This window comes from Rhodococcus sp. 077-4, from assembly GCF_047782425.1.
Lineage (GTDB): Bacteria > Actinomycetota > Actinomycetes > Mycobacteriales > Mycobacteriaceae > Rhodococcoides.
Genome location: NZ_JAJPWC010000004.1, coordinates 1 through 113,691, shown reverse-complemented (window position 1 = coordinate 113,691; position 113,691 = coordinate 1). Strand labels below are relative to the sequence as shown.

General features: G+C 64.6%; 111 protein-coding genes, 3 tRNA genes, 1 other RNA gene and 2 pseudogenes (1 of these 117 only partly in view). 69 read left to right on the top strand and 48 right to left on the bottom strand.

What is annotated here, in order from left to right:
- Nucleotides 1-1,088 carry the 3' portion of a ComEC/Rec2 family competence protein gene (locus ACNEOT_RS20955; RefSeq protein WP_415976552.1) on the top strand. 505 nt of this gene lie to the left of the window's left edge, so 1,088 of the gene's 1,593 nt are visible here — the last part of the coding sequence; the start codon falls outside the window, past its left edge; the stop codon is at nt 1,086-1,088.
- A 56-nt stretch (nt 1,089-1,144) separates the two neighbouring features.
- Complete coding sequence (holA, locus tag ACNEOT_RS20950) at nt 1,145-2,113, top strand: DNA polymerase III subunit delta (RefSeq protein WP_415976551.1); 969 nt, start codon at nt 1,145-1,147, stop codon at nt 2,111-2,113.
- 80 nt (nt 2,114-2,193) lie between these two features.
- Here holA and rpsT read toward each other — a convergent pair whose 3' ends face one another.
- On the bottom strand, nt 2,194-2,454 hold the full coding sequence (rpsT, locus tag ACNEOT_RS20945; protein WP_027497522.1) for a 30S ribosomal protein S20: 261 nt from the start codon (nt 2,452-2,454) through the stop codon (nt 2,194-2,196).
- Between the two features lie 356 nt (nt 2,455-2,810).
- Between rpsT and ACNEOT_RS20940 the strand changes: the two genes are divergently transcribed.
- Genes ACNEOT_RS20940 through ACNEOT_RS20930 form a run of 3 tightly spaced genes read left to right on the top strand, consistent with a single transcriptional unit; the run spans nt 2,811 to nt 6,184 of the window.
- Complete coding sequence (locus ACNEOT_RS20940; RefSeq protein ID WP_415976719.1) at nt 2,811-4,370, top strand: circularly permuted type 2 ATP-grasp protein; 1,560 nt, start codon at nt 2,811-2,813, stop codon at nt 4,368-4,370.
- Nucleotides 4,371-5,345: an alpha-E domain-containing protein gene (locus ACNEOT_RS20935; protein WP_415976550.1), complete on the top strand. Its 975-nt coding sequence runs from the start codon at nt 4,371-4,373 to the stop codon at nt 5,343-5,345. It begins immediately after the preceding gene.
- 8 nt (nt 5,346-5,353) lie between these two features.
- Complete coding sequence (locus ACNEOT_RS20930; RefSeq protein WP_415976718.1) at nt 5,354-6,184, top strand: transglutaminase family protein; 831 nt, start codon at nt 5,354-5,356, stop codon at nt 6,182-6,184.
- 50 nt (nt 6,185-6,234) lie between these two features.
- Here the strand turns inward: ACNEOT_RS20930 and ACNEOT_RS20925 are convergent, their stop codons facing one another.
- Entirely contained in the window at nt 6,235-6,804 is a 570-nt protein-coding gene (locus ACNEOT_RS20925) for a type II toxin-antitoxin system PemK/MazF family toxin (protein ID WP_415976549.1), read from the bottom strand.
- Between the two features lie 148 nt (nt 6,805-6,952).
- Between ACNEOT_RS20925 and lepA the strand changes: the two genes are divergently transcribed.
- Nucleotides 6,953-8,800: a translation elongation factor 4 gene (gene lepA, locus ACNEOT_RS20920; RefSeq protein WP_415976717.1), complete on the top strand. Its 1,848-nt coding sequence runs from the start codon at nt 6,953-6,955 to the stop codon at nt 8,798-8,800.
- A 149-nt stretch (nt 8,801-8,949) separates the two neighbouring features.
- Nucleotides 8,950-9,957, top strand: a complete 1,008-nt coding sequence (locus ACNEOT_RS20915) for a nitronate monooxygenase (RefSeq protein WP_415976548.1) — start codon at nt 8,950-8,952, stop codon at nt 9,955-9,957.
- A 9-nt stretch (nt 9,958-9,966) separates the two neighbouring features.
- On the opposite strand, the gene ACNEOT_RS20910 is transcribed toward ACNEOT_RS20915, so the two are convergent.
- Entirely contained in the window at nt 9,967-12,012 is a 2,046-nt protein-coding gene (locus ACNEOT_RS20910; protein ID WP_415976547.1) for a glycoside hydrolase family 15 protein, read from the bottom strand.
- Between the two features lie 93 nt (nt 12,013-12,105).
- Between ACNEOT_RS20910 and ACNEOT_RS20905 the strand changes: the two genes are divergently transcribed.
- The 6 genes from ACNEOT_RS20905 to ACNEOT_RS20880 all read left to right on the top strand — a co-directional run bounded on the left by ACNEOT_RS20905 (nt 12,106) and on the right by ACNEOT_RS20880 (nt 16,533).
- Nucleotides 12,106-12,339 (top strand): hypothetical protein, encoded by a 234-nt coding sequence (locus ACNEOT_RS20905; protein ID WP_415976546.1) that lies wholly within the window; start codon nt 12,106-12,108, stop codon nt 12,337-12,339.
- Between the two features lie 118 nt (nt 12,340-12,457).
- Nucleotides 12,458-12,547, top strand: a complete 90-nt coding sequence (locus tag ACNEOT_RS20900; protein ID WP_415976545.1) for an Ms4533A family Cys-rich leader peptide — start codon at nt 12,458-12,460, stop codon at nt 12,545-12,547.
- Nucleotides 12,548-12,743: 196 nt separating this feature from the next.
- Entirely contained in the window at nt 12,744-13,766 is a 1,023-nt protein-coding gene (locus tag ACNEOT_RS20895) for a sulfate ABC transporter substrate-binding protein (RefSeq protein WP_415976544.1), read from the top strand.
- Nucleotides 13,767-13,772: 6 nt separating this feature from the next.
- Complete coding sequence (cysT, locus tag ACNEOT_RS20890; protein ID WP_415976543.1) at nt 13,773-14,666, top strand: sulfate ABC transporter permease subunit CysT; 894 nt, start codon at nt 13,773-13,775, stop codon at nt 14,664-14,666.
- Nucleotides 14,663-15,463, top strand: coding sequence for a sulfate ABC transporter permease subunit CysW (gene cysW, locus ACNEOT_RS20885; RefSeq protein ID WP_415976541.1), 801 nt, complete (start codon nt 14,663-14,665; stop codon nt 15,461-15,463). Before cysT ends, cysW begins: the two co-directional genes overlap by 4 nt.
- A complete protein-coding gene (locus ACNEOT_RS20880; RefSeq protein ID WP_415976540.1) occupies nt 15,463-16,533 on the top strand; it encodes a sulfate/molybdate ABC transporter ATP-binding protein in 1,071 nt (356 codons plus the stop codon). The genes cysW and ACNEOT_RS20880 overlap by 1 nt, the downstream gene beginning before the upstream one ends.
- Here the strand turns inward: ACNEOT_RS20880 and ACNEOT_RS20875 are convergent.
- The 5 genes from ACNEOT_RS20875 to ACNEOT_RS20855 are packed head-to-tail and all read right to left on the bottom strand — an operon-like array spanning nt 16,501 to nt 21,935.
- Nucleotides 16,501-17,277 (bottom strand): sirohydrochlorin chelatase, encoded by a 777-nt coding sequence (locus ACNEOT_RS20875; protein WP_415976537.1) that lies wholly within the window; start codon nt 17,275-17,277, stop codon nt 16,501-16,503. The genes ACNEOT_RS20880 and ACNEOT_RS20875 overlap by 33 nt on opposite strands.
- Complete coding sequence (locus ACNEOT_RS20870; RefSeq protein WP_415976535.1) at nt 17,274-18,569, bottom strand: sulfate adenylyltransferase subunit 1; 1,296 nt, start codon at nt 18,567-18,569, stop codon at nt 17,274-17,276. Before ACNEOT_RS20870 ends, ACNEOT_RS20875 begins: the two co-directional genes overlap by 4 nt.
- Nucleotides 18,569-19,513 carry a sulfate adenylyltransferase subunit CysD gene (gene cysD, locus ACNEOT_RS20865; protein WP_415976534.1) on the bottom strand — a complete coding sequence of 315 codons (945 nt, stop codon included), beginning with the start codon at nt 19,511-19,513 and terminating at the stop codon, nt 18,569-18,571. Before cysD ends, ACNEOT_RS20870 begins: the two co-directional genes overlap by 1 nt.
- Nucleotides 19,510-20,220: a phosphoadenylyl-sulfate reductase gene (locus tag ACNEOT_RS20860; protein WP_415976532.1), complete on the bottom strand. Its 711-nt coding sequence runs from the start codon at nt 20,218-20,220 to the stop codon at nt 19,510-19,512. Before ACNEOT_RS20860 ends, cysD begins: the two co-directional genes overlap by 4 nt.
- A complete protein-coding gene (locus ACNEOT_RS20855) occupies nt 20,217-21,935 on the bottom strand; it encodes a nitrite/sulfite reductase (RefSeq protein WP_415976530.1) in 1,719 nt (572 codons plus the stop codon). The genes ACNEOT_RS20860 and ACNEOT_RS20855 overlap by 4 nt, the downstream gene beginning before the upstream one ends.
- A 345-nt stretch (nt 21,936-22,280) precedes the next feature.
- On the opposite strand from ACNEOT_RS20855, the gene hemW reads away from it, so the two are divergent.
- Nucleotides 22,281-23,492, top strand: a complete 1,212-nt coding sequence (gene hemW, locus ACNEOT_RS20850; protein WP_415976528.1) for a radical SAM family heme chaperone HemW — start codon at nt 22,281-22,283, stop codon at nt 23,490-23,492.
- A gap of 43 nt (nt 23,493-23,535) precedes the next feature.
- On the opposite strand, the gene ACNEOT_RS20845 is transcribed toward hemW, so the two are convergent.
- Nucleotides 23,536-23,841: a type II toxin-antitoxin system VapB family antitoxin gene (locus ACNEOT_RS20845; RefSeq protein ID WP_027497503.1), complete on the bottom strand. Its 306-nt coding sequence runs from the start codon at nt 23,839-23,841 to the stop codon at nt 23,536-23,538.
- 133 nt (nt 23,842-23,974) lie between these two features.
- On the opposite strand from ACNEOT_RS20845, the gene hrcA reads away from it, so the two are divergent.
- From hrcA to era, 8 genes are all read left to right on the top strand, one after another.
- Nucleotides 23,975-25,018, top strand: coding sequence for a heat-inducible transcriptional repressor HrcA (gene hrcA, locus ACNEOT_RS20840; protein WP_415976526.1), 1,044 nt, complete (start codon nt 23,975-23,977; stop codon nt 25,016-25,018).
- A 98-nt stretch (nt 25,019-25,116) separates the two neighbouring features.
- On the top strand, nt 25,117-26,274 hold the full coding sequence (dnaJ, locus tag ACNEOT_RS20835) for a molecular chaperone DnaJ (protein WP_415976524.1): 1,158 nt from the start codon (nt 25,117-25,119) through the stop codon (nt 26,272-26,274).
- Nucleotides 26,275-26,277: 3 nt separating this feature from the next.
- Nucleotides 26,278-27,051, top strand: coding sequence for a 16S rRNA (uracil(1498)-N(3))-methyltransferase (locus tag ACNEOT_RS20830; RefSeq protein ID WP_415976522.1), 774 nt, complete (start codon nt 26,278-26,280; stop codon nt 27,049-27,051).
- Nucleotides 27,048-27,803 carry an alpha/beta hydrolase family protein gene (locus ACNEOT_RS20825; RefSeq protein WP_415976520.1) on the top strand — a complete coding sequence of 252 codons (756 nt, stop codon included), beginning with the start codon at nt 27,048-27,050 and terminating at the stop codon, nt 27,801-27,803. The genes ACNEOT_RS20830 and ACNEOT_RS20825 overlap by 4 nt, the downstream gene beginning before the upstream one ends.
- 94 nt (nt 27,804-27,897) lie before the next feature.
- Nucleotides 27,898-28,941 (top strand): PhoH family protein, encoded by a 1,044-nt coding sequence (locus ACNEOT_RS20820; protein WP_415976519.1) that lies wholly within the window; start codon nt 27,898-27,900, stop codon nt 28,939-28,941.
- Between the two features lie 52 nt (nt 28,942-28,993).
- Nucleotides 28,994-29,536, top strand: coding sequence for an rRNA maturation RNase YbeY (gene ybeY, locus ACNEOT_RS20815; protein WP_415976517.1), 543 nt, complete (start codon nt 28,994-28,996; stop codon nt 29,534-29,536).
- Between the two features lie 40 nt (nt 29,537-29,576).
- On the top strand, nt 29,577-30,899 hold the full coding sequence (locus ACNEOT_RS20810) for a hemolysin family protein (RefSeq protein WP_415976515.1): 1,323 nt from the start codon (nt 29,577-29,579) through the stop codon (nt 30,897-30,899).
- Nucleotides 30,900-30,917: 18 nt separating this feature from the next.
- A complete protein-coding gene (gene era, locus ACNEOT_RS20805; RefSeq protein WP_415976513.1) occupies nt 30,918-31,832 on the top strand; it encodes a GTPase Era in 915 nt (304 codons plus the stop codon).
- 23 nt (nt 31,833-31,855) lie between these two features.
- Here era and ACNEOT_RS20800 read toward each other — a convergent pair whose 3' ends face one another.
- Nucleotides 31,856-33,277, bottom strand: a complete 1,422-nt coding sequence (locus tag ACNEOT_RS20800; RefSeq protein ID WP_415976511.1) for an amidase — start codon at nt 33,275-33,277, stop codon at nt 31,856-31,858.
- 72 nt (nt 33,278-33,349) lie between these two features.
- Here ACNEOT_RS20800 and recO point away from each other — a divergent pair, with 72 nt between their 5' ends.
- The 4 genes from recO to ACNEOT_RS20780 are packed head-to-tail and all read left to right on the top strand — an operon-like array spanning nt 33,350 to nt 36,397.
- Entirely contained in the window at nt 33,350-34,183 is an 834-nt protein-coding gene (recO, locus tag ACNEOT_RS20795) for a DNA repair protein RecO (protein ID WP_415976509.1), read from the top strand.
- Nucleotides 34,140-34,958 (top strand): isoprenyl transferase, encoded by an 819-nt coding sequence (locus ACNEOT_RS20790; protein ID WP_415976507.1) that lies wholly within the window; start codon nt 34,140-34,142, stop codon nt 34,956-34,958. The genes recO and ACNEOT_RS20790 overlap by 44 nt, the downstream gene beginning before the upstream one ends.
- Nucleotides 34,951-35,355 (top strand): hypothetical protein, encoded by a 405-nt coding sequence (locus ACNEOT_RS20785; protein WP_415976505.1) that lies wholly within the window; start codon nt 34,951-34,953, stop codon nt 35,353-35,355. Before ACNEOT_RS20790 ends, ACNEOT_RS20785 begins: the two co-directional genes overlap by 8 nt.
- Nucleotides 35,356-35,404: 49 nt before the next feature.
- Nucleotides 35,405-36,397: an iron-siderophore ABC transporter substrate-binding protein gene (locus ACNEOT_RS20780; protein ID WP_415976503.1), complete on the top strand. Its 993-nt coding sequence runs from the start codon at nt 35,405-35,407 to the stop codon at nt 36,395-36,397.
- 6 nt (nt 36,398-36,403) lie between these two features.
- On the opposite strand, the gene ACNEOT_RS20775 is transcribed toward ACNEOT_RS20780, so the two are convergent.
- On the bottom strand, nt 36,404-36,844 hold the full coding sequence (locus ACNEOT_RS20775) for a Fur family transcriptional regulator (RefSeq protein ID WP_415976501.1): 441 nt from the start codon (nt 36,842-36,844) through the stop codon (nt 36,404-36,406).
- Nucleotides 36,841-37,179: an ArsR/SmtB family transcription factor gene (locus ACNEOT_RS20770; RefSeq protein ID WP_415976716.1), complete on the bottom strand. Its 339-nt coding sequence runs from the start codon at nt 37,177-37,179 to the stop codon at nt 36,841-36,843. Before ACNEOT_RS20770 ends, ACNEOT_RS20775 begins: the two co-directional genes overlap by 4 nt.
- Before the next feature lie 299 nt (nt 37,180-37,478).
- Between ACNEOT_RS20770 and ACNEOT_RS20765 the strand changes: the two genes are divergently transcribed.
- The gene (locus ACNEOT_RS20765; RefSeq protein ID WP_415976499.1) at nt 37,479-38,864 is read left to right on the top strand and encodes a glycine--tRNA ligase; all 1,386 of its coding nucleotides are present in this window, start codon (nt 37,479-37,481) and stop codon (nt 38,862-38,864) included.
- A gap of 69 nt (nt 38,865-38,933) precedes the next feature.
- On the opposite strand, the gene ACNEOT_RS20760 is transcribed toward ACNEOT_RS20765, so the two are convergent.
- The gene (locus tag ACNEOT_RS20760) at nt 38,934-41,015 is read right to left on the bottom strand and encodes a TPM domain-containing protein (protein WP_415976497.1); all 2,082 of its coding nucleotides are present in this window, start codon (nt 41,013-41,015) and stop codon (nt 38,934-38,936) included.
- A 128-nt stretch (nt 41,016-41,143) separates the two neighbouring features.
- Between ACNEOT_RS20760 and ACNEOT_RS20755 the strand changes: the two genes are divergently transcribed.
- The 7 genes from ACNEOT_RS20755 (at nt 41,144) to dnaG (ending at nt 48,671) form a co-directional block, all read left to right on the top strand.
- Nucleotides 41,144-42,088: an ABC transporter ATP-binding protein gene (locus tag ACNEOT_RS20755; RefSeq protein ID WP_415976495.1), complete on the top strand. Its 945-nt coding sequence runs from the start codon at nt 41,144-41,146 to the stop codon at nt 42,086-42,088.
- Nucleotides 42,085-42,888 carry an ABC transporter permease gene (locus tag ACNEOT_RS20750; RefSeq protein WP_415976493.1) on the top strand — a complete coding sequence of 268 codons (804 nt, stop codon included), beginning with the start codon at nt 42,085-42,087 and terminating at the stop codon, nt 42,886-42,888. The genes ACNEOT_RS20755 and ACNEOT_RS20750 overlap by 4 nt, the downstream gene beginning before the upstream one ends.
- 46 nt (nt 42,889-42,934) lie before the next feature.
- Nucleotides 42,935-44,044, top strand: a complete 1,110-nt coding sequence (locus ACNEOT_RS20745; protein ID WP_415976491.1) for a sensor histidine kinase — start codon at nt 42,935-42,937, stop codon at nt 44,042-44,044.
- 12 nt (nt 44,045-44,056) lie between these two features.
- Complete coding sequence (locus tag ACNEOT_RS20740) at nt 44,057-44,665, top strand: response regulator (RefSeq protein ID WP_415976490.1); 609 nt, start codon at nt 44,057-44,059, stop codon at nt 44,663-44,665.
- Between the two features lie 151 nt (nt 44,666-44,816).
- On the top strand, nt 44,817-45,437 hold the full coding sequence (locus ACNEOT_RS20735) for a YdcF family protein (RefSeq protein ID WP_415976715.1): 621 nt from the start codon (nt 44,817-44,819) through the stop codon (nt 45,435-45,437).
- Nucleotides 45,438-46,712, top strand: a complete 1,275-nt coding sequence (locus tag ACNEOT_RS20730; RefSeq protein ID WP_415976488.1) for a deoxyguanosinetriphosphate triphosphohydrolase — start codon at nt 45,438-45,440, stop codon at nt 46,710-46,712.
- Between the two features lie 42 nt (nt 46,713-46,754).
- Nucleotides 46,755-48,671, top strand: a complete 1,917-nt coding sequence (dnaG, locus tag ACNEOT_RS20725) for a DNA primase (RefSeq protein WP_415976486.1) — start codon at nt 46,755-46,757, stop codon at nt 48,669-48,671.
- Here dnaG and ACNEOT_RS20720 read toward each other — a convergent pair.
- Complete coding sequence (locus ACNEOT_RS20720; RefSeq protein ID WP_415976484.1) at nt 48,668-48,913, bottom strand: hypothetical protein; 246 nt, start codon at nt 48,911-48,913, stop codon at nt 48,668-48,670. The genes dnaG and ACNEOT_RS20720 overlap by 4 nt on opposite strands.
- A 138-nt stretch (nt 48,914-49,051) precedes the next feature.
- On the opposite strand from ACNEOT_RS20720, the gene ACNEOT_RS20715 reads away from it, so the two are divergent.
- Together ACNEOT_RS20715 and ACNEOT_RS20710 are read left to right on the top strand one after the other, a co-directional pair.
- Nucleotides 49,052-49,124, top strand: a tRNA-Asn gene (locus ACNEOT_RS20715).
- Nucleotides 49,125-49,381: 257 nt separating this feature from the next.
- Nucleotides 49,382-50,296, top strand: a complete 915-nt coding sequence (locus ACNEOT_RS20710) for an AfsA-related hotdog domain-containing protein (RefSeq protein ID WP_415976482.1) — start codon at nt 49,382-49,384, stop codon at nt 50,294-50,296.
- Here ACNEOT_RS20710 and ACNEOT_RS20705 read toward each other — a convergent pair.
- Both ACNEOT_RS20705 and ACNEOT_RS20700 read right to left on the bottom strand, forming a co-directional pair.
- Complete coding sequence (locus tag ACNEOT_RS20705) at nt 50,274-50,915, bottom strand: ScbR family autoregulator-binding transcription factor (RefSeq protein ID WP_415976480.1); 642 nt, start codon at nt 50,913-50,915, stop codon at nt 50,274-50,276. The two genes, ACNEOT_RS20710 and ACNEOT_RS20705, sit on opposite strands and share 23 nt — an antisense overlap.
- 77 nt (nt 50,916-50,992) lie before the next feature.
- Nucleotides 50,993-51,826: an oxidoreductase gene (locus tag ACNEOT_RS20700; protein ID WP_415976478.1), complete on the bottom strand. Its 834-nt coding sequence runs from the start codon at nt 51,824-51,826 to the stop codon at nt 50,993-50,995.
- Nucleotides 51,827-51,920: 94 nt separating this feature from the next.
- Here ACNEOT_RS20700 and ACNEOT_RS20695 point away from each other — a divergent pair, with 94 nt between their 5' ends.
- A complete protein-coding gene (locus ACNEOT_RS20695) occupies nt 51,921-52,376 on the top strand; it encodes an NUDIX domain-containing protein (RefSeq protein ID WP_415976477.1) in 456 nt (151 codons plus the stop codon).
- Nucleotides 52,377-52,413: 37 nt separating this feature from the next.
- Here ACNEOT_RS20695 and ACNEOT_RS20690 read toward each other — a convergent pair whose 3' ends face one another.
- The gene (locus tag ACNEOT_RS20690) at nt 52,414-52,998 is read right to left on the bottom strand and encodes a helix-turn-helix domain-containing protein (RefSeq protein ID WP_415976475.1); all 585 of its coding nucleotides are present in this window, start codon (nt 52,996-52,998) and stop codon (nt 52,414-52,416) included.
- Nucleotides 52,999-53,060: 62 nt separating this feature from the next.
- Between ACNEOT_RS20690 and ACNEOT_RS20685 the strand changes: the two genes are divergently transcribed.
- The 3 genes from ACNEOT_RS20685 to ACNEOT_RS20675 all read left to right on the top strand — a co-directional run bounded on the left by ACNEOT_RS20685 (nt 53,061) and on the right by ACNEOT_RS20675 (nt 55,902).
- The gene (locus ACNEOT_RS20685; RefSeq protein WP_415976474.1) at nt 53,061-54,131 is read left to right on the top strand and encodes an NAD(P)/FAD-dependent oxidoreductase; all 1,071 of its coding nucleotides are present in this window, start codon (nt 53,061-53,063) and stop codon (nt 54,129-54,131) included.
- Between the two features lie 129 nt (nt 54,132-54,260).
- A complete protein-coding gene (locus tag ACNEOT_RS20680) occupies nt 54,261-54,413 on the top strand; it encodes a hypothetical protein (protein WP_415976472.1) in 153 nt (50 codons plus the stop codon).
- Between the two features lie 22 nt (nt 54,414-54,435).
- Nucleotides 54,436-55,902 (top strand): DHA2 family efflux MFS transporter permease subunit, encoded by a 1,467-nt coding sequence (locus ACNEOT_RS20675; protein ID WP_415976470.1) that lies wholly within the window; start codon nt 54,436-54,438, stop codon nt 55,900-55,902.
- Between the two features lie 9 nt (nt 55,903-55,911).
- On the opposite strand, the gene ACNEOT_RS20670 is transcribed toward ACNEOT_RS20675, so the two are convergent.
- The gene (locus tag ACNEOT_RS20670) at nt 55,912-56,634 is read right to left on the bottom strand and encodes a GAF and ANTAR domain-containing protein (protein WP_415976468.1); all 723 of its coding nucleotides are present in this window, start codon (nt 56,632-56,634) and stop codon (nt 55,912-55,914) included.
- 113 nt (nt 56,635-56,747) lie between these two features.
- Between ACNEOT_RS20670 and ACNEOT_RS20665 the strand changes: the two genes are divergently transcribed.
- On the top strand, nt 56,748-57,215 hold the full coding sequence (locus ACNEOT_RS20665) for a universal stress protein (protein WP_415976467.1): 468 nt from the start codon (nt 56,748-56,750) through the stop codon (nt 57,213-57,215).
- A 6-nt stretch (nt 57,216-57,221) separates the two neighbouring features.
- On the opposite strand, the gene ACNEOT_RS20660 is transcribed toward ACNEOT_RS20665, so the two are convergent.
- Complete coding sequence (locus ACNEOT_RS20660; protein WP_415976465.1) at nt 57,222-57,842, bottom strand: YdeI/OmpD-associated family protein; 621 nt, start codon at nt 57,840-57,842, stop codon at nt 57,222-57,224.
- A gap of 157 nt (nt 57,843-57,999) precedes the next feature.
- Here ACNEOT_RS20660 and ACNEOT_RS20655 point away from each other — a divergent pair, with 157 nt between their 5' ends.
- Nucleotides 58,000-58,590, top strand: coding sequence for an alpha/beta fold hydrolase (locus ACNEOT_RS20655; protein WP_415976464.1), 591 nt, complete (start codon nt 58,000-58,002; stop codon nt 58,588-58,590).
- A gap of 345 nt (nt 58,591-58,935) precedes the next feature.
- Here ACNEOT_RS20655 and ACNEOT_RS20650 read toward each other — a convergent pair.
- Nucleotides 58,936-59,012: transfer RNA gene (locus tag ACNEOT_RS20650), tRNA-Ile, on the bottom strand.
- Between the two features lie 69 nt (nt 59,013-59,081).
- Nucleotides 59,082-61,217: a molybdopterin-dependent oxidoreductase gene (locus ACNEOT_RS20645; protein WP_415976462.1), complete on the bottom strand. Its 2,136-nt coding sequence runs from the start codon at nt 61,215-61,217 to the stop codon at nt 59,082-59,084.
- An 86-nt stretch (nt 61,218-61,303) separates the two neighbouring features.
- Here ACNEOT_RS20645 and ACNEOT_RS20640 point away from each other — a divergent pair, with 86 nt between their 5' ends.
- From ACNEOT_RS20640 to ACNEOT_RS20630, 3 genes are all read left to right on the top strand, one after another.
- Nucleotides 61,304-62,107: a serine hydrolase domain-containing protein gene (locus tag ACNEOT_RS20640; protein WP_415976460.1), complete on the top strand. Its 804-nt coding sequence runs from the start codon at nt 61,304-61,306 to the stop codon at nt 62,105-62,107.
- Nucleotides 62,108-62,251: 144 nt separating this feature from the next.
- The gene (locus ACNEOT_RS20635) at nt 62,252-62,764 is read left to right on the top strand and encodes a DUF3145 domain-containing protein (RefSeq protein ID WP_415976458.1); all 513 of its coding nucleotides are present in this window, start codon (nt 62,252-62,254) and stop codon (nt 62,762-62,764) included.
- 91 nt (nt 62,765-62,855) lie between these two features.
- Nucleotides 62,856-63,305 (top strand): cold-shock protein, encoded by a 450-nt coding sequence (locus ACNEOT_RS20630; RefSeq protein WP_415976714.1) that lies wholly within the window; start codon nt 62,856-62,858, stop codon nt 63,303-63,305.
- Between the two features lie 178 nt (nt 63,306-63,483).
- Here the strand turns inward: ACNEOT_RS20630 and ACNEOT_RS20625 are convergent, their stop codons facing one another.
- The 6 genes from ACNEOT_RS20625 to aceE all read right to left on the bottom strand — a co-directional run bounded on the left by ACNEOT_RS20625 (nt 63,484) and on the right by aceE (nt 72,078).
- Nucleotides 63,484-64,917 carry an acyl-CoA carboxylase subunit beta gene (locus tag ACNEOT_RS20625; protein ID WP_415976456.1) on the bottom strand — a complete coding sequence of 478 codons (1,434 nt, stop codon included), beginning with the start codon at nt 64,915-64,917 and terminating at the stop codon, nt 63,484-63,486.
- Nucleotides 64,918-65,047: 130 nt separating this feature from the next.
- Entirely contained in the window at nt 65,048-66,298 is a 1,251-nt protein-coding gene (locus ACNEOT_RS20620) for a KasA/KasB family beta-ketoacyl-ACP synthase (RefSeq protein WP_415976454.1), read from the bottom strand.
- 8 nt (nt 66,299-66,306) lie between these two features.
- Entirely contained in the window at nt 66,307-66,651 is a 345-nt protein-coding gene (gene acpM / locus ACNEOT_RS20615; protein ID WP_415976713.1) for a meromycolate extension acyl carrier protein AcpM, read from the bottom strand.
- Between the two features lie 88 nt (nt 66,652-66,739).
- The gene (locus tag ACNEOT_RS20610) at nt 66,740-67,648 is read right to left on the bottom strand and encodes an ACP S-malonyltransferase (RefSeq protein WP_415976453.1); all 909 of its coding nucleotides are present in this window, start codon (nt 67,646-67,648) and stop codon (nt 66,740-66,742) included.
- Between the two features lie 128 nt (nt 67,649-67,776).
- Entirely contained in the window at nt 67,777-69,171 is a 1,395-nt protein-coding gene (locus ACNEOT_RS20605) for a PucR family transcriptional regulator (protein ID WP_415976451.1), read from the bottom strand.
- Nucleotides 69,172-69,258: 87 nt separating this feature from the next.
- The gene (gene aceE / locus ACNEOT_RS20600; protein ID WP_415976450.1) at nt 69,259-72,078 is read right to left on the bottom strand and encodes a pyruvate dehydrogenase (acetyl-transferring), homodimeric type; all 2,820 of its coding nucleotides are present in this window, start codon (nt 72,076-72,078) and stop codon (nt 69,259-69,261) included.
- 256 nt (nt 72,079-72,334) lie between these two features.
- On the opposite strand from aceE, the gene ACNEOT_RS20595 reads away from it, so the two are divergent.
- From ACNEOT_RS20595 to ACNEOT_RS20585, 3 genes are all read left to right on the top strand, one after another.
- Nucleotides 72,335-72,757: a DUF3052 domain-containing protein gene (locus tag ACNEOT_RS20595; protein ID WP_032390975.1), complete on the top strand. Its 423-nt coding sequence runs from the start codon at nt 72,335-72,337 to the stop codon at nt 72,755-72,757.
- A 32-nt stretch (nt 72,758-72,789) separates the two neighbouring features.
- Nucleotides 72,790-73,251, top strand: a complete 462-nt coding sequence (locus tag ACNEOT_RS20590) for a peroxiredoxin (RefSeq protein WP_415976448.1) — start codon at nt 72,790-72,792, stop codon at nt 73,249-73,251.
- An 86-nt stretch (nt 73,252-73,337) separates the two neighbouring features.
- Nucleotides 73,338-73,412 (top strand) — tRNA-Val (locus ACNEOT_RS20585).
- On the opposite strand, the gene ACNEOT_RS20580 is transcribed toward ACNEOT_RS20585, so the two are convergent.
- A complete protein-coding gene (locus ACNEOT_RS20580) occupies nt 73,413-74,804 on the bottom strand; it encodes an LLM class flavin-dependent oxidoreductase (protein WP_415976446.1) in 1,392 nt (463 codons plus the stop codon).
- A gap of 168 nt (nt 74,805-74,972) precedes the next feature.
- Between ACNEOT_RS20580 and ACNEOT_RS20575 the strand changes: the two genes are divergently transcribed.
- From ACNEOT_RS20575 to ACNEOT_RS20560, 4 genes are all read left to right on the top strand, one after another.
- Entirely contained in the window at nt 74,973-75,980 is a 1,008-nt protein-coding gene (locus tag ACNEOT_RS20575; protein ID WP_415976444.1) for a methionine ABC transporter ATP-binding protein, read from the top strand.
- A complete protein-coding gene (locus ACNEOT_RS20570) occupies nt 75,977-76,681 on the top strand; it encodes a methionine ABC transporter permease (RefSeq protein WP_415976443.1) in 705 nt (234 codons plus the stop codon). Before ACNEOT_RS20575 ends, ACNEOT_RS20570 begins: the two co-directional genes overlap by 4 nt.
- Before the next feature lie 22 nt (nt 76,682-76,703).
- Nucleotides 76,704-77,591, top strand: a complete 888-nt coding sequence (locus ACNEOT_RS20565) for a MetQ/NlpA family ABC transporter substrate-binding protein (protein ID WP_415976441.1) — start codon at nt 76,704-76,706, stop codon at nt 77,589-77,591.
- Between the two features lie 98 nt (nt 77,592-77,689).
- Nucleotides 77,690-78,361: a nitroreductase gene (locus tag ACNEOT_RS20560; RefSeq protein ID WP_415976439.1), complete on the top strand. Its 672-nt coding sequence runs from the start codon at nt 77,690-77,692 to the stop codon at nt 78,359-78,361.
- Nucleotides 78,362-78,368: 7 nt separating this feature from the next.
- On the opposite strand, the gene ACNEOT_RS20555 is transcribed toward ACNEOT_RS20560, so the two are convergent.
- Complete coding sequence (locus tag ACNEOT_RS20555; RefSeq protein ID WP_415976437.1) at nt 78,369-79,310, bottom strand: NAD(P)/FAD-dependent oxidoreductase; 942 nt, start codon at nt 79,308-79,310, stop codon at nt 78,369-78,371.
- 106 nt (nt 79,311-79,416) lie between these two features.
- On the opposite strand from ACNEOT_RS20555, the gene ACNEOT_RS20550 reads away from it, so the two are divergent.
- A complete protein-coding gene (locus ACNEOT_RS20550; protein ID WP_415976436.1) occupies nt 79,417-80,826 on the top strand; it encodes an amino acid permease in 1,410 nt (469 codons plus the stop codon).
- On the opposite strand, the gene ACNEOT_RS20545 is transcribed toward ACNEOT_RS20550, so the two are convergent.
- Both ACNEOT_RS20545 and ACNEOT_RS20540 read right to left on the bottom strand, forming a co-directional pair.
- Nucleotides 80,823-81,989, bottom strand: coding sequence for an iron-containing alcohol dehydrogenase (locus ACNEOT_RS20545; protein ID WP_415976434.1), 1,167 nt, complete (start codon nt 81,987-81,989; stop codon nt 80,823-80,825). The genes ACNEOT_RS20550 and ACNEOT_RS20545 overlap by 4 nt on opposite strands.
- A gap of 105 nt (nt 81,990-82,094) precedes the next feature.
- A pseudogene (locus ACNEOT_RS20540) lies at nt 82,095-82,226 on the bottom strand (methylmalonate-semialdehyde dehydrogenase); the annotation flags it as partial.
- Between the two features lie 250 nt (nt 82,227-82,476).
- Here ACNEOT_RS20540 and ACNEOT_RS20535 point away from each other — a divergent pair.
- Nucleotides 82,477-82,629: a hypothetical protein gene (locus tag ACNEOT_RS20535; RefSeq protein ID WP_415976433.1), complete on the top strand. Its 153-nt coding sequence runs from the start codon at nt 82,477-82,479 to the stop codon at nt 82,627-82,629.
- 354 nt (nt 82,630-82,983) lie between these two features.
- Entirely contained in the window at nt 82,984-83,952 is a 969-nt protein-coding gene (locus ACNEOT_RS20530) for a cobalamin biosynthesis protein (RefSeq protein ID WP_415976431.1), read from the top strand.
- Here ACNEOT_RS20530 and ACNEOT_RS20525 read toward each other — a convergent pair.
- The 3 genes from ACNEOT_RS20525 to ACNEOT_RS20515 are packed head-to-tail and all read right to left on the bottom strand — an operon-like array spanning nt 83,893 to nt 85,988.
- Complete coding sequence (locus tag ACNEOT_RS20525) at nt 83,893-84,807, bottom strand: SURF1 family protein (protein WP_415976429.1); 915 nt, start codon at nt 84,805-84,807, stop codon at nt 83,893-83,895. The genes ACNEOT_RS20530 and ACNEOT_RS20525 overlap by 60 nt on opposite strands.
- 18 nt (nt 84,808-84,825) lie before the next feature.
- The gene (locus tag ACNEOT_RS20520) at nt 84,826-85,299 is read right to left on the bottom strand and encodes a low molecular weight protein-tyrosine-phosphatase (protein ID WP_415976427.1); all 474 of its coding nucleotides are present in this window, start codon (nt 85,297-85,299) and stop codon (nt 84,826-84,828) included.
- On the bottom strand, nt 85,296-85,988 hold the full coding sequence (locus ACNEOT_RS20515; protein ID WP_415976425.1) for an HAD-IA family hydrolase: 693 nt from the start codon (nt 85,986-85,988) through the stop codon (nt 85,296-85,298). The genes ACNEOT_RS20520 and ACNEOT_RS20515 overlap by 4 nt, the downstream gene beginning before the upstream one ends.
- A gap of 56 nt (nt 85,989-86,044) precedes the next feature.
- On the opposite strand from ACNEOT_RS20515, the gene cobC reads away from it, so the two are divergent.
- The 5 genes from cobC (at nt 86,045) to ACNEOT_RS20490 (ending at nt 90,610) form a co-directional block, all read left to right on the top strand.
- Nucleotides 86,045-87,082, top strand: a complete 1,038-nt coding sequence (gene cobC, locus ACNEOT_RS20510; RefSeq protein WP_415976424.1) for an Rv2231c family pyridoxal phosphate-dependent protein CobC — start codon at nt 86,045-86,047, stop codon at nt 87,080-87,082.
- A gap of 14 nt (nt 87,083-87,096) precedes the next feature.
- Nucleotides 87,097-88,218: a Nif3-like dinuclear metal center hexameric protein gene (locus ACNEOT_RS20505; protein ID WP_415976422.1), complete on the top strand. Its 1,122-nt coding sequence runs from the start codon at nt 87,097-87,099 to the stop codon at nt 88,216-88,218.
- A gap of 106 nt (nt 88,219-88,324) precedes the next feature.
- On the top strand, nt 88,325-89,062 hold the full coding sequence (locus ACNEOT_RS20500; RefSeq protein ID WP_415976421.1) for a zinc ribbon domain-containing protein: 738 nt from the start codon (nt 88,325-88,327) through the stop codon (nt 89,060-89,062).
- A complete protein-coding gene (locus ACNEOT_RS20495) occupies nt 89,059-90,177 on the top strand; it encodes a bifunctional RNase H/acid phosphatase (RefSeq protein ID WP_415976420.1) in 1,119 nt (372 codons plus the stop codon). The genes ACNEOT_RS20500 and ACNEOT_RS20495 overlap by 4 nt, the downstream gene beginning before the upstream one ends.
- 31 nt (nt 90,178-90,208) lie before the next feature.
- Entirely contained in the window at nt 90,209-90,610 is a 402-nt protein-coding gene (locus tag ACNEOT_RS20490; RefSeq protein ID WP_415976418.1) for a hypothetical protein, read from the top strand.
- A gap of 6 nt (nt 90,611-90,616) precedes the next feature.
- Here the strand turns inward: ACNEOT_RS20490 and ACNEOT_RS20485 are convergent, their stop codons facing one another.
- Complete coding sequence (locus tag ACNEOT_RS20485) at nt 90,617-91,189, bottom strand: TetR/AcrR family transcriptional regulator (RefSeq protein WP_415976417.1); 573 nt, start codon at nt 91,187-91,189, stop codon at nt 90,617-90,619.
- Between the two features lie 105 nt (nt 91,190-91,294).
- Between ACNEOT_RS20485 and ACNEOT_RS20480 the strand changes: the two genes are divergently transcribed.
- Together ACNEOT_RS20480 and ACNEOT_RS20475 are read left to right on the top strand one after the other, a co-directional pair.
- The gene (locus ACNEOT_RS20480; RefSeq protein ID WP_415976415.1) at nt 91,295-91,810 is read left to right on the top strand and encodes an SRPBCC family protein; all 516 of its coding nucleotides are present in this window, start codon (nt 91,295-91,297) and stop codon (nt 91,808-91,810) included.
- Complete coding sequence (locus ACNEOT_RS20475) at nt 91,776-92,324, top strand: recombinase family protein (protein ID WP_415976413.1); 549 nt, start codon at nt 91,776-91,778, stop codon at nt 92,322-92,324. The genes ACNEOT_RS20480 and ACNEOT_RS20475 overlap by 35 nt, the downstream gene beginning before the upstream one ends.
- A 78-nt stretch (nt 92,325-92,402) precedes the next feature.
- Here ACNEOT_RS20475 and ACNEOT_RS20470 read toward each other — a convergent pair whose 3' ends face one another.
- Both ACNEOT_RS20470 and ACNEOT_RS20465 read right to left on the bottom strand, forming a co-directional pair.
- Complete coding sequence (locus tag ACNEOT_RS20470; RefSeq protein WP_415976411.1) at nt 92,403-93,653, bottom strand: SLC13 family permease; 1,251 nt, start codon at nt 93,651-93,653, stop codon at nt 92,403-92,405.
- A complete protein-coding gene (locus ACNEOT_RS20465) occupies nt 93,650-94,174 on the bottom strand; it encodes a DUF1697 domain-containing protein (protein WP_415976409.1) in 525 nt (174 codons plus the stop codon). Before ACNEOT_RS20465 ends, ACNEOT_RS20470 begins: the two co-directional genes overlap by 4 nt.
- Nucleotides 94,175-94,236: 62 nt before the next feature.
- Between ACNEOT_RS20465 and rnpB the strand changes: the two genes are divergently transcribed.
- The 3 genes from rnpB (at nt 94,237) to ACNEOT_RS20450 (ending at nt 96,384) form a co-directional block, all read left to right on the top strand.
- Nucleotides 94,237-94,678: RNase P RNA component class A (rnpB, locus tag ACNEOT_RS20460), an RNA gene on the top strand.
- 60 nt (nt 94,679-94,738) lie between these two features.
- Complete coding sequence (locus ACNEOT_RS20455) at nt 94,739-94,921, top strand: hypothetical protein (RefSeq protein WP_045194843.1); 183 nt, start codon at nt 94,739-94,741, stop codon at nt 94,919-94,921.
- Between the two features lie 2 nt (nt 94,922-94,923).
- Nucleotides 94,924-96,384 (top strand): RNB domain-containing ribonuclease, encoded by a 1,461-nt coding sequence (locus tag ACNEOT_RS20450; protein WP_415976408.1) that lies wholly within the window; start codon nt 94,924-94,926, stop codon nt 96,382-96,384.
- Here the strand turns inward: ACNEOT_RS20450 and pip are convergent.
- The 4 genes from pip to ACNEOT_RS20430 form a co-directional block, all read right to left on the bottom strand.
- The gene (gene pip, locus ACNEOT_RS20445; protein WP_415976406.1) at nt 96,374-97,330 is read right to left on the bottom strand and encodes a prolyl aminopeptidase; all 957 of its coding nucleotides are present in this window, start codon (nt 97,328-97,330) and stop codon (nt 96,374-96,376) included. The genes ACNEOT_RS20450 and pip overlap by 11 nt on opposite strands.
- 1 nt (nt 97,331) lies before the next feature.
- The gene (locus ACNEOT_RS20440; protein ID WP_415976404.1) at nt 97,332-97,778 is read right to left on the bottom strand and encodes a hypothetical protein; all 447 of its coding nucleotides are present in this window, start codon (nt 97,776-97,778) and stop codon (nt 97,332-97,334) included.
- A 74-nt stretch (nt 97,779-97,852) separates the two neighbouring features.
- Nucleotides 97,853-98,704, bottom strand: a complete 852-nt coding sequence (gene panB / locus ACNEOT_RS20435) for a 3-methyl-2-oxobutanoate hydroxymethyltransferase (RefSeq protein ID WP_415976403.1) — start codon at nt 98,702-98,704, stop codon at nt 97,853-97,855.
- Between the two features lie 118 nt (nt 98,705-98,822).
- The gene (locus ACNEOT_RS20430) at nt 98,823-100,553 is read right to left on the bottom strand and encodes an NAD+ synthase (RefSeq protein WP_415976401.1); all 1,731 of its coding nucleotides are present in this window, start codon (nt 100,551-100,553) and stop codon (nt 98,823-98,825) included.
- Between the two features lie 80 nt (nt 100,554-100,633).
- On the opposite strand from ACNEOT_RS20430, the gene ACNEOT_RS20425 reads away from it, so the two are divergent.
- The 3 genes from ACNEOT_RS20425 (at nt 100,634) to ACNEOT_RS20415 (ending at nt 106,814) form a co-directional block, all read left to right on the top strand.
- Nucleotides 100,634-102,196 carry an alpha/beta hydrolase gene (locus tag ACNEOT_RS20425; RefSeq protein WP_415976399.1) on the top strand — a complete coding sequence of 521 codons (1,563 nt, stop codon included), beginning with the start codon at nt 100,634-100,636 and terminating at the stop codon, nt 102,194-102,196.
- 102 nt (nt 102,197-102,298) lie between these two features.
- Nucleotides 102,299-103,639, top strand: coding sequence for a type I glutamate--ammonia ligase (glnA, locus tag ACNEOT_RS20420; protein WP_094679073.1), 1,341 nt, complete (start codon nt 102,299-102,301; stop codon nt 103,637-103,639).
- A 127-nt stretch (nt 103,640-103,766) separates the two neighbouring features.
- On the top strand, nt 103,767-106,814 hold the full coding sequence (locus tag ACNEOT_RS20415; protein ID WP_415976397.1) for a bifunctional [glutamine synthetase] adenylyltransferase/[glutamine synthetase]-adenylyl-L-tyrosine phosphorylase: 3,048 nt from the start codon (nt 103,767-103,769) through the stop codon (nt 106,812-106,814).
- Here ACNEOT_RS20415 and ACNEOT_RS20410 read toward each other — a convergent pair.
- The 5 genes from ACNEOT_RS20410 to glnA (ACNEOT_RS20390) form a co-directional block, all read right to left on the bottom strand.
- Nucleotides 106,811-107,794, bottom strand: coding sequence for a glycine betaine ABC transporter substrate-binding protein (locus tag ACNEOT_RS20410; RefSeq protein ID WP_415976396.1), 984 nt, complete (start codon nt 107,792-107,794; stop codon nt 106,811-106,813). The two genes, ACNEOT_RS20415 and ACNEOT_RS20410, sit on opposite strands and share 4 nt — an antisense overlap.
- Entirely contained in the window at nt 107,794-108,579 is a 786-nt protein-coding gene (locus tag ACNEOT_RS20405; RefSeq protein ID WP_415976395.1) for an ABC transporter permease, read from the bottom strand. The genes ACNEOT_RS20410 and ACNEOT_RS20405 overlap by 1 nt, the downstream gene beginning before the upstream one ends.
- On the bottom strand, nt 108,576-109,772 hold the full coding sequence (locus ACNEOT_RS20400; protein WP_415976394.1) for an ABC transporter ATP-binding protein: 1,197 nt from the start codon (nt 109,770-109,772) through the stop codon (nt 108,576-108,578). Before ACNEOT_RS20400 ends, ACNEOT_RS20405 begins: the two co-directional genes overlap by 4 nt.
- Nucleotides 109,765-110,415: an ABC transporter permease gene (locus tag ACNEOT_RS20395; protein ID WP_415976393.1), complete on the bottom strand. Its 651-nt coding sequence runs from the start codon at nt 110,413-110,415 to the stop codon at nt 109,765-109,767. Before ACNEOT_RS20395 ends, ACNEOT_RS20400 begins: the two co-directional genes overlap by 8 nt.
- 176 nt (nt 110,416-110,591) lie before the next feature.
- Nucleotides 110,592-112,028 (bottom strand): type I glutamate--ammonia ligase, encoded by a 1,437-nt coding sequence (gene glnA / locus ACNEOT_RS20390; protein WP_027497406.1) that lies wholly within the window; start codon nt 112,026-112,028, stop codon nt 110,592-110,594.
- A gap of 169 nt (nt 112,029-112,197) precedes the next feature.
- Here glnA (ACNEOT_RS20390) and ACNEOT_RS20385 point away from each other — a divergent pair, with 169 nt between their 5' ends.
- Nucleotides 112,198-112,662, top strand: a complete 465-nt coding sequence (locus tag ACNEOT_RS20385) for an RDD family protein (RefSeq protein WP_415976391.1) — start codon at nt 112,198-112,200, stop codon at nt 112,660-112,662.
- Nucleotides 112,663-112,703: 41 nt separating this feature from the next.
- Here ACNEOT_RS20385 and ACNEOT_RS20380 read toward each other — a convergent pair whose 3' ends face one another.
- Both ACNEOT_RS20380 and ACNEOT_RS20375 read right to left on the bottom strand, forming a co-directional pair.
- The gene (locus tag ACNEOT_RS20380) at nt 112,704-113,459 is read right to left on the bottom strand and encodes a DUF4191 domain-containing protein (protein WP_415976390.1); all 756 of its coding nucleotides are present in this window, start codon (nt 113,457-113,459) and stop codon (nt 112,704-112,706) included.
- A gap of 62 nt (nt 113,460-113,521) precedes the next feature.
- A pseudogene (locus ACNEOT_RS20375) lies at nt 113,522-113,691 on the bottom strand (lipoyl synthase); the annotation flags it as partial.

Sequence of the window (113,691 nt, the reverse complement as noted above, 5' to 3'; positions counted from 1 at the left end):
CGGCGCTGCTTCCGGGACAGGAGATCACCGTGCGCGGCCGGCTCGGTGCGCCGATTCGACCGGACATGAGCGTGGGGGTGATCCGCACCTCGGGTCCGCCCGTCACCGTGGCCGAGCCCGGGATCGTCTCTGCCGCAGCCGGCACATTTCGATCGAAACTGGCTGAGGTGGCGCAGAATTCGATGCCGCCGGACAGGGCCGGTCTGCTGCCCGGTCTCGTGGTCGGGGATGTGTCGCGGTTGGACGAGACGGTGGTCGAGAACTTCCGAGCAGCCGGGCTGACACATCTGACGGCAGTCTCCGGCGCAAATTTCTCGATCGTGATCGGTGCGGTCCTGTTGGTGTTGCGAGGCATCGGGATCGGTCCTCGCGCCACAGTTGTGGTGGCGTTCTTCGTCCTCGTGGCGTTCGTGGTCGTGGCCCGCCCGTCACCGAGTGTGGTGCGGGCGGCAGTGATGGGGTCGATCGGACTGTTGGCGTTGGTGACCGGCAGACGTAGGCAAGCAGTTCCGGCGCTGTGTGGCGCTGTGTTGGGGCTGCTCGCGTGGTGGCCGAGGCTGGCGGTCGACGTCGGCTTCGTGCTGTCGGTGTTCGCCACCGCCGGGCTGGTGCTGGTCGCACCGATCTGGGTGGACTGGCTTCGGGCCCGTGGCTGGCCCAGAGCAGCCGCCGAGGTGGTCGCCGTCGCCGCAGCAGCCCACGCGGTGACGGCTCCGGTGGTGGCGGCGATGACGGGAACCTTCAGTGTCGTGGGCGTCGCCGCGAACGTGCTGGTCGCACCGGTCGTTGCTCCGATCACGGTGGTAGGCATCGTCACTGCCGTGATCGCCACTGTCAGCATCTCGTTCGCCGAGCTGACGGCACAGCTGGCGTCGGCTCCGCTGTGGTGGTTGATCGCAGTGGCGGAAAGGGCCGCGTCCGTGCCTGCAGCGGGAATCGTCACTCCGGACGGCCCATGGGGCGCCGCGCTGGCAGCGTTCGCAACGGTCGCTCTGTTGGCGGCCTTGCGGTTCACCGTGATCCGCTGGGCGGCGGCACTGCTGGCCATCGCGGCCCTGGCGCTGTGGACGGCGCACGCACTGTGGTGAGTCGCCGGAAGAAGCGGATGCTCGAAGTGTCGGCCGCACATGGCACGATCATGGTCGTGACTTCGAGTGTGGCTCCTCTGCATCTGGTTCTCGGCGACGAGGAACTTCTGATGGATCGGGCGGTCGCCGCGATCGTGGCGCAAGTGCGTGCCAACGCTGCGATACCGGGGGAGGACCTGCCGGTCACGCGCTTGCGCACCGGTGATGCCAGCGCCCCCGAACTCGCCGAACTGCTCAGTCCGTCGCTGTTCGCCGAGGACCGTGTTCTCGTGCTCGAGGCTGCGGCAGAGGCAGGCAAGGACGCGGCTGCGTTGGTTCTCGACGCTGCTACCGATCCGCCCGAGGGCGCAGTCGTGGTGGTCATGCACTCCGGCGGCGGTAGGGCCAAGGCGATGGTCGGTGCCCTACAGAAATGTGGCGCGCAGGTTCACGAGTGCGTCAAGCTCACCAAACCGGCCGAACGCATCGACTTCGTGCGCGGCGAGTTCCGTGCCGCTGATGTTCGGGTGAGCAGCGAAGTGATCGAGGCGGTCGTCGAGTCCGTCGGCAACGAACTTCGCGAATTGGCCTCGGCCTGTTCGCAGTTGGTCTCCGATACCGGGGGCAAGGTCGATCTGCCCGCAGTGCGTCGGTACTACTCGGGCAAGGCCGAGGTCTCGGGATTCGACGTCGCAGACAAAGCGGTGATCGGTGACCGCGCAGGCGCTCTCGAGGCTCTGCGCTGGGCGATGCATCGAGGCGTGGCGCACGTGCTGCTCGCCGACGCCTTGGCCGATGCCGTGCGCACCATTGCTCTCGTGGGTTCGGCCGGTCGCGGCGACCCGTTCCGGATGGCAGGCGAGTTGGGGATGCCGCCGTGGAAGATCAAGAAGGCGCAGGGCCAGGCGCGTGGGTGGAACGGCCGATCGATCGCTCAGGCGCTGCGCGTGGTGGCGCAATTGAACGCGGACGTCAAAGGCCAAGCAGCGGATGCGGACTACGCCGTGGAGAGAGCGGTCGCCGAGGTTGCGTCACTGGGTTCGTAGCGTCGTGGGGCCGACAGCGCACGACAAAGCCCGCTGCATCCTCGTCGGATGCAGCGGGCTCGATCGAGCTCAGTGGTGTATCAGAGCTTGTTGACAGCGAGAGCCAGTGCCGACTTCTTGTTGGCTGCCTGGTTCTTGTGGATGACGCCCTTGCTGGCGGCCTTGTCGAGCTTGCGGCCTGCGTCGAGGAGAATCTCGGAAGCCTTGTCCTTGTCGCCCGCAGCCTGCGCCTCGCGGAACGAGCGGATGACGGTACGAAGGGAGGACTTCACCGACTGGTTGCGCAGGCGTGCACGCTCGTTGGTGAGAATCCGCTTCTTCTGGGACTTGATATTGGCCACGCGTAAAATCCTTGTCGTCTTCGTCGGTATTCCGGTCAGGGCGATCCATGCTGGAATGCCCGAAGTCTGCTGCTGAGCGTTGGAGCCCTGCGCCGAAGATCGAGAATACCAGCACAGCTGGGAAGAACCCAATTCGGCCTCGCCCCGTGACGCCGTTTCAAGAAATTAACGCTTCCACCGCGCCTAACTCCTGTCTCTGTAGCAACATGGCCAGAATGAGTCCGCGATCGGCAACGCATGCCACCAACAAGGCCAAAGCGACGAAGACCAAGACAGCGGATCGTGTCGAACCCGAGGTCGACGGGGTATTCGGCGGGTACTCCGACGTCGGAAAATACAGTCTCGCTTTCGACGAGATGTTCGACGCGGACGGGCGAACCCGAACTCCGTACAAGGGAATTCACACCGCACTCGCCCCGGCGAATGCGGTGGACCTGGACGCGAGATCCGACGCGCTGGGTCGAGCCTTCATCGACCAGGGCATCACGTTCTCACTGTCCGGCCAGGAACGCCCTTTCCCGCTCGACCAGGTTCCGCGCGTCATCGCAGCAGGTGAATGGTCACGTCTCGAGCGCGGCATCAAGCAGCGCGTCAAGGCCCTCGAGATGTTCCTCGCCGACATCTACGGCGACCAGGAGATCCTGCGCGACGGTGTGGTTCCGAAGCGACTGGTGACCTCCTGTGAACATTTCCACCGGGAAGCGGTCGGCATCACGCCGCCCAACGGTGTGCGGATCCACGTCGCAGGCATCGACCTCGTTCGAGACGCCCAGGGCACCTTCCGAGTGCTCGAGGACAACCTACGGTCACCGTCGGGCGTGTCCTACGTCATGGAGAACCGACGCACCATGGCCCGGGTGTTCCCCGACCTGTTCGCCAGCCACCGCGTCCGCGCCGTCGGCGATTACGCCACGCACCTGCTGCGGGCACTGCGCGCGGCGGCCGCCCTCAACGAGGCCGACCCGACCGTGGTGGTTCTCACTCCCGGCGTGGCCAACTCGGCGTACTTCGAGCACTCGCTGCTCGCCCGGCTGATGGGCGTCGAGCTCGTCGAGGGACGCGACCTGTTCTGCCGAGACAACATCGTCTACATGCGCACCACCGAGGGCGAGCGCCAGGTCGACGTCATCTACCGACGCATCGACGACGACTACCTCGACCCCATGCAGTTCCGACCCGATTCGGTGCTGGGCGTGGCCGGTCTCGTCAATGCCGCCCGCGCAGGCAACGTCGTCATCTCGAGTGCCGTCGGAAACGGCGTCGGCGACGACAAGCTGGTCTACACCTACGTTCCGACGATCATCGACTACTACATGGGTGAGAAGCCGTTGCTGGCCAACGTCGACACGTTCCGGTGCTGGCTCGACGACGAGTGCGAGGAAGTCCTCGATCGCATCGACGAGCTGGTCATCAAGCCGGTGGAAGGGTCGGGCGGTTACGGCATCGTGTTCGGGCCCGATGCCTCGCCGAAGGAACTCGCCACCATCAGCAAGAAGGTCCGCGCAGATCCGCGTGGCTGGATCGCACAACCCGTCGTACAGCTCTCGACGGTGCCGACGAAGATCGGTGATCGATTGGTACCTCGGCACGTCGACCTGCGGCCGTTCGCGGTCAACGACGGCGACGACGTCTGGGTGTTGCCCGGCGGCCTGACCCGGGTGGCGTTGCCGGAGGGATCACTCGTGGTCAACTCGAGCCAGGGCGGCGGCAGCAAGGACACCTGGGTGCTCGCGACCCGAACCTCTCAGGAGGAGCAGGAACTGGCGGGCGAGGAGATCGTGAGCGTTCCGCCGGAGTCGCCGATGGCCGAGCAGGGCCCGGAATTGACGATGGATCAGCAAATGAATCAGCAGCAGCAGCAACAGCAACAGCAGCAGCAGGCAACGAACTCGGACTCGAACGGCGGTGGACAGTAAATGCTCGCGCGCAACGCAGAGTCGCTCTACTGGATCGGACGGTATGTGGAGAGAGCGGACGACACTGCCCGCATTCTCGATGTCACCGTCCACCAGCTTCTGGAGGACGCCACGGTCGATCCCGACCACACTTCGCGAGTGTTGTTGCGAGTACTCGGGTTCAAGCACGAGCCCGATGTCTCGCTCGACGTGTGGTCGCTGACCGAGGTCGTCGCCTTCAGCCGAGACGGATTGGGTTCCATCGTGGACTCGTTGTCGAGTGCCCGTGAGAACGCCCGTGGGGCAAGAGAAGTGACCTCCACCGAAATGTGGGAGTGCCTCAATACCACCTACAACGGCCTCAACGAACGCATGAGGGCGTCGAAGAGAACCGGGCCGTACGAGTTCTTCAGCTACATCGAGGAACGCGCGGCGATGTTCGCCGGCCTGGCCGACTCGACGCTCAGCCGAGACGACGGATATCGCTTCCTGCTCCTCGGGCGGTCGGTGGAACGCATCGACATGATCGTGCGGCTGCTGCTCTCGCGTGCGGGTGACCGGCCGTCCTCGCCTGCATGGGTCACCGTCCTGCGCTCCGCAGGCGCACACGACACCTATCTGCGGACCTACCGTGGCGCGCTCGATGCGCAGCGAGTTCTCGAATTCATGTTGTTGGACAGGCTGTTTCCGCGATCGGTGTTCTATGCACTGACCGAAGCGGAGCGCTGCCTCGACGAGCTCGACCATCAGCCGAACAGTCGCGTCGGTGCCCGCGCCGAGGCTCAGCGACTGCTCGGTCGGGCCCGCAGCGAGCTCGAATTCCTGCGCCCCGGAGCCATTCTCGAAGACCTGCAGGAGCGCCTCCTGGCTCTGCAGGAGACATGCCGTGAACTCGGCGAGGCAATTTCCAAGCAGTACTTCCACGCCGCGCCGTGGGTGGCGTGGACGGATGCCGGATCCGGCGCTTACGAAGATCAATTGGAAGGTGAACTGTGAGCTGGCGTATGCGTGTCGTGCACACCACGGGCTATCAGTACGACGCACCGGTGACGTCGTCGTACAACGAGGCTCGTTTGACGCCGCGAAGTGACAACCGGCAGAACGTGATTCTGAACCGAGTCGAGACCAACCCGGTGACGCGCTCCTACCGGTACACCGACTACTGGGGCACGGCGGTGACGGCGTTCGACCTGCACGCGCCGCACACCGAGCTCGAGGTCACCGGATCGTCCGTGGTCGAAACCGATCCCTTCGTCTACCCCGACGAGAACGCCTCCTGGGAGGAACTGGCCAGTGATCCGGTCATCGACCGGTTCAACGAGGTCCTCGACAACACCGAGTACGTGCCGAAGAACAGGCAACTCTCGTCGGTGGCGAAGAAGCTGTCGAAGGGACTGCCGCCGCAGGAATCGGTGGTGGAGATCTCCAACTGGGTGAACCAGGAGATGTCGTACGTGCCGGGAACCACGGGCGTGCACACCTCGGCCGTGGAAGCGTGGTCGGAGAAGAAGGGCGTCTGCCAGGACTACGCCCACCTGACCTTGCTGATGCTGCGGAGCGTCGGCATCCCCAGCCGGTACGTCTCGGGCTACCTGCACCCGAAGAAGCAGGCCGCGATCGGTGCGACGGTCGAGGGCCAGAGTCACGCCTGGATCGAGGCCTGGACCGGCGCGTGGTGGGGCTACGACCCGACCAACGCCATCGCTGTCAACGAGCAGCACGTTTCGGTCGGGCTCGGCCGCGACTACGCCGACGTGCCACCGCTGAAGGGCATCTTCTCCGGTGGCGGTTCGACGGCTCTCGACGTGGTCGTGGAAATCACCCGACTGGCATAGCCCCTCGTGCTCGTTTTGCGTAGCTGTGCCTACGCAAAACGCGCACGAGGTCAGTTCCAGCCGAAGTCGCTCCGCAATCTGTGTGCGACGGAATCGAATTGGGGCTTGCTCAGAATCGCGCCTTCGCGGCGGATGCCGTCCTCCGGCACGTCGAGCACTCGGTCGAGGCGAATCCAGCTCGGTCGCCCTTCCGCGTCCCAGGAACCGGACCCGATCGATTGCCAGTCGCGGTCTCCGTCACGGCTGCTCTGGCTCGACAGCATCAGCCCCAGCAAGTTCTTGCCCTCGCGTCCGATGACCAACACCGGGCGATCTTTGCCCTGGCTGGCGTCTTCCTCGTACGTGACCCAGGTCCAGACGATCTCTCCGGGATCGGCTTTGCCGTCGAGGTCGGGGGAGTACTCGACGGTGCGGGCGCGTTGCGCCGTCGGCCTGGTCTGCGACGCCACCGGACGGCCCGGACGAGGAGTCGGGGCGGAGGTGCGGGTGGCCGTTCCGCTGATCGCGTCCTTGCCCTTCTGCAGGGCACCGGATTTCTGCAGTTGACGCAGCAGTCGAGGGCCTTCGCGCATCGCGATCTTGCCCAGTTCCTTGCCGAATCTGCTCCAGTTGCCAGCCATGCGGCGAGTGTAGCCATGCCGACACCGCTGCTCATCGCCCGATCCACGGCAACGTGAACACGAGTCGGACAGCCGGGGACGGCGCACCGTTCTCGGCGTGGGACGATAAGGACACCCGTTCGCTCATTTCGAACACGCCAGCCGAAGGATACGAGTGCCCAGCTTCGCCGACACGACGTTCACCGATCCGTCCAGGATCAGGAACTTCTGCATCATCGCCCACATCGACCACGGTAAGTCGACGCTGGCCGACCGGATGTTGCAGCTCACGGGAGTCGTCGACGACCGGTCGATGCGCGCTCAGTACCTGGACCGGATGGACATCGAGCGCGAGCGCGGCATCACCATCAAGGCGCAGAACGTCCGGCTCCCGTGGGTCGTGGACGGTGACGAATTCGTACTGCACCTCATCGACACGCCCGGCCACGTCGACTTCACCTACGAGGTCTCACGCGCACTCGATGCCTGCGAAGGTGCAGTGCTGCTCGTCGACGCCGCGCAGGGCATCGAAGCACAGACGCTCGCCAACCTGTATCTGGCGCTCGACAAAGAACTCACCATCATTCCGGTGCTCAACAAGATCGACCTGCCCGCCGCCGACCCGGACCGCTACGCGGCCGAGATCGCCCACATCATCGGGTGCGAGGCCGACGACGTGTTGCGGGTGTCCGGGAAGACCGGAGTGGGCGTCGAGGAGCTGCTCAACGAGGTCGTCAAGCTGGTTCCGGCTCCGGTCGGCAACCCGGACGGACCGGCCCGCGCAATGATCTTCGACTCGGTGTACGACACCTACCGTGGCGTCGTCACCTACGTTCGAGTCGTCGACGGCACCTTGAATCCGCGCGAGAAGGTCACGATGATGTCGACCGGCTCGACGCACGAGTTGCTCGAGGTCGGCATCGTCTCGCCCGACCCCAAACCCACCAAAGGGCTCGGCGTCGGCGAGGTGGGCTATCTCATCACCGGTGTGAAGGACGTCCGTCAGTCCAAGGTCGGCGACACCGTCACCACCTTCCGCAAGGGCGCGACCGAGCCGCTGACCGGCTACCGCGAGCCGCGTCCGATGGTCTACTCGGGCCTGTATCCGCTCGACGGTTCGGATTATCCCGACCTGCGCGACGCTCTCGAGAAGCTGCAACTCAACGATGCGGCACTGACCTACGAACCGGAGACCTCTGTGGCTCTGGGCTTCGGGTTCCGCTGCGGCTTTCTCGGACTGCTGCACATGGAGATCACTCGCGAGCGACTCGAGCGAGAGTTCAATCTGGACTTGATCTCGACCTCCCCGAACGTGGTGTACCGCGTCGAGATGGAGGACGGTGCCGAACACATCGTCACCAACCCGTCGTACTGGCCCGAGGGCAAGGCACGGGAAGTGTTCGAGCCGATGGTCAAGTGCACCATCATCTCGCCCAGCGAGTTCATCGGTTCCATCATGGAACTGTGCCAGGGACGACGTGGCGAACTCGGCGGCATGGACTACCTGTCCGAGACCCGCGTGGAGCTGCGCTACACCATTCCGATGGCCGAGATCATCTTCGACTTCTTCGACATCCTCAAGTCTCGTACCCGCGGATACGCCAGCCTCGACTACGAGGAGATCGGTGAGCAGAGCGGCGCGCTGGTCAAGGTCGACATCCTGCTGCAGGGCGAGGCCGTCGACGCGTTCTCGGCAATCGTGCACAAGGACGCTGCCGCGGCCTACGGCAACAAGATGACCACCAAGCTCAAGGAACTGATCCCACGTCAGCAGTTCGAGGTACCGATCCAGGCCGCGATCGGATCTCGCATCATCGCCCGCGAGAACATCCGCGCGATCCGCAAGGATGTGCTGGCAAAGTGCTACGGCGGCGACATCAGCCGTAAGCGCAAGCTGCTCGAGAAGCAGAAGGAAGGCAAGAAGCGGATGAAGACGATCGGTCGGGTCGAGGTGCCGCAGGAAGCCTTCGTCGCAGCGTTGTCCTCGGAATCCTCGTCGGACAAGCCGAAGAAGTAGGGCAGCAGTCCCTGGTCGACGGCAGCAACCTCACACCCTGTGTGTCGACTGCGCGCCCCCGCTCGCATCGGAGCAGGGGCGCGCAGTCGGCAACAGGGGCGCGCGGTCCCGCCACACCCTGCCGTGGCGGGCGAGTACATTCCGTATCTGTGACGACGCCGATTCTGAAGCAGCTACGTGTTCCCGTTGTCGGTGCCCCGATGGCAGGTGGCCCGAGTACTCCCGAACTCGCCCGTGCGGTCTCGGAGGCGGGCGGTCTCGGCATGATCGCGGGCGCATTGCTGACACCCGAAACCTTTGCAGCGCAGATCGATTCGGTACGCGACGTGCTGTTCGGCGTCAATCTCTTCCTGCCGGAGGTGCCTTCAGGTGCGGACGTCGAGTCCTATGCCGAGCATCTGGCATCCTGGTTCGAGCGTTTCGACGCCGAGCCTGGAGAGCTGGTGCGACGAGACGATTTCTACGCCGAGAAGTTCGCTTGGCTGCTCGCGCACCCGGTGCCGGTGGTGTCCAGCACGTTTGCGACGTTCGACGCGGACGAGGTCGCCCAGTTGCACGCGGTGGGTACCGAGGTATGGGCCACTGTTGCCACCGCGTCGGACGCGTCGGTGGCCACCGCCAACGGCGTCGATGCTCTCGTGGTGCAGGGCCCGGAAGCGGGCGGTCATCGAGGCACCTTCGACGGGTCTGCCCCGGACGAGCCGCTGACCGAACTCCTGGTGGCCGTGCGCGAGATATCCGACCTGCCGCGAATTGCTGCGGGTGGCCTGATGGACGGCAACGACATTGCGCCGCTGCTGGATTCGGGCGCGGCACATGCCGGGCAGCTCGGAACGGCGTTCCTGAACACCCCCGAGGCCGGTACCAAGCCCGTCCATCGCGAGCAACTGACACGTGCGCCCGATACTGCGGTGACGCGAGCGTTTTCCGGACGTCCGGCGAGGGGGCTGGTGAACGAGTTCATACGTGTGAACTCCGAAGCCGCACCGCTGGCGTACCCGGATCTGCACTACTTGACCGCACCGATGCGCGCGAAAGCCGCAGCTGCGGGCGACCCGTCAGGGCTGTCGATGTGGGCCGGTACCGGTCATCGTCGTGCACAGGCAAAACCCGCGGCCGAGCTGATCGCCGAATGGGCGAGGCAACTCGGCCGCTGAACCTTCCTCTCAGGGGTTGGCGTGTGCCGGCTGGAAGTGCCCCGACATCTGAGCTTCCTCGGCACGGATGACATGCACCACCGCGTTGATCAGTGCCAGGTGGGTGAATGCCTGCGGGAAATTGCCGAGGTGACGGCCGGTGCGATGGTCGATTTCCTCGGCGTAGAGCTTGAGCGGGCTCGCGTATCCCAGAAGACGTTCGCAGAGGTGCTTGGCGCGCGGAAGTTCTCCGATCTCCACCAGCGCCGAGACGAGCCAGAAGGAGCAGATCGTGAACGTACCCTCTTCGCCCGCCAAGCCGTCGTCGGTCGTGTCGGTTCGATAGCGCAGAACCAGGCCGTCCTCGGTCAACTCGTCGGCGATGGCGAGCACCGTGGCACGGATTCGCTCGTCCTCGGCGGGAAGGAACCGCAGCAGCGGTGCGAGCAACAGTGACGCGTCCAGCGACGGGTCGCCGTAGCGCTGAGTGAGCACACCGCGGGAATCGGTGCCGTTCTCGAGAATATCTGCCTTGATCTCGTCGGCGATTTCGTTCCACTGGGCCGAGTACTCCTTCTCGCCGTGGATGTCGGCGAGTTTGGCACCGCGATCGAGCGCGACCCAACACATCAATTTCGATGAGGTGAAGTGCTGCGGTTCGCCGCGCACTTCCCAGATGCCGCGATCGGGCTTGCGCCAGTTCGCGATCGCCTCTTCGACCTGTCGTTTGAGCAGCGGCCACAGGAATTCGGGGACGTGCTCGCGCGACTTGACGTGCAGGTACACCGAGTCGAGCATCGTGCCCCAGATGTCGTGCTGTTCCTGGTCGTAGGCACCGTTACCGATGCGGACCGGGCGTGCGCCGTCGTAGCCGGACAAGTGCGGCAGTTCGCTCTCGTCGAGCGTCTTCTCTCCGCCGATGCCGTACATCACCTGCAGGGGATTGACTTCGCCGTTCGCCGTCGTTGCCACATCGGACATGAACGCGAAGAAGTCGTTGGCCTCCCGGTCGAGTCCGAGCGTGTACAGACCCCACAGCGCGAACGTCGAATCACGTACCCACGTGTAGCGGTAGTCCCAGTTCCGTTCTCCACCAGGTGTTTCCGGAAGCGAGGTGGTGGACGCCGCAAGCAGTGCACCGGTAGGCGCATAGGTCAGACCCTTGAGTGTCAGCGCGCTCCGCTGCAGGTAGCCCCGCCACGGGTGATCCGGGAATCGGCCGATCGTGATCCACTGGCGCCAACATTCCGAGGTCTGCCACATTTTGCTGGCAGCTTCCTCGAACGTCTGCGGCGCAGGCAGATCCGACCACGAGAGCGCGACGAACACGTTGTCGCCCTCGGTCATTCGGGTGCGGGCGCGGGCCTCGCGGCCCTCGATGCCGATGCGGAGATTGGTGGTGAGCTTCAACGTGGGCTGGTCGCCGTCCGCGCTCGCCTCGCAGGTTGCGGTGGTTTCCTCGTACACCTTGCCGGTGTACTCCCACTTCGCCGGGGCGCGGTGGTAATCGAATGCGGGTTCGCAGCTCATCTCCAGTTCGACTGTGCCGCTGACGCATTTGATGGTGCGGAGCAGGATGTGCTCGGCATCCCAGTCGCTCGGCGCGCGCTTGTGGGTGCGAGAACGTTGATCGGTGTTGTGCCACGGACCCATCACGAGCGCATCGCGGACGATGAGCCAACCGGTTTCGGTCTGCCACGTCGTCTCGACGATCAAGCCGCCGGGCAGATATCGCCGCGCGGCGGGGACGGACTGACCGTAGGGGCCGACGCGAAAGTGACCCGCACTGCGATCGAGGACCGCTCCGAAGATGCTGGGGGAGTCAGGTCTGGGCACGCACATCCACTCGACGGATCCATTGCGCGCGATGAGGCAGGTCGTCTCGCAATCCGAGAGAAACGCGTAATCGTCGATCGGCGGAAAGGCGCTTCGGTAGGACGTCAAGGTCGACACCGGTGCGTCGGTGCTGCCCAACACGCCCTGAACCTCGACCCCGCCCAGGCCCGGATGCCCCGACCCCATCGCCGGCTCGTCGGCCACCGGGGGCACGGGGGAAACATCTTCGTATGCCGTCATGGCGTAATCATCGACCGATAGGTGGCGGTCGTCCACTGCTGGTCGTCGTTCGGCGTGGCGCACGTGTGAACGGCGCTGGTTTAAGCTGCGGGAGTGGAATCGGTTGCACGGTGGTGGGACGGCGTCGAGCTGTGGGTGACGGGCCTGCCGTTCGTACCGCAGGCGGTTGTCGTACTACTGGTCATCGTGCCCGCGGCATTTCTGCTGGCACGTGTCTTCGACCGTGTGCTGGCTGTGGTTCTGCGCCTGCTCGGGCGCGATGCCCGCGCTGCTCGCGAGGCGGAGATGTCGGCCGCGGCCACCACTACGACGAAGGATGGACAGTAATGCCACGGTCTCGGGTCACGTTGGCGCTCATTGCGCTGCTGGTGCTGGTTGTCATCGCCTGGTTGCTCACCCGGTAGTCGATTAGAGCCGGGCGGGAACCTCTGCTAGATTCCTGACCGTGTCTTCTGCCGCCGAGTACCGCGTCCGCCATCAGTTGGCGTTGATTGCTGTCGGCATGTTGGCAGTTGCCGATGTCGACTGTTGTTGATTCTTTTCTTCGTCGAATCGGTTCGGTCGGTCCGCAGCTTTCGCATTCGTAGTCGAAGTTCGGCCGGACGACCTCCTCAGTAACGCGCGGTGGCCTCGAGCCGACCTGCGTCGACGACGGTGTCCGATTCGGCAACGAGTGACGTCTCCTGCCCGGTTAGTTTTCAGTGCACACCATCATGAAAGGCCTTTCCACAATGAGGCACAACTCCCGTTACCTGCTGACCACGTTCGCGGCTGTGGGAACTCTTCTTCTCACCGCGTGCGGCGGTGGGTCGAGCGATGTCGTGGGCGGCGATTCGGACACCGCCAGCGGCCCCGCGTTGACGCTCGTCGGGTATGCCGTCCCCAAGAACGGTTGGGACGCAATCGGTCCCGCCTTCGCCGCCACCGAGAACGGCGAAGGAACGTCGATCAACGCGGACTACGGCGCATCGGGCAACCAGTCGCGCAAGGTGGCCGACGGCGCACCCGCGGACATCGTCAACTTCTCGGTCGAACCCGACATCACCCGTTTGGTGAAGGCAGGCAAGGTCGACGAGGACTGGAACCAGAATGCCTACGGCGGTGTGCCGTTCGGCTCCGTGGTGACCATCGTCGTCCGTGAGGGCAACCCCAAGAACATCCGAACCTGGGACGACTTGATCAAGCCCGACGTTCAGGTCATCAGCCCCAGCCCGCTCAGCTCGGGTTCGGCGAAATGGAACCTGCTCGCTCCGTACGCCGCGAAGAGCAACGGCGGCCAGGACAAGCAGGCCGGTCTCGACTTCGTTCGCACACTCGTCTCCGATCACTTCCCGGTTCAGCCCGAATCCGGCCGCGCTGCAACCGAAGCCTTCCTTCAAGGCCAGGGTGACGCACTGCTGAGCTACGAGAACGAAGCGCTCCTCGTCGAGCAGCAGGGGCAGAAGGTGGAACACGTCGACGTTCCCGTCACCTTCCGCATCGACAACCCTGTGGCCGTGATCAACAGCAGTGCCAACCTCGACCGTGCGAACGCACTGAACGACTTCGTCTACACCGACGAGGGACAGAAGATCTGGGCAGAGGCCGGCTTCCGCCCGACCAACCCGGACATTGCGTCGGAGTACTCCGACAAGTTCTTCACTCCCGAAAAGCTGTACACGATCGATGATCTCGGCGGCTGGACACAGGTGGACGCAGACTTGTTCGGGGACAACGGGGCCATCGCCACGATCTACAAAGACAGCACGCGGTAGATACAGATGTCGGTATCGAACAGCGAACCCGCGCAGTCGGGCTCGATCGTCCCGCCCAGTACGAAACCACGGTTTCGTGCTGGGCGGGAGGGCCGGAAGTTTCGTGGCCCGGGTTCGGTGGGTCCCCTCGGCCTCGGTGTCGCTGTGCTGTGGCTCAGCGTCATCGTGCTGCTTCCGTTGGCAGCGTTGGCGGTTCAGTCGTTCGATGACGGTGTGACCGGTTTCTGGAATGCAATCACCGATTCGCGGGCCATCGCCACGTTCAAGGTGACGCTGCAGGTCTCGATCGCCGCGGCGGTGCTCAACCTGTTTCTCGGCACGCTCATCGCGTGGGTTCTGGTGCGCGACGAATTCCCCGGCAAGCGCTTCGTCAATGCACTGATCGACCTGCCGTTCGCGCTGCCGACCATCGTCGCGAGCCTCGTGCTGTTGTCGCTGTACGGCCCGGCGAGTCCGATCGGGTTGGTGTTCAACGCAACCAAGCCGGCAGTCATCGTGGCACTGCTGTTCGTCACGTTGCCGTTCGTCGTGCGCGCGGTACAACCGGTACTGATCGAACTCGACAAGGACGTCGAAGAAGCGGCAGCGTCATTGGGCGCGAACAACTGGACCATCTTTCGGCGCATCGTTCTGCCGGTGCTGTTGCCGGCCGTGCTCTCCGGTGGTGGGCTCGCCTTCGCACGTGCCATCGGCGAGTTCGGGTCGGTGGTACTGATCGGCGGCAACATCCCCAACGACACTCAGGTTGCGTCTCAGTACATTCGGGAGTTGATCGAGTACGACCGGCCCACCGATGCAGCAGCGATTTCGGTGGTGTTGCTGGCGATCGCCTTCGCGGTGCTGTTCGTGCTGCGCGTGGTCGGCAATCGTCTGGCCCGGCGAGAGGAGCAGATTTCGTGAAGATCAGCCTGCCGGTGAAGCTCTCGCTGCGCACCATTGCGTTGGTGTACCTCGCGGTCCTCGTGCTCTTCCCGCTCGGTGCAATTCTGTTCAGGACCTTCGAGGACGGCGTCGTCACGTTCTGGGAGCAGATCACCACTCCGGCTGCGCAGTCCGCACTGCAGCTCTCGCTGCTGATCGTCGCGATCGTGGTTCCGATCAACATCGTGTTCGGCGTCGTCACCGCATTGGCATTGGTACGCGGACGGTTCCGTGGCAAGGGCGTACTCGAAGCCATCGTGGATCTGCCGTTCGCGGTGTCGCCCATTGTCACCGGTGTTGCGCTGATCCTGCTGTGGGGTGCCAACGGCTGGTTCGGTGGCGTCGAAAGTCTGGGATTCAAAGTGATATTCGCCTTGCCCGGCATGGTGATCGCGACCATTTTCGTCACCTTGCCCTTCGTCGTACGCGAGGTCGAACCCGTGCTGTACGAAATCGGCGAAGAGCAGGAAGAGGCTGCTTCGACACTGGGTGCGTCGACGTGGCAGACGTTCTGGCGCATCACGCTGCCTGCAATCCGCTGGGGTCTGACCTACGGTGTCGTACTCACCGTTGCACGATCGCTCGGCGAGTTCGGTGCCGTCATCATGGTCTCGACCAACCTGCCCGGAATATCGCAGACACTCACGCTGCTGGTCAATTCACGGTACGAGGACTTCAATCAACAGGGTGCGTACGCCGCATCCACGCTGCTCATGGCGATCGCCGTCATCGTGCTGCTGTTGATGACGGCGCTCGACAAGAAGAGGACGAAGTAATGACCGAGACATCATCCGAGATCGAAATCTCCGTCGTCGGTGCCAACAAGCACTACGGCGACTTCGCGGCGCTCGACGACGTCAGCATCGACATCCCCAAGGGATCGCTGACGGCATTGCTCGGCCCCAGCGGCTCGGGCAAGTCCACTTTGCTGCGTTCCATCGCCGGTCTCGAACAACTCGACACCGGCCGCGTCGTACTGGCCGGTCAGGACGTCACCTGGGTCAGCCCGCAACGGCGCGAGATCGGATTCGTCTTTCAGCACTACGCGGCGTTCAAACACCTCACGGTGCGCGACAACGTTGCGTTCGGTCTGCAGATCCGCAAGCGTCCCAAGGCCGAGATCGCCAAGAAGGTCGACGAACTGCTCGAGATCGTCGGGCTCGCCGGCTTCCAGAGTCGCTACCCGGCACAGCTTTCCGGCGGACAGCGTCAGCGCATGGCGTTGGCCCGCGCGCTGGCGGTAGACCCGCAGGTGCTTCTGCTCGACGAGCCCTTCGGTGCCCTCGATGCCAAGGTGCGTGCGGATCTGCGGACGTGGCTGCGCCGATTGCACGACGAAGTCCACGTCACCACCGTTCTGGTGACGCACGATCAGGAGGAGGCGCTCGACGTCGCCGATCGTATTGCCGTCCTCAACAAGGGAAGAATCGAACAGGTCGGCAGTCCCGAAGATCTCTACGACCGCCCGGCCAACAACTTCGTCATGTCGTTCCTCGGCCAGGTCGCCAAGCTCAACGGTGTGCTGGTGCGTCCCCACGACATTCGCGTCGGGCGCGATCCGTCGTTGGCGCAGGCGCAGGCCAGCGGTACTGCTGAATCGGCGGGCGTGACGCGCGCCGTTGTCGAGCGGGTGGTGCACCTCGGATTCGAGGTGAAGGTCGAGCTGAAGAACTCGGCAACCGGAGAGTTGTTCGCAGCCCAGATCACCCGTGGTGACAGCGAAGCGCTCGGCCTCCGCGAGGGCGAGACCGTCTACGCGCGAGCCACCCGGGTGCCCAGGATTGCCGAGGCAACCGGTGCCGATCCGGCATCGCTAGTGCCGCAGCCCGCCGAGCCGGTGCGGTAACACGGTGGGCAGCGGTACCTCGCCTGCGATTGCGGAGTCGTAGCGCCGGGACGCGAGCTCGGCCACCGCAGGGTGCGCGCCGATGACGTGGGACTGCATCACATCTGGCAGATCTGCCACCGATGCGTCGATGCGGTCGGTGAGCAGTCCCGGGGCCAGGAACCAGGGGGCAACCACGATGCGGACGGCTCCCATCGAGCGGAGTTGTTCGATCGCGTCGGTGGGGGACGGGGAGACCGACGTCGCGAAGCAGGTCACTGCTCCGGCCCAGCGTGTTCCGGTGAGCAGCTTCTGGGCTACCACTCGGGTGCGTTGATTCGCAGGACGGGACGAGGAGCCGACCGCTGCCAGGGCGATGCCGACAGTCGAATCGACCAGTGCGACACCGGTATCGGTGATGCGGTCGCGGACGGCATCGATGAGGAGGCGGTCGTCTCCCAGTATGTCGGCCTGCATGATCGATGCGTGCGGGTGACGTGCACGGGCGTCGGCCAGCAGCGCGGGCAGGTCTACTTTCGCGTGAAAAGCCTTGCCCAGCAACATCGGGACGGCGACGATGCGTCGGTGGCCCGCGGCGGCCAATTCGTCGACGACCTGATCGACACCTGGCTCGGAGAGATCCAGAAACGCGACGCGCACGTCCAGATCCGGTCGCCGCCGACGCAGGACGTCGACGGCGCGGTGGATCGTCGCGCTCGAGCGCGGGTCACGGCTGCCGTGGGCGACCGCGATCAGTGCGCTCACGCCGGAACTGCCGACCCCAGCTCGACTGCCGCCAGAGCGTTGCCCACCAGTCCGGCAGCCAATGTGTTGCCACCGGCCGGATCGATCAGCAGGAAGCTGCCGGTGTGCCGGTTGACCGCATAGTCGTCGGCTACGATCGGCTCGGCGACCCGCACGGAAATACGCCCGATCTCGTTGAGCTCCAACGACTCCGGGTTCTCCTGAGCGGTGAGTTCCTGCTCGTCGAACCTCTCGATCAGCGTCCCGACGATGGCCTGAGTGGTGCGAGTTCCGTGCTTGAGCAGCAGGCGTGCCCCCGGTCGGAGCGGCTTCTCGGCGAGCCAGCACACCGTGGCCTCGAAGTCGCCGATCGGCTCGGGTGCGTCCTGCGGGGAGGCGATGGTGTCGCCACGCGAGACGTCGACGTCGTCGGCGAGGACGAGGGTGACGCTGCGTCCGGCGTGAGCCGTGCGCAGTTCGCCGTCGGCGGTGTCGATGCGCTCGACTGTCGTCCGAGTGCCGGAGGGCAGGATGACGACCTCGTCCCCGACGTCGACTGTGCCCGCTGCGACCTGACCGGCGTATCCGCGATAGTCTGGGAAGTCCGCTGTGCGCGGCCGGATCACGTACTGGACCGGGAATCGAAGACCGACGCGGTGCGGCTCGGCGTCGACCGGGACCGACTCGAGGTGCTCGATGAGGGTGGGTCCGTCGTAATACGGGGTCTTGTCGGACTTCACCGCGACGTTGTCGCCGTGCAGTGCGGACACCGGAATTTCGATGACGTCTTCGCTGGACCAGCCGAGCGAGGAGGTCAGCGAGTTGAACTCGGCCGAGATCTCGGCGAACACCGTGGCCGGGTCCTCGACCAGGTCGATCTTGTTGACGGCCAGCACCAGACGAGGAACGCCGAGCAGCGCGAGAACTGCTGCGTGCCTGCGGGTCTGAGTGATGACACCCTTGCGGGCGTCGACCAGGAGGATGACGAGCTGAGCCGTGGACGCCCCGGAGACGGTGTTGCGGGTGTACTGCACATGTCCGGGTGTATCGGCCAGGACGAACGAGCGGTGCGGAGTCGCGAAGTAGCGGTACGCGACGTCGATGGTGATGCCCTGCTCGCGCTCGGCGCGCAGACCGTCGACCAGAAGAGACAGGTCCGGCGTGGACAGCCCCTTGTCGACCGAGGCCCGAGTGACGGCATCGATCTGGTCTGCCAGAACGGACTTCGTGTCGTACAACAGCCGCCCGACGAGGGTGGACTTGCCGTCGTCGACGCTGCCCGCGGTGGCGAGGCGGAGAAGCTGGGTGCTCATCAGAAGTATCCTTCTCGTTTGCGATCTTCCATGGCAGCCTCGGAGACGCGGTCGTCGCCGCGGGTCGCTCCGCGTTCGGTCAGTCGTGACGCGGCAACCTCGGCGAGGATGGCCTGGTTGTCGGCGGCCTCGGACAGCACGGCACCGGTGGTGGATCCGTCGCCCACGGTGCGGTAGCGCACCGACAGGGTCTTGAGTTCCTCGTTCTCGGCCGGTCCGCCCCACACGCCGGGGGTCATCCACATGCCGTCACGTTGGTACACGGGGCGCTGGTGGGCGTAGTAGATGCTCGCCAGTTCCACGTCGTCGCGGGCGATGTAGCGCCAGATGTCGAGTTCGGTGAAGTTGCTGAGCGGGAACACGCGCACCTGCTCGCCGGGGGAGTGCCTGCCGTTGTACAGGTTCCACAGTTCGGGGCGCTGCTTCTTGGGCTCCCACTGCCCGAATGCGTTGCGCAGCGAAAAGATTCGCTCCTTGGCGCGGGCGCGTTCCTCGTCGCGTCGTGCACCGCCGAAGACGGCGTCGAACCGATTCTCGGAGATCGCGTCGAGCAGCGGCACGGTCTGCAGCGGGTTGCGGATGCCGTCGGGCCGTTCGGTGAGGCGTCCGTCCGCGAGGTACTCCTCGACGCTCGCCACGTGCAGACGCAAGTTGTACTTGGCGACCACGTGATCGCGGAAGTCCAGCACCTCCTGCAGATTGTGGCCGGTGTCGACGTGCAGCAGCGCGAACGGCAGGGGAGCGGGCCAGAACGCCTTGATCGCCAGGTGCAGCAGAACGGTCGAGTCCTTGCCGCCGGAGAACAGAATGACGGGCCGCTCGAACTCGCCCGCCACCTCACGGAAGATGTGGATGGCTTCGGATTCGAGTGCGTCGAGGGTGTCGAACCGATCTGCGTCGAGATGGGTTCGACCGACGGCGGCCGAGGTGAGGTCGAGTGTCATGAGGCGTGCAACCCACATTCGGTCTTGGCCCTGCCGGCCCAACGACCGCTACGCGGGTCGGCGCCGGGGGCAGGTTTGACGGTGCACGGTGCGCACCCGATGGACGGATAACCCTCGTCGACGAGGGGATTGACCAGAATCGAATGTTCGTCGATGTAGGCCTGCATCTGCTCGTCCGACCACGGTGCGATCGGGTTGATCTTCACCAGGCCGAAGGCGTCGTCGAACGAGACGAGCGGAGCGTTGGCCCGGGTTGGGGCTTCCACTCGCCGGATGCCGGTGACCCACGCGCTGTAGTTCGCCAGCTCCTTCTTCAGGGGCGCGACCTTGCGCATCGCGCAGCAGCGGTTGGGCTCGCGGGCGAAGAGGTCCTTGCCCTCGATCGAATCCTGTTCTGCGACAGTCTTCTCGGCGCGGGCGTTGACGACGTTGACGCCGTAGACCGCTTCGACGGCGTCACGCGTTCCGATGGTCTCGGCGAAGTGGTACCCGGTGTCGAGGAACAGCACGTCCACACCCGGATGAACCTGCGCAGCGAGGTGGACGAGGACTCCGTCCTGCATGTTGGAGGCGACGATGAAGTCGTTGCCGAAGTTGTCCTCGGTCCACTGCAACAGTTCGAGCGGGCTTGCTCCGTCGAGTTCGCGGGCACCGCGCTCGGCGATGTCCTTCAATTCCTCGACCGTCAAATTGAGCCTGGTACTCATCGCAAATCCGCCTCGTCTGCTCGCACGGCCCATTGAGCGAACCGTTCGCCGTCCTCGCGGTGCTTGTCGAAATTGCGCACCACTCTGTCGATGTAATCTCCCAGCTCGGAGCTGTTGACCTTGTGCTGGCGCAACTTTCGGCCGAACGCGCTGTCCAGACCGAGGCTGCCTCCGAGATGAACCTGGAAACCCTCGATCTGATTCCCGGCACCGTCGTCGACCAATTGGCCCTTGAACCCGATGTCGGCGATCTGCGACCGCGCGCACGAGTTGGGGCAGCCGTTGATGTTGATCGTGATCGGAACGTCGAGTCGACTGTTGATGTCGGCCAGGCGCTCTTCGAGCTCGGGCACGAGAGCCTGTGAGCGCTTGCGGGTTTCGGCGAACGAGAGCTTGCAGAACTCGATGCCGCTGCACGCCATCAGGTTCTTGCGCCAGTGCGACGGCCGAGCAGGCAGGCCGAGTGCGTCGAGGTCGGAGATCAGCTGCTCGAGCGTCTCGTCAGGGACGTCGAGGACGATCAGCTTCTGGTACGGCGTGAACCGAACCCGATCCGATCCGGCCTTCTCGGCGGCGTCGGCGACGGCGGCAAGGATGGTGCCGGACACGCGGCCCGCGATCGGAGCAACACCGACGGCGTTCAGGCCGTTCTTGAGCTTCTGGATCCCGACGTGATCGCGCGGACGAGCGGGCTTCTCGGGAGCCGGGCCGTCGATCAGCTTGCGGTGCAGGTACTCGTCCTCGAGGACCTGGCGGAACTTCTCGATGCCCCAGTCCTTGATGAGGAACTTCAGGCGCGCCTTGGTGCGAAGCCTGCGGTAGCCGTAGTCACGGAAGATCGAGACGACGCCTTCCCACACATCGGGGACGTCTGCGAGCGGCACCCAGACGCCGACGCGCTGCGCGAGCATCGGGTTGGTGGACAGACCGCCGCCGACCCACAGGTCGAGTCCCGGGCCGTGCTCGGGATGGTTCACCCCGATGAAGGCGACGTCGTTGATCTCGTGCACCACGTCCTGCAGGCCCGAGATTGCCGTCTTGAACTTGCGCGGCAGGTTGGAGTACTCGGGCTTGCCGATGTACCGCTCGACGATCTCGTCGATTGCGGAGGTGGGATCGAGAATCTCGTCGACGGCCTCACCCGCGAGCGGGGAGCCGAGCACCACGCGCGGGCAGTCGCCACAAGCTTCGGTGGTCTTCAGGCCGACCGCTTCGATTCGACGCCAGATCTCCGGGACGTTCTCGACCTCGATCCAGTGGAACTGGACGTTCTCCCGATCGGACAGATCGGCGGTGTCGCGGCCGAACTCCTGCGAAATTCCGGCGAGGGTGCGCAGTTGTTCGAGGTTTAAGGCACCGGCGTCGCAGCGGATGCGCATCATGAAGTACTTGGCCTCGAGCAGGTCGATGTTGTCGTCACCGGTGAAGGTGCCGTCGTAGCCCTGCTCGCGCTGGGTGTAAAGACCCCACCAGCGGAAGCGGCCGCGAAGATCGCCCTTGTCGATGCTGTCGAAGCCCTGTTTGGAGTAGATGTTCTCGATGCGGGCACGCACATTGAGCGGGTTGTCGTCCTTCTTGGACTGCTCGTTGGCGTTCAGTGGCTCCCGGTACCCCAGTGCCCACTGTCCCTCGGCTCGACGCTTGGTCGGCCGCGGCGTGCGCTCCCGTGGTGTAACGGGGGCAGCGTCGGTGGTCGCGTCGCTGGTCGACGACATGCATTGCTCCTGCATCTTCGGTGCTGGCCGGCTATGAGAACCCCGTGGCGTCTCGCACACAACTGCGTTCGCGACGAAAGGGAGAAACCGGTGGATCGAATGGACGTGCTCGAAGGAGGGCTGGGTCAGCAGCCGGTCGTGTGTCGACACGACGCGCTGCAGACGCGGCCGAGATCGACATGGCGGCGCGCCACGAGTCGAATTCCTGAGTCGGTCACGGGTGCCATTGTGCCACGTCATCGCGCCGACGAAAGACCGCGGCCGCTATTTACCCCGATTTCGGGGTAAATAGGCTGGCAGGGCGAGTGGAATCGGGTGGACCTCGACTCTGGGAGACTGGAGAGCGTGAATACCGTCGTACCCGTCCCGTCCACCTTCGAGTTGCCGTCCGAGGCATTCGACGGGGTGGGGGATCGGGCGTTCGGGATCTACGTGCACGTTCCGTTCTGCGCCACGCGGTGCGGGTACTGCGACTTCAACACCTACACGGCAGGCGAACTGGGCACGTCGGCCTCGCCGCAGTCCTGGTTGGAGGGCCTGCGCCGCGAGCTCGACACCGCCGCGGGGCTGATCCAGGCCGGTACGGGCCGCGTCCCGACGGCGGACACGGTCTTCGTCGGAGGCGGCACACCGTCACTGCTGGGGGGCGACGGGTTGGCGGACGTCCTCGCCGCGGTCCGGTCGAGTTTCGGTCTCACAGACGGAGCCGAGGTCACCACCGAATCGAACCCGGAATCGACCTCCCCGGAATTCTTCGACAGGCTTCGCGGCGCAGGGTTCACCCGCATCTCGCTCGGAATGCAGTCCGCCGCACCGCATGTGCTCGCCGTCCTCGATCGCACCCACACACCGGGACGCGCAGTGGCCGCGGCCAAGGAGGCCCGCGCCGCAGGATTCGAGCACGTCAATCTCGACCTCATCTACGGCACCCCGGGGGAGCGAGACGGTGACCTGGACCTGTCCCTCGCCGCTGTGCTCGACGCCGGCGTCGACCACGTCTCGGCCTACGCGTTGATCGTCGAGGACGGCACCGCGATGGCCCGGAAGGTCCGCCGCGGTGAGCTGCCCGCTCCCGACGACGACGTGCTGGCGAGCAGATACGAACGCATCGACACGGCTCTGAACGCAGCGGGCCTGTCCTGGTACGAAGTGTCGAACTGGGCCACCGACGAGGCCGCGCAGTGCCGCCACAACATCGGATACTGGGACGGGGGCGACTGGTGGGGAGCAGGACCCGGCGCGCACAGTCACATCGGCGGCACTCGGTTCTGGAACGTCAAGCACCCGGCCGCGTACGCCGACCGCCTCGCCGCCGGACATCTGCCGGTGCACGGCAGCGAACTGCTCAGCGTCGAGGACCGGCACCTCGAGGAACTGATGCTGACCGTACGACTGCGGTCGGGGGTGCCGACATCTCTGCTGGGGCCTGCCGAGCGCGTCGCCGCCGCACAGACCGTGGCGGACGGGTTGATGGTGCAGTACGGAGAGCGGCTCGTGCTGACCGATCGAGGCCGACTTCTCGCCGACGCGGTGGTGCGCAGCATCGCCGCAGCCTGAAAGACCTGGCTCAGGCACCGAGCGTCTGAGGGCCTTCGTACCCTCAGGCGCCGAGAGCGTCGTAGTCGAACACCCTGGCATGCAACACCGTTCGACTGCGCAGCGCCGCCCGAACTGCGCGGTGCAAGCCGTCCTCGAGGTAGATGACGCCACGGAACTGCACAGCATGAGGGAAGAGATCGCCGTAGAAGGTCGAGTCCTCGGACAGCAACCTGTCCAGCTCGAGCACCTTCGTCGTCGTGACGATCTCGTCCAAACGCAGCTGGCGCGGCGGAATTCTCGACCAATCTCTGATGGACAGGCCGTGCTCGGGGTACGGCTTACCGTCACGAACACCTTTGAAGATCATCGCGAGCCCGTGGCTGCTGGATCGATTCGAAAGACAGTTTCCACTCGGACCACAGTAAGGCCTTGCACGAGCATGTGTCCGTTGGCTACTAGACTCGAGCGACGATTGGAAACGAGAACGGAGGTGGACACCGATGTCGAGCACCGACGACAGGCGGTTCGAGGTTCTACGAGCGATCGTGGCGGACTACGTGTCCACCCAGGAACCTGTCGGCTCACGTGCACTGGTCGAGCGTCACAACCTCGGTGTGTCGAGTGCAACGGTGCGCAACGACATGGCTGTGCTCGAAGCCGAGGGGTACATCGCCCAGCCTCACACCAGTTCCGGCCGGGTACCCACCGACAAGGGCTATCGGCAGTTCGTCGATCGGATCGCCGACGTCAAGCCGCTCTCCGCGGCCGAACGTCGCGCCATCCTCGAGTTCCTCGAGAACGGCGTCGACCTGGACGACGTGCTCCGACGCGGCGTCCGTCTGCTGGCCCAGCTCACCCGCCAAGTTGCCGTGGTGCAGTACCCGACACTGTCGGCCTCCTCGGTGCGTCACCTGGAAGTGGTCGCACTCACCCCGGCCAGGCTGCTGTTGGTGCTCATCACCGACTCCGGCCGAGTCGATCAGCGCATCGTCGAACTCGGGGACGTCATCGACGACGAGAATTTGGCGCAACTGCGTCGCCTGCTCGGCGCCGCGCTCGAGGGCAAACGCCTGGCGGCCGCGTCGGCCGCGGTGGCCGAACTCGCTGAGAACGCGCCGCCCGCGCTACGGGACGCGATGATTCGTTCGGCAACCGTGCTGGTGGAATCGCTCGTCGAGCACCCCGAAGAACGTTTGGTTCTCGGCGGCACGGCGAACCTGACGCGCAACGCCGCGGACTTTGCCGGGGACGCAGGGTTTCCCGGATCGCTCAGGGCGGTACTCGAGGCGCTGGAGGAGCAAGTGGTGGTACTCAAGCTGCTCGCAGTGACGCAGGACACTCGTACCGTGACGGTGCGGATCGGCGAGGAAACGCAGGTCGAGGAGATGCGCGGAACCTCGGTGATTTCCACCGGATACGGGTCGGCTGGCATGGTCCTCGGAGGAATGGGTGTTCTCGGACCGACCCGAATGGACTACCCAGGAACAATTGCGTCTGTCGCCGCGGTTGCCAGGTACATCGGCGAGGTCCTGGCCGAACGCTGAGACGAGCGAGGGACCGATCGATCACCGGTGGCTGGGGCGAGGGGGCCGGTGCACAGCATCAACGGACGAGATTCATCTTCTAGGACGAAAGAGACGACGTGGCACGGGATTATTACGGGACTTTGGGCGTCGGCCAGCAGGCGACGGACCAGGAGATCAAGCGCGCCTACCGCAAGCTGGCGCGAGAACTGCACCCGGACGTCAACCCGGACGAGGCCGCGCAGGCCCGGTTCAAGGACATCTCCACCGCATACGAGGTGCTCTCCGATCCGGAGAAGCGTCGCATAGTCGACCTCGGCGGAGACCCGTTGCAACAGGGCGGCGGCGGCGGTGGCGGTGGATTCGGCGGAGCCGGATTCGGCGGCGGCCTGGGAGATGTGTTCGAGGCATTCTTCGGCGGCGGCGCGGGCGGGGCTCAGCGCGGGCCGAAGGGTCGCGTGCAGCCGGGAGCGGACTCGCTGCTGCGTACCAAGCTCACTCTCGACGAATGCGCCACCGGCGTGACCAAGCACATCACCGTCGACACAGCGATTCTGTGCGACCTGTGTACCGGCTCGGGCACCAACGGCGACTCCAAGCCCGTTCGCTGCGAAACCTGCGGGGGTGCCGGCGAAGTGCAGTCGGTACAACGATCGTTCCTCGGCCAGGTCATGACCAGCCGTCCGTGCCCCACCTGCCGCGGCGCAGGCGAGACCATTCCCGACCCCTGCCGCAAGTGCGGCGGCGACGGTCGGGTCCGGTCGCGTCGGGACATCTCGGTCAAGGTGCCGGTCGGCGTCAGCAACGGCATGCGGATTCGCCTGGCCTCGCAGGGCGAGGTAGGCCCAGGCGGTGGGCCCGCGGGAGACCTGTACGTGGAGATCGTCGAGCAGCAGCACGAGGTGTTCGTGCGCGACGGTGACGACCTGCATTGCACCGTCCGCGTCCCGATGGTCGACGCCGCACTCGGCACCTCGGTCAACATCGACGCGATCATCGACGGGCCCACCGAAATCTCCATCGAGCAAGGCACTCAACCGAATTCGACGACGGTGCTGCGCGGGCACGGAATGCCCAAGCTGCGATCCGGCATTCGCGGCGATCTGCACGCGCACCTCGAGGTCATCGTGCCGACCAAGCTGGACAGCAAGCAGACCCACCTGCTCGAACAGCTCAGGTCGATGCGAGACCGCGACTCGGCGGAGGTCGTGACCACCGGCTCGGCGCACAGCGGCGGCCTGTTCTCGCGGTTGCGGGAAGCGTTCAGCGGTCGCTGATCCATGGCCCCCACGGTCTTCTACCTCTCGCCGCTGCCGAACGTCGGCGAGCTCGCCGTGCTCGACGGCAAGGAAGGGCATCACGCCGCGACAGTGCGACGCATTCGCGTCGGCGAGCGGGTGTTGCTCGGTGACGGAGCAGGCGGATTGGCCGACACGGTTGTCGCTGCTGCGGAGAAGAACCGACTGGAACTGACCGTGGAGTCGCGCAGCGAGATGCCGCGTCCCACTCCGCGGGTGACTCTCGTGCAAGCACTGCCGAAGGCAGACCGATCGGAGCTCGCCGTCGAACTGGCCACCGAAGCCGGCGTCGACGCCGTGGTGCCGTGGCAGTCGGCACGGTGTGTCGCACGGTGGGAGGGCCCCAAGGCGTCGAAGGGCGTCGCGAAGTGGCGCAGTACGGCGGCGGAAGCAGCCAAGCAGTCGCGTCGGGCCTACATTCCCGAGGTCGCGGAGCTGCACGATTCACGAGAGGTCTACGCCCTGGTGGGCGACGTCGTGGCGCGCGGAGGAATCGTCGCCGTGCTGCACGAGGCGGCCACCTCGGCGTTTCGGGACCTGCCGTTCGACTCCGTGCCGGAAGTAGTCATCGTCGTCGGACCCGAGGGCGGGCTCGACGACCGGGAAGTCGCTGCTCTGACCGAGGCCGGTGCCACCCCGGTGGTGCTGGGCCCGACGGTGTTACGCACGTCGACGGCCGGCGCCGTTGCCCTCGGCGCACTGGGCGTGCTGACTTCGCGGTGGACGCAGCTACCACCCGATTTCCAGAACCCATGAGCGCACGGATCAGGATCGCGTACGGCGATCACCCCGAGCAGTTCGGCCACCTCTACCTGCCTTCCGAGCCGGTCGATGCCACGACTCCGGTCGTGGTGGTGGTGCACGGCGGATTCTGGAGCGGACAGTACGGATCCAATCTGGCAACCCAGTTCGCGCGCGCCGTTGCCGCAGCCGGGGCGGTGGCGTGGAACATCGAGTACCGACGCGTCGGCGCGGGCGGGCATTGGCCGGAAATGCGGGCCGATGTGGCGGCAGCGCTCGACGTGGTGGCCGGGGAAATGCAGGACCACGCCCCGGTCGGAATCGACGACGTCCGCGTCATCGGGCATTCGGCAGGTGGGCACTTGGCGGTGTGGCTCGGCGGCGAGACCGGCACCGAGGTTCGTCCCTCGCGCATCGTCTCGCAGGCGGGCGTTCTCGATCTCGAGCCCCGAGGTGCATCGGGGCGCACCAACCCGGCCGTCGAGGCGCTCCTGCAAGCCCGGTACGAGGACGATCCCCAGTTGTACCGGTCGGCCTCACCCGCGGCCCGTGTGCCCATCGGCATCCCGACGATCGTCCTGCACGGTTCCGAGGACGTCCAGGTACCGGTAGCGCAGAGCGAGCGGTACGTCGCGTATGCGAAGGCCGCCGGAGACGATGCCCGGTTGACGGTCGTGCCGGGGGAGGACCACTTCGCCTTCCTGAACCCCGATTCGCGATGCTGGGCGCTCTCGCTCGACGCGGTGCTGGGCGGGACCAGCAGGTAATCGGAATGCGCATCGTTCCTGCGGCGTTAAACTTGGTCCCAACCCGGGTACAGCTGCAACCAGTCGAAACAAGAGAGCAGGCCATAGCCACCACGTGAGTGAACACAGCGAATTTCCCGCCGAGCGCGACGTTCGGTCCACCTTGGAACTCGCCCCCGAAGCAGTGATGCCCCTGCTGGGACAGTCCGACGAGAACCTGCGGACTCTCGAGCAGCTGTTGACGGCAGACATCCACGTACGAGGAAACGCCGTGACGCTCACCGGAAAAGTAGCGGACGTCGCGCTCGCCGAACGAGTGATCTCCGAGTTGGCAGCGCTGGCCAAGCGTGCTCAGCCGCTCACTCCCGATGCGGTTCGTCGATCGATCGCCATGCTCACCGAGGGCGTGTCCGATTCGCCCGCCGAGGTGTTGAGCCTGGACATCCTCTCGCGCCGCGGCAAGACGATCCGGCCCAAGACGCTGAACCAGAAGCGATACGTGGACGCGATCGACGCCAACACCATCGTGTTCGGTATCGGTCCGGCAGGTACCGGCAAGACCTACCTGGCGATGGCCAAGGCCGTGCAGGCGTTGCAGACCAAGCAGGTCAGCCGCATCATCCTGACGCGTCCGGCAGTGGAGGCGGGGGAGCGGCTGGGATTCCTGCCCGGAACCCTGCACGAGAAGATCGACCCGTACCTGCGTCCGCTGCACGATGCGTTGCACGACATGATGGACGACGAAGCGATCCCGAAGCTGATGCAGGCCGGTGTCATCGAAGTGGCCCCGCTCGCGTACATGCGCGGTCGCACGCTCAACGACGCATTCATCATTCTCGACGAGGCGCAGAACACCACCGCCGAGCAGATGAAGATGTTCCTGACGCGACTCGGATTCGGCTCGAAGATCGTTGTCACCGGCGACGTGACCCAGGTCGACCTTCCCGGAGGCGCACGATCGGGACTGCGCGCTGCGTCCGAGATTCTGACCGACGTCGACGACATCCACTTCGCCGAGCTCACCAGCAGCGACGTGGTGCGGCACCGGTTGGTCTCGGAAATCGTCGACGCGTACGAGCGGTTCGAGTCGACATCGGAAGACGTCATTCCCAATCGGGCGCAACGCCGGACCGGTGGACCGCGTTCGGCGAGAAGATGATTCGGGTTTTCATGACGACAAGCACAGGCAACGAGAGCGTGGTAGTGGCTAGATGAGTATCGAAGTGTCCAACGAGTCGGGGATGGACATCTCCGAACCCGAGCTGGTCTCGGTCGCGCGGTTCGCGATCGCCGGCATGGACGTGCATCCCGCGGCGGAACTGTCTATGGTGCTGGTGGATTCGGCAACGATGGCCGATCTGCACATGCGGTGGATGGACCTGCCGGGCCCCACCGACGTGATGTCGTTTCCGATGGACGAGTTGGAGCCGGGGGGTCGCCCCGATGCACCCGAGCCCGGACCTGCGATGCTCGGCGATATCGTGCTGTGCCCGTCGTTCGCCGCGGATCAGGCTGCGGCAGCCGGGCATTCGCTCGAGCACGAGCTGGCGTTGCTGACCGTGCACGGAGTGCTGCACCTGCTCGGGTACGACCACGCCGAGCCGGACGAAGAAAAAGAGATGTTCGAGCTGCAGAACCGACTGCTGGCCGAATGGTACGAGGACGCTCGACGGGCAGAGCAGGCCGCCGAACAGGCCGTTCGCGATGCCCGGCTGCTCGGCAAGGCCGGTTTCGTCGACGGTATCGATCGATGATGTGCGTGGTCGAACGAGAAGAAGTGCGGGGTCGTAGCGCGTGAGCAGTGCTGTTGCGCTCATCGTGTTCGCCGTGCTTCTCGTTCCCCTCGGGGGCCTGTTCGCAGCCGTCGATTCCGCGTTGAACACTGTCTCGCGGGCGCGTATCGACGATATGGTCAAGGACGAGCGGCCCGGTGCCAGCGGCCTCGTCGTCGTGGTCGGCGACCGCCCGCGGTACGTGAATCTGATGGTGCTGCTACGTATTCTGTGCGAAATCGGCGGCACCGTACTGCTCGCAGGTGGCTTGACCCAGTTGATCGACTCGTCCACAGCGTTGTTGATCACCGCAGTGGCCATGGTGCTGGTCAGCTATGTCGTGATCGGTGTCGGTCCGCGAACTCTGGGCCGTCAGCATGCGTACTCGATAGCGTTGGCGGCTGCGCTGCCTTTGCGTGCACTCGGATGGCTTCTCGGACCGATCAGCAGGTTGCTCATTCTCATCGGTAACGCGATCACCCCGGGTAAGGGATTTCGCAACGGCCCCTTCGCTTCCGAGATCGAACTGCGGGAATTGGTCGACATGGCCCGCGAGCGCGGCGTGGTGGCCGACGACGAGCGACGAATGATCCAATCGGTGTTCGAGTTGGGCGACACCTCTGCCCGTGAGGTCATGGTTCCCCGGCCCGAGATGGTGTGGATCGAGTCCGACAAGTCGGCCGGGCAGGCCACCTCGCTTGCGGTCCGCAGCGGACACTCACGGATCCCGGTGATCGGGGAGAACGTCGACGACGTCGTGGGCGTCGTGTATCTCAAAGACCTTGTGCAGCAGACGTATTACTCCACCGACGGTGGCCGCGGAGTGCAGGTGTCCGAGCTCATGCGTCCGGCCGTGTTCGTTCCCGACTCCAAGGCTCTCGACAGTCTGCTCGCCGAGATGCAGCGCGATCGGAACCACATGGCCCTGCTCGTCGACGAATACGGCGGTATCGCAGGCCTGGTGACGATCGAGGACGTGATCGAGGAGATCGTCGGTGAGATCGCCGACGAGTACGACTCCGACGAGGTTGCGCCCATCGAGGAACTCGACGACGGCCGCTATCGGCTGTCCTCCCGATTGCCGCTCGAGGATCTCGGTGAGATCTTCGGCATGGACATCGAATCCGAGGAGGTCGACACCGTCGGCGGCCTGCTCGGCTACGAACTCGGCCGAGTGCCGCTCCCCGGGTCGCAGGTGGTCACGCACGGATTGCTGTTGCGCGGCGAAGGCGGTGCCGACCCCAAGGGGCGCGTTCGAATCACCACCGTGCTGGTCGAAAAGCTCGAAACCGACGAAGAATCCACCGAGGACGAACACTCGTCCGACGTCACTCGCCAACACTGAAATCTGGAAGGTGCTCTTGTGTCCGAGCAGAACAACGAAGAGTTTCGATCCGGATTCGTCTGTTTCGTAGGCCGGCCCAACACCGGCAAGTCCACGCTGACCAATGCGTTGGTGGGATCGAAGATCGCCATCACGTCCTCGCGTCCTCAGACGACGCGCCACACCATTCGCGGCATCGTCCACCGCGAGCACGCCCAGCTGATCCTGGTCGACACCCCCGGCCTGCACCGGCCGAGAACACTACTGGGGCAACGCCTCAACGATCTGGTGCAGGACACCTACTCCGAGGTCGACGTCATCGGGCTGTGCATCCCGGCGGACGAGAAGATCGGGCCGGGCGACCGGTGGATTCTCGAACAGGTACGGCACATCGCGCCCAAGACGACGCTCATCGGCATCGTGACCAAGATCGACAAGGTCAAGAAGGAACGCGTCGTACAGCAGCTGATGTCGCTGTCGAAGCTGCTGGGCGAGAACTCGCACGTGATCCCGGTGTCGGCCGAATCGGGTGAGCAGATCGAGAAGCTCGTCGATCTGCTGGCCTCCGAACTGCCGCAGGGACCGGCGTTCTACCCCGACGGCGAGCTCACGGACGAGCCCGAGGAAATCCTCATGGCCGAGCTCATTCGCGAGGCCGCGCTCGAAGGCGTCCGCGACGAGTTGCCCCACTCGCTCGCCGTCGTCATCGACGAGGTCACTCCCCGTGAGGGCCACGACAACATGCTCGACGTGCACGCCATCATGTACGTGGAGCGATCGAGCCAGAAGGCGATCATCATCGGCAAGGGCGGTGTCCGACTCAAAGAGGTCGGCACGGCGTCGCGACTACAGATCGAGAAGCTGCTGGGCACCAGGATCTACCTGGACCTGCACGTCAAAATCGCAAAGGACTGGCAGACCGACCCGAAGCAGATGGGCAAGCTCGGCTTCTGACGTGCACGGCAATTCGTAGCAGGCTACGAAGTTTCGTTCACCTGGGTCCACCAGGGTTCGGGGCGCTTACGGTGCCACTGCAGCACGTTCTCGAGTTGAGCGGCAACGGAAATCAGCAGCGGCTCCGAGGATTCGTGACCCATCAACTGCAGTCCGATCGGCAGGCCTCCGGTGGTGAAACCAGCGGGCACGTTGACGCTCGGCCAGCCCAGTACGTTCCAGGGCCAGGTGTACGGGCAGTGTTCGGTGATGACCCGATCGGTATCGGCGTTGGAGATGCCGTCGATGGCGTCGATCCGGGGTGGTGGGGTGGCGGTGGTCGGTGCGAGCACGATGTCGTACTCGTCGAAGAACCGGCCTATTCGACGCCCGATGCGAGGTTCCGCCGCGCGTGCTGCACGCAGTGGCGCTCCGGCGAGAGCCCGGCCGCTCCTGGCATTGGCTCGGGTTCTGGGGTCGGCGAGAGACGGATCGGGAAGCCTATCGACCCACGTCGCCACACCTGCCAGTGAGCGCGGTAAGAAGTTGAGCCCCAACAACATTCCGTAGGCGGGGTCGTCGACGACCACCCGGTGCCCGAGCAATTTGAGAACCGCAGCCATCTCGTAGGCGGCACCGGCGATCTCGGGGTCCAGTGCGGCGGGCGTAGGAATGAACGGCTTACGCAGGCTCAGTGCTATGCGCAACGGGCCGGGGTCGCGCCCGACGGCGTCGGAGACGGTCAGCGGTACGGGACGGTGCAGATCCCCGTCGTGACTACCGGAGACCACGTCGAGAAGAAGTGCCGCGTCGGCGACGGTACGTGCGAGCGGGCCGATGACGGTGATGCCGTTGAACGCCTCGGGCTCCGGCCAGGACGATATCCGTCCGCGTTGCGGCTTGATGCCCACGAGGTTGGTCCACGATGCCGGAATCCGTACCGAGCCGGCACCGTCGGAACCCAGAGCGGCAGAGACCAATTCGGCCGCCACCGCGGCCGAACTGCCACCCGAGGAGCCGCCGGGCGTGCGCTCGCGGTTCCACGGATTGCGGGTGTGCCCGAAAACGCCGCCGGTCAGCGGCCACTGGCCGAGCTCGGGGCTGTTGGTCTTGCCCACGATGACGGCTCCGGCCGCACGCAGTCTGCGCACCACCTCCGAGTCCGCGGTGGCGGGCGGAAAGTCTCCCGCGCAACCGAAGGCGGTCGGTTCGCCGGTGACGTCCACGTCGTCCTTGACGGCGATCGGTACGCCGAGCAGGGGAGCGGTTCTGCCGGCAGCTCGCAGGCGATCCGCCTCGGCTGCCTCTGCGAGCGCGGCGCTGCGTCGCACGATGCGGAACGCATTGAGAGTCGGTTGGCTCTTCTCGATTCGATCGAGAGATGCGGTCACCGCCTGCACCGAGGTGATGCGACCCGACGCGAGTTCGGCGGCCTGGGCAACGAGGGTCGACCGATGAAAATCCACGCCTGCACAGTATCGACTCCTCGCCAGCGCGGGAACGGTCATAACCGCTGCGCGCGTGGGACACTGGAGTACGTGAGGCCATACCGTGACAACGCAGTCGTCCTGCGCCAGCACAAGCTGGGTGAGGCCGATCGCATCGTCACGTTGTTGACCAGGGAGAACGGGATCGTTCGGGCCGTCGCCAAGGGGGTTCGCCGCACCAAGTCCAAGTTCGGTGCGCGGCTGGAGCCTTTTGCGCACATCGATGTCCTGCTCTATCCCGGACGCAACCTCGACATCGTGACTCAGGTGCACACGGTCGACGCTTTCGGTGGAGACATCGTTGCCGATTACGGCCGATACACCACCGGCTGCGCCGTTCTCGAAACCGCCGAACGGCTGGCGGGTGAAGAACATGCACCCGCGCAGCGACTGCATCAGCTGACCGTCGGTGCCCTCCGCGCCCTCGCACAGCACATCCGGCCTCCCGAACTGGTGCTCGACGCATATCTGCTGCGCGCGATGGGCTTCGCCGGATGGGCTCCCGCGCTGACCGACTGCGCTCGGTGCGCAGCGGTCGGGCCACACCGAGCATTCCACGTCGCTGCAGGCGGAGCGGTGTGCGTCCATTGCCGACCACCGGGATCGGCGACGCCCTCGACCGGTGTTCTCGACCTGATGGTCGCGCTCGAGCGGGGTGAGTGGGAGTACACCGTCACCACCTCCGATGCGGTCCGCAAGCAGGCCAGTGGACTGGTGGCGGCGCATCTGCAATGGCACCTGGAACGGCAGCTGCGCACACTTCCGCTCATCGAACGCTCGCATCCGCATCAGGTGCCGCTGGCGCAACCTGACTCCGTGTTCGCCGACACCGTCGGGCAGGATGGGGACCGTGATTCGACGACGAGAGCCGCAACCCCGGCCTGACGAACAGTCGGCAGTGCGCCCTCCCGATCCGCATCCCTCGGGGGCGCGGCCGCCGATCCTGCAGCCGGAACTGATTCCTCGCCACGTCGCGCTGGTGATGGACGGCAACGGTCGATGGGCACAGGATCGTGGTCTGCCGCGCACCGCGGGGCACGAGCAGGGTGAAGCGGTGCTCATGGACACCGTCTGCGGGTGCATCGAGATCGGGGTCAAGTGGCTCTCCGCGTACGCATTCTCGACCGAGAACTGGAAGCGTAGTCCGGACGAGGTCAAATTTCTGATGGGCTTCAACCGTGACGTCATTCGTCGTCGACGCGACGAGATGAACGAGATGGGCGTCCGGGTCCGCTGGGCAGGCCGTCGACCCAGGTTGTGGGGCAGCGTCATCAAGGAACTCGAAGTTGCCGAGGAGTTGACGAAACGCAACACCGTGATGACATTGACGATGTGCGTCAATTACGGTGGTCGAGCCGAGATCGCCGATGCCACAAGGGAAATCGCTCGCCAGGTGGCGGCGGGCAAGCTGAATCCCGAGAAGATCACCGAGGCCACCGTCGCCAAGTACCTCGACGAGTCGGATATGCCCGACGTGGATCTGTTCCTGCGTCCGTCGGGGGAGCAGAGAACGTCGAACTTCTTGCTGTGGCAATCCGCCTACGCGGAGTTCGTGTTCCAGAAGAAGCTGTTCCCGGACTTCGACCGTCGGGATCTCTGGGAGGCATGCATCGAATTCGCCTCGCGAGACCGACGATTCGGCGGAGTGAAATATGAGTGACGAGGTATCGGGCCTGACCCTGCAGGCCCGCGCACAGTTGGCGCTCTCGCAGTTCGCCACGGTAACGCTCGGTGAGGAAGGCTCACTGGGGTTCGATTATGCGGGCGCGTTGTGCTCGCTACGCGCTGTTGCGCTCTCGCCCGAACTCGAGGTGCTCTCGCTCACCGCGGTATTGGCCTGGGACCGGCCGCTCAAGCCGGCTCTGCACAAGAAGGTCGCCGACCGCAATGCGGATTCACAGTTCGGCGCGATCTCGGTCAACACCCACGACAAACTCGCGGATGTGTTGCTGCGCTACACCTTTCCGGCCAACGGTTTGGACGACGAGGCGATGCTGACAATGCTCATCCTGGTTCTCGCCGGAGTCGAGAAGGCGCGCGAGGGCCTGCTGCCCTGAATCGTCAGCTAAGGTTTGCCTGTACTTACTTCCAGTAGAGGCGGATGCGATGACTGTGCGGTGGACCCGAATGCTGACGGCGCTGGTGGCGGTGGTCGCCCTCGGCGCATCCGTGACGGCCTGTTCTGCGGCAGACCCCGAAGAGACGGCGACACAGACGGCGGACGGTGCGTTTCCGGTCGTCATCGATCACATCTACGGCAGCACGACCATCACCGAGAAGCCGACGCGCATCGTCACACTCGGGGTGTCCGACGCCGATGCGGTCATCGCGCTCGGCACCGTTCCCGTCGGAAATACCGGATACACCTTCTACGAGACCGGACTGGGCCCGTGGACCGACGAGTTGGTCGGCGATGCGCCTTTGACGCTGCTCGGATCGGAGTCCGAGCCGAACTTCGAGCTGATCGCCTCTCTGGCACCGGATCTGATCACCGGGCTCAACGCGGGTTTCGACGAGGCGACCTACGCCAGGCTCAGCGACATCGCGCCGACCGTCGCTCGCCCTGCAGGGTCGGCGGCCTATGCCGTCGATCGTGAGGTGGCCACCGACACCATCGCTCGGGCGATGGGTGAACGCGACCGCGGCGAGCAGTTGAACGCGCAGACCGACGATGCGCTCGAACAGGTTCGAAACGACCACCCCGAGTTCTCGGGTAAGACTGCAGCAGTGGTACTTCCGTACGACGGCCAGTTCGGCGCATACCTACCCGGTGATGCCCGCGGCACATTCGTCACTTCGCTGGGCTTCGAGGTCCCGGAATCGATCCGCGCCAAGGACGACGGCACCAACTTCTTCGTTCCGGTCTCGTCCGAGAACATCTCGATGCTCGACGCGGACCTGGTGCTCTATCTCGGTACCGGCGACGACATCGACGTGGTGGCGGAGAACCCGATTTTCGGAACGCTCGATGCTGCACGGCGCGATGCGATCGTTCCGTTGTCCACCAATCAGCGTGGAGCGATCACGTACAACTCTGTGCTGTCGATTCCGTTCGCCATCGACGCATTGGTGCCTCGCGTCTCCCAGGCTGTTGCCTGAACGCAGTCAGCGAGCGGCGGCGCTGCACTGACTGCAGGTGCCGAATATCTCGATGGTGTGGCTGACATCGGTGAATCCGTTGGATTCGGCGACGCTCTGTGACCACTTTTCGACGGTGGGGCCTTCGACCTCGACGGTGAAGCCGCACGAGCGGCACACCAGGTGATGGTGATGGCCCGAGGAGCAGCGCCGGTAGACCGACTCGCCGTTGTCGGTGCGCAGCACGTCGACAGTTCCGGCGTCGGCCAAGGTCTGGAGCGTGCGATAGACGGTGGTGAGGCCGATTCCTTCACCGCGCCTGCGCAATTCGTCGTGCAGATCCTGTGCGGACTTGAACTCCTCGATCGTGTCCAACAGATCCGAGATCGCGCTGCGCTGCTTGGTGGCCCGCACTCCGACGACGACGGGTCGTCTCGTTGTGGCGGTGTCGGTGGACTTGTCGGTCACAGGTTCCGGCCTTCCTCGGCGTGGGCCACGGCGTCGACGACGATGTGGGAGAGGTGATCGTCGACCAATCGGTACAGGACCTCGCGACCGTTGCGTTCTCCACGCACTACGCCCGCCGCCTTGAGTACCCGAAGGTGCTGGCTGATCAAGGGTTGCGTGACACCGAGGGCGACGACGAGCTCGTGGACGCATCGCTCCGACTCGCGTAGCTGCAGAACGATGGCGATGCGCACCGGTGCCGCGAGCGCACGCAGGATGTCACCGGCGGCAGTGAGAATTTCCTTCGACGGCATCGGAGCCGGGGGAGCGACGGCAAACGGATCCTCCGAATGCATCTGATGCTCCGGGTCCTGCAGGTGGGTCGAGTCTGTTTCCACACTGGACACGGTTGCGGCTCCTTCTGTGACCGGCTTGCCGCCGGCCAATTCTCCCTGCACGATCGTTCGTCTCGGCACCAGGTTAGTGCAGTAATCGTTATTGCAAATCATATTCATTGTGATATGCACAGGTACGCATGTCAATTTCGCCCCCGACCGCTGTTCGGATTCGGTTGCCGAGCCAGATAGTCTGATCAGGGCGAAAACCGCCGATGTCACCTCTTACACGATGTAACCGAAGATGGAGAGCTCCGCCAGTGGCACCCAAGTCCAAAGTCGAAACCGTCGCCAACCTCGCCAAGCGCAGAGGCCTCGTCTACCCGTGCGGCGAGATCTACGGCGGTACCAAGTCGGCCTGGGACTACGGTCCGCTGGGCGTCGAGCTCAAGGAGAACATCAAGAAGCAGTGGTGGCGCAACATGATCACCAGCCGCGACGATACCGTCGGGCTGGACTCCTCGGTGATCCTGCCACGTCAGGTGTGGGAGGCATCGGGCCACGTCGAGACGTTCTCCGATCCGTTGGTGGAGTCGCTGCACACGCACAAGCGCTACCGCGCCGACCACCTCATCGAGGCGTACGAGGAGAAGCACGGCCACCCGCCGGAGAACGGCCTGGCCGACATCCGCGATCCCGAGACCGGTGAGCCCGGCTCGTGGACCGAACCGCGCGCATTCTCGGGCCTGCTCAAGACCTTCCTCGGCCCGGTCGACAACGAAGAGGGCCTGCACTACTTGCGTCCCGAGACTGCGCAGGGCATCTTCGTCAACTTCGCCAACGTGTTGACCACCTCGCGCAAGAAGCCGCCGTTCGGCATCGGCCAGATCGGCAAGAGCTTCCGCAACGAGATCACCCCCGGAAACTTCATCTTCCGAACTCGCGAGTTCGAGCAGATGGAGATGGAGTTCTTCGTCAAGCCGGGCGAGGACGACGAGTGGCACCAGTACTGGATCGATTACCGCATGAAGTGGTACACCGACCTCGGTATCGACCCGGAGAACCTGCGGCTCTACGAGCACGCCAAGGAGAAGCTGTCGCACTACTCCAAGCGCACCGTCGACATCGAGTACAAGTTCGGTTTCCAGGGCAGTGCGTGGGGCGAGCTCGAAGGCGTCGCGAACCGCACCGACTACGATCTCTCGGTGCACTCGAAGGCGTCGGGCCAGGACCTGAGCTACTACGAGCAGGCCACCGACACCCGCTACACGCCGTACGTCATCGAACCTGCAGCCGGTCTGACGCGTTCGCTGATGGCGTTCCTCGTCGACGCGTACAGCGAGGACGAGGCCCCCAATGCCAAGGGTGGCGTCGACAAGCGGGTTGTGCTCAAGCTCGATCGTCGTCTGGCACCGGTGAAGGTTGCGGTGCTCCCGCTCTCGCGTAACGCGGACCTGACACCCAAGGCGAAAGATCTTGCGCAGCAACTACGTCAGTACTGGAACGTCGAATTCGACGACGCCGGAGCCATCGGTCGCCGCTACCGTCGTCAGGACGAGATCGGCACCCCGTTCTGCATCACCGTCGACTTCGACACCCTCGACGATCACGCCGTCACCATTCGTGAACGCGACACGATGGCGCAGGAGCGCGTCGCTCTCGATCAGGTCGAGGGTTACATCGCGTCTCGGCTGATCGGGGCGTAAGAGCCTCACGTAACCGACAGGGCCCGATCTCTTCGTGAGATCGGGCCCTTGTCGTCTATCGGTGGAGATTCAGAAGCGGCCGCCGCCACCACCGAAGCCGCCGCCTCCTCCGCCACCGCCGCCGAAGCCGCCGCCACCGCCGAATCCACCACCGAAGCCGCCGCCCCCGCCGCCACGTAGGACGCTGTTGATCAGGATGCCGCCGAGCACTGCGCCCGCGATGTTGCCGCCGCCGCTGCCCCCGCCGAAGCCGCCGCCGCGTGGCCCGTGGCGGTTCTCCCAGTTCTGCACATCCGACTGAGCGATCTGCGATGCGCGCGAGGCCAATTGGCTGGCGGCGTGCGCATGCTTGAGAGCTTCGTCGGGATTCTCCGGTTCGAGCTGTCGAGCAGCACCGAGATGCCGTTCGGCCTCGGACAGGCGCGTTCTGGCATCGGCTCCGACGCCGCCTCGACGCGTCGAGATGTAATCCGCGGCAGCGGTGATCTGCGCCTGAGCGGCTGCGATATCGCGATCCAGACGTGCCCGCAGCTGGTCCTCTGCAGCCTTTTCGGCCGAGGCCTCGTCGACGATCTTCTCGAGTTCGGCATCGGCTTCGGCGAGCGCGGTGTAACTGCCGAGTGGGTCCGAGGACTGCGCCGTCTCAGCGTTCTTCAGCGCCGTCTGTGCAGCGGTCATGGCCGATTGCAGTTCCGCACCACCGTGCTCGACCAGGCCGCGAGCCTGGTCGATGTCGCGGCGGACGTCCGCGATGGCGTCGGGCAGCGTGGCGATGGCGTGCCTGATGTCGTCACGAGCATGGTCGACGCCGTCGAGCAATGTCTTGGCCTGGTCGACGGCTCGTTCGGCCGTACGAATCGCGGTGACGGCCGGACCCTGCTTGCCGGGTGGGAGCGCTGCCGCGGTGCGGCCGGCCTCGATGTTCTGCTCGGCCAGAGCCAGGCGGTCCTTGGCCATCGTGACGTTGTCTGCGATGGATCGCAGTGCCGTCTCGGAGAATTCCGAATGCAGTTGCGCAAGAAGGGTTTCCGATTGCGGAATCCTCACCGTCAACCCGATGATTGCCTGGGTGAGCTCGTCGAGATGCGACCCGGCATTCATCACCAGGTCGCGGAATCCGTCGAATTCCTCGACACGCGAATCGAGTTCACGATCGGCCTGCCCACACGAGGAGATTATCTCGACGAGCATCGCCCGTCGCTGATCGGGAGTTTCGGGAATGGCATCGTCGAGGCGTTGACGAATCTCGAAGGCCGACGCCAGGGCCTTCTTGGCGTTGTCGTAGGCGGTGATGAACGGCGCAGCCGCGGCGTCTCCGAATTCGCCTCGGGCGAGGTTCAATTCCTCTTCGCTGGCGCGCACCGCGTTGTCGGTCTCGATCAGAACTTCCTTGGCGCGGGTGTCGAGCACGTCGATCGGGAACTGGGCCAGAGCACTCGGGTCGCTCGGGTCGATCTTCGTTACCGCCTCGACCTCGGCCGCGACGCGGGCTTTCTTGCGCCGCGAGGAGTAGACGACAGCTCCGCCGCCTGCCACGGCCAGTACGCCGACGCCGATCAACAGTGGCGCGGACGATCCACTGCTGCCGCTCGACGCATAGGCCTCGCCGAGTGCGCCTGCGGCCGCGATGGCAGCTCCCGACCAATCCTCGTCGCCCAGTGCGGGTTCGACGTCGTTGACGCGAATATCGTCCTGCTCGGAGGTGGTGATCTGCGACAGACCGGTATTGACGCCGAGGTAGTACGAGCGATCGACGGTGGCCACGGCGAGCAGAACGTCACGCTGGCCCAGGTCGCTTCGCTGGTACGTCTGTTCGGCCCAACTCTCCGCCGACATATTGTCGAAATCTGCGACGTAGGTGACCCACAACCGCAACTGGCTGTTGCCGTAGAGGTCGTCGATCGACGTCTGCACCTCGGCCATCGAATCCGCGTCGAGGGCCTGCACGTTGTCGGTGAGCTGTGTGGCCAGTCGCGAAGGAGCCTCTGCGGAGGCAACCCCCGGCGCGAGCAAGACCGCTGCGAAGGTGGTCAGAGCCCCCACAGCGGCGACGCGGCGAAATCGACGGACCGACCTTCGGACGACCGAGCGTCGAACTACTGTGCTTCGGACCTCTGTGGCGCTGCTGTGCCGCCGGTGCTGGACTGCCATGCGCTGAAATCTACCGGCTGCGCGGCAAGGAGATCGAGCAGGTCGATGTGGATCCATGACAGTTGTCACCTCGTAATCGTGACGCTCGGACGAGGGGGGAGTCGGCCGGACGCAGCAGAGTAATTCCCATGACCACAACGAAGGCAGTCGAACTGCGCAACGTCACCAAGACCTACGGCTCGGTCCGGGCGGTCGACGGGCTCAGCCTGTCCATCGAACCGGGCGAAGTCGTCGCATTTCTCGGACCCAACGGGGCAGGAAAGACGACGACGATCGACATGATGCTCGGCCTGGCCGCACCGACCACAGGTTCGGTCTCGGTGTTCGGGGGAACCCCGGCCGACGCCATTGCCCAGGGCCGAATCTCGGCCGTCATGCAGACCGGCGGTTTGCTCCGCGATCTGACCGTCCGCGAAACCGTCGAGCTCACCTCGGCGCTGTTCGCTCGTACTCGGTCTGTGAAGGAGGTACTGACTCGGGCAGGCATCGCCGACATCGGAGATCGCCGGGTAGCGAAGTGCTCCGGCGGACAACAGCAGCGGTTGCGATTCGCGCTCGCTCTCCTGCCCGATCCCGATCTGCTGGTGTTGGACGAGCCGACCACCGGCATGGACGTCGAGGGACGTCGCGACTTCTGGAACGCCATCCGCCAGGACGCCAGCACCGGCCGCACGGTGCTGTTCGCAACCCACTACCTCGACGAAGCCGATGCCTACGCAGACCGCATCGTGCTGGTGCGGCACGGCAAGATCGTCGCCGACGGAAGCGCCGCAGAGGTCAAGAACCTGGCTGCCGGACGCACCGTCACCGCCACACTGCCCGGCGTCGACCAGTCGATGTTGCTGGCTCTGCCCGGAGTCGACCGCGTCGAAACTCGTGGCGATCGGGTGATCGTGCACGGACGAGACTCCGACGCCGTTGCCCGCTACCTGCTCAACGACGCGCATGCGACCGATCTGGAAATCGTCTCGCGCAACCTCGAGGACGCGTTCCTCGCCCTGACCACCGATTCCGAAAACGAACCAGCCGAGAACGACTCAACCGAATCCGAACTTGCCGGGAGCATCCGATGACAATCACCACTCCGTCCGCGACCACTCACACACCTGCCAGAGCCGTTGCCTGGGGCGGTTTCTCGCCGACTTTTCTGAGGCTCGAAATCCGGCGGCTGCTTCGGAATCGGCGCGCGCTGGTGTTCTCCCTCGCCATGCCGCCGGTGTTCTTCGTGATCTTCGGAACGCAATCCGACTATCAGACGAACTACGCCTTCGCCCACGGAAACGTCACCGCCTACATTGCGATCAGTATGGCCGTCTACGGCGCGATGCTCTCCACCACCAGCGGGGGAGCGATGGTCTCGGTGGAGCGTGCACAAGGCTGGAGTAGGCAACTTCGCCTGACGCCCCTGTCGCCGGTCGCCTACATCGTCACCAAGACGCTCGTCGCGATGACGATGGGTGCGGCCTCGATAATCGTCGTATTCGCGGTCGCCGCGTTCTTCGGTGCCGACATGCCGATTTGGGTGTGGGTCGTCAGCGGGCTCATCGCCTGGATCGGTTCGGCGGTGTTCGCGGCATTCGGACTGTTCATGGGCTACCTGCTGCCCTCGGAGAACGTCATGCAGATCCTCGGACCGGTGCTGGCGTTCCTGGCGTTGGCGGGAGGACTGTTCGTTCCCCTCGGTGACAGCGGCTGGTTCCCGGTGCTGGCTCAGTTCACCCCGCTGTACGGCTTGGCCACCGTCTCCCGGGCGGCGTTCGCCGGAACCGAATCCGGCACGCTGGCCGTGGCGGCGCTGAACCTGTTGGTCTGGGCGACGATCTTCATCGCCGGCGCGGCGATGCTGTTCCGGAAAGACACCAAGCGTGCCTGAGTCCGAAACCACTGATCGTGTCGCCCACGGGGATACCGTGGGCGACATGACCACGTTCACCGCCGACCTCCCCGAGGGGCGGGTCTGGCGGTACGGCTGGATGTTCGGAGCGATCTGGCTGATCTATCTGATCTATCCGTTGAACGGCATTCTCTCGTTGGAATCCGTGCCGGCGCGAGCATTCGGGATCGTCGTGATCCTCGGGTTCGGAATCGTGTTCACCGCCACCTTCTGGCGCTTTCGAAACGGCCACCGCCGCGGAAATCCACTGCCCGTGTGGCAGGCGTGGATCGCGCTCGGGGCGATGCTGGCACTGACCGTGGCGATGAGCGCACTGATCGGAACCACCGGCTTCGGCGCGACCATCTACATCGCAGTGCTGGCGATGATGACGTTGCCGGTTCGGCAAGCGTGGACATTGGTGGCGGTGATGGTGGTGATCATCGAAGCGGTGCCACGAGTCGTCACGTCCTGGGAGCCCGACAACTTCTTCGCGTTCCAATTGCTGATCAGCGCGGTCGCTGCATGGGGCATCACGCAGGTCTTTGCGCGCAACCACGAACTCGCCGTGGCCAGGCAACAATTGGCAGACCTGGCCATCGTGGCCGAACGCGAACGCATGAGCCGGGACGTGCACGACATTCTCGGCCATTCCCTCACCGTCATCACCGTCAAAACCGAACTGGCCGGCAGGTTGCTCGAGATCGACCCCGCGCGAGCGGCCGTCGAGATCGCCGAACTGGAAACCCTCGCCCGACAGGCGCTCGCCGATGTGCGCAGCACCGTCGGAGGCATGCGACAGATCGATATCGGGACCGAATTGGCCAGTGCACGAACTGCATTGACCGCTGCCGGAATCGATGCCGATCTTCCTGCTGACGCCGACGTGGTGCCACTGCGACACCGAGAACTGTTCGGCTGGGTGCTCCGGGAGGCGGTGACCAACGTCGTTCGACACTCCGAGGCACGGCACTGCCGGGTGACGCTGACGGCGTCGAGCATCTCGATCGTCGACGACGGAGTAGGGCCGGAGGACAAGAACTCCGGTGGCAACGGACTTCGCGGTCTCGGTGAACGAGTGAGCGCAGCGGGTGGTTCACTGACGATCGCCCGGGTGTCGACCGGTGGATTCAAGGTGGAGGTACGCGGTGAATAGGACTACGGCGCAATGACCATCACGCTGTTGCTGGCCGACGACCAAGCTCTGGTGCGCGGCGCTCTCGCCGCACTGTTGGGGCTCGAACACGATCTGGACGTCGTCGCCGAGGTGGGACGCGGAGACGAGGTCGCTGCGGCCGTCCTCGAGCATCGACCCGACGTCGTTCTGCTCGATGTGGAGATGCCCGGCAAGAACGGCATCGACGTCACTGCCGAACTGGCGCTGGTTGCACCGCAGTCGAGGGTGTTGATAGTCACCACGTTCGGTCGGCCCGGATATCTACGCCGCGCGATCGATGCGGGTGCCTCGGGTTTCGTGGTCAAGGACACCCCGGCCAAGCAGTTGGCCGACGCCGTTCGACGCGTGCACATGGGCCTTCGAGTGGTCGACCCGGCGCTCGCGACCGAAACCCTGACCGATGGCGTCTCGCCTCTTACTGCGCGTGAGCAGGAGGTTCTTCGCGCAGCGGCCACGGGCGGGACGGCAGGCTCCATCGCTGCGCAAGTCCACCTGTCGGAGGGCACGGTCCGCAATCATCTGTCGTCCGCGATCGGCAAGACCGGCACCAGCACGCGTGCCGAGGCGGTGCGGGTGGCCGAGGCGCGAGGGTGGCTGTAGACCCGAGAGGCGCGCCGCGGCCGCCGAAGGCGCACGGGCCTGGCAAACTCGAGGAGTGAATTCAACTCTCGACCGAGATTCGTACGGCGACCCGTACGACGACCGGTATGCCCCGGACCCCGGTCCCGAGCGCCTGGGCTTCTTCGGAACGCTGGGACGCTGGACCGGTCGGTTGGTCGCGGGAGTGGTGCTGATCGCGGTGGTGTTGGTCGCCGGAACGGCAGTGCGCGTGTGGCAGGTGGCGCGCATCGACGACCACTCGACGGCGGACGCCATCGTCGTGCTCGGTGCCGCGCAGTACAGCGGCACCCCATCGACGGTGTTCGAGGCACGACTGACACAAGCTGCGTCACTGTACGAACAGGGAATCGCCCCCGAGATCGTCACCGTCGGCGGCAAGCAGGAAGGCGACCTGTTCACCGAGGCCGCGTCGGGCCGCAACTACCTGATCGAGCAGGGCGTCCCCGCCGACGCCATCACGGCGGTCGAGACCGGCTCGGACACCCTCGAAAGCATCGAGGCAGTGAGCAACACATTGCAGGAACAAGGCAAGTCATCGGTGGTGTTGGTCAGCGACCCATGGCATTCCTTGCGCACCCGAACCATGGCGCGTGATGCCGGGCTCGACGCATGGACCTCGCCGACGCGCACCGGCCCCGCCGTCTACACCAGGGAATCCCAGGCGCACGGAATCGCCAGGGAGACAGGCGCTCTGCTGTGGTACCAGCTGACCCACTTCACCGCAGATTTCTCCTACACGGCAGGCCAGTAGATGACCGGCACATACTCGGCGCACGACGTCGAACGATTCGTCACCGAACCTCCGAAGACCGCAGGCCTGCGAGCAGGGGCCGACAACGCCTCGCATCGCAGCGCCTTCGCGCGCGACCGAGCGCGGGTGTTGCACTGCGCTGCACTGCGCCGACTCGCCGACAAGACCCAGGTGACCGGCCCCCGAGACGGAGACACTCCCCGCACACGGTTGACGCACTCGCTCGAGGTCGCACAGATCGGCCGCAGCATTGCCGAAGGTCTGGGCAGCGACCCCGACCTGGTCGACCTCGCCGGACTGGCGCACGACATCGGCCACCCGCCCTACGGACACAACGGTGAACGCGCCCTCGACGAGGTGGCCCAGAACTGCGGTGGGTTCGAGGGCAACGCTCAGAACCTGCGCATCCTCACCGGACTCGAGCCGAAGATTCTCGATGCAGACGGCCGCAGCGCCGGACTCAACCTGACCCGAGCCTCCCTCGACGCCGCCACCAAGTACCCGTGGATCAGGCCTGCCCCCGGCGCGAAATTCGGTGCCTACGACGACGACTCCGCCATTCTGGGCTGGGTCCGTGACGCCGCACCCGACAAGCACAAGTGCCTCGAAGCGCAGTCCATGGACTGGTCCGACGACGTGGCGTATTCGGTGCACGATGTCGAGGACGGCGTGATAGACGCCCGAATCGATCTGCGTGCGCTGTCCGATCCGATCGAGCAACGCGCTCTCGCCGAGCTCGGAGTGTCGGAATTTCGGGGACTCGACGTCGACGAGCTCATCGAGGCCGCGGACCGGTTGTCGCAGATGCCCGTCGTCGTCGCAGTCGGACGCTACGACGGCACCCTCGCCGCCTCCGTGGCGCTCAAGCACATGACCAGCGAACTCGTCGGGCGCTTCGCCACCGCCGCCATCGAGGGCACGCGCGAGAAGTACGGCGCCGCGCCGCTGAGTCGATACGACGCCGATCTCGTGGTGCCGTCGATCGTCGGCTCGGAGGTGGCGCTGCTCAAGACCATGGCGCTGCGGTACGTGATGTCCGACGCCGGGCACAAGATCCGTCAGGAGCGCCAACGCGATCGAATCCATCGCGTCGCCGAGTGGTTGATGCGCTCGGCTCCAGGAGAACTGGACCCCATCCTGGTGCCCGCGTGGCAGCGGGCGGACAGCGACGCGGAACGGACCCGAGTGGTCGTCGACCAGATCGCGTCGTACACAGAAAGTCGACTCGAACTGATCGACAAACGCTCACTGGGAGCTCAGGCCAGCTGGGGTTGATCGATTCGGAGCCCGTCTCGGATCGGGACTAGACTGCGCTTCGTGGCCGGCCGAATTCCTGAACGCGACATCGCCGCCATTCGCGAACGCACACGGATCGAAGACATAGTGGGCGACTACGTCTCTCTCAAGCGCGCGGGCGGCGACTCCATGAAGGGGCTGTGCCCCTTCCACGACGAGAAATCCCCGTCTTTTCACGTCCGCCCCAACCACGGTCACTATCACTGCTTCGGCTGCGGCGAGGGAGGTGACGCCTACTCCTTCCTCCAGAAGATCGAGCACATCTCGTTCGTCGAGGCCGTCGAACAACTGGCCGACCGGCTGAACTACTCGATCTCCTACGAGGGCGGAGGGCCATCGGTCCAACGTGACCGCGGCACCCGAGCGCGCCTGATCGCCGCGAACGCGGCGGCGCAGGAGTTCTACGCGGGCAGGCTCAGCGGTCCCGACGCCCAGACCGCGCGGGACTACCTCACCGAGCGCAACTTCGACGGCCACGCCGCATTGGCGTACGGCTGCGGGTATGCGCCCGACGGCTGGGACACCCTCACCAAACACTTGCTGGGCAAGGGCTTCGAGGCCAAGGAGATCGTCGACGCGGGGTTGGCGACACCAGGCAAGCGCGGAACACCGATCGACCGCTTCCGGCGCCGGCTGGTGTGGCCGATTCGCAGCCAGAGCGGCGACGTCATCGGCTTCGGCGCGCGCAAACTGTTCGACGACGACACGATGCCGGGTAAGTACATCAACACCCCGGAAACCATGCTGTACAAGAAGTCTCAGGTGTTGTTCGGACTCGACCTCGCGCGCAAGGAGATCGCCAAGTCGCATCAGGCCGTCATCGTCGAGGGTTACACCGATGTGATGGCGATGCATCTGGCAGGCGTCAAGACCGCAGTCGCGTCCTGCGGAACGGCATTCGGCGAGGATCACCTGGCCATGTTGCGTCGACTGATGATGGACGACAGCTACTTTCGCGGCGAAGTGATCTACACCTTCGACGGAGACGACGCAGGCCAGGCCGCCGCGATGAAGGCCTTCGAGGGTGATCAAAAGATTGCCGGCCAGACATTCGTCGCCGTGGCGCCCGATGGCATGGACCCGTGCGATCTACGCTTGAAATCCGGCGACAGCGCCGTTCGCGATCTCGTCGCCAGACGCACCCCGATGTTCGCCTTCGTCGTCAAATCGCTGCTGCGAGAACATGATCTGGACACGCCCGAGGGTCGCGTCGAAGCGTTGAAACGAACCGTCCCCGTGGTCGCCCGCATCAAGGACGCCTCGCTGCGAGACGAGTACGCCCGGCAGCTCGCCGGGTGGACCGGCTGGGACGACACTGCGATGGTGCTCGCTCGGGTGCGCGACGAGGCGAAGAAGGGTGCCCGGGGCGAGGTGAGCGGCAAACGCGTCCCGTTCGAGAAGCGTCAGGCAGCTCCGGCTCCGGCCCCAACAGGGCCGCCGCGTCCCAATCCCACCGATCCGACGCTGTGGCCCCAGCGTGAGGCGCTGAAAGCCGTCCTGCAGATGCCTGCTGTAGCGGGCACGGTGTTCGACTCACTGCCGCCGGAGAGCTTTCACCACCCGGCGTACTCGGCAGTGCGCGACGCGGTGGCTGCGGCTGGAGGCACCGCTGCAGGCCTGGGCGGAGGGGAGTGGGTCGATGCCGTCGCCAAGCAGGCCAAGGATCCCGTTGTCGTGTCGCTGGTGACGGAGCTGGCCGTGGATCCGATGCGCGTGGCCGACGACGCTCTGACCCGCTACATCTCGGGTGTGCTCGCACGGCTGCAAGAAGTGTGGGTCGGCCAGCAGGTTGCCGAACTGAAGTCGAAGCTCCAGCGCATGTCGCCGGTGGACAAGCCGGACGACTACAACGCGTTGTTCGGCGACCTCATCGCCCTCGAGCAGTACCGCCGCAGTCTGCTCGAGCTCGCCGTCGGAAGTGTCGCCGAGGTCGGTTAGCGCCGAAGTTGATCGCGCGGGACGTAGACCTGGGTCTCGTCGTCGATCGGCTGCATCGGCTCCAGCCGCGGCTGAGTGTTCAAGGAATCCGAGAGCTTCTGACGGCCGATTTCGATCGCCTTCTTGGTGGCCGGGCTCGACGCGACGGCGCTGGCAGTCTTGCGAATCTTCTCGTACCGGCCCCGTCCGGCCTTGGCTCCGAGCACATATGCAGCTCCAGCCGCCAGTACCAAACGAATCATCAGTGGGTCCTTCCATAGAGCGTGCGGCTGTTCTTCCATCTTGCCCGACGAACCTCGAGCAGGGCGATTTGGTACTGACCCAGGTGTGTAGGCTATTGTTTCCAACGGCTCGCACGAGAGTGTGACGCCGCGAGGTAATCCCCCATAGCTCAATTGGCAGAGCATTCGACTGTTAATCGAAGGGTTCCTGGTTCGAGTCCAGGTGGGGGAGCGCAGTCCCCGTTCGGTTCGCCCGGGCGGGGATTTTTGCTGTTCGAACAAGATGCCGGTCCGGCAGAACGTACCGGAGATGTGGTACCGAGAGTCCGCGTCCGTTATCAGATCGTGACGGCATTTTCTGTATATCGAATGAATGAATCACTCGAACGGATGCCGGTTTTGTCGGTCGACCGCGACATACTTGACGTGCGATCCGGACGGCTCAACCAGTGCTATAAAAAGCCGGGTCGGTCGGTTTTAAGGGGCACCATGAGTTTGAGTTACGCAGCAACCGTTCCGCGTCACCTGGTACATCGGCGGTCACCGGGCGACGTTCTGTTGACCGATTACGAGACCGTCGACGGCACTCATCGGGCAGCCGTGCAGTTCCCGACGTCGCATCGCATGTTCGCACCGGTCCGCCGAACCCACGACTCGTTGATGGTTGCCGAGGCTCTGCGGCAAGCCATCAGTCTCTTCTGTCACGTCAACCACGGCGTGCCACTCGATCACGTGGTGTTCATCGAGCATTCCCGGTTCGAGATCCTCGATCCGCTGTCGGTCGACGACATCGACGATTCGCTTGTCGCAGAGTCGATCACGACCGACGTGACGTTCGACGACGAGTCGATGGACAGCATGAAGTTGTCGGCGCGGCTTCTCAACGGCACCCATCTCGTGGCATCGGGGACGGCGTCGATCCGAACCATCGGCCCCGAGGTGTATTCGCAGTTTCGCAAGTCGACCATGGCCGACCCCCACTTCCGACACCTACCGGCCGGAACCGAGGTGATCTCGCCGTCCACTGTCGGACGTCTCGACCCGTCCGACGTCGTGCTGGCACGGCATGCATCCGACGGGACCATCGTCGTCGCGCCGGACCCGCGGAACCTCGCGATGTTCGACCATTCGGTGGAGTACTTGCCGGGAGTCACGATGCTCGAAGCGGCTCGTCAGGCCATGCGCTTGGCGACCGGAATGCCGGAGCTGGATTTCACTTCCTGCGAGGTGTCGTTCATGGGATTTGCCGAGTGGGCCAACCCCTGCACGGTGACGGTCGACCCGAACTCCACCGACGGCGTCTTCCGCATCCAGTTCGAGCACTCCGGCGAGATACTGTCGGCGATGTCCGTCACGGTGACGTCCGAACCGTGGTTGGCACCTACCGAACGCTCCACTCCCTGAGGGCGTCTTCGGCAACCGTCCGCACGCGCGGGAGGCGTCGACGCGGCACCACCCCGGGTAGGAGCAACTGCCACATCTCGGTCAGTCGCTCCTGCAGATCGGCGCGCCCGGTGAGCATCTCGGACACCGTGTGCACTCCGGTGAACGACGCGACGATGTACCGACCGAGCGTGGTTGCATCGATGCCGTCGACGATGTCGCCCTCGGCCTGAGCACGTACGGCCAGATCGCCGATCTTGCCGATCCATTCCTCGAAGGCTCGCGCGTTGGGGCTGTCGACGATGGCCGACTCCAGCGTCAACCGCATCCCCCCGCGGGCGATCGACTCGGTCTGCAGCTGACGTCCCAACTCTTTGCTCACCAGAATCAACGCGTCCAACGCTTTCGGGACCTGCTCGATGATGAGGGCGCTCGCAGTCGCCGCCATGGTCAATTGCGCGTCGATCACCGCCTGCGCCAACTCTTCCTTGGACGAGAAATGGAAGTACATCGCGCCCTTGCTCACCCCGGCGTGGGCGATGATAGTGCTCAAACTCGCTGTGCCGTAGCCGAACTTCTCGAAACTGGCCGCGGCACCTTCGAGTACGGCCTGCCTGGTGGACGCTGCACGCTCCTGCATCGGTAGACAATAACTGCTGGCCGGGTCCGCGGCACGGCGACGGGAGGACGTTCGCCCTGCATACGAGTCTGCGCGAGTCAGAGAAAGTCGGTGTCGGAACCGACGGCTCGAACTGCGCGGGCTTGATCCAGCCGACCCTGGAGGTAGTTCTCGATCCACTCGAAAGACGTCGAGCCCAGTGGGAGCCGCAGCGGGGGAGCGTCCGAGGAGATCGCTGCTACGACCGCATCGACGCCGCGGCGGGGGTCGCCGGGCTGAGTTCCGTGGGTGGCTTCGAAAGCCGTTCTCGCCGGTCCGATCAGGGCGGCGTAGTCGTCGAGAGGGGTTCCCCACCGCAACGACCGTCCACTCGCGTCGGTACGAAACGGGCCCGGTTCCACGATGATGACACCGATACCCAGGTGTCGCACCTCCGCGGCGAGGGCTTCCGAGAACCCTTCGAGCGCGAATTTGGTTCCGGCATATGCGGTTCCGCCCGGTCCGGGAACCACGCCGATGACCGAAGACATCTGCACGATGTGACCGCTGCGGCGCGCTCGCATCGAGGGCAGTACCGCCCGGGTAACAGCCAGTGGGCCGAAGAAGTTGACCTCGACGTTGTCGCGGAACAGACAATCGTCGATCTCCTCGAACGCGCCGAGCAGGCCGTAACCGGCGTTGTTGACCAGAACATCGATGCGCCCGAATCGGTCGAGAGCGTAGGCCACTGCCGAATCGATCGATTCCTGGTCGGTCACGTCGAGTCGCGCGTGAACCAGCCGATCGCTTTCCGGCCCTTCGAGATCGATGATGCTGCGGGCGGTGGACACCACCCGATCACCCGCGTCGAGCGCGGCACGAACGAACTCGCGGCCGAATCCCGAACTGGCTCCGGTAACGAACCAGACCCTGTCCGACCCGATCGTGTCCATGTCGCTCCGTCTTCCGTCGGTGTGGTCGTGTGCCGCGATGACGGTAGTGACGCGAGATGTCCGAGAGCAACCGAATTGATGGCACTCTGAGGGCATGGTCGCCAGGAGTGCAGGAATTCTGTTGTATCGCGTGGGTGCCGACGGCCCGGACGTCCTGATCGCTCACCCCGGCGGACCGTTCTGGGCGCGCAAGGACGACGGAGCCTGGTCGATCGTCAAAGGGCTGATCACCGACGGCGAAGATCCGTGGACAACGGCCAAACGCGAATTTTGCGAGGAGGTCGGAGTCGACGTGCCGGCCGGAGAACACATCGACCTGGGCACCGTCACACAGCGCGGCGGCAAGATCGTCATCGCCTTCGGCGTCGAAGCGGACCTGGACGTCTCGAATGCGGTGAGCAACACCTTCGAGATCGAATGGCCACCGAAATCCGGTCGCATGCAGTCGTTTCCCGAGGTCGACCGCATCGAATGGTTTTCGCTCGCGCAGGCGAGAACAAAGTTGCTTCCCGCGCAGCACCCCTTTCTCGACGCCTTACCGTTTTCTTGAGCCGGATCGAGCCCGTGCAATCTGGGTCTCGTCCGCCTCACAACTTCTTGGGCTGAGCCCGCACATGCATTCGCTCGCCTTGCTGCCCGAAAAGACTCAGAAATTCCACCGGTTTGCCGTCGGCGCTGGAGAACCAATGTGGGGTGTGGGTGTCGAATTCGACAGCCTCGCCGGGGCCGATCTCGAAATCGTTGTCTCCCAATATCAATCTGAGCATTCCATTCAGAACGTACATCCATTCGTAGCCGTCGTGCACCTGTGGATTCGGTTCGTTGTCGCGGGTACGTCCGGAGAGCACCATCTTGAAAGCCTGGACACCACCGGGGCGGCGTGTCAGAGGAACGGCGGCCATTCCCGGACGTTCGACCGGGCGGAGGTGGATGCGAGGGTCGCCCGTTCGTGGAGCGCCGACGAGATCGTCGAGAGGCACGCCGTATATCTGGGCGATCGGGAGAAGCAGCTCCAAATTGGGTCGCCGCTGGCCGGATTCGAGTCGGGACAGAGTGCTGGTGGATATACCCGACAATGCCGCTACTTCACCGAGGGTCATGTTCCGGTGAGCTCGCAGCGCTCGCAGGCGCGGACCGACGGCGTCGAGCACCGCGTCGAAGTCTGGGGTCACACTCCCAGCTTGCCATAACGGCAAGTTCTCTTGCTATATCGCTCCCTTCCGGCGAGCCTCGTGTGACCGCGAACGAATGGGAGACCAAGAACATGACCTCGACCACGAAGGACGACACGAACTACCGATGCGACGTTGTCGTGATCGGCGGTGGCTCAGCAGGTCTGAGCGCCGCGGTCACCCTCGGTCGGGCACTGCGATCGGTCGTGGTGGTCGACGCGGGATCACCGCGAAACGCGCCGGCCGACGGCGTGCACGGCTTTCTCAGCCGCGAAGGGATGAACCCGAGTGCCCTGCTCGCAGTCGGTCGCGAGGAAGCACGGAACTACGGTGTGACGATCGTCGATGCCGAGGCCGTGCGCGCACGGCGATTGTCCGGTGGATTCGAGGTGGTTCTGGCCGACGGCCGCATGGTGTTCGGACGACGACTCTTGCTCGCCGGCGGTCTCGTCGACGAACTGCCGCCGATTGCGGGCCTGGCCGAACAGTGGGGCAGAGGCGTCCTGCATTGCCCCTATTGCCACGGCTACGAGATCCGCGGCCAACGCATCGGAGTCGTCGGCACCAGCCCTATGTCGGTGTATCAGAGTCTGCTGTTTCGGCAGTGGTCCGACACGATCACCTTGTTTCTCAACGACACGGTGGCCCCGAGCGAGCAGGAATGGGATCAGCTGGCAGCGAGGTCGGTGCAGGTCGTCGCAGGCGCGGTGACATCGGTCGACTCCGTGGACGGCATCCTGAGTGGTTTGACCGTGGACAACGGCCGGAATTTCGATCTGCAGACGGTGGTGGTGGGGGCGAAGACGAAAGCCAGTGTCGACATTCTCGACGAGTCGCTCGGACTGACCGCACAACAATTGTTCTCCGGAATGGTCACCTTCATCGAACCCGGTCCTGCAGGGTCGGCCGCAGCCCCCGGTGTGTACGTCGCAGGAAATTTGTCGAATGCGGCAGCGCAGGTCATCGTCGCGGCGGCCGACGGCACTGTGGCGGGGATGAACATCAATGCCGACCTGGTCCAGGAAGAGACAGCCTGGGCCGTGCAGGGTCGCAACGGGCCGTTCTCGGCCGCAATGGAAGCCCGAGTGTCCGACCGCGTTCTGGGAGATCGCCGCCACGGCATGTCCACCTGACGAAGACGTACGTCGCTGACTTTCCGCTTCGGAGGCAGTTGTCGCGGCGCATTAGTTTCGGCACGGGTTCCCGGGGTATCCAGCGGCCGGAAATGACGAGGGTTGCGGATGCAGGGTGGAAAATCGATCATGACGCCGACGGATACGGCAAGCGCGACAACTCTCGCGGAGACAGCGCTCGTGGAGACGCTGTGGGGCGGCCGAATCGTCGCATCGGCGTTCGTGTTTCTGGCCACCGGACTCTCGTGGGTCTTCGTCGCAACTGCAATGATCGGACAATGACCGGACGACGAGGGGCTGCACAGTGACCGACGGAATCGCGTCTGCAACGTCTCCGGCAACAGCGGTACCCACGCGCTCCTGGAAGGCGCTCGTGGTTCTGCTGCTCGGCATGTTCATGGCCCTGCTCGACACCACCATCGTCAACGTTGCACTGCCGACGATCAGCACCACGTTGGACGCATCGGAATCGGTTCTGTCGTGGATCATCTCGGGGTACGCGCTTGCCTTCGGGCTGGCTCTCATTCCGGCGGGCAAGGTGGGCGACCGCATCGGGCACAAGTGGGTGTTCTTCACCGGGCTCGCGCTGTTCACCCTCGCGAGCTTCGCGTGTGGGCTGGCTCAGGACGATCTGCAACTGGTCGTCGCGCGTGTCGTTCAGGGGTTGGCGGGCGGCATGTTCGTACCTGCAGTCACCGCATTCATCCAACTGTTGTTTCCAGGACCCGTGCGCGGTAAGGCATTCGCCATCATGGGTGCGGTCATCGGAGTATCGACCGCGCTCGGTCCCATCGTCGGTGGCCTGATCATTCAGGCGTTCGGCGACGAGAACGGCTGGCGGTTGGTCTTCTGGGTCAATCTGCCCATCGGAATCATCGGTCTGGTCGCGGCCGCGGTGTTGCTACCGAGCCAAACCGATGCCGCGCCGGCTGCCCGGCCCGGAATCGACTGGCTCGGACTGGTTCTCATCTCACTAGGTCTCATCGCAGTGCTCGTTCCGCTGATCGAGGGTCAGGAACTGGGCTGGCCGTTGTGGACCTACCTGACTATCGCGGCGGGGCTGGTTCTCATCGCATTGTTCGGCCGGTGGGAAGTGATTCGGACCGGACGCGGACAGAATCCGTTGGTGCCACCTCGCTTGTTCACCCGTCCGGCGTTCACCGGCGGTGTGATCCTCGCGCTCGTCTACTTCGCGGCGTTCACGAGCATCTTCTTCACCATCTCGCTGCTGTGGCAGACGGGACTCGGGAACACGGCACTGGCATCGGGACTGGTCTCGATACCGTTCGCTATCGGTAGCATCATCGCGGCCTCACAGAGCAACAAGCTCACGATTCGTCTCGGCCGAACCGTCCTGATACTCGGCGCGTCGCTCGTCTCGATCGGGCTGATATGGCTGTGGATCATCCTCGCGACCAGCTCTGCCGACACGATCACGCACTGGACGCTGCTGGTTCCGCTGTTCATCGCGGGGCTCGGTAACGGCGCGTTCATCGCACCCAACGCGCAGTTCATCGTCGCGACCGTGGACCGCGATGATGCAGGAGCGGCGAGCGGGGTCATCTCCACCATGCAGCGCGTCGGCTCGGCCATAGGCATCGCCGTGATAGGCAGTGTGCTGTTCGGGTCTCTGAACATCACCGGACCCGATACCGTCGGATCCGGCTTTCTGCACGGCGCGGCGATGGCGATGGCCGTCAGCGCAGCCTTCAGTGTTGTCGCATTGGCGTTGGTGTTCGCGCTCCCGAAGAAGGTCACCGCCGCGCCCTGAGCCCACGGCTCAGGTGGTCAAGCCCTTGCCGTGTCGATCGACGACAGTTGCTGCGAGGTCGGCGATCTTGACGTTCAGGTCCTGGGAGGACTTACGCAACAGGGCAAACGCCTCGTCGCCGGTCACATCGTGCAGAGCCATGATCAGGCCGATGGCCTTGCCGATCTCGCGGTTGCTTTCGAGCCCGCCACGCAGCGTCGATGCTTCCTGCCCGTTCGACACGGCCGCGACGGTAACTGCCGTGAACGCCGTCAGAATGATTGCCTTGCCCGCGGCGTCGGCGTCGAACACTCCGGGCTTGTCGGTGAACAGGTTGAGTGCGCCCACCTTCGTGCCGTCCACTTTGAGACGAAAACCCATTGCCCCTCGCACCGGCGTGCGGTTCAAGACACCGCGTGCCATCGCGGGCCACTGGGTGGGTGTCCGGAAGTCTGCCTCGAGCTGTGCTGCCTCGCTGGTGATCGCATCCAGGCACGGGCCTTCGCCGGTGGCGCGCTCGATGTCGTCGACGACCCGAGCGACGTCGTCCGAGGCAGCGACGGTAACGGGCTTTCCGTGGCGCATCAGCATCAGGCTCGCGTGATCACAGTGGGGAACCAGGAGTGTGGCGGCGTTGCAGATCGCGGTGTAGATCTCGTCCGCGCTGCTGCCTCGATACACAATGTCGGCCAGAGCGGCGAACACCGTAGCTGGATCCGTCGACGGGCCATCGAGCTGCGAGTCGTCGTTCACGTGCTACTTCCGTCCGATGTGAGTGTTCGAGCGACCGGCGCTCGAAGTGCACCAACCGTACCGCCACCGGATGGGGTGTTCGAACGGGCGGGTACCAGCAGTAGCCTCAACTCGTGAGCGATGCGCAGGAGTCCACCGGTTTCGAGTACGGCCACGATGGTCCGAAGTCGATCGTGGTGGGGGTCGACGGTTCCGATCCTTCCTGGCGCGCCGCTGCCTACGCCGCGGGACTCGCACGCAGGCAGCGGTCGTTGCTCGTGCTGGTCTACGTGCAACCCATCGCGACGGCGTCCTGGGGCCAGGCCGGCATCTCCCTCGTCGAAACCGGTCAGCAGATCGCCGACGAACTGCTGGAGTACATCAGAACCTCGGCCGTCCGATTCGGGGACCGCGAGCACGTGCGGTGGGAGTTCCGCACCGCACAGGGTGATCCGTACAACGGGCTGATCGCCGTCGCAGAACAACTGCGCACCGACGCCGTTGTGGTGGGGGCCTCCGAGAATGCGGGACATCGAATCGCCGGTTCGGTTGCGGTGCGCTTGGTCAAAGCCGGCCGCTGGCCCGTGACGGTGGTGCCCTGAACGGTGTCAGCCGCGGGTACGTAGACCGGCTGCCGCGTCGGCGACGACCTGAGCGATTCGACCCGACCGAGTTGTGTCGCGAGCGGCACTGACGATCCACCACAGCATCTGTTTGCGGGCGCTGGGCGGGAAACTGTCCCAGTGGCTTCGAGCCTGCGGGTTGCGGTCCAACGCCGTCTCGAGCTCTAGTGGTTCCACCAGGTCCTCGACCTGATCGGAAATGGTCCACCAGCCATTGGATTTCGCCGCCGTTATGGCACGACGACCCGCGTCGGTCATGAGGCCCCGCTCGTCCATATCGGCTGCGCGATCACGGTTGAGACGGGTCCACTGACTCTTGGGTCTACGCGGCGTGAACAGCTGCAAGCCGCGCTCGCCGTCGAGGACGGTGTTGGTGGAGTCGATCCAGCCGAAGCAGATCGCTTCCTCGACCGCCTCGGGGTACGGACAGCGTGGTCGGTCGGTGCTGCTGCGCCACGAACACAGCCACACGCCTCGGGTCGACATGTGATTGTGCGCCAGCCAGGTTCGCCACTGCGCCCGAGTCTCGGCATGAACGATCGGGTAGTCGAACTTCCACGTCGGTGGGTGGTCGGACGCTGAAGGAAATGCCTCCGAAGCGATCACTCGGCTTCTCCATTCACTCGTACTGGTGTCGAGGCTTGTGCTTCCACATCTCTGAATTGTGCCCATGATCGAGGACAGTGGGTGTCCGCAATGCTCCCTATCTTCGAGTGGCCGGTCGATCCGCACACGATCTCCAGCCCATCGAAAAGGAGCACCAGTGAATTCGTCCGACTTTCCCCAACCGGTCCGCATCCCCGTCAACGGTGTGAAACTCGAAGTGTTCGAGGCAGGTCGAGAAGATGCCGGTGAGCCGATCGTGCTATGTCACGGATGGCCGGAACTCGCCTACTCGTGGCGGTACCAGGTTCCCGCTCTGGTCGCAGCGGGTTACCACGTCATCGTCCCGAACCAGCGTGGCTACGGAAACTCGGCCCGTCCGCCGAAGGTGACGGACTATGACATAGAACACCTGGCGGGAGACCTGGTGGCACTCCTCGATCACTACGGCTACGAAAATGCGACGTTCGTCGGGCACGACTGGGGTGCGATCGTCGTGTGGGGACTGACCTTGTTGCACCCCGACCGCGTGAACAAGGTGATCAACCTGAGCGTGCCCTACCCCGAGCGCGGGGACGTGCCCTGGGTGGATTCATGGAAACCGTGCTGGGCAGCGACTTCTACTTCGTCCACTTCAATCGACAGCCCGGCGTCGCGGACGCCGTTCTGGAGGACAACACACGTCGATTCCTTCGCAACATGTATCGGAAGAACCAACCTCCCACAGAGCCTCGTCCGGGAATGGCGCTGATCGATTCGGCCCGGGCCGATGTTCCGGTCGGCGAGCCGATCATGAGTGAGAGAGAGTTGGAGGTCTTCGTCTCGGCATTCGAGACATCGGGATTTACCAGCAGCATCAATTGGTACCGGAACTGGTACCTGCTGGCGGACGTAGACCCGATCATTCGTCAGCCCGCCCTCATGATCTTCGGTGACAACGACGCGGTTCCGAGAACCCCCAATCTGGCGTCTCTGGTGCCCGATGTGGAAGTGGTGGAACTACATTGCGGCCATTGGATCCAACAAGAACGACCCGACGAAGTGAACCGAGTGATCCTGGACTGGCTCTCGCGACAGTCTTCGACCGTCGACCTCGTGGTGGGGCGGGCGGGGCTCGAACCCGCGACCAATGGATTATGAGTCCACGGCTCTAACCGACTGAGCTACCGCCCCAATCCCGTACCAGGTACGAGCCAGCAGAATCGTACAGAATCGCGTCGTCTCGACGGCGCAGCGGGGCAGCTATTTCGCCCGGACCTGCACCGGAACACCATTGAGAATCGCATTTGCCGAGACGGCGTCGACGCGGTTGGGGTCGGTGATGTCGTTGACGCTGGGGCCGGTCACCGTCGTCGCGACCGACAACTGCACGCCCGGGCGCTGATGCCCGAACCCGTGCGGCATGCTCACCACACCCGGCATCATCTTCTCCGACGCTGCCACCTCGATGTCGACGGTTCCGGCGGCGGAGGTGACCGACACCATCGCTCCGTCCTCGATGCCGCGCTGCAACAGGTCGTCCGGGTGAGCCAGAAGCTGATGTCGCGCTTTGCCTTTGGTGAGCCGGGCGGTGTTGTGCATCCACGAGTTGTTGCTGCGCAGGTGCCGCCGGCCGATCAGTAGCAGCTCGTCGCCGTCGGGAATCGCGCTGGAATGCATCAGATCCACCAACGCGGGGAGTTCGGCAACCACGATGTCCTGGATCAGCTGCACCCGCTTGTCCCGCGTCCTCAATTTCTGCGGAAACCCGGGACGCAGTGGCCCGAGGTCGATGCCGTGCGGGTTGGCCCGAAGCTTGCTCAGCGACAGCCCTTTTCGTCGACTACGAAGCAGAATGTCCAGGGTCCGAGCGGGGGACAGGCGCAGCCGAGCCTCACCGATCATGCTTTTCGGCATCAGTCGCGACTTCAGTCGATCGACCGTCGAACCGGCCATCCGACTCTTGTAGCGCAGCGACAGATCTCGGAATATCTCCCAATCATGCTTTGCCCCAGCCTTCTTGGGCAGGACCGCCGGCATGTACTTAGCGGTGTTGTGTACCGCGAACGAATTGAAGATCAGGTCGTAGTGATCACGTTCGAGAGACATGGTCGGCGGCAGAATCACGTGCGCGTGACGCGAGGTCTCGTTGATGTAGAAGTCGAACGACACCATGAAATCGAGACCCGCGAACGCGTCGTTCAGAGTGGTGCCGCCGGGCATCGACAACACCGGGTTGCCGGAGAGGACCGCCATGGCACGGATCTGGTCCTTACCTTCGGTGGTGATCTCGTCGACGAGCGTCGAACAGGGGTATTCGCCCGCGAACTCGGGCAGATCGCGAACGCGACTGCGCCACTTGTCGAAATGGCCGCGACCGACGATGCCCTGCGAAATCAGATCGACTGCGGGATCGGTCACGATGGCACCGCCGGGGCGATCGAGATTGCCCGTGATGATGTTGAGAACCTGTATGGCCCACTGGCATACGGTGCCGAACTGCTGGGTGGACACCCCCATCCGGCCGTACGCGACAGCCGACGTCGCGGCGGCGAAATCTCGCGCGAGTGTCGAAATCTCGTCCGACGTCATGCCGACAATCGGAGCCACGGACACCGGAGTGAACTCCGCGACCAGTTCGGCGAGCCGATCGGCCCCGTCGATGTACTCGGCCACCCGCACGGTGCCGTCGGCGACGATCGTGTGAATCATGGCGAGCAGCAACAGAGCGTCGCTGCCGGGACGCACGAAGAAGTGTGTGTCCGCGATATCGGCGGTTTCGGTCTTGCGTGGATCCACCACGACCAGCCGTCCGCCCCGTTTGCGTAATGCCCGCGCCCTTTTGGCGAAATCAGGCACGGTCATCATGGAGCCGTTCGAGGCCATCGGGTTGCCGCCGAGGACGAGGAAGAACTCGGTTCGATCGATGTCCGGAATCGGCAGCAGCAACTGGTGGCCGTACAGAAGGTGGTCGACGAGTTGATGCGGTAGCTGATCCAGCGACGTGGCGGAGTAGCGATTGCGGGTCCGCAGCAGCGAGGTGAACGGAATGCCGTGCGTCATCGCGCCCATCGAATGCACGTTGGGATTGCCCTGATAGACGCCGACGGCGTTGCGGCCGTACTTCTTGCGCGTGGAGAGCAAACCGTCGATCACGAGGTCGTAGGCCTCGTTCCAGCTGATCTTCTCCCACTTCTCACCCACACGTTTGACCGGTGTGGTGAGTCGGTCGGTGTCGGCATGCAGATCGATCAGCGACAGCGCCTTCGGGCAGATGTGCCCGCGCGAGAGGGGGTCCTTCTCGTCACCGCGGATCGAGACCACCGCGTCGTTCTCCACCGTGAACTCGAGCCCACAGATCGCTTCGCACAGATTGCACGATCCATACACAACCGACATCGCAATTCCTCCCACTCCTGTGGTGCGAGCGTAGCCCGGCGGGGGACCGGGGCACCGTCAACGAGCGACAATTAGGCTCTCGGATCGTGACCACCCTCGAACTCACCGCCTCGTGGCCCGTCGACCATGTCAGTGCCGCCGTCGTCACCGACTCCGGAGTTCGTGAGGAGGTCGGCGACACCCAGCGTGTCTACGAGCTGGCCTCGGTGACCAAACTGCTCACCGCGTACGCAGTGCTCGTCGCCGTCGAGGAAGGTGCGGTAGAGCTCGATCAACCCGCCGGACCGGAAGGGTCGACGGTGCGTCACCTACTTGCACACGCGTCGGGACTGGCTTTCGGCGACCGCACGGTGCAGGCGGCGGCCGGCACCAAGCGGATCTACTCGAGCGCCGGCTTCGAGGTGCTGGCCGAGCTGATCGAGACCGAGGCGGGCATCGCTTTTCCGGACTACCTCGACGAGGCTGTTTGTCGGCCACTGCAGATGACGAACACCGCGCTACCGGGATCGGCAGGGCACAGTGCCAGCTCCACTCTGGCGGACCTGACGAGGTTCGCGGCGGAGTTGTTGGAACCGACGCTCCTCGCGTCGCAGACGCTCTCGTCGGCGACAGGCGTGCAGTTCCCCGGCCTCAACGGAATCGTGCCCGGCTATGGATCGCACAAGCCCTGCGATTGGGGGCTCGGGTTCGAGCTGCGCGGTGAGAAGACGCCGCACTGGACAGGGCGCAACAATTCGACGGCCACTTTCGGCCACTTCGGACAAGCGGGAACGTTTCTGTGGGTGGACCCGACCGTGCGGACGGCGTGCGTGGTGTTGACCGACCGAGCCTTCGGAGACTGGGCGAAACCGCTGTGGCCCGCTCTGTCGGACGCCGTCCTGGCAGGGTGAAGATCGACCGCTCACAGATTGCACTGGCGCAACAGGGGTAACTCGGGGCACACTAGTACACATACGTGTTGATTCACTGCAGCCAGCCGAAGCATGTCGAGGTCGTTGGGGAAGACGTCCCTCGTCGAAGCTGGAGGTAGTGCAATGCGTGGATCGAATCAGTTCGCAGAGGCGACGTCGGGTGTTGTGTACATCCACTCGTCGCCCGCTGCGTTGTGCCCGCACGTCGAATGGGCGTTGTCCGACGCCCTCGATTGCCGTGCGAATTTGAAGTGGTCTGCGCAGCCTGCCTCCGACGGGCAGCTGCGCGCCACCACCGACTGGATCGGCCCGGTCGGTACCGGAGCGAGGCTCGCAGGCATTCTGCGTTCGTGGCAGATGCTGCGCTTCGAGGTGACCGAAGACGCCAGCGAAGGCGTCGACGGCGAACGGTTCTCACACGTACCCGGATTGGGTCTGTGGCGCGGATCGACGAGCGCGAACGGCGACGTGGTGCTCGGGGAGATGCGACTGCGCGCCCTCATGGAAAACAATCAGGGCAACCTCACCGCGGCCGTGGAGCACGCGCTCGGTTCGGACTGGGACGCCGCCCTCGAGCCCTACCGCACCGGTGGAGCCGGAGCAGAAGTCACGTGGTTGAGCCGCAACGTCGGCTAGTCGGGCGAGTTGCTGGGGGTCTGGTGTCGCGGTAGTTTCGCGTGCGTGCCTGGGGTAGGCATGTGGGAACGACCGTGGAGTGGTGAGTTCGATGTTGTCGACCGGAAAAGTAATTCGATTCGACGAGTTCAAGGGGTACGGATTCGTAGCGCCGGACGAGGGCGGCGAGGACGTGTTCATCCACGTCAACGATCTGGATTTCGACAAGCGACTGTTGGCACCGGGAGTTCGCGTCGAATACGTTGCCGTCGACGGCGATCGGGGACTCAAGGCGACGCAGGTGCAGATCATCGACAGTCCCGCCTCGACCGCCCTGGTCACCCGACACAAGCCCGACGTACCGTTCCACAACACCGTACCGGTGACCGAACATCAGAACCTCGAGGACGTCATCTGCGACGTCCTGTCCGAGGCGGATTTCATCGCCGAAGTGACCGAGGCGCTGCTGATCTCCAACGGAACCCTGACCGCGGCGCAGATCCTGGACGTCAGGTCAGCAATGCTACGAGTTGCTCACGACCACAAGTGGATCGAGAGCTGACCGACGCGTAGCCGCTCCATCCCGCCCTGGGGCGGCCCGGTTCCGGATGAATGCGGCTTTGTTGCGTTCTGAGTGACTGAAATCCACATTGATCCCAACCGGGGATCCCAACGGGGGGAGAGACCAACAGGGGGCGACCCAACGAGGGCGGGCACAAGACAAGAGCCGCGCCGAGGGATCAGAGTGGGATGTTCTTGTGGTTGCCGCGTGCGGCGGGCGCGGCCGCGAGAGCCTTGGCGACGGTGCTGCGGGTCTTGCTCGGCTCGATGACTTCGTCGACGACGCCGATGGCCACCGCACGCTCGACGCCACCGGCGATGCTTTCGTGTTCGACGGTGAGGCGGTCATGCAGTGCCTCACGCTCCTCCTCGGGAGCTGCCGCGAGTGCCTTCTTGTGCAGGATGCCGACGGCGGCTTTCGCGCCCATGACGGCAACTTCGGAGCCGGGCCAGGCGTAGACGGCGGTGGCTCCGAGTGCGCGGGCGTTCATGGCGATGTATGCGCCGCCGTAGATCTTGCGCGTAACCAGGGTGACGCGGGGAACGGTGGCTTCTGCGAAGGCGTGCAACAGCTTCGCGCCTCGGCGCACGACGCCTTCCCACTCCATGCTGACACCGGGTAGGTATCCGGGGACGTCCACGACCACGATCAGCGGAATGCCGAATGCGTCGCACAGGCGCACGAAACGTGCTGCCTTCTCGGCGCTTTCGGAGTTGAGGCAGCCACCGAGACGAATGGGATTGTTGGCGATGACGCCGACGGTGCGGCCGCTGATGCGGCCGAGACCGATGACGATGCTGCGAGCCCAGCCGCCCTGGAACTCCTCGAAGGTCGATTCGCCTTCGACGTTGTCCAGCAACTCGTGCACGATCGGGTGGACATCGTATGCGCGACGGTTGGATTCGGGCATCAGTGCGCGCAGGTCGGTGTCGCCGTGCTCGGCAGCGGCAATGTCGAAGTCGCCCTGCTCGCAGAACATGGACACCAAACGGCGGGCGCGAGTGAACGCGTCCATCTCGCTGTCGGCGACGATGTGGCACACGCCGGACTTCTTGTGGTGGGTGTCGGGGCCGCCGAGCGACTCCATATCGACTTGCTCACCGGTGACACTGCGGACGACGTCGGGACCGGTGACGAATACGCGTCCCTCGGGAGCCATGATGACGACGTCGGTCAACGCAGGACCGTAGGCGGCTCCACCGGCTGCGAAGCCGAGGACGACGGAAATTTGGGGGATGAGGCCGGACGCTCGAACCATGGCCTCGAAAACGAGTCCGACGGCATGGAGGGCTTCGACGCCCTCGGCGAGGCGAGCGCCTCCGGAGTGCCAGACGCCGACGATCGGAGCGCGCTGCTCGATGGCCGTGTCGATGGCGGCGACGATGTGCTTGCAACCGTCGACGCCCATGGCGCCGCCCATGACGGTGGCATCGGAGCAGTAAGCGATGGTGTGGACTCCGTCGATCTCACCGGACGCTGCGAGGATTCCGGACTTGTCCCGATCGTGCAGGGGCACAGTGGTTCCGGAATCGAAGAGATTCTCGAGGCGGGCGAGTGGATCGCGGGGATCGGTGGAGGTACCGGATCGTGTGACGGGAGCCAGAATTGTCATCGCTTGTCCTTCTTCAGGGCCCCCGTGGGGGCGAGGCCCGAACCGGGGCCGTTCGCGAGGAACGGTCCCCGGTTCGGATCATGCACTGCGAGAGCGAGATTCGCTGAGTCGAAACGATCGACTCAGTGCATCACGCCTTTCCGAAGGCGAGCGCTACGTTGTGCCCACCGAATCCGAACGAGTTGTTGATCGCGTAATCGATCTGTCCGACGCGGGGCTCGCCCTTGACGACGTCGAGATCGATCTCGGGATCCTGGTTCTCCAAATTCAGTGTGGGAGGGATGATTCCCTCTCGCACTGCCAGCACCGTCAGAACCGACTCGAGAGCGCCGACGGCACCGATCGAGTGGCCGAGAGCGGATTTCGGTGCGTACACCGCTGCGTGATTTCCGACGGCCTTGTTGATCGCCAGCGCTTCGGCGGTGTCTCCGATGGGAGTTGCCGTTGCGTGGGCGTTCACGTGGGTGATGTCGGACTTCTGCAGGCCTGCGGTTTCGATCGCACGCTGCATGGCGCGCGCGGCACCCTTGCCCTCCGGGTCGGGAGCCACGAGGTGGAAACCGTCGGAGGTGATTCCGGCACCGAGCAGGCGGGCGTGGATCGTTGCGCCGCGAGCCTTGGCGTGCTCCTCGGTCTCGATGACCATGAGCGCGCCCGCTTCACCGAAGACGAATCCGTCACGATCCTTGTCGAACGGACGTGACGCACCCTTCGGGTTGTCGTTGTTGGTGCTCATCGCCCGCATCATGGAGAAGCTGGCGATCGGAACCGCGTCGATGTAGCCCTCGACGCCGCCGGTGACGACCATGTCCGCGTCGCCCATCACGATCATCCGCCACGCGTGTGCGATGGCTTCCGATCCCGAGGAGCAGGCGGAGACGGGGGTGATGACGCCGGCCTGTGCTTTGAGCTCGAGTCCGACGACCGCTGCGGGGCCGTTCGGCATGACCATCTGAACGGCGAGCGGAGACACCTTGCGGTAGCCGCCGGCCTTCATCTTGTCGTTGGCGTCGATCAGTGCGTCGCCGCCACCGAGACCGGTACCGATCGACACACCGAGGCGAAGAGGATCGACGTCGGGCGAGCCGGCGTTCTTCCAGACCTCACGACCGAGCACCGTGGACAGCTGCTCCACGTAGCTCAGGCGACGGATCTCGACCCGTGAGAGCAGAGTTTGCGGATTGACCGCGAGGTGTCCGCCGATCCGCACGGGCAAACCGAACTCCGAAACGAAGTCGTCCTCGAGAGCGTGGATACCGCTGTCGCCGTTGAGCAGACCCTTCCACGTGGCATCGACGTCACCCGCGAGTGACGTGGTCGCAGCGAGGCTGGTGACGACGACACTGGGGAAGCGTCCGTTGGCGGTGGATGGGTTGGTCATGGGCCGTGTCACTCGCTCGCGGAGTCGTCGAGCTTGGCCTTGATAGCTTCTGCGGCTTCCGGGTTCTCCGCTTCGAGCTTCTGGATGTAGTTGACGGCGTCGCCGACGGTACGCAGACCTGCGAGGTCCTCGTCGGGGATCTTCACGCCGTACTTGTCCTCGGTCTGCACTGCGATCTCGACCATGGAGAGCGAGTCGATGTCGAGGTCGTCCACGAAGGACTTCTCGATGGTCACCTCGGACGGTTCGATGCCCGTGACCTCCTCGATGATCTCTGCAAGTCCGGCGATGAGGTCTTCCTGGCTGGCCACTGTTGTGGGTCCCTTCTCTTTTGTGTAGAACGCCGAAGTCATGTGCTTCGAGACGCGATCGTGCATTTCTGCCACTCGGGGAGTGGAAGTGTGATCCGCAGTGCTGTGACTGCGAAGTGTGGGGGTCGAGTTAACCGAGCTCGGCTATCGAGGCAATGTCCGCCGGTGTTTTCAGGCCGACGTTGGCGACGCCGCGCAGTTCACGCTTGGCGATGCCGACCAGTGCGCCTGACGGGGGCAGTTCGACGAGGCCGGTGACCTGCGCGGTGCGCAGGTAGGCGTTGCACAGATCCCATCGCACGGGGCGAGTGACCTGCGCTGCAAGCTTGTTCAGTGCGTCGGCACCCGAGGTGACCGGCTGCCCGTCCGAGTTGGACAGCAGCGTCCGTGTCGGCTCGGAGGGAGTGATGGCAGCAGCGGCCGAGGCTACGGTGTTGCCCGCCGACGCCATGTACTTGGTGTGGAATGCGCCCGCGACCGGCAGCGCGCGAACGCGGGCCTTCTCGGGCGCGCTCTCGGCCAGCTCGGCGAGCTTGGTCAGCAGTCCGGCTGCGACGATCTGACCGGCGGCATTGATGTTGGCCGGCGCGAGGTCCAGTTCTTCGAGGCGGGCCAGTACGGCAGCTTCGTCGCCGCCGAGGACGGCGGACATGCCGGTCGGTTCGAGTGCGCAGGCCTTGGCCATCGCTGCGCCGCGGACTGCTGCGAGCGACACTGCGTCGTCCGAGGAGATGACGCCGGCGATTGCGGCGGCAGCGAGCTCGCCCACCGAATGTCCGGCGACGATGGCGTCGTCGGGGAGCAGACCGCGCGATGCGATTTCCTCGAATGCGAGCAGTGCCGATGCCACGACCAGAGGCTGGGTCACCGCGGTGTCGGTGATCTCCTCGGCGGTAGCCGTTGTGCCGAGACGGACGAGGTCGAGACCGGAGGCCTTGGACCACAGCGCGAGTCGATCTGCCGCACCCGGCAATTCGAGCCAAGGCAACAGCATGCCGGGAGTCTGGGAGCCCTGACCGGGCGCAAGCAACGCAATCACAGGGTTAAGAGAACACTGTCGGAGACCGAATGAGTGATGTCGCGCTCGATGAACTCTTTACAAGCAATTTGTGGGAACCCTACAAATTGCCTCGTGGGGATCCGCTATCGCCGGAGGGTGGTTCGGTGTTACGTGACTACTTCTCCGAATGTGACCTGTGTGACATATGGGGCAGGATGAGGCGGTTCGTGATGCGTTCGAGCCAACCTACCTACCGTTGCCGCGACCCTGAGCACGTACGCATCGCGCGGGTGAGTGGGATCGCGACCGGTCACCTCGGCAATGCGCTTGAGGCGGTAGCGGACCGTATTTGGATGAACAAACAGCTGCCGTGCGCAGGTTTCCACGGCACCACCACAGTCCAGATAGGCGTCGAGCGTGTCGGCCAATCCGGAACCCGCACCGGCCAACGGAACCACTATGTGGTCGTTCAACGCCGATATCGCCGCATTGTCGTTCAGCAATGCTCGCTCGGGCAGGAGCTCGCCCGCGTGCACGGGACGCGGAGCGCCCCGCCAGCCCGCCACGGCCTGCATCCCGGCGAACGCCTCCACCGCGCTCGAGTGCGCCGCGCCGAGGGTGCGAGTGGTGGGGCCGATGACGACGGGTCCGTCGGAGAAGTTCTGCAGCATGTCGTCGATGAATGCTCGATGCGCGGCGGTGTCGTCCAGCTGACCGCTGACGACCATCACCAGCCGCGTGCCCTGCACCACGGCTAGCGCCGCGCGGCCGTGTTTCTGCGCCACGGCGTGCACGGTTCCCACCACCGAGACGCCTCGATCCTCCGGGGGAGTGCCGACCAGCACCGTTGCGGGCGCGGTGGCATCCCAGTTCAACGTGGCGGCGCGCGAGAGCATGTCCGAGCCGGTGTCTCCTCGCACGACGGCGTCGACGACGAGGGCTTCGAGGCGGGTGTCCCAGGCACCGCGGGATTCGGCCGCGCTCGCGTAGACCGACGCGGCGGCAAAGCCGAGCTCGCGCCCGTACCGCAGCACGGCCTCGGTCAGGGCCACCAACTGATGGTCGTTGCGTGCCAGCGCCGGGAGCCACTGCTCGAAGAACTCCATCGCCACCCGGACCATGTCGACGGTCTGACGCAGAGTGAGGCGTCGGGCCAGGTCTTGGGGAATGACCTGAAATGCGTCGAGGCTGAAGCGGATATCGCTGTTGGGGTTCTTCAACCACTCGAGAAAGTTGTCGACGGCGGTCTGAATCAACAACTGAACGCTGGCGCGCTGGGCCGCGTCGAGGTCGCCGAAGAACGGCAGTTGGCCCTGCATCGTCGTCACGGCCTCGGTCGAGAGTCGGCCGGAGAACTGCTTGACGCGTCGCAACAGGGCGTCGGGCAGGGGATCGCGCTTCTGACGCGAGGGTGCCAACGAGGCCACCGGAAGATGCACTTCGTTGTCCGTCGTCAGGGGATCGCGGTTCAACGAATCTCGCAACGCCTCGCGGTAGGCGTCGCGGCGGGACACTTCGCGTGCGGACGCACTGTCCGGTGAACCGGGTTTCGCATCGGACATAGTGAGAACTTACGCCCGACCCCCGCCCCCATCGCGATGGACGTACTTCGCGACGTGGGACGGGGGCCGGCCGATCAGGGATGGAACCTACGCGGAACCGGTGTCGGCGAACGACGTCGGAGCAGCGGTGACGTCGTCGATCTTGTACTTCTCCGCAGCCTCGACTGCCTTGGACTTGTCGATCTCACCGGACGCGGCGAGAGCAGACAACGTGGCGACGACGATCGACTCGGCATCGACGTTGAAGACCCGTCGCGCGGCCGGACGGGTATCGGAGAATCCGAAGCCGTCGGTGCCGAGGGTGACGTAATCGCCCGGAACCCACTGACGGATCTGGTCCGGAACCGCACGCATCCAATCCGAGGACGCGACGACCGGGCCGTTGGCGTCGGCCAATGCCGCGGTGACGAACGGAACTCGCTTGTCGGCACCGGGATTGCGCAGAGACTCCCGCTCGGCGTCGACGCCGTCACGGCGCAGCTCGCCCCACGAGGTCACCGACCACACGGCCGCACGCACGCCCCACTCCTCGAACAGCAGCTCGCGAGCCTTGCGGGCCGAGACCATGCCGACGCCCGACGCCAGCAGCTGCGCCTCGGGTCCGTCGCCGTCCTGCGGAGCCGCGAACCGGTAGATGCCCTTGAGCAGACCCTCGATGTCGAGGTTCTCCGGCTCGGCCGGCTGCACGTACGGCTCGTTGTAGAGGGTGATGTAGTAGAAAATGTTCTCGCCGCCGAAGCCTTCGACGCCCTCGGTGCCGCCGTACATCCGGCGCAGACCGTCCTTGACGATGTGCGCGATCTCGTACGAGAACGCCGGGTCGTAGGCCACGGCAGCCGGATTGGTCGACGCCAGGAGCAGCGAATGACCGTCGGCGTGCTGCAGGCCCTCACCGGTGAGGGTGGTGCGACCTGCCGTAGCGCCGAGCACGAATCCACGAGCCATCTGGTCTGCCGCTGCCCAGAGACCGTCGCCGGTGCGCTGGAATCCGAACATCGAGTAGAAGATGTACAGCGGGATCATGACCTCGCCGTGCGTGGCGTACGAGGTGCCGACTGCGGTGAACGACGACGTGGAGCCGGCCTCGTTGATGCCCTCGTGCAGGATCTGACCGACCGAGCTCTCCTTGTAGGCGAGCATCAGCTCCGAGTCCACCGAGGTGTACAGCTGACCGTTGCGGTTGTAGATCTTCAGCGACGGGAACCACGAGTCCATACCGAACGTGCGGGCCTCGTCGGGGATGATCGGCACGATTCGGTGGCCGATCTCCTTGTCTCGCAACAACTCCTTCATGACGCGCACGAGCGCCATGGTGGTGGCGACTTCCTGCTTGCCGGAACCCTTGCGCAACGTCTTGTAGGTGTCGTCGCCCGGCTGCGGCAGCGGCTTGACGTCCACTCGCCGCTCGGGGACGAATCCACCGAGCTTGCTGCGGCGATCGAGCATGTACTGGATCTCGGGAGCGTCCGCACCGGGGTGGTAGTACGGCGGCATGTACGGATCCTTCTCGAGCTCCTCGTCGGAGATCGGGATGTGCTGGATGTCGCGGAACGTCTTGAGATCGTCGAGCGTCAGCTTCTTCATCTGGTGCGTGGCGTTGCGACCCTCGAAGTGCTTGCCGAGGGTGTAGCCCTTGATGGTGTGCGCCAGGATGACCGTCGGCTGGCCCTTGTGCGACATCGCGGCCGCGTAGGCAGCGTGCACCTTGCGGTAGTCGTGGCCGCCGCGCTTGAGGTTCCAGATCTGATCGTCGGTGAGGTCCTTGACCAATTCCTTGGTGCGCGGATCGCGGCCGAAGAAGTTGTCGCGGACGTAGCCGCCGTCGTTGGCCTTGTAGGTCTGGAAATCACCGTCGGGGGTGGTGTTCATCAGATTGACGAGCGCGCCGTCGCGGTCTGCATGCAGCAGGGCATCCCACTCGCGACCCCAGACGACCTTGATGACGTTCCAGCCGGCACCGCGGAAGAACGATTCGAGTTCCTGAATGATCTTGCCGTTGCCGCGGACCGGACCGTCGAGGCGCTGCAGGTTGCAGTTGACGACGAACGTGAGGTTGTCGAGACCCTCGGTGGCGGCCACGTGTGCGAGGCCGCGCGATTCCGGCTCGTCCATCTCGCCGTCGCCGAGGAACGCCCACACGTGCTGATCGGTGGTGTCCTTGATGCCTCGGTCGTTGAGGTAGTGATTGAAGCGGGCCTGGTAGATGGCGTTCATCGGGCCGAGACCCATCGACACCGTCGGGAACTCCCAGAAGTCCTGCATCAGACGCGGGTGCGGGTACGACGGCAATCCGCCGCCCTCCTGCTCGTGGCTCGCTTCCTGGCGGAACCCGTCCATACGCTCGGCCGGAATGCGGCCTTCGAGGAAAGCGCGGGCGTAGATGCCGGGGGAGGCGTGACCCTGGATGAAGATGTGGTCGCCGCCGCCCGGGTGGTCCTTGCCGCGGAAGAAGTGGTTGAAGCCGACCTCGTACAGCGCTGCCGACGAAGCGTACGTGGAGATGTGTCCACCGACGCCGACGCCGGGACGCTGCGCGCGGTGCACCATGATGGCCGCATTCCAGCGGATCCAGGCGCGGTAGCGGCGTTCCATCGACTCGTCGCCGGGGAACCACGGCTCGTTCTCGGTGGGAATGGTGTTGACGTAATCCGTCGATGTCAGCGACGGCAGAGCGACGCGGCGCTCACCGGCGCGCTCGAGCAACCTGAGCATCAGGTAGCGAGCGCGGTTGGGGCCGGATCTCTCCAACAAGCCGTCGAACGATTCGATCCATTCGTTGGTCTCGTCGTTGTCGATATCGGGAAGGTACGACGCGACACCCTCACGGATGACGCGGACCCGTCCGTCCGAGCCCTTCTTGCCTGCAGACGATGTGTTCTGCCGTTCGCCGCTGTTCACTTCGGACAACGTGTGCACTCCTCAATGTGGCGGACGCTCGGTGTGGCGCCCGGTCCCGGTAGCCCGCCCCTGTGACGGCGGTCTACTTTCCTCGTTCTCGTGATTCCCCCCAATCCTGCTACATCTCGTTGGTTCTGGTAGTACAGAGGTCCAATACCCACCAGTAGAAATTTATGTACTCAATTTCGGCGCGGTCAGCTTGCGCGAACGGCTTCGACCCTGTTCGCTTTGTCTACTGCACCCACAATTCAAGGAGGTCACCACCGTGGTCGCCGCGGCGGACGCTCAGAACTACGCTCAGAAACTTGGCATCACTCGCGACATGGTCGTACAGGAGCTGGGCTGGGACGAGGACACCGACGATGATCTGCGCGCCGACGTAGAAGATGCGATCGGTGGCGAGACCCTCGACGAGGATTCCGACGAGGTGATCGACGTTGTACTGCTGTGGTGGCGCGACGGAGACGGTGACCTGGTCGATGCACTCATGGATGCCATCGGGCCGCTCTCGGACGATGGCATCGTGTGGGTCCTCAGCCCCAAGACCGGCATGTCCGGTCACGTCGAACCCAGCGAGATTGCCGAGTCCGCCCCGACCGCAGGATTGACGCAGACCTCTGCGGCAAACCTCGGTGACTGGATCGGAAGTCGATTGGTTCAGCCCAAGACCCCTACCACCAAGCGGTAGGGGAGATGCTCGACACAGGAAGACGGTTCTAGATGCCGCTCGAGGTTGGCGCGGTTGCGCCCGACTTCACTCTGAAGGATCAGAACAACCAACTGGTGACGCTGTCGTCGTACAGGAACGTGAAAAACGTTCTGCTCGTGTTCTATCCACTGGCCTTCACCGGCACGTGCCAAGGCGAGCTGTGCAAAGTACGCGACGAGTTGCCGACCTTCGAGAACGACGACACCGCAGTGTTGGCGATCTCGGTGGGTCCACCTCCGACCCACAAGATCTGGGCAGCAGAACAGGGCTACACCTTTCCGCTGCTCTCGGACTTCTGGCCGCACGGTGAGGTTGCTCAGGCCTACGGGGTTTTCAACGACAAAGCCGGATTCGCCAATCGCGGCACCTTCGTGGTCGACAAATCCGGAATCATCAGGTTCGCCGAAATGAACGAACCAGGTGAGGCTCGCGACAGTTCATCGTGGGCCGAGGCGCTCGCACAGGTGAGCTGACCTGCGGAATTGTAGTTAGAGATCAGACACGATAAATTTCTCCAAGCGTTCCGGTGGCCCGGGGTTTTCCCAGGCCACCGGCACTCGGGCGTATAGCTCAGCGGTAGAGCTCTGGTTTTACACACCAGCGGTCGGGGGTTCGAACCCCTCTGCGCCCACCATCACCCCAATTGTCGGCCCGCCCGAACCTCTCGCACGATCTGCTGCGCCCGGTGTTCCTCGGGCAGTCGGTCACCCTTTTCGAAGAGCTTGTGGCGCAATGTGCCCGGCGTGTATTCGGTCCGGTAGATACCCCGCCGCTGCAATTCGGGGACGATGAATCGAACTACATCCTCGAACGTCCCCGGAGTGATGGCGTATGCGAGATTGAAGCCGTCGACGTCGGTCTCGTCCACCCACTCCTGCAATTGGTCTGCGACCTCGTCGGGGGAGCCGACGATGCGAGGACCGGCACCGCCGATACCGCCCCACTCGGCGATATCTCGCACCGTCCATTCCTTGCCGTCCGCCCCGATGGACTGGAACGACGCGACGAACGACTGAATTGCGTTGCTCTCGACATTGCCCAGCGGCTCGTCGAGGGCATACCGCGACAGGTCGACGCCCATCCACCCCGACATGAACACCAACGCGCCCTCGGCGCTGGCATACGACCGATACTCGTCGTGCTTGGCGTGGGCGAGCTCTGACGTCTCGTCGGTGACGATGGTGAGCAGCTGATAGATCCGCGCCGAGTACGGATCTCGACCGGCATCGCGCAATGCTCGACGAATATTCGAAACCGTCTGCGCCAGAATCTCCTTCGTGGGTGCGCCGACAAAGATCGCTTCCGCATTCTGTGCCGCGAACCGTACGCCACGTGGCGACGCGCCGGCCTGGAAGATCACCGGCGTTCGCTGCGGCGACGGCTCGGCGAGGTGGATACCGGGCACCGTGAAGTGCTTGCCGCGGTGGTCGATTCGATGCACTTTGGTGGGATCGGTGAACACGCCGGACTCGCGATCGCGGATCACCGCATCGTCGTCCCACGAGGCCTCCCACAGCTTGTAGAGCACCTCGAGGTACTCGTCGGCATGGTCGTAACGATCGTCGTGCTTCAGCTGGTCGTCGTGGCCCATGTTCTGCGCCGCCGACGGCAGATAGCCGGTGACGACGTTCCACCCGATCCGGCCGTTGGTCAGATGGTCGAGCGTCGAGAGCCGTCGCGCAAATGGATACGGATGCTCGAAACCGGTACCTGCAGTGATGCCGAAGCCCAGATGCTCGGTGACCGCGGCCTGCGCACTGACGAGCAGCAACGGATCCGACACCGGTATCTGTGCACCGTGCCGGATCGCGGCGTCGTGATTTCCGCCGTACACGTCGTACGTGCCGAGGACGTCGGCGACGAACAAACCGTCGAACAGGCCGCGCTCCAACAGTTTTGCCAAATCGGTCCAGTAACCGAGTTCCTTGTATCGCCACGACTGATCCGACGGATGCCGCCACAGGCCAGGGGACTGATGCGCGACGCAATTCATGTCGAAGGCATTGAAACGAATCTCGCGTGGCACAGGGGAACTCCTTCGGCGGGACGACCTGTCTGGATTCGACAGCGCTGCGACGCTACCGACGACCCAGGCGGGTGGGAACAGTTCGGATCGTGATGAGTCGATAGCTGGTCATCGAGTCGCTCACGCCTCAGTGTTGCGCCGTCACATCACTGAAAAGAGCGTCGGAGCATGATCGAAATAGCGCAGTTGACGAAGACCTACGGGACGGGGGAGAACGCAACCGTCGTACTCGACCGGTTGGATTTCTCGGTCCAGGCCGGTGAGATCCTGGCCGTCGTCGGGCCCAGTGGTGCCGGTAAGAGCACGCTGGCCGAGTGCATCAACCTGTTGACGCGACCCACCTCGGGCTCGGTGATCGTCAACGGGGACGATCTGGCGCAGTTGAACGCCAAGCAGCTTCGGGTCGCTCGGCGGCGGATCGGTACCGTCTTTCAATCGTCGAGCCTGCTCTCGCGTCGAACGGTGGCGGAGAACGTCACCCTACCGCTGGAGTTTCTCGGGGTGACCAAGGCAGAGACGAGCAGGCGCGTCTCCGAGCTACTCGACCGAGTAGGCCTGTCCGACAAAGCCGCTCGATACCCGTTTCAGCTCTCGGGAGGACAGCGTCAAAGGGTGGGAATTGCGCGAGCGTTGGCGCTTCGACCGTCGGTGCTGTTGTCCGATGAGGCGACGTCCGGCCTGGATCCGCAGACCACCGAATCCGTGGTCGCGTTGCTGCGTGAACTGCGCCAGGACCTCGACCTCGCCATCGTGTTCATCACCCACGAAATGGATACCGTTCTGCGAGCAGCAGATTCGGTGGCTCGTCTCGATCACGGTCGCATCGTCGAATCGGGCAGGCTCGTAGACCTGCTGACCGACCATCGTTCGGCACTCGGACGCGAGCTGCGCCCCCGGCGTGACGATGCGCGTCCAGCGCCAGATGATCTGCTCTGGCACGTGACCTACGACTCGCCCGACGTTCCGCAGGATTGGATCGGCAGGCTGGGCCACGATCTCGGTGCGCCCGTCGCATTGCTCGGGGCTTCCGTGCAGGTTGTGTCCGGGGTAGCCGTCGGTAGCGCATCCCTCGGCATCGGGGCCCACCTCGCTGACCGAGTGCCCGGAGTCCTGACGGCACTGGGGTTGTCCGGTTCCGTCGCTGGGGATCAGCCCGCACTCGAGGTCGCATCATGACCGCGGTGCTCGCCGCCGGCAACAAGGTTCCGGTCGACGAGCTGCCCGCATTGCTGTTGCCCGCACTCGCTGACACCCTCACGATGGTCGGCATTGTGATGTTCATCGTGGTGATCGTGGGTGTGCCGCTGGGGTCCACGCTGTTCAACCTCGGGCCCGGCGGGCTGTTCGAGAGTCCGGTGCTGCACACTCCGGTCAGCTGGATCGTGAGCATCGGACGATCGCTGCCGTTCCTGATTCTGATGGCCGCACTGGTTCCGGTGACCCGTTGGATCACCGGAACCAACATCGGTATCGCTGCCGCAGTGGTGCCGATGTCGTTGGCGGGCATCGCATTCTTCACGCGCATCGTGGAGAACTCCCTGCGCTCGGTTCCGACCTCGGTGGTCAAGGTTGCCCGCGCCTCCGGTGGCTCCACCTTTCAAGTGACCACCACACAGTTGTCCGAGGCTGTGCCGTCGATCATCGGCGGACTGACCATCAACGTCATCGCCATGATCGAGTACTCGGCCATCGCCGGAACGATCGGTGCAGGCGGAATCGGTTATGTCGCAGTCACATACGGATACCAGCGGTTCGATCACACCGTCATGATCGCGACGATCGTCATCCTCGTTCTCACCGTCGCCGCAGTACAGCTCGTCGGCGACGCTCTCGTCCGCTTCACCACACCTCATCAGCGCGCTCTGCGCACAGCCTGAATCACACTCGAAAGGTACCTCCATGACAACGTCCACCGAAGCGCACGGCTTCGAGCTGAAGAGCCGACGAAAAGCGCCCTGGATCATCGCCGCCGTCGTGCTGCTGATCGCCCTTGCCGCAGTGATCCGAATTGCGTTCTTCGGCAACACTGCATCGGCCAACGACACCGAGGGCGCAACTCTCGTGGTCGCAACCGCCGAGGGCAATGCGTCCGAGCAGGCCCTCGTGAACTTCGTTGCCGAGGAGGTCGCTCCGAAATACGGTATCTCGGTCGAGTTCCGTGGACTCGCAGACAGCAACACCATCAACCGCGCCGTCAGCGAAGGCGAAGTAGCGGCCACCGTCTACCAGCACAAGCTGTGGCTCGGTCAGGTACTCGAAGCCAACCCCGACTTCCAGGAAGAAGCCGCAACCCCTGTCTTCCGATGGGGCTTCGGACTGTGGTCCGACAAGTACTCCGACCCAGCGCAATTGCCGGACGGCGCAACGGTGTCGCTCTACTCCGACCCGGCCAACGAAGCCCAGGGCCTGTGGGTGCTCGAGCGAGTAGGTCTGATCACCCTCGACCCGGCTGTCGACAAGTCGACGGCCACGCAGAAGGACATCGTCGGTAACCCGAAGAACCTGAAGTTCACGCTGCTGGATTTCGCTGCGCAGTCGCGGGCACTGCCGGATCTCGATGCAGCTGTGGGTTACACCGAGTACTACCTCGCCGCCGGCATCCCCGTCGAGAAGCAGATCTTTGCGCCGCCTGCTCCGGACGAATTCGCCGGCCAGCTGACCATCGGTAGCCGATGGGCCGACACGGACAACATCAAGAATCTCGTCGCCGCGTTCAAGGACCCTGCGGTGCAGGAATTCCTGGCCACCGACCCGCGAGTGAAAGACATCCTGCTACCCCTGCAGTAGCGGCACCCTGCGTCCGACGGTCCAGCAGCCGACCGTCGGACGCAGCCGTGGTGTTACGTTCGATCCGCACCCGACGACACCGACACGAGGCGGACGATGTGACCCGGTACGAAGCACTGACAGAACTGCTCGACGAGAGGTACTCGTGCCGGCAGTTTCTGCCGAAGCAGGTCTCGCGCGAGGTACTCGAACAGCTACTGTCTGCTGCTCGACGCACTCCCTCCTGGTCCAACACCCAGTCGTGGCAGATCATCGTGACCGAAGGCGACGCCACCCGAAAGTTCTCCGATGCGTTGGTGGAGCACGTGGCGTCCGGTGTGCCGCAACCGGACTTCCCGTTCCCGGCAAACTACAACGCCCTACACCGCGCCCGGAGACGCGAATGCGGTAGCGCGCTGTACGAGAGCATCGGCGTGGTCAAATCCGACACCGCGGCGACGACGCGTCAGTTCATTCGCAACTACGAGTTGTTCGACGCCCCGCATGCCGCCATCATCACCACCGACGCAGATCTGGGCGTCTACGGCGCGGTCGACTGCGGGCTGTATCTGCAGACGTTCCTGCTTGCCGCGCAGAGCCTCGGTCTCGGAGCCATTGCACAGGCAGCGCTCGCCGCGTACTCGCCGTTTCTGCACGAGTGGTTCGACATCCCGGACACCCGGAGAGTGGTGGCCGGCATCTCGTTCGGATACCCCGACGAAAGTCACCCGATCAACGGATTCCGCACCAGCCGAGCACCTTTGGACGAAACGGTGACTTTCGTCCGCTGAACCTGATTCACCGGCCGAGTTCTCGGACCAGCTGCCTGCCCACGTCCGTCCCCGAACGCCATGCGCTCTCGACCCTGGGGACTCCGGCATCGCACCACTGATCGCCTGCGAGTCCGACGAATCGACCGTTTTGCTGCTCGAGCGAGAAGTTGGAATCGTGCTGCGCCGCAGGCTTGGCGAAGGTCCATCGATGGGCATGGGTCCACGTGGGTGTCGCCGTGACGACGGACAGTTCGCGGAGGGCGTCGAGAACCGGGGCGATCGCACCGTCGGGGTTGTCGAGATGCTGCTGCGCTCGCTCCGAGGTCGTGTGCACCACCAGCACCGGAGCGCCGTCGCCGCGGCGGGCACCGTCGTCGACGACGAAGTCGATATCGGGATGATCGTTGACGAAGGCAGCGTCCCGAAAAGGAATGTCGAGTCCCTCGAACCCGCACGCCACCGCGATGACAGGGACATAGTCGACGGCACCGGGAACAGAGGTCAGTCGCGTCGCCTGTGGATCGGGCATCGCGACGACGACATGGCCGTCGGGCAGCTCGGTCAATTCGGTGGAACCCTCGATGTCGATGCCGTCCAACATGTTTCGGACCAAGGAGCGAAGCCCGTTCGGGGTCGCCCAGCGGACCGGGCCGGTCGTCGTGCACGGTGCCGTATCCGGCTTGAGAATGCCGAACGTGTTGGCCCACTGACGCGCCAATCCATGCGACTCCCAGTCCGCCACCACCGTCGAGAATTCTTGATCCCGGACGGTGAAGTAGCCGGCCCCCAGATCGACGCGACGGCCGTGAAACTCCGGTGAGGACATCCGTCCGCCCGGTGCGCGCCCGCGGTCGATGATGCTGAACGGCACACCGGCGTCGCGGAGAACCCGTGCACAGGCCGCGCCGGCTATACCGGCACCGACGACGGTGACCGAATCGGTGATGGAGTCCGCATCGGAGTTCATCCGTCCAGTATGCCGGGATCGGAACGTCGGACGCTCTGTACCAGGTGTTGTCGGGACAATTCGGTCACCGGCTGCGTCGGCGTTCACTCTGTGTTCGACTACAGGGATGGCAATCACGGACAAGCCGGACACCGGCGAGCACGGACTCGGTACCAGCCTGAAGCCACGACACGTGACGATGATTTCGATTGCCGGAGTCATCGGTGCGGGACTGTTCGTGGGTTCGGCCAATGCCATCGCGACGGCGGGCCCGGCAGTGCTGCTGGCCTATTTCTTCGCGGGAACCCTCGTGATCCTGGTGATGCGCATGCTGGGGGAGATGGCGACAGCCAATCCCGATACCGGCTCGTTCTCGACGTATGCCACTCGCGCGCTCGGGCATTGGGCCGGATTCTCGGTCGGTTGGCTCTACTGGTGGTTCTGGGTGCTGGTGATCCCGGTCGAAGCAACGGCAGCTGCAGCAATTCTCACCAACTGGCTCGGCGGAGCCCAGTGGATGTGGGCGTTGATCATCGTCGTCGCGCTCACCGCGACCAACCTGATCAGCGTGGGCAACTACGGCGAATTCGAGTTCTGGTTCGCCCTGGTCAAAGTGGTGGCGATCATCGCGTTCATCGGGCTCGGGATCGCGGCCATCCTGGGGTGGCTACCCGACTCGGAAGTCAGTGGAGTCGACCAACTCTGGGCCTCGGGCGGATTCATGCCGCTCGGCTTCGGAGCGGTGATCGCGGCCATGCTCACGACGATGTTCTCGTTCATGGGCTCGGAGATCGTCACCATCGCCGCAGCCGAATCCAAGGACCCGGCAAAGGGAATCACCCGCGCCACCAATTCGGTGATCTGGCGAATCTCGATCTTCTACTTCGGTTCCATCTTCGTCATCGTCACGCTGGTGCCCTGGAACGAACTGGATCCCGCCACCGGCTCCTACCAATTCGTCCTGTCCAAGATGGGCATCCCGCACGCCGAGACCATCATGGACATCGTCATTTTGACGGCCGTCGCGTCGTGCCTGAACTCTGCGCTCTATACGGCGTCGCGCATGCTGTATTCGCTCGGTGAACGAGGCGACGCACCGCGAGCGGTCAAGAAGATCACCGCAAACGGGGTGCCGTGGGTTGCGGTGATCGCCTCGATGGTGCTCGGATTCCTCGCCGTGGTCGGAAATTACATCCTGCCCGAGAAGCTGTTCACCTACTTGCTGGCGACCACCGGGGCCGTTGCACTCTTCGTCTACCTCGCCATCGCCAGCAGCCAACTGGTGCTGCGACGTCAGCTCGACCGCGACGGCGAACGCCCTGCCGTTCGAATGTGGTTGTACCCGTGGCTGACCTATCTGGCCATCGGATTCATCGTGTTCGTCCTGGTGATGATGGTGGTGCGGCCGGAACAGCGGTCGTCCATCCTGCTCTCGGCCGTGCTGGCGGCAGTGACGGTGATCGGCGGAATCATCGTCCAACGCCGAAACACGCGGCGCGACAAGGTTGCCGCCCGCGTGTCCGGTGACTCTGCTTAAATCCCGGCGTACACCTGCCGGTACAGATCGACGATCTGCTCCGCCGTCGGGACGACCGGATTGTTGCCCGGGCTGCCCGACGCGAGAGCCTGCTCGGCCATCAGTGGCAACAGTCCGTCCCATGTCGCCTTGTCGATACCGAACGTCTCCGGCGTCGGGACCTCGACGTCGCGGCACAGCGTGACGATGGCGTCCTGCAGCTTGCCGCCGGCACTCGCGTCCGAATCGGCTTCCGAGGCCGCACCGAGGGCGCGTGCGCAGTCGGCATAGCGGGACTGGGCTCCGCCGATGGAGAAGGCTGTGACGGCAGGTAACAGCATGGCATTCGACAGTCCGTGTGCGACATGGAAATGCGCGCCGATCGGTCGACTCATACCGTGCACCAGGCAGACGCTTGCATTGGAGAACGCCATGCCGGCCTGAGTGGACGCATGCATCATTGCTTCCCGCGCCTGCCGGTCGTCACCGTCCCGATACGCCCGCAGCAGCGATGTTCCGATCGTGCGAATCGCACTGAGTGCCAGGCCGTCCGAGATGGGGTTGGCCTTCTTGCTGACGTACGCCTCGATGGCGTGCGTCAAGGCATCGACTCCGGTATCGGCGGTGAGGCGCGCAGGCATCGACATCGTCAACTCGAAATCGATGATCGAGGCGATCGGTAGGAACGACAGGCCGGGGCACAGCATCTTTTCGTCCGAGGCAACGTCGGTGATGATGGTGAATTGAGTTGCCTCCGAACCACTTCCGGCCGTGGTGGGAATTGCGATGATCGGCAAGGCCGGGCCGGTCGAGAGCACGGGAGCCTTGAAGTCCCGCATCGTGCCGCCCTGCACCGCCAGAATGGCCAGCGCTTTCGCCGTGTCCATCGGGCTCCCGCCGCCGAACCCGATGATCGAATCGGCCGAATGCTGCTGCACCGCCTCGAGACCGGCGACCAACGAATCCGTCGTCGGATCGGGCACGGTGCCCGAGAACAATGCCGGCGTCTTCCCTGCCTCGGCCATGATCTTCATCAAACGATCCGCCGAGCCGTTGCCGGCCATGAACGCATCGGTGACGAGCAGCGGCCGCGACACGCCGAGATCGGTCAGCACCGTGCCCAACTCTTCGACGGCACCGCCACCCAGCTTGAGGAACCGAGGAAACGAAATGTTGGCAACCATGGTGTGCTCCTTCGCGGTGTCACCAGGTGCACGGAACTTCGTAACCTGCTATGAAGTTTCGTGCACCTGGGTCAGTTGTTTTCGGGGCTCAGTTGTTTACGGGGCTCAGCTGTTTTCAGGGAAGGCGAAATCGGTGCCACCGTGGCTCGGGTCGAGCCAGCGACTGGTGACGGCCCTGCCTCGGATGAAGAAGTGGACACCTTCGGTGCCGTTGCCGTAGGGGTTGTCGTTGAACAGTCGCAGTACGTCGTCTCGATCGGCAAGGGTGAGCGTGCCGGTGACCCTCCCGGTCGCGGGGTTCGTGACGGGGGCGGTTCGGTCCGAGACTCCGGAGTACGTCTTTCTATCGAGCCAGTGCGCAATGACGTCGGTCAGCGTTCGGTCCTCCCATCGATGTGTCTCGAGTCTCACTTGTATAGATGTGCATGTCAAAGGCCAAAACCGCAGATCGCTGTGCACAAATGCACACCACCGATGATCTCGGTGGGTGTTCGACGCAGACCATCTCCGTTATTGGCTCGTTCTGACGCCCGAACTGGGGTTGCTCAGGGACAAGCATCCGGACCTCGACATCGAATTGGTGACCGCAACCGAGCACAATCAAGATCATCTGTTTGCTGTGCAACACGAAGTTCGTTGAAACCGCACAGAACGAGATCGTCGGTGGCCGTTGCCATTTGGACGTTTCGATGAGACGCCCGTCTCGTGATGACGGACACACGTGACGCCGACCTCAAAAGTGTGGAAACGGCAGACGTAGGGGTAACAATCGGTTACAGACACATCCGCTCACGCGGATCAAACCGAGATTCTGGGGGAATCATGACACTGTTCGTATTGGCAACGGTCGGCTTCGTAGGAATGGCAATCGCATTGCTCAACGACGGAAGCGACATCGACTTCCGTGGTCGCCAGTTGGCCGGCGCGTACCGCCAGCGCTGATTCCGGCACACCCGTTTCCTGCGCCCGGTGCGCGGTTGGCAGGATTCGTAAAATGTGGACACACCCCCGAGCGATCGGCTTACTGGTCGGCTACGGCCTCGATCGAGTGTTCGCAGACCCACGGCGCTGGCATCCAGTCGCAGGATTCGGGACCACGGCTCTACGCGTCGAGCACGTCCTCTACCGCGACAGCAAGGTCATGGGCGTCATCCATTCGCTGGTACTGATCGGCGCGGTCACTGTCTTGGGGATCGGGTCCGGTCGTGTTGCTACCAGGCTCGGTACCTCCGCTGAAACCTCTCTGGTCGCAGCAGCTACCTGGGCCGCCCTGGGAGGTACCTCGCTGTCCAGGGTGGGCCGCCAGATGGCGGACCACCTGGACAGCAACGACCTTCCAAGTGCGCGCGCATTGCTGCCGTCACTGTGCGGGCGAGATCCGGAACCACTCGACTCGGACGGCCTCGCCCGCGCAGCACTCGAATCCATCGCAGAGAACACCTCCGACGCGACGGTCGGCGTTCTGGTGTGGGGAGCAGTCGCCGGGGTGCCGGGGATCCTGGCCTACCGTGCGAGCAACACGCTCGACGCGATGATCGGCTACCGGTCCCCGAAGTATCTGCGGTTCGGTTGGGCGGCAGCGCGCATCGACGACGTCCTGAATCTGATCCCGGCACGCCTCACCGGACTCGCCACAGTTGTTGCAGCACCCTCCGTGCAGGGCTCGGCCATCCAGGCCATGAAGATGTGGCGACGCGACGCAGCGCAACACCCCAGTCCCAATGCAGGTGTTGCCGAGGCGTCGGCTGCCGGTGCTCTGGGGCTGCAACTCGGTGGCAGAACGCAGTACAGGCACGGTGTGGAGATGAGGCCCACACTCGGTGACGGAGCGCCGCCGACCGCACGCGACCTGTTTCGCGCGGTCGCACTGTCGACTCGAGTGCAGGAACTATCGGCGCTCGCGTCAGCGATTCTTGCCGTAGCGATCGGCCAAGCGGGGATCGGACGGCGTCGTCGGACGTGACGCCGCGCGGGCCCTGGCCCGCTTCTCGCGCCGCGTAGGCAGCGTGAATTCTTCTTCCTCGGCAGGGCTGGCTTCCTCCGGGTCCGAGTCCGGCTCACCGGACATCGCGTCGGCGAGTTCGGCACGCGAATTGCGGCGTTCACGTATCTCTGCGCGGGCGAAATACGCCAGACCCAGCGGTGCCATGATGCCGAACGCCAGCCACTGCAGACCGTAGGAGAGGTAGGGGCCCGCGTCGGTCTGCGGCAGCTCGATCAGGCCGAGCCCGCCCGGCTGATTGTCGTCGAGCTGCAGGTATCCGTCGATGGCGTCGACTCCGACCGCTGCGCCGATCTGCTCCGGGTTGATGTTGTAGACCTGGAGGTGTCCGTCTTCCTGGATGGGTTCGCGAGACGTGCCCTCGGCCTGGCGCACCCGCGCGTTCAGCGTCACCTGACCGGTGGGTGCCGCCGCGAACTCGGGTGGTCTGGTGCCCTCCACCGGCAGGACGTACCCACGATTGACCAGCACGGTGGGCCCGCCGTCGATCACGAACGGGGTGATCACCTCGTAAGCCGGCTGCTCGCGGATGCTGCGTAGCCGCACCAAGGCATCTGAATCGGGTGTGTAGGAACCGGTGGCGATGACCCGACGCCACTCGTCGTCGGCCGGAAATCCGTTGCTCGTGAGTACGTCGGAAATCGGCACCGGATCCGCATCGACGGACTGCGTGATCAGATCGTTGCGCGCGGACGTCGTGGTGTTCTTACCCAGCTGCCACGGAGCGAGCACGCTGAAGCACAGGAACGCGAAGGCCAACACCACCGCAGCCAGTACCAACCACTTGGGTCGCAGCAAGAACGCTAACTTGTCCACTCCACCACGGTAGCCGGGTCAGCGAGAGAGCCGAGACCGTGCCCAGGCCAGCATGCCGGGAACGGCGCTTTCGATCTGCTCGCGCACCTCGGTGAATGCGGAATCGGACGAGTAGTACGGATCGGCAACCGATGAATCGTCGGCATCGGGATCGAACGAACGCAGCAAAGCGACACGATCTGCCGGCGCGCCGAGCTGCAGCAGGGCGCGCGCATGGCCGGTATCGAGCGCGACGATCAGATCTGCCGCCAGATGGTCCGGCCCGACCTGCGCCGCCTCGTGCTCACTGTCGTATCCGTGGGCATCGAGCTCGGCGACGGTCCGCGGATCTGCGCCGTCGCCCACATGCCAACCGCCGGTCCCAGCGCTCGAGACACGCACGTCCTCGCCCAGCCCGGCGTCGCGCAGATGCCCTGCGAAGACCTTCTCGGCCATCGGTGATCGGCAGATGTTGCCGGTGCACACGAACGTCACATGCAGTGGCTCGTTCACCGCACTGCCGCCGTGTTCTGCTCCAACACAGTGGCCAGCTCGGTCATGCTCGACGCGGTGAACGCGGCGTCGTCGCTCTCGCCGTCGATGCCATAGCCCCACTCCACGTACACCGTGGGAATGCCGAATCGAGCGGCACCGTGCACATCGTGGTCACGATCACCGATCATGATCACCCCGGCCGTGCCACCGTCTGTGGATTCCACCGGGTCGATGCCGAGGTTGGTCAGCGAATGCGCGATCACATCGGACTTTGCCCGTCGGGTGCCGTCGTTGCTGGCACCGCCGATGAACTCGAAGTATTGCGACAGACCGAAATGGTCCAGAATCCGAACAGCGAATCGCTCCGACTTCGACGTCGCCACACCGAGGCGCACGCCGCGCTCCCGCAATTGTGTCAATACCGCCTCGATGCCCTCGAACGCAGTGTTCTCTGCCCAGCCCCGCTCGTCGTAACGCTGGAAGTACGCCGCCAGCGCACGCTGCGCAGAATCCTCGTCCAGACCCAGACCGCGCAACGTGTCGATCAGCGGTGGCCCGACGACCATCGACAGTTGTTCTTCGGTCGGTTCGGGAGCCTCCACCGACGCCAGCGCATGGCGAAAACCGGCATGAATTCCTGGTGCGGAATCGGTCAACGTCCCATCGAGATCGAACAGGACAACGGATGCGGGGAGAGCGGCAGACATGGTCGAAGCCTATCGGTGCGTGTGGTCGGGAAAGGCCTGCGGCTACGCTCGTCGCGATGTCCGATACAGCTGCCGAAGCCGATGCGCTGCTTCGCCACCACGGGGACGTGGAGGTCGATTCCGGTTTCGTCGATTTTGCCGTCAACGTGCGGGGCGGCGGTCCTCCTGCATGGCTTCGCGATCGCCTGGCCGCGGCACTGAACTCGTTGGGTTCGTATCCATCTCGGGCTGCGGAGAAGGCCGCGCGCGAGCAGGTTGCCGCACACCACGGCCGCTCACTGGACGAGGTGTTGCTGCTCAGCGGTGGTGCCGAGGGTTTTTCGATGTTGCCGCGCCTCGAGCCGAAGCTGGCGGCCACGATCCACCCGTCGTTCACCGAGCCCGACTGGGTGCTGGCGCAGGCGGGCATCGCGGTTCAGCGAGTGATCCTGCCGCCGCCCTACGAGCTCGATCCGGCGCTCGTGCCCGACGCAGCCGACATGGTGATCCTCGGCAACCCGACCAACCCGACATCGATCTTGCATCCCCGTGAGGCGATCCTGAGCTTGCGTAGGTCCGGACGCACGCTGGTGATCGACGAGGCGTTCGCCGACGCGGTTCTCGGAGCAGGGGAGTCGGTCGCGTCGCAGAGCGCGGACGACGTCTTGGTGCTGCGCAGCCTGACGAAGACGTGGGCATTGGCGGGACTGCGATGCGGGTACGCACTCGGGCATCCTGACGTTCTCGCACGTCTGCAGCACGGCAGGGCGCATTGGCCGCTGGGGAGTCTGCAACTCGAAGCGATCCGCGCCTGCACGGAACCCTTCGCCGTGGACCAGGCACGCGCCGAGTCCGAGCGCATCGACGGCGAACGAGCCGCAATGATCCGGCGACTGGAGACTGTGGGTCTCGCCATCACCGGCCCGGCCCGCGCGCCGTTCCTGCTGGTACGTGTCGACAACGCCGATGTCGTTCGAGAACGCCTGCGCACGATGAGTATTGCGGTGCGTCGGGCAGACACGTTCCCGGGGCTGGACCGTCACCACCTGCGCGTCGCGGTACGTGACTCACAGCAGGTCGACATACTGGTGGACGCGTTGAACACCGTTCTGTGAGGAGAGCAGCGAACATGGCAGTGACACTGGCCGACGTCATCGAGGTACTCGACGACGCATATCCACCCCACCTGGCGGAGAGCTGGGACTCGGTGGGGCTGGTGTGCGGAGACCCCACATCTGTTGTGCAGCAGGTGGTGTACACCGTCGACGTCACCGACGCAGTGGTCGACGACGCCATCGCGTCGGGTGCCGATCTGATCGTGGCGCACCACCCGTTGCTCCTCAAAGGCGTGGACACCGTTGCAGCCGACACCGCGAAGGGTTCGGTGATCCATCGTCTGATCAAAGCCGACTGCGCCCTGTTCACCGCGCACACCAACGCCGACTCCGCCGATCCCGGCGTCTCCGACGCACTTGCGGAAGCACTCGGAGTGATCGACACCCGGCCCCTCGATCCCATTCCCTCTCCGGCACACGACAAGTGGGTGGTCTTCGTGCCCACCGCCGACTCGGCCGCGGTGCGGCAAGCCCTGTTCGACGCCGGAGCCGGACAGATCGGTGACTACACCGAAGCGAGCTGGCAAAGCGCCGGTCTCGGCCAGTTCCGCCCCGGCCCTGACGCGCACCCGACACTCGGTGTTCTCGGCGAGGTACACACCGAGGCCGAGGACCGCATCGAAGTTGTGGCTCCCAAAGTTGCACGTGCTCAGTTGCTTTCGGCACTGCGTCACGCGCACCCCTACGAGGAGCCAGCGTTCGACGTATTCGAATCCGCGGCACTACCGTCGTGCACCGGCTTGGGGCGCATCGGAAAGCTGCCGAAACCGATGACACTCGCCGAGTTCACCGACGTCGTGCGCGACGCGTTGCCTGATACGACGTGGGGAGTACGTGCGGCGGGAAATCCCGAGGCCACGGTCTCGGTGGTTGCGATGTGCGGGGGAGCAGGCGACTCGTTCTTGGCGACGGTCGCCCGCACCGACGCCGATGTGTACGTCACTTCGGATCTACGGCATCACCCCGTGGACGAGCACCTGCGCGCCGGTGGCCCCGCGGTGATCGACACCGCGCACTGGGCCTCGGAGTTCCCGTGGTGCGAGCAGGCGCGACGCGTCGTCGACGCCGCGTTCGGTGACACCGACGGGTGGAGCAGCCGGGTCACCGAGGTGCGTACCGACCCATGGACACTGTGACCATCGAACCCCGCGACCGGCGGCTGGGCCGGATCCGGCGCTGCCTTCGTGACGCAGCCGGTAGGGTGATCGGAACCAACTTCCATAGTCGCAGGAGTCATCAAGCGTGAACGTCGATCCCAAAGTCCAGGCCTCGCTGCTCGAATTGGCCGGTGTGGATACCGAACTCTCGCAGATCGCGCACCGTCGCAAGAGCCTCCCCGAGCAGCAGGAGGTGGACAAGCTCGAGACCGAGCGCACCACCCGCAAAGACGCCGCGGTGACGGTGCAGATCTCGATGGACGATCTCGATCGCGACATCCGCAAACTCGAGGGTGAGGTCGACGCGGTTCGGAAGCGCGAGGCACGCGACAAGAAGATGCTCGAGAGCGGCACCATTGCGCCGAAGCAGATGACCGAACTGCAGCACGAACTCGGCAGCCTCGAACGGCGTCAGGGCCTGCTCGAAGAGGAACTGCTCGAGGTCATGGAACAGCGAGAGGCCAGCGAGCGGGACTACGAGCACGCCGGCGCGCAGCTCACGCAGATCGAGGACGAACTGGTCGACGCAGGTCGCCGCCGCGACGACGCCGTCGCAGACCTCGACGTCGCCGAGAAGCGGAGCGCCGAGCGCCGCGACGCACTGGCCTCGGGGTTGCCTGCGGATCTCCTTGCGCTGTACGAGAAGCAGCGAGCGCTCACCGGTCGCGGCGCGGCACTGCTGCAGGCTCGTCGCTGCGGAGCATGCCGCATCGAACTCGACCGCAACGAGATCGCAGGCATCGCCAACAAGCCCGCCGACGCTCTGATTCGGTGCTCGGAATGTAACGCAATTCTGGTGCGCACCAAGGAATCCGGAATTTGAGTCAGGTATCGAAGGTCGTCGCCGAGGCCGACGGCGGCTCGCGGGGGAACCCCGGCCCGGCAGGCTACGGCGCAGTGGTGTTCAGTGCCGATCGCTCGCAGGTTCTCGCCGAGCGTCGGGCGTCCTTGGGCGTGGCCACCAACAACGTCGCCGAATACAACGGACTGATCGCTGCTCTGAGCGCTGCGCGCGACATCGGGGCGCGTGAGGTCGCAGTTCGCATGGATTCCAAACTCGTCGTCGAACAGATGTCCGGGCGCTGGAAAGTGAAGCACCCGGACATGATTCCGCTCCAGCGAACAGCCGCCGAGCTGGCCCGCCAGTTCGACTCCGTCACCTACGAGTGGATTCCACGAGCACAGAACTCGCATGCCGACGCGCTGGCGAACGAGGCGATGGACGCCGCTGCCGAAGGTGTGGACCTGTCGGACTTGCCCGATGCCGAGCCGGCCGCAAAGAAGCCCGAGTCGCCGGGGTGGACCGGTGCGGTGGGGGAGCCGACGCGTCTGCTGTTGTTGCGTCACGGCCAAACGCCCATGTCGGTCGACCGCCGGTATTCCGGCCGCGGGAATCCGGATCTGACCGAGCTCGGACGACGCCAAGCCGATTCTGCGGCAACGGTTCTGGGGTCACGCACCGACATCGACGCCATCGTGGCCTCGCCGCTGGCGCGCGCTCAGCAGACCGCTGCAGCGACAGCCGGCCGCCTCGAGTTGCCCGTCGTCACCGTGGACGGTCTCATCGAAACCGACTTCGGTGACTGGGAAGGACTCACGTTCACCGAGGCCATGGAACGTCATCCCGACGCGCACAAGGCTTGGCGTGGAGACACTTCCGTCGCACCGCCGAACGGGGAGAGCTTCGACGCGGTGCGCGTGCGCATCGAGGCAACCCGCGACCAGCTGCTCACCGAGTACGCCGGAAAAACCGTATTGGTGGTCACCCACGTGACGCCCATCAAGATGTTGCTGCAACTCGCACTCGACGTCGGACCGTCCCTGCTGTACCGACTGCACCTCGACCTCGCGTCACTGAGTATCGCCGAGTTCTACCCCGACGGCGGGGCCTCGGTGCGATTGGTCAACGACACGTCGCATCTGACTCGACTGGCCTGACGCTCGGGCGGCGTGAAGGGACATGATACGCATGTCCCCGACCGGCATTCGCGAGCCTGCGTTGGCCCCCTGGATTGCCCTTGCAGCGTTGGCATCGGCCTTGGACGGTCTGGCAGTCGCCTTCGCATGGCGATACGGTGCGACCCGGACGTGGATCGATGCGGTTGCCTCACCGCCCGTGGATTCGGGTGACTTCGAGTACTTTCGCGTGTACGGCTACGTGCAGTACGCGTCGGGACCGTCGTTGTGCGATCACGTGGGTCGCTCCGGTCGCCGCGGTCCTTATCGGCACCGTCGTCTCGATCAGTCTCGGGTGGCTCCTTCGCGGACGAACGACCGGCCGGTGCCGATCATCGTGGCCCCCAATCGTGGCGGGAATCAGCGTCGGCACTGGAGGAAGTGCTTTGCCACAGAGGGGTCTGATCCGAGATAGGCGGTTTCACGCTGGGTTGAAGGAGTCGAGGATGGTGGCGGCAACGGCGTCGGGGTCGGGCAGGCCGTCGGGGTCGACCAGCCATTGAACGATGAGCCCGCTGAGCAAGGCGTAGCAAAAGGCGCCCGCCCTGTCCGCGATCTCGGCATCCGCGGTCGGGTCGATCCCAAGGAGCTGCCGTGCCAGCGCCCTGCGAGCTCCGATGACGGCCGCGCGCAGCTTGCGCTGTGTTTCTGGATCGTCATCGGCGCGGGCGATCAGCTCGAAGGATGCGGCGAGAAGTCCTCGATAGCCTTCAAACGACTCGACAGCGCGAGCCCAGCTTTGCGCGATCCGTGCTTGTATCGGACGACGAGGAACGTCTTGCAGCAGTGCGTCCAACTGGGCGGACCACTCCTCCAGGCCGTCGAGCAAGGCGGAGACGAGTAGCACGTCCGTGGTGCCGAAGTGGTAGCCGATGGCCGAGGTGCTGACGCCGGCAGCCGCCGCGACGTCTCGTGCCCGGGTTCTTGCATATCCCTTTTGGTTCAGGCACGTTCGTGCCCCGCGCAGCAGGGCCTCTCGGTTGTCGGTGCGCACGCGTAGGTACCTCCTCGAAGTTGATACATATGTGTCGTACACTTGTGCAATACAGGTGTTCGGATCGTTCCGAACTCTACGACACCACAACGATTGGAGAAGCTCGTGTCCCGACGTCGCAAGATCATTTCGATCGCATTGGTCGTACCGGTTGGCCTCATAGTGGGGCTAGCCGTGGTCGGCTCGCTGCGGGACACCCACGTGGTCACAGTGACCAGGTCCACCACCGCTGACCGTGATGTCATCTGGGAGCTGTGGGCCGACGTCGAGCACCGACCCGAGTGGGACAAGGGGCTGGAGTACATCGAGCTCGACGGCCCCTTCGAGGCCGGCGCCACCGGCACCGTCAAGGTCGAAGGACAGGATTCGATCAAGTACAAGGTGATCGAGGTGGCTCCGAAGGAACGGTATACCGATCGCTTCGAGAGCCTGCCCGGCACCCATACCGACTGGCAGCACACCATCGAAACGAACAAGCACGGGGGATACGACGTCACTTGGCGTCTCGAGACGCGGGGGCCGCTGTCGCTGATCTCGCTTCCCGTCCTCAAGAGCATCTTCGGCGAGGAGATTCCGGCCGCCGTTGATGAGTTCGTCACGCTCGCCGAGGGCCGCAGCTGACCGGGCCCCTGCGGCCTGGAGTATGCGGGGTATATCGACGTGCCTGACGCGACCTTCGATTGGCCCAACCCGACCAAATTTGCCCGCCTCGACGAGCTCGCCTCGAAGTCACCCGGTAGACCAGATGGGCAAAATGTCCATTGGAATGCTCGAGCTCATGGCCGAATTCGAGTCCGAACCCATACGAGCACGTACACGCGACGCCGTCGCCGCGGCCGCAGCGAACGGCAATATGAAAGGTCGACCGCACACCCTGACACCAGAGGAGCGAGCGTACCCAGTCCAGACATACGAAACTCGGCAATTGAAAATCGAAAAACTATGTAAGACAAGTGGATTGAGGTGTCGAACACCGCGCAGAAGCGTCGGCGGACCTGTGAACCTTATCGCGTTCGGTCACTGGAATTCCATGCCCTTCACTCAGCGGCAACCTCACGACCGTGACCACCCCGCCCCGATGCCGCTTCCTTGCACCGGGGGACCAACCCCACTGCTTGGAAGGGACCGCCCGTGATTCCCTCTGGAGCATGGGTCAACCTGATTATCGGCGACTCCGGCAAACACATCGGAGCCAGTAGCTGGTTTCTCAGGCCTAGACCTGCAGCGCAAGCCACAGGCCTGCCACGGCACCGACGATGGTCAACGGCGTTGTTATTGCGCCCAACACGGTGAAGGTTCGCAGATCTGCCGGCTCGTCGTTGGCCGATGCGACGCGTCGCCACAACATGATTGCCAGCGACCCCACGTAGGTCAGGTTGGGGCCCAGGTTCACCCCGATCACCATGGCCAACAACAGCGCCGGGGGAGCGTCGGCTCCGAACGCGGCCAATAGCAGTAGCGTCGCGGGCAGGTTATTGACGATGTTCGACGCCACTGCCGCGATGGCGGCCGCGGCCAGCAGCGACGCGAAGCTGGTGTCGGACGGCAGAATTCGCTCCAGCCAGTCGCCGATCGGTCCTGTCGTGACGCCGAGGACGACGATGCCGAGTAGGAAGACGAAGCCACAGAACGGCAGATCGGCACCGCGCAGGATGGCCCGAGGTGTGGTGCGCTGAGCTCTAAGTGCCGGGATCGCGAGCGCAATCGAACCCACCGCCGCCACCCAGAACGGTTCGATGTCGAACAGGCCGGCCACTGCGAAGCCGATCAGTGTCGCGCCGAGGATGACGAGTGTGCTTCGTGGTGCGGGGATGTCGTCGGTGCCCTGCTCGCTGGAGCTTTCCGGCGGCCTGACGGTGCGGGTCAGATCCTTGCGGAAGAAGATCAGGAACACCGCCAACTCGATCGCCACAGCGAAAATCCAGGGCAGTGCCATCAAAGCGGTGAAGTGCAGGAACGTCAGACCGGTCGCGGCGAAGGCGAGCAGGTTGGTCAAATTCGACACCGGGAGGAGCGTCGACGCCGAATTGGACAGGTGCGCAGTGGCGTAACTGTGCGGCCGCGCCGACATTCCCAATATCCGGGCTGCGCCGATGATGGCCGGTGTCAGTAGAACCACGGTGGCGTCGAGGCTGAGCACTGCCGTTGTCGACGCCGCCGCAGCGAACACGAGAGTCAACAGTCTGCGGGGGCTGCGCTTGGAGCCCCGCCGCAGTTTTGCCGCGATCCAGGTGAACACTCCGAGCGCGTCCGAGAGGTGCGCCAGAATCAAAATGAACGCCAAGAACACCACGGTCGGAGCGAGTTCGAGCACTTGCTCCCGCGCGGCGTCGAGGCTGACGAGGCCGACCAGCAGAACTATTGCCGCAGCGGGCAGCGCGGCGACGATCTCGGGCAGACCGCGCGGACGAACGATCGCGAAGACGAGAACGGCGGCAACCAGTGCCGCAGCGAGAACGGTCACGCGAGAACCTTCACGAGAGTACGCAGATTGCGGGTGGTGGTCGTTGCCTTGTACTTGGCCTTTGCCGTGGCCTTCCCGAACGCACTGTCAGTCGTGCTGCCCTTGCGTACCTCCCAATAGAGGACCTCGTTCCCCTGCGCGACTCGCTCGAGATCGGGATCGAGTTCCGCAGCAAGAGCGGACAATTCGGTCAGATGCTCGTCGTTGCTGCCGAACACCACGTAGGGATGCCAGCCCTCGCGTTCGGGGTCGAACGGATAGGAATCGACAACGGCGCGTAGTGCCGACACGTCCGACACGATCACCCAAGCTCGGTATCCGAATGCCTCGGCGAGCACGGCTTCGACTTCGGTCTTCAGCGCATCACTGTCGAGTGGCGATTCCAGTACCACATTTCCGGTTGCCAATGTCGTCCGGATTTGTCCGAATCCGGCCGCGTGCAGGGCCGCTCGAAGATCGGCCATCTTGATATTGATACCGCCGACGTTGATGCCGCGCAGAAGCACGACCCATTCACTCATGAGGGGAACTGTAGTTCGGTTCTCGACAACCGAGCGCGCCGAGTAGAGTACTCAACTGCGAACGAGTTGGCCGGACGGCTGCGGCTCGGAGGACCGGCGGATCAGTTCCGTCGCGCTTCGAGCCGAGGAAAGTCCGGACTCCACAGAGCAGGGCGGTTGTTAACGGCAACCCGAGGTGACTCGCGGGACAGTGCCACAGAAAACAGACCGCCTGCGGATCGGTTCTTCGGAATCGAACTGCAGGTCAGGGTGAAACGGTGCGGTAAGAGCGCACCAGCATCCCAGGTGACTGGGATGGCTAGGTAAACCCCGCCCGGAGCAAGGTCGAAGGCTGCACCCCGAAAATGGTGCAGCTGCGCAGGTGCTCGAGGGCTGCTCGCCCGAGCCTGCGGGTGGACTGCTCGAGGTACCCGGCAACGGTGTGCCCAGATGGATGGTCGTCGACGTCGAACCTGTGAAAGCAGGAACGGCAGACAGGATCCGGCTTACAGGCCGACTCGTTCGCACTCACTATTTCTCCCGCAGTTCTCCTGCGGTGTCGTTCCATGGGGCACACTGGAAGTCATGACCGACGACGACACCTCCTGGTACTACGACATCAGCACCAAGCAGGTCGTACAGGGCAAGCAGACCAACGCCCTCGACCGCATGGGACCGTATCCGGACAAGGCCACCGCGGAGCAGGCGCTGAAGATCGCCGCTGCACGCAACAAGGCCGCCGACTCCGACGACGACTGGAACAACTGACGGTGCTGCTCACCCGGCTGAAGGCTCCGGGCTTCGATTTCGAGGCCATCAGATCCGAGTTCGCACTGTCGGAAGCATTCGACGCCGAGGTGACGCGCGAGGCCGTCGAAGCCCGAGACCTGCACGCCGACAGCAGAATCGACCGCACCGATATCCCGTTCGTCACCATCGACCCACCCGGATCGAAGGACCTCGACCAAGCCGTACACATCGAGAAGACGTCCAACGGCCTGGTGGTGCACTACGCGATCGCCGACGTGGGCGCACTGGTGATGCCCGGGGGAGCGCTCGACATCGAGACACGTCGACGCGGCCAGACGTTCTACCTGCCCGACGGATCCGTGCCGCTGCACCCACGAGAGCTGTCCGAGGGCTCGGGCAGCCTGTTGGAGGGGCAGACTCGCTGCGCCGCGCTGTGGACCATCGAACTCGACGACGTCGGCGAGGCGGCAGCCTGGACGGTGACCCGCGCCCTGGTTCGATCGACCGCACGGCTCGACTACGCCTCGGTGCAAGCCGATGTCGATGCGGGTACACCTCATCCGTCCATCGCGGCGCTGGCCGAATTCGGGGCACTGCGTGCAGCGGCAGCCAGACGGCGCGGAGCCGTCGACATCACCCTGCCAGAGCAGGAAGTGGTGCCGGACGGGCAGGGCTGGCGCATCGTTCTGCAACCACGCACGGCTGCGGATGGTTGGAACGCCGAGGTATCTCTGCTGACGGGAATGTGCGCCGCCAGAATCATGCTCGACGCCGGAATCGGCATCGTGCGAACACTTCCGCCCGCGTCGACCGAGTCCGTGGACACGCTGAAGAAAGCCGCCGCAGCACTCGGAATCGACTGGCCTGCAGGAGCATCCGCCGGAGCAGTACTGGCAGGCCTGCCCGCCGACGAGCCGTCGACACTGGCGATGATGACCCAGGCGACCGGTTTGCTCCGCGGTGCCGACTACCTCGCGTTCGACCGAACGACAAGCCCCGCCGGCGCTGACGGATCGATCGAACATTCGGGAATCGGCGCGCCGTACGCCCACGTGACGGCACCGCTTCGGCGGCTGTCCGACCGCTTCGCCACCGAAGTGTGCCTGGCCGTCGTAGCGGGAGCGCCGGTGCCGGACTGGGCAGCAGAGGCTTTGCCGCAATTGCCTGCGATCATGCGCGGATCCGATTCCGCGGCATCGAAAGTGGACCGCGCCTGCATCGACCTCACCGAAGCGCACGTACTGAAAGATCGCGTGGGCGAGCAGTTCTCGGCAGTCGTGCTGCGTGGTGCCGAGGGTAAGCGGGACGCCGAAGTGTTGGTGTCGGAACCGATAGTCGTCGGCAAGTGCGACGGTGAACCACCCGCGGGGGAGTCGGTGACGGTCCGGTTGGCCCGGGCCGACACCGACTCACGAAAAGTGGCCTTCGACTATGTACCCATAAAGAAGGCACCCGCCGAGAAGGTACCCGTCACGTCCTGAAACGGTCGGTCGCCTCCACGAGGTGATGGACGATGCCGGGCTCGGCGGCCGAATGCCCGGCGTCGTCGACGATCGTCAGCTGTGCTGACGGCCACGCCTTGTGTAGCGCCCACGCACTCGTCGCCGGGCAGATGACGTCGTAACGGCCCTGCACGATGACGCCAGGAATACCGTCGAGCAGGTGGGCGTCACGTAGCAGTTGATTCCCTTCGAGAAAGCAGTTGTTGCGGAAGTAGTGGTTCTCGATGCCGGCGAATGCGCGGGCAAACCGAGCATCCGAAAAATCTTGCACAGCATCAGGTTTGGGCAACAGGTAACTCGTCGCAGCCTCCCAGGAGGACCACGCCACCGCGGCGCGCGTTGCAACCTCGTCGTCGTCGGACATCAACTGCCGGTGGTACGCCTCGACGAGATCGCCGTCGCGCTCGTCCTCAGGAATGGGCGCGAGGAACTTCTCCCACAGATCGGGGAAGATGTGGCCTGCCCCGCCGCCGTAGTACCAGTCGATCTCCGACGGCCGGACGAGGAAGATCCCTCGCAGGACGAGCCCACGCACGCGATCGCGATGCGACTGCGCATAGGCCAGCGACAGTGTCGAGCCCCACGATCCGCCGAACACCAACCATGTGTCGATACCCAGGTGCTCCCGGAGCTTTTCCATGTCGGAGATCAGTCGGTCGGTGGTGTTGACCGACAGGTCGCCGCCGTCGGCGATGTGCGGGGTCGACTGGCCGCAGCCACGCTGATCGAACAACACGATTCGGTATGTCTGCGGATCGAAATACCTGCGCTGCAACGGATTGGTGGCACCGCCCGGACCGCCGTGTACGAACACCACCGGTGAACCTTCGGGGTTGCCCGAGACCTCCCAATAGACCTGTTGGCCGTCACCGACGTCGAGGTGTCCGGTCTCGAAGGGCTCGATCTCGGGGTAGAGGGTCCGCATTCTAGAAACCGACCAGGCCGGACGCGAGGTCCGGAATGTCGAGCGAGCGGATGGCCTCGTCCCGCACATCCGAGCACGTCTCGGTCGTGATGTCGTCGACGATCGCGCGATTCTGCACCACCTGCAGGTTGATCACACCGCTCTGCGCGGCCCAGGTCTGCACCAGGATGTTCAGCCCGCCGCGACCCAAGGTAGGCCCCTGAACACGCCAATTGGACAGCTGCGCTTCGAGATCGGTGCACAACTGCTGCTTCTGGGCATCGGTGATCGCCGCGTTCGCGGGTGTTGCGGTGACCGTGGTGGTCGGCGCCAGCGTGGTCGTCGAGGACGAACCGGTGTTGGTCGTACCCGTGCTGCACGCACTCGCCACGGCCAGAAGCGCAGCCGCGCCTGCCAATGCGACTGCGCCTCTGCCGATGATGGACGTCGAACCCCGTCTGAGTTTCATGCCCTCGAGTGTGCCATCTGCAGTCGGCAGAAACACAGGAGTGGAGCCCGCGGAACGACCAGTGACGGAGCCGATCAGTAGCTGTGCTCGGGCCCGGGGAAGACTCCCGATCGCACCTCGGACATGTACGTCGTCGCCGCGGTACGAAGAGAATCTCCGACGTCGGCGAACTTCTTGACGAACTTCGCGGTCTTGCCGTTGGTGTACCCGGCCATGTCCTGCCACACCAGAACCTGCGCGTCGCATTCGTTGCCTGCACCGATGCCGACCGTCGGAATCGTCAGCTTGCGGGTGACCTGACCGGCGATGTCGGCGGGAACCATCTCCATGACGACGGCGAACGCGCCTGCCTCCTGAACTGCGATGGCGTCGGCGACAAGCTGCTCGGACGCGTCGCCGCGGCCCTGAACCCGGAAGCCGCCCAGGGTGTTGACGCTCTGCGGGGTGAACCCGACGTGGGCCATCACCGGGATGCCCGCGGCAGTGATCGCGGCGATCTGAGCGGCCACGCGCTCACCGCCTTCGAGCTTGACCGCGCCCGCGAGCCCTTCCTTCATGAACCGGACGGCGGTCTCGAGGGCCTGTTGCGGGGAGGCCTCGTAGGTGCCGAACGGGAGGTCTGCGACGACGAGGGCGTGTGGTGCGCCGCGGACCACTCCGCGGACCAGAGGAAGCAGCTCGTCGACGGTGATCGGCACGGTGGTGTCGTATCCGTAGACGACGTTCGCTGCAGAATCGCCGACGAGGAGGACGGGCACTCCGGCTTCCTCGAAGATGCGCGCGCTGGAGTAGTCGTATGCGGTGAGCATTCCCCACCGCTCGCCGTCGGCCTTCATCTGCAGCAGGTGGTGAGTGCGGGTCTTACGGGTGAGCGCAGTGGAGGGTGCTTCCGAAGAAGAACCGCCGTACACAGCAGTTTCGGACATCTTTGTCCCTTTCTGGTCCTCGAGGCCCGCTCGGCGGGTCCCCGGGATGGGGTGTGATGACAAGCGTCAGTGTGCCACCACGAACGACCGGTCGGAGCACTCCCGACAGTGCAATTCGTCACACCGAATCGGGTGCCGCATGCTCCCGCCAACCGTTGGTGATCGGCATGCGTCGATCGCGTCCGAACGCGCGAGAGGTCACCTTGGTGCCGATCGGATACTGACGCCGCTTGTACTCCGAGGCGTCGACCTTGCGCAGAATGTCCGCGACCACCGCCGCGTCGAACCCAGCGGCCACGATGTCCTCGAACCCCTGATCATGGTCGACGTAGCGAAAGACGATGGCATCGAGTTCGTCGTAGTCGGGCAACGAGTCGGTATCGAGCTGACCCGGCCGAAGCTCGGCCGAGGGTGGCTTGTCGATGCTCGACTCGGGGATCGGTGGAATGTCCCCACGGTCGGCAGCAGACTTGTTTCGCCACCGCGCCAAATCCCACACCAGCGACTTCGGCACGTCCTTGATGGGCGCGAAACCTCCGACTGCATCCCCGTAGATCGTCGAATAGCCAACGGCCAGTTCGGATTTGTTGCCGGTGGCCAGAACCAGATGGCCGGAGGTGTTGGACAGTGCCATCAACACCATCCCCCGGCAGCGCGCCTGAATGTTCTCCTCCGCCAAGCCGGTCAAGTGCAGCTGCTCGACGTAGCACGCCACCATGTTCGCAATCGGCTCCACCCGGAAGTGGATGCCGGTGCGCGACGCGAAATCCTCTGCATCGGTGCGGGAGTGAGTCGACGAGTACGTCGACGGCATCGACACGCCGTGCACCGCATCGCTGCCGAGTGCATCGACGGCGATGGCGGCAACCACCGCCGAATCGATACCCCCGGACAGTCCGAGCGCGACCGATCGAAAGCCGTTCTTGTGCACGTAGTCTCGTAGACCCGTCACCAATGCGCCCCACACCTGTTCCTCGGTGCACGGGACCTCGGCGAGGAACGGTTCGGCTCGTTGCCAGCCGGTGATCGCCACGTCGGGTAGCACCACCCGATCGATGGTCCACCCGGGCACCGCAGAGGCGTCCGGACGCGGATCGGTCGGCGCATCCACGTCGACGATCAGCAGATGCTCGACGAACCGAGGGGAGCGGCCCCACGTCGAACCGTCCGGTCCGACGACGAAGCTCGCCCCGTCGAACACCAACTCGTCCTGGCCACCGACCACGTTGACGTAGGCGATCGGAGCGCCGATCTCGGTTGCACGTCGCAGGGCGATGGAGCGCCGTACCTCGTCCTTGCCCTGCTCGAAGGGACTGGCGTTGAGGCAGAGCAACATGTCGACCCCGGCGCGGGCATAGGCGGTCACGGATCCGCCCGGTTGCCAGATGTCTTCGCAGACAACGACTCCGAGCCGCACGCCGTTCACTGTCACGATGGACAAGTGCGAACCGGGAGCGAAATAGCGGGCCTCGTCGAACACCCGGTAGGTGGGGAGCGAGTGTTTGTCGTAACGAGTCGTCACCCGTCCGTCGACGATCACGGCCGCACTGTTGCGCGAGCCCTCGGCATCGCGATCGAGATAGCCGACCACCACGATGCGGTCTCCGCACCCGGCGCTGTCCAGAGCGGCGGCCAAGTCCGTGAGGGCGCGGGACGACGCGGCGGCGAACGACGGTCGCAGAGCCAGATCCTCGACGGGGTATCCCGTCAGGGCCATCTCGGGAAACACCACCACGTTGGCACCGTCGTGCGCCGCGCGGACCGTCCACTCGACGATCGCTGCGGAGTTTGCCGCGAGGTCTCCGACGACGGAATTGATCTGGGCGAGGGCGAGTCGAAGTGCCTGCACTGCGACCACGCTAGTGCTCAGGTGCCGTCCCCGCCGGGCAGCGAGGGCAGAGCGCTCGAAATACCTGGCACGATCGAACCATGAGAACGCGCACCAGGAGCACGGTCGTGGCGCTGTCCACGGTCGCCGTGCTGGCCGTCGGTTGCTCCGGCTCCGAGCCGGCAGCAACACCCGAGAACTCCGCTGCGCCAGAAAGCTCGGCATCGGTCGCCGGTCCGATCCCCGCGGGGCTGGAGGAGTTCTACGACCAGACCCTGCAGTGGGAGTCCTGCGACCGATACAACACCGACGGCAGCGAACTGGGTAGCTCCGTCGAGTGCGCGATGGTGACGGTGCCGCTCGACTACGCCCATCCCGCCGGCACAACCATCGAGGTGGCCATCTCGAGGACGGAAGCGACGGGCGAAAAGATCGGATCGATACTGATGAACCCCGGCGGGCCCGGCTCCTCGGGGCTGTATCTCGCCGAGCAGGCCGACGGCACCGCCATCGCCGATCGGTTCGATCGCATCGGCTTCGATCCACGCGGAATCGGCGCGTCCGAGCCGCAGGTGCGATGCCTGACGACCGACGAGGTGGACCAGGAACGCCGTGAACCCGATGTCGACGTCAGCCCGGAGGGTATTGCGGCGACCGAGGCCGAACACCGGGAGTACGCCGCGAACTGCGTCGAACGCACCGGGGCGGATGTGCTCGAACACGTCGGTACCCGGGAAGTGGTTCGCGACATGGACGTCATTCGTGCGGTCCTCGGCGACGAGAAGCTGACCTACATCGGCTACTCCTACGGCACGCGGATCGGCACCGCCTACGCCGAGGAATTCCCGTCGAACGTCCGGGCCATGGTGCTCGACGGTGCGCTCGATCCCGACCAGTCACCCGTCGACGAGGCCGTCGCCCAGGGGGCGGCGTTCCAGACGGCATTCGATCAGTTCGCCGCCGACTGCGCTCAGACCGATACCTGCCCGCTCGGAACAGATCCCGCACAGGCCGTCGCGCAGTTCCGGTCGCTGGTGGACCCGCTGATCGACCGGCCCGCCGAGACGACCGATCCGCGGGGTCTGAGCTACGACGACGCGATCACCGGGGCCCAGCAGGCGCTGTACTCACAACAGCTGTGGCGTCTGCTGCGGGCAGGACTGAGCGAATTGCGCGATGGGCGGGGAGACACACTGCTGCGGCTCGCAGACACGTACTCCGGGCGGCTCGAGGACGGCAGTTACACCAACATCGACGACGCCTTCAACGCCGTTCGCTGCGTCGACGGCCCGCCGACCACCGATCGCGCCGCGGCCGACGAGGCCGATGCCCGGTTCCGCGCCGCCGCTCAGTACCTGGACGACGGCCGGGCGACCGGCAACGCACCGTTGGATCTGTGCGCCTTCTGGCCGGTACCCAATACCGGCGATCCGCACATCGTCGATGTAGAAGGACTGCCGACGCTGGTGGTGGTCTCGACGACCAACGACCCGGCCACGCCCTACCAAGCGGGTGTGGAGTTGGCGGCCCAGCTGCGCGGAGATCTGGTGACGTACGAGGGAACCCAGCACACGGTGGCATTCTCCGGAGTCGAGTGTGTCGACGATCCTCTGGTGAGTTACCTCGTCGATTTGAAGGCACCGGGTCCTGGGCTGGTCTGCTGACGCCCTACCTCACCGGGTGAGAAGTGCGCAGAGAGTTTCACGAAGTGAGACCGAATTCACGATGTAACACAGATTTAACTCCGTTTGCTTACTCTCGCGTTCATGGATCGTCAAAAGGAATTCGTGCTCCGGACCCTCGAAGAGCGCGACATTCGTTTCGTCCGCCTCTGGTTCACCGACGTGCTCGGGTACCTGAAGTCGGTGGCCATCGCGCCGGCCGAACTCGAAGGTGCATTCGACGAGGGAATCGGTTTCGACGGCAGCGCCATCGAAGGATTCGCCCGAGTGTCCGAGGCGGACACGGTGGCCAAGCCCGATCCGTCGACCTTCCAGATCCTTCCGTGGTCCACCAGCAAGGGTCACCAGCACTCCGCACGCATGTTCTGCGACATCGCCATGCCCGACGGCTCGCCGTCCTGGGCCGACTCCCGCCACGTGCTGCGTCGCCAGCTGAGCAAGGCCGCAGACCTGGGATTCAGCTGCTACGTGCATCCCGAGATCGAGTTCTTCCTGCTCAAGGACGCCCCACAGGACGGCTCACCGCCGACCCCGGCAGACAACGGCGGATACTTCGACCAGGCCGTCCACGACTCGGCCCCGAACTTCCGTAGGCACGCCATCGACGCACTCGAGTCCATGGGCATCTCGGTCGAGTTCAGCCACCACGAGGCAGCACCGGGTCAGCAGGAGATCGACCTCCGCTACGCCGACGCGCTGTCGATGGCCGACAACATCATGACGTTCCGCTACGTGGTCAAGGAAGTTGCGATCGAAGAGGGCGTGCGCGCGACGTTCATGCCCAAGCCGTTCAGCGATCAGGCCGGCTCGGCGATGCACACCCACATGAGCCTCTTCGAGGGCGACACCAATGCCTTCCACAACCCGGACGATCCGATGCAGCTCTCGGAGACCGGCAAGTCGTTCATCGCCGGGATCCTCGAGCACGCCAACGAGATCAGCGCTGTGACCAACCAGTGGGTCAACTCCTACAAGCGACTCGTGCGCGGCGGCGAAGCGCCGACCGCGGCGTCCTGGGGTCCGGCGAACCGCTCGGCACTGATCCGGGTGCCGATGTACACCCCGAACAAGGCGTCCTCACGCCGCGTCGAGATCCGCAGCCCCGATTCGGCCTGCAACCCGTACCTCGCCTTCGCGGTGCTGCTCGCGGCCGGTCTTCGCGGAATCGAGAAGGGCTACACCCTTCCGCCCGAGGCCGAGGAAGACGTGTGGGCACTGACCTCGGCCGAGCGTCGTGCCATGGGCTACAAGGAGCTGCCGGGCAATCTCGATCAGGCTCTGAACGCGATGGAAGGTTCGGAGCTGGTCGCAGAAGCACTGGGCGAGCACGTCTTCGACTTCTTCCTCCGCAACAAGCGTCGCGAGTGGGAGGAATACCGCAGCCACGTCACGCCGTACGAGCTGAAGGCCTACCTGGGTCTTTAACAGCACGGCGTCGTCATGAGCTACGTTCTAGTCGATCGTGAATGGTAGTTCCGATGCCGGCGCGGGCACCCTCGTGTCGCATTACTGACGACGGGGTAAAACTGTGGCACGCCGAGGTGGATTCTAGATGGTGCGTCCTCCGACCTCCAGATCCGTCGTTCCCGGACCTGGCCGTCTCGGCCTCGTCGAAGAAAATGCGCCGTCCGACCTGCGCACCCTCGGCTGGACGAACGAAGACAGCCTCGAGTTGCTGTGGTCGCTCTCTCGCGCGCCCAACGCGGATCTCGCGCTGCGCACCCTGGTGCGAATGTACGAACTGCTCGGTTCCGGGTGGTCGGAATTCGACACGGCGCTGCGCACCGACAAGGGATTCCGCGGGCGAGTCCTCGGCCTCGTGGGCGCATCGAGTGCTCTCGCTGATCACCTGGTAGCCGACGACACCACGTGGCGTCTGTTGCTCACCAAGGAAGGCCAGAGCAGCGGAGTCTCGTCGAAGATCGTGCTCCCCACGAAAGCCGCCCTGGTAGCGGAACTGCTCGACGCGGTGGGGGCCGAGCCCGAGACCGGACCCAACGCAGCACCGGATCTGTACCGCGCGTCCGTCACCGGACCTCCCGCAGTGATCGCGCTGCGCAAGAAGTATCGCGACCAGATCATGGTGCTGGCTGCGTACGACCTCGCCGCAACGGTCGAGAACGAACCCGTCCTGCCGTACACGGTGGTTGGGTCGCAACTGTCCGACATGGCCGACGCCGCGCTCACCGCAGCTCTTGCCGTTGCAGTGGCCACCGTGTGCCCGGACGCCCCGTGCCCGACGCGCCTTGCCGTCGTCGCGATGGGCAAATGCGGTGCGCGAGAACTCAATTACGTATCCGACGTCGACGTGATATTCGTCGCCGAACCCGCCGATGCCCAGGCAAGCCGCATCGCCGGCGAGATGATGCGCATCGGATCCTCGGCGTTCTTCGAGGTCGACGCGGCCCTGCGTCCCGAGGGCAAACGCGGCGAACTGGTTCGCACCCTGGATTCGCACGTGGCGTACTACAAGCGCTGGGCCAAGACCTGGGAATTCCAGGCGCTGCTCAAAGCACGGCCGATGACCGGTGACATCGCGCTCGGCAACGATTACGTCGACGCGGTCAACCCGATGGTGTGGTTGGCCAGCCAGCGCGAGGACTTCGTGCCCGAGGTTCGGGCGATGCGGCGTCGGGTCGAGGAGATGGTGCCGCCCGAGCTCCGCGAACGCGAGATCAAGCTCGGACGCGGAAGCCTGCGAGACGTCGAGTTCGCCGTTCAGCTTCTGCAGCTGGTGCACGGCCGAACCGACGAGTCGTTGCGCGTGCTCGGTACGACCGACGCACTGACCGCACTCACCGAGGGTGGGTACGTGGGCCGCGACGACGCCGCGAACCTCACGGCGTCCTACGAGTTTCTCCGGCTGATCGAGCACCGCCTGCAGATGCAGCGGATGCGACGCACGCACACTCTGCCTCCTCAGGACGACGAGGAAGCGTTGCGGTGGCTGGCCCGGTCTGCGCACATGCGACCGGACGGCAATCGCGACGCTCTCGGTGTGCTCAACGCCGAAATCAAGCGAAACGCGCAGCGCATCAGGCGGTTACACGCCAAGCTCTTCTACCGGCCGCTCCTCGACTCGGTGGTCAAGTTCGACTCCGAGACAGTGCGTCTGACCCCCGACGCCGCGACGCGTCAGCTCGCCGCGCTCGGCTACAAGACCCCGCAGAACGCGCTCGGCCATCTACGTGCGCTCGTCGGTTCCGGAACTCGCCGCGGTCAGATTCAGGCGGTGTTGCTGCCGACGCTGCTCGAATGGCTGGCCGACACCCCCGACCCGGATGCCGGACTGCTCAACTACCGCAGACTGTCGGAGTCCGCGGGGGAGCAGACATGGTTCCTGCGCGTGCTGCGCGACGAAGGTGCGGTGGCGCAGCGGCTGATGATCGTGCTCGGCTCGTCGGCGTACGTGCCTGATCTGTTGATCAAGGCCCCCGAGGTCATTCGGCTGTTCGCCGACGGACCTACCGGCCCACGACTGCTCGACGTCGAGCCCGAAGAGACCTATCGCGCCATCCTGTCTTCCTCCGCCCGCTACGAGGACCCGGTACGGGCGATCAACGCGGCCAGGGCGCTGCGGCGGCACGAGCTGGCACGGGTCGCCTCCGCCGACATCCTCGGCATGCTCGATGTGCCGCAGGTGTGCCGTGCGCTGTCGTCGGTCTGGGCTGCCGTCATTAACGCCGCCCTGGCCGCTGCCATTCGGGCCAGCGAGATCGAGCGCGGTGAACCGGCACCGGCAACCTTGGCCGTCATCGGCATGGGGCGCCTCGGCGGCGGCGAACTCGGCTACGGCAGCGACGCGGACGTACTGTTCGTCTGCGAACCAGTCGAGGGCATCGACGAGACCGTTGCAGTCAAGTGGGCCAATACAATTGCCGACCGCATCCGTAAGTTGCTCGGAGCGCCCAGCACCGACCCGCCGCTCGAAGTCGACACCGGCCTACGGCCCGAGGGCCGCAACGGACCGGTGGTGCGCACCCTGGCCTCGTACGCCGCGTACTACTCGCAGTGGGCCCAGGCATGGGAAGTGCAGGCTCTGTTGCGCGCTCACCAGGTGGCCGGCGACCAAGATCTCGGCATCCGATTCCTGCTGATGGCCGACAAGGTTCGCTACCCCGAGGGCGGAGTGTCGGCCGACGCAGTCCGCGAGATTCGACGCATCAAGGCACGCATCGACTCCGAGCGCCTGCCCAAGGGCGCTGACCCCGCCACCCACACCAAGCTCGGACGCGGGGGACTGGCCGACATCGAGTGGACGGTTCAGCTCATTCAGCTCAGGCACGCCCACAAGGTTCTGACCCTGCACAACACCTCGACACTGCAGTCACTCGACGCCATCGGCGCGGCCGAGCTCATGAGCGAGACCGACGTCGAACTGCTTCGGGAAGCGTGGATCCTGGCGACGAAAGCACGAAACGCGCTGGTGTTGGTTCGCGGAAAGCCGACCGACCAACTCCCGGCACCGGGTGCCGTCCTCTCCGCAGTCGCCCAGGTGGCGGGCTGGGAGAACGGCGACGCCGGCGCGTTCCTCGACAACTACCTGCGTGTGACGCGTCGGGCAAAGGCAGTGGTGGAGAGGACGTTCGGCGGACTCTAGTCGCTGCCCGCGGTGACGAAGCCCTGCTGAACCATCCAGTCGCGTGCGACCTCGGCTGGTTCACGGCCGTCGATGTCGACCTGCTTGTTCAACTCGGAAATGGCCTCGTTGGTCAGTGCAGCCGAAATCGGTGCGGTCAGTTCGGCAATCTCCGGATACCGATCGGCCACATCCTGGCGGATGACGACCGTCGCGTTGTAGCGGGGGAAGAAGGCCTTGTCATCCTCGACGACAGTCAGATCGAGACCCTTGATACGGCCGTCGGTGGTGAACACCTCACCGAACCGGCACGGTGAGCCCTCGGCAGTGGCTTGATAGATGACACCGGTCTGCAGAATCTGCACCGGGAGCGTGCTCGCGTCGAACCCGTAGGTGGCCGCAAGCCCGGGCAGCCCGTCCTGGCGACTGTTGAACTCGGTCTCGACGCACAAGGACGCGGCAGCGGGATCTCGCGCGACCAAGGCCGCGTAGTCGGACAGCGTTCGCACCCCGGTCTCCTGCGCCACCTGCTGGTTCATCGCCAACGCATACGTGTTGTCCATCGGGGCGGGATTGACCCAGTCGATGCCATTGGCCTTGTCTGCGTCGCGCACCGCCTCGAACTGCTCGGTGGCGTCGGGAATGGGGGTTTCGTTGCCCAGGTAGTTGATCCAACCTGTGCCGGTGTACTCGTAGGCAAGGTCCACCTGACCGCTCTGCATCGCCAGCCGCACGCTCTGCGACCCGGCAATGTTGGTGAGGTCTCGCACGTCGGCACCGGCAGCGTCCAGCGCGAACCCCAGGATGTAGCCGAGCACGATCTGTTCGGTGAAGTCCTTGGAGCCGACGGTGAATTCGGCACCGGCCAACTCCGGACGGGCCGTGATGCTGCCGGGTTCGACGGACAGCGGCATGGCGCTGCCCGACTGCAATCCACACCCGGTCAGTCCGAACATCGCGACGGCGCACAGGGCCGTGAGTCGTCGAGTGGTGCGCCGCATCAGCGGAGTCCTTTCGGTCCGAGGAACGCCTCGGCGAGAGCGCCCAGCCAGTCGACCAGGAGTGCGAGCGCGACCGCGAGGACCGCTCCCACCACGAGGATGATCGGTTGGTTGAGCTTGTAGCCGGTATCGATGAGCACGCCGAGTCCGCCTGCGCCGACGAGGAAACTCAGCGTTGCCGTTCCCACTGCCAACACGAGCGAGGTACGCAGACCGGCGAGGATGAACGGGACCGCCAACGGAAACTCGATGCGTCGCAGGATGCCCATGTTCGACATTCCCTGCCCGCGTGCCGCGTCGATGTAGTTCGGGTCGACAGTCTGGAAACCCAACATGGTGTTCCGCAGGACCGGCAACAGTGAATAGAACGCGATGGGCAGAACGCCCGCGGTGAATCCCGTCCACCCGGTGGCCAGGAACAGCAGAACCAACAAGCCGACCGCGGGCGCGGCCTGGCCGATGTTGGCGATCCCGACGAACAGTGGAGCCAACTTCCGGTACCTGGGCCGCGTCAGGAGTATCCCGAGCGGTACCGCGATGACGAGGACGAGGGCCGTCACGACGAACGTGATCGCGATGTGCTCGCGAAGGGCAGTGATGATGCTGCTTGCGTTGAGTGTGCCTGCTTGAGTGGCGGTGAGATCGCGGCTGAAGGTGTACACCAGCAGCGCGGCCACGATGACGAGCACGACCACAGGTTGAATGAGCAGCCGCAGCCGCTCGGCCCGCTTGGCGGTGCGCGCGGCATCCTTGGTGTCGTCGCCGGTATCGGCAAGCGTCGTCACGAGGGTGTCCCGACATCGGCGCGCGGCTCGTCGTGGTCGTTCGCGTGTTGGGACCGCAAGGATTTGATGGTGTCGATGAGTACGTCGATCGTCACGGTGCCGACGTACTCGCCGCGGTTACCGGTCACGGTGGCTGTCGCATTGCCCTCGGACAACAGCGCCTCCAGCGCGTCCTGCAGCGTGGATTGCGTCGAGACCATCTCGCCCATCGGCACGCCCACATCGCGCAGGCTCCCGACCCCCGCGAGGTGACGCCGATCCGTCCACCGAAGCGGACGCTTGCGCACGTCGAGAATGATTCCCCACGCCTCGGGATCGGATCCGAGAGCAGTGTTCATCGATTCCACCGAATCGTCCTCCCCGAAGACCGGGACGTCGGACAGTTCGATGTCGCGTACCCGCATCAACGTCAACTGCTTCAACGCAGCCCCGGCCCCGACGAACCCGGCCACGGTGTCGTCCGCGGGGTTCGCGAGTACCGCCTCGGGAGTGTCGTACTGCAGGATGGTCGACTGGTTGCCGAGAACAGCGATGCGGTCGCCGAGTTTGACGGCCTCGTCGAAGTCATGGGTCACGAACACGATGGTCTTGCCCAGTTCGGCCTGCAGCCGCATCAACTCGTCCTGCAACAGTCCGCGGGTGATCGGATCGACTGCGCCGAAGGGCTCGTCCATCAACAGCACCGGGGGATCGGCGGCGAGAGCGCGGGCGACGCCGACACGCTGCTGCTGGCCACCGGAGAGCTGACGTGGATACCGCTCGCGGTACACCGCCGGATCGAGGCCGACGAGATCTAGCATCTCGTCCGTGCGATCTTCGATGCGCTTCTTGTTCCAGCCGATGAGTCCCGGCACCATGCCGACGTTCTGCGCAATCGTCATGTGCGGGAACAGCCCGGCCTGCTGAATGGAATAGCCGATGGTTCGGCGCAGCTCGTTGGGGTCGATGGAGAGCGCGTCTTTGCCGCCGATGGTGATGCGCCCCGACGTCGGCTCGATGAGCCGGTTGATCATGCGCATCGTCGTCGTCTTGCCGCAACCCGACGGTCCGACGAGAACCACGACTTCGCCGGCGGGAATGGTCATGGACACGTTGTCCACGGCGGCGAGCTTCTGCCCCGGGTAGCTCTTGGTGACGTTCTCGAGCACGATCTCCGCGCCGGAAACATTGGATGTACGGGTCGAGTCACTCACGGATACCCCTCGAGGTGGTCAGTTTGCCGATCAACACGTAGATCCCGTCCAGGATCAACGCCAGCAGGACGATCAGGACAGTGCCGGTGAGGGCCTGCGGTAGGGCAGTGGGGCTTCCGACGCGAGCGAGCCCGGAGAACAGTAGGTTGCCCAGGCCAGGCCCTTTGGCGTACGCGGCGATGGCGAGAATGCCCATGGCCATCTGCGTGCTGATGCGCATGCCGGTCAGAATCGACGGCCAGGCGAGGGGAATCTCGATGCGCCGCAACACGAGTGTGCGACTCATACCGATTCCGCGAGCGGCATCGGCCACGGCCGGGTCGACCGCAGCGAGGCCGACGACGGTGTTGCGAATGATGGGAAGCAGCGAATACAGAACCAGCGCCGTCACCGTCGGTTTGACGCCCAGTCCCATGATCGGGATGAGCACACCGAGCAGTGCGAACGAGGGGATGGTCAGAACCGTGCTGGCGAGTGCGGTCGCGACTGCGGAGCCCGCGGGGCTGCGATAGACCAGAATCCCGACTGCAACCCCGATGACAGTGGCGATGATGACGCACTGCACGACCGCCGAGACGTGGAGATACGAATCGATCGCCAACTGCCTTCGTCGCCCGACGATGAAGTCCCACAGAGCATCCATATGGTCGTCGTCCTCTGGTCGGCCGTGCGCGGATTCCTTCTTGTACCCCGTTGACGGACCTTCAAACAATGAGTGAACAGATCGGCAGTCGAGGGTTGCAACGGTGCAGCCCTGCCAACACGAAAACGCCCGGCCGATGGGTACCGGCCGGGCGTTTTCAGTGTGAAATCAGACGATCACACGTCGTAGTACAGCGAGAACTCGTACGGGTGCGGCCGCAGGTTGACCGGAGCGATCTCCTGTTCGCGCTTGAGCGAGATCCAGGTCTCGATCAGGTCGGTGGTGAACACGCCACCCTCGGTGAGGTAGTCGTGATCGGCCTCGAGCCGGTCGATGACCGCGTTGAGTGACGTCGGCGCCTGGGGGATGTTCTTGGCTTCCTCGGGCGGCAACTCGTAGAGGTCCTTGTCGACCGGTGCCATCGGCTCGATCTTGTTCTTGATTCCGTCCAGGCCCGCCATCATCTGAGCGGCGAAGTTCAGGTACGGGTTGCCCGAGGAGTCCGGCGCACGGAACTCGAGACGCTTGGCCTTCGGGTTGTTGCCGGTGATCGGGATACGAACCGCGGCGGAGCGGTTGCGCTGGCTGTAGACCAAGTTGATGGGGGCTTCGTAGCCCGGCACCAAACGGTGGTACGAGTTGATCGTCGGGTTGGTGAATGCCAACAGCGACGGCGCGTGGTGCAGGATGCCGCCGATGTAGTGGCGGGCGAGATCCGACAGTCCGGCGTATCCGGCCTCGTCGTGGAAGAGGGGCTTGCCGTCCTTCCACAGCGACTGGTGCACGTGCATGCCCGAGCCGTTGTCTCCGAACAGGGGCTTCGGCATGAACGTCGCCGACTTGCCGTTCTTCCATGCGGTGTTCTTGACGATGTACTTGAAGAGCTGCAGATCGTCGGCCGCGCGGAGCAGCGTGTTGAACTTGTAGTTGATCTCCTGCTGACCACCGGTGCCGACCTCGTGGTGCGCACGCTCGAGCTCGAAGCCCGCGTTCTGGAGGTTGGTCGAGATCTCGTCACGCAGGTCGACGTAGTGGTCGTACGGTGCGACGGGGAAGTAGCCACCCTTGTAGCGGACCTTGTAGCCGAGGTTCGGTCCACCGTCGGCCTCGGTCTCGGCTCCGGTGTTCCACCAGCCCGAGGACGAGTCGAGCTCGTAGAACGCGCCGTTGGCCTGCGAGTCGAAGCGCACGGAATCGAAGATGTAGAACTCGGCCTCGGCACCGAAGAACGCGGTGTCGGCGATGCCGGTGCTGGCCAAGTACTCCTCGGCCTTGCGCGCAACGTTGCGCGGGTCGCGGCTGTACGCCTCACGCGTGAACGGGTCATGGACGAAGAAGTCCATGTTGAGGGTCTTCGCGTTGCGGAACGGGTCGATCTGAGCAGTGGCGTAGTCCGGCAGCAGAATCATGTCGGACTCGTGGATCGACTGGAAGCCGCGGACGGACGAACCGTCGAACGCGAGGCCGTCTTCCAGGGTGTCCGCCGTGAACGCCTTGGCAGCAATGGAGAAGTGCTGCTGTGCACCCGGCAGATCCGTGAATCGGATGTCGACGTATTCGATTCCTTCATCTGCGATGAACTTGATGACCTCTTGGGCCGTGGAAAACGCCACGCTTTTGCTCCTTAGTTGAGAGTCCGTCGAGCTGACGGTATGGACTCGGTGTTGCCCGCCCGTCAAGCCCGTGTTTCGCCCGTGTTACGCGTCCTGGCTCACGGTTGGCACGAACAACAGTACGTCCGCGCGTTTTTCCGTGTGCCGGGCCGCGCCTATCCTGGGAATCATGGCACGAATGACAGGGTCCTGGTTGTCCGGACCGGCGGCTGCGAACCCACGGCAGCCACAGAACTTCCGCGGTGAGGAACTGGGCTTACCCCGACAGGGCGTCGGCGCTCTGGCCGGGGCAGGACGCAGAATCCTCGCGCTACTGCTGGACTGGACGATGGCCACCGGCGTGGCGTCGTTGATCCTCGGCGGATACACCACCAGTGGCCTGATCTCGTCGATTGTGCTGGCGGTGTGGTTCGTCGTCGGCCTTGCGTCTGTCTCGCTGTTCTCGTTCACACCAGGGCAGTTCGTCGTCGGTATTCAGGTCGGGCGAATCGACGCGCCCGCGCGAGTCGGTTTCGTCCGTGCGCTGGTACGGCAGTTGATCCTGCTGTTCGTCGTCCCGGCCGTCATCACCGATATGGACGGGCGCGGAATGCACGACCGCGCAACAGGAACAGCCCTGCTGCGGACCCGCTGACGGGTCGCACACCAGGGCTGTCGATCGAGAACTGCGGCTGATCAGCGGCGCTTCATGGTGCGCTGAACACCCTTCATCTTGGCTCCGCCGGGGATGGGTCCCTTCGGCATGGCCGGGCCACCCTTGGTACCGAGAGCGGCGAGACGCGACTCGATGGTGTCCATACGCTTGCCGTCGATGTTCTTGGGCAACTTGGACAGGTACTTCTGCAGACCGGAGAGCGGGATCTGGTTCTCTCCGTTTCCGACGATGACGTCGTAGATCGGTGTGTCGCCCACCAGGCGGGCGGTCTTCTTCTTCTCCTGCGCCAGCAGAGCCTTCACGCGCTGCGGCGCACCTTCGGCCACGAGAATGACACCGGGCTTACCGATGACACGGTGCACTGCGTCGAGGTGAGTGGTACCGGCAATCGCGTTGGTGACCCGCCACGAACCCTGCAGGTTGTCCAAGGCCCACGCGGCCGCCCCGGCTTGGCCGTCGGCCTTCTTGTACACCGACTTCTGCACTCGACGACCGAAGATGATGAACGCAACCAGGACACCGAGGAGCAGTCCGATAGGGAGCAAGAACCACTGGAAGTCGAACACCAGACCGATGAGGAAGCCGACGAGCCCCAGCCCGACAACCGCCCCGATCATCAGCGGAAGGAGAACCTTGTCGTCCTTGCGCTGCATCTGAAACGCCTGCCAGAGCTGACTGCGCCGTTCCTTCGATGCCTGCTTGCGTGCTGCCTTGGCAGCCGCTTTTGCTTCCTTGCTGGGCTTTGCTGCTTTGCCAGCCTTACTGCCGTTCGCCATAGCTCACAGGATACGTCCTGTGCCGGCGCTCACTCGCACCGCGCCGGGTTGGGAAACGAGGGTCAGCGAGCTGCCAGACGCGCCATCAACGAACTGGCCTCCTGCGAGGCCTCGCCACCGTCGGTCAGGTGACTCATGCTCTCGGGCAACTCGCGGCCGTGATGCGCCATGGCCTGCGCGTACAGGCGTCCGGCGCGGTAGGACGAGCGGACCAACGGGCCGGCCAACACGC

Excerpts from the sequence above, each read along its gene's own strand:
- pip (WP_415976406.1), bottom strand. The coding sequence starts at position 97,330 with ATGCGGACCCTCTACCCCGAGATCGAGCCCTTCGAGACCGGACACCTC.
- ACNEOT_RS20395 (WP_415976393.1), bottom strand. The coding sequence starts at position 110,415 with ATGGATGCTCTGTGGGACTTCATCGTCGGGCGACGAAGGCAGTTGGCG.
- ACNEOT_RS20605 (WP_415976451.1), bottom strand. The coding sequence starts at position 69,171 with ATGTCCGATGCGAAACCCGGTTCACCGGACAGTGCGTCCGCACGCGAA.
- acpM (WP_415976713.1), bottom strand. The coding sequence starts at position 66,651 with ATGACTTCGGCGTTCTACACAAAAGAGAAGGGACCCACAACAGTGGCC.
- cobC (WP_415976424.1), top strand. The coding sequence starts at position 86,045 with ATGTCCGATACAGCTGCCGAAGCCGATGCGCTGCTTCGCCACCACGGG.
- ACNEOT_RS20705 (WP_415976480.1), bottom strand. The coding sequence starts at position 50,915 with ATGCAGGAGCGTGCAGCGTCCACCAGGCAGGCCGTACTCGAAGGTGCC.
- ACNEOT_RS20860 (WP_415976532.1), bottom strand. The coding sequence starts at position 20,220 with ATGAGTACCAGGCTCAATTTGACGGTCGAGGAATTGAAGGACATCGCC.
- ACNEOT_RS20530 (WP_415976431.1), top strand. The coding sequence starts at position 82,984 with ATGTGGACACACCCCCGAGCGATCGGCTTACTGGTCGGCTACGGCCTC.
- ACNEOT_RS20760 (WP_415976497.1), bottom strand. The coding sequence starts at position 41,015 with ATGGCAGTCCAGCACCGGCGGCACAGCAGCGCCACAGAGGTCCGAAGC.
- cysD (WP_415976534.1), bottom strand. The coding sequence starts at position 19,513 with ATGACACTCGACCTCACCTCGGCCGCCGTCGGTCGAACCCATCTCGAC.
- ACNEOT_RS20415 (WP_415976397.1), top strand. The coding sequence starts at position 103,767 with ATGGTGCGTCCTCCGACCTCCAGATCCGTCGTTCCCGGACCTGGCCGT.
- ACNEOT_RS20630 (WP_415976714.1), top strand. The coding sequence starts at position 62,856 with ATGTTGTCGACCGGAAAAGTAATTCGATTCGACGAGTTCAAGGGGTAC.
- ACNEOT_RS20855 (WP_415976530.1), bottom strand. The coding sequence starts at position 21,935 with ATGTCGTCGACCAGCGACGCGACCACCGACGCTGCCCCCGTTACACCA.
- ACNEOT_RS20590 (WP_415976448.1), top strand. The coding sequence starts at position 72,790 with ATGCCGCTCGAGGTTGGCGCGGTTGCGCCCGACTTCACTCTGAAGGAT.
- ACNEOT_RS20645 (WP_415976462.1), bottom strand. The coding sequence starts at position 61,217 with ATGTCGGTTGTGTATGGATCGTGCAATCTGTGCGAAGCGATCTGTGGG.
- ybeY (WP_415976517.1), top strand. The coding sequence starts at position 28,994 with ATGAGTATCGAAGTGTCCAACGAGTCGGGGATGGACATCTCCGAACCC.
- ACNEOT_RS20940 (WP_415976719.1), top strand. The coding sequence starts at position 2,811 with ATGTTCGACGCGGACGGGCGAACCCGAACTCCGTACAAGGGAATTCAC.
- cysT (WP_415976543.1), top strand. The coding sequence starts at position 13,773 with ATGTCGGTATCGAACAGCGAACCCGCGCAGTCGGGCTCGATCGTCCCG.
- ACNEOT_RS20770 (WP_415976716.1), bottom strand. The coding sequence starts at position 37,179 with ATGCATTCGGAGGATCCGTTTGCCGTCGCTCCCCCGGCTCCGATGCCG.
- ACNEOT_RS20550 (WP_415976436.1), top strand. The coding sequence starts at position 79,417 with ATGGCAATCACGGACAAGCCGGACACCGGCGAGCACGGACTCGGTACC.
- ACNEOT_RS20785 (WP_415976505.1), top strand. The coding sequence starts at position 34,951 with ATGAGTGACGAGGTATCGGGCCTGACCCTGCAGGCCCGCGCACAGTTG.
- ACNEOT_RS20440 (WP_415976404.1), bottom strand. The coding sequence starts at position 97,778 with ATGAAACTCAGACGGGGTTCGACGTCCATCATCGGCAGAGGCGCAGTC.
- ACNEOT_RS20700 (WP_415976478.1), bottom strand. The coding sequence starts at position 51,826 with ATGGACACGATCGGGTCGGACAGGGTCTGGTTCGTTACCGGAGCCAGT.
- ACNEOT_RS20455 (WP_045194843.1), top strand. The coding sequence starts at position 94,739 with ATGACCGACGACGACACCTCCTGGTACTACGACATCAGCACCAAGCAG.
- ACNEOT_RS20895 (WP_415976544.1), top strand. The coding sequence starts at position 12,744 with ATGAGGCACAACTCCCGTTACCTGCTGACCACGTTCGCGGCTGTGGGA.
- ACNEOT_RS20565 (WP_415976441.1), top strand. The coding sequence starts at position 76,704 with ATGACAACGTCCACCGAAGCGCACGGCTTCGAGCTGAAGAGCCGACGA.
- ACNEOT_RS20695 (WP_415976477.1), top strand. The coding sequence starts at position 51,921 with ATGGTCGCCAGGAGTGCAGGAATTCTGTTGTATCGCGTGGGTGCCGAC.
- ACNEOT_RS20620 (WP_415976454.1), bottom strand. The coding sequence starts at position 66,298 with ATGACCAACCCATCCACCGCCAACGGACGCTTCCCCAGTGTCGTCGTC.
- hrcA (WP_415976526.1), top strand. The coding sequence starts at position 23,975 with ATGTCGAGCACCGACGACAGGCGGTTCGAGGTTCTACGAGCGATCGTG.
- ACNEOT_RS20780 (WP_415976503.1), top strand. The coding sequence starts at position 35,405 with ATGACTGTGCGGTGGACCCGAATGCTGACGGCGCTGGTGGCGGTGGTC.
- ACNEOT_RS20490 (WP_415976418.1), top strand. The coding sequence starts at position 90,209 with ATGTCCCCGACCGGCATTCGCGAGCCTGCGTTGGCCCCCTGGATTGCC.
- ACNEOT_RS20710 (WP_415976482.1), top strand. The coding sequence starts at position 49,382 with ATGAGTTTGAGTTACGCAGCAACCGTTCCGCGTCACCTGGTACATCGG.
- ACNEOT_RS20880 (WP_415976540.1), top strand. The coding sequence starts at position 15,463 with ATGACCGAGACATCATCCGAGATCGAAATCTCCGTCGTCGGTGCCAAC.
- ACNEOT_RS20380 (WP_415976390.1), bottom strand. The coding sequence starts at position 113,459 with ATGGCGAACGGCAGTAAGGCTGGCAAAGCAGCAAAGCCCAGCAAGGAA.
- ACNEOT_RS20625 (WP_415976456.1), bottom strand. The coding sequence starts at position 64,917 with ATGACAATTCTGGCTCCCGTCACACGATCCGGTACCTCCACCGATCCC.
- ACNEOT_RS20635 (WP_415976458.1), top strand. The coding sequence starts at position 62,252 with ATGCGTGGATCGAATCAGTTCGCAGAGGCGACGTCGGGTGTTGTGTAC.
- ACNEOT_RS20730 (WP_415976488.1), top strand. The coding sequence starts at position 45,438 with ATGACCGGCACATACTCGGCGCACGACGTCGAACGATTCGTCACCGAA.
- ACNEOT_RS20410 (WP_415976396.1), bottom strand. The coding sequence starts at position 107,794 with ATGCGGCGCACCACTCGACGACTCACGGCCCTGTGCGCCGTCGCGATG.
- ACNEOT_RS20475 (WP_415976413.1), top strand. The coding sequence starts at position 91,776 with ATGAGTTCGTCACGCTCGCCGAGGGCCGCAGCTGACCGGGCCCCTGCG.
- ACNEOT_RS20845 (WP_027497503.1), bottom strand. The coding sequence starts at position 23,841 with ATGATCTTCAAAGGTGTTCGTGACGGTAAGCCGTACCCCGAGCACGGC.
- ACNEOT_RS20505 (WP_415976422.1), top strand. The coding sequence starts at position 87,097 with ATGGCAGTGACACTGGCCGACGTCATCGAGGTACTCGACGACGCATAT.
- ACNEOT_RS20745 (WP_415976491.1), top strand. The coding sequence starts at position 42,935 with ATGACCACGTTCACCGCCGACCTCCCCGAGGGGCGGGTCTGGCGGTAC.
- ACNEOT_RS20425 (WP_415976399.1), top strand. The coding sequence starts at position 100,634 with ATGAGAACGCGCACCAGGAGCACGGTCGTGGCGCTGTCCACGGTCGCC.
- ACNEOT_RS20545 (WP_415976434.1), bottom strand. The coding sequence starts at position 81,989 with ATGGTTGCCAACATTTCGTTTCCTCGGTTCCTCAAGCTGGGTGGCGGT.
- ACNEOT_RS20555 (WP_415976437.1), bottom strand. The coding sequence starts at position 79,310 with ATGAACTCCGATGCGGACTCCATCACCGATTCGGTCACCGTCGTCGGT.
- ACNEOT_RS20465 (WP_415976409.1), bottom strand. The coding sequence starts at position 94,174 with ATGAGTGAATGGGTCGTGCTTCTGCGCGGCATCAACGTCGGCGGTATC.
- ACNEOT_RS20515 (WP_415976425.1), bottom strand. The coding sequence starts at position 85,988 with ATGTCTGCCGCTCTCCCCGCATCCGTTGTCCTGTTCGATCTCGATGGG.
- ACNEOT_RS20830 (WP_415976522.1), top strand. The coding sequence starts at position 26,278 with ATGGCCCCCACGGTCTTCTACCTCTCGCCGCTGCCGAACGTCGGCGAG.
- ACNEOT_RS20755 (WP_415976495.1), top strand. The coding sequence starts at position 41,144 with ATGACCACAACGAAGGCAGTCGAACTGCGCAACGTCACCAAGACCTAC.
- ACNEOT_RS20930 (WP_415976718.1), top strand. The coding sequence starts at position 5,354 with ATGCGTGTCGTGCACACCACGGGCTATCAGTACGACGCACCGGTGACG.
- ACNEOT_RS20680 (WP_415976472.1), top strand. The coding sequence starts at position 54,261 with ATGACGCCGACGGATACGGCAAGCGCGACAACTCTCGCGGAGACAGCG.
- glnA (WP_094679073.1), top strand. The coding sequence starts at position 102,299 with ATGGATCGTCAAAAGGAATTCGTGCTCCGGACCCTCGAAGAGCGCGAC.
- ACNEOT_RS20825 (WP_415976520.1), top strand. The coding sequence starts at position 27,048 with ATGAGCGCACGGATCAGGATCGCGTACGGCGATCACCCCGAGCAGTTC.
- ACNEOT_RS20790 (WP_415976507.1), top strand. The coding sequence starts at position 34,140 with ATGGGGACCGTGATTCGACGACGAGAGCCGCAACCCCGGCCTGACGAA.
- ACNEOT_RS20910 (WP_415976547.1), bottom strand. The coding sequence starts at position 12,012 with ATGACGGCATACGAAGATGTTTCCCCCGTGCCCCCGGTGGCCGACGAG.
- ACNEOT_RS20575 (WP_415976444.1), top strand. The coding sequence starts at position 74,973 with ATGATCGAAATAGCGCAGTTGACGAAGACCTACGGGACGGGGGAGAAC.
- ACNEOT_RS20870 (WP_415976535.1), bottom strand. The coding sequence starts at position 18,569 with ATGAGCACCCAGCTTCTCCGCCTCGCCACCGCGGGCAGCGTCGACGAC.
- ACNEOT_RS20935 (WP_415976550.1), top strand. The coding sequence starts at position 4,371 with ATGCTCGCGCGCAACGCAGAGTCGCTCTACTGGATCGGACGGTATGTG.
- ACNEOT_RS20720 (WP_415976484.1), bottom strand. The coding sequence starts at position 48,913 with ATGATTCGTTTGGTACTGGCGGCTGGAGCTGCATATGTGCTCGGAGCC.
- panB (WP_415976403.1), bottom strand. The coding sequence starts at position 98,704 with ATGTCCGAAACTGCTGTGTACGGCGGTTCTTCTTCGGAAGCACCCTCC.
- ACNEOT_RS20925 (WP_415976549.1), bottom strand. The coding sequence starts at position 6,804 with ATGGCTGGCAACTGGAGCAGATTCGGCAAGGAACTGGGCAAGATCGCG.
- ACNEOT_RS20740 (WP_415976490.1), top strand. The coding sequence starts at position 44,057 with ATGACCATCACGCTGTTGCTGGCCGACGACCAAGCTCTGGTGCGCGGC.
- ACNEOT_RS20570 (WP_415976443.1), top strand. The coding sequence starts at position 75,977 with ATGACCGCGGTGCTCGCCGCCGGCAACAAGGTTCCGGTCGACGAGCTG.
- ACNEOT_RS20750 (WP_415976493.1), top strand. The coding sequence starts at position 42,085 with ATGACAATCACCACTCCGTCCGCGACCACTCACACACCTGCCAGAGCC.
- ACNEOT_RS20385 (WP_415976391.1), top strand. The coding sequence starts at position 112,198 with ATGGCACGAATGACAGGGTCCTGGTTGTCCGGACCGGCGGCTGCGAAC.